This window comes from Mycobacterium pseudoshottsii JCM 15466, from assembly GCF_003584745.1.
In the GTDB taxonomy this organism is placed as follows: domain Bacteria; phylum Actinomycetota; class Actinomycetes; order Mycobacteriales; family Mycobacteriaceae; genus Mycobacterium; species Mycobacterium marinum.
In genome coordinates this window covers 173015-288357 of sequence record NZ_AP018410.1, presented here as the reverse complement: position 1 = coordinate 288357, position 115343 = coordinate 173015, and the positions used below count along the sequence as shown (strand labels likewise).

The window sequence follows — 115343 nt, the reverse complement described above, 5'->3', positions numbered from 1 at the left end:
TGATCGTCAAGTCCAACCAAGCCAAAATACTTGCGCGTATCACCGCGCTGCCCTGGGCCGAGGTGCCCACAGCCGCTACCGACGACTCCCGCGGCCACGGCCGTGTCGAGACCCGCACCCTGCAAATCATCACCGCTGCACGAGGAATCGGCTTCCCCTACGCAAAACAAATCATCCGGATCACTCGTGAACGCTTGATCACCGCCACCGACCAGCGCAGCGTGGAGGTGGTCTATGCCATCTGCAGCCTGCCGTTCGAGCACGCCCGCCCTACCGCGATCATGACCTGGATGCGTCAACACTGGGGAATCGAGAACAGCCTGCACTGGATACGCGACGTCACCTTCGACGAAGACCGTCAAAGGGCACATACCGGAAACGGCGCACAGGTCCTAGCAACGCTACGCAACACCGCGATCAATCTGCACCGCCTCAACGGCGCCGACAACATCGCCGAAGCCTGCCGGATCACCGCTTTGACCGCCAACCGCCGCCTAGACCTCCTCAATCCACAATCCCCCAGCTCACAAGCCTGCTAATCAACAACGCCGGAGCCCTGGATCGTGCGCCCGTTTGGGGAGGGATTCACTTGTCCTACGTGATGGCGGTTCCCGAGATCATCGAGGCCGCGGCCACGGACCTGGCCGCGGCCTCTCAAACCACGCAGATCGTGGCGGCAGCCGAGGACGAGGTGTCCGCGGCTATCGCGACCGTGCTCTCCAGCCACGGCCAGGGCTATCAGGTGCTCAGCGCGCGGGCTCTGGAATTCCATACCCGGTTGGCCCAAGCGCTGTCCGCAGGCGCGGGCGCCTATTCCGGAGCGGAGGCCAGCAGCGCCGGATTGCTCGCCGCGGTGAACGAGCCCATTGCGGCGTTGACCGGCCGTCCCTTGATCGGCAACGGCGCCAATGGGACCCCTGGCCTGGGTACCGATGGGGCGCCTGGCGGCTGGCTGATCGGTAACGGCGGGGCCGGCGGCAGCTCCAGCAGCGCCGGCGGCGCCGGAGGTGTTGGCGGGGCCGGCGGGCTCTTCGGCGGCGGCGGGCTCGGCGGGGCCGGCGGCGCCGGTGTCAGTGCGAGCGGTGGGGCCGGTGGCGCCGGCGGGGCGTTGGCCGGGTTTCTCGGCGCCGGCGGCGGCGACGGTGGTGCCGGCGGGACCGGCGTCAATCACGAGGGCGGCGCCGGCGGTGCTGGCGGGGCGGGCGGACTGATCGCCGGTACTGGCGGCAACGGTGGGGCCGGCGGCACCGACGCATACAGCCGAGGCGGGACCGGCGGAACAGGCGGCACCGACATGTCTGACAGTGGGGGCACCGGCGGGGCCGGCGGCAATGCCGGGCTGCTGTTCGGCAGCGGCGGGGCCGGCGGGGCGGGCGGCGCGGCCGTCGCCCTCAACGACGTCGGAGGTGCCGGAGGAGCCGGCGGCAACGCCGGGCTGTTCGGCAACGGTGGGGTCGGCGGAGTCGGTGGCGTCGGCGCCGGCGACGGCGGGGCCGGGGGCCGGGCCGGCCTGGTGATCGGCAACGGCGGCGCCGGTGGCGCCGGTGGCGAGAGCTTCGGTTTCGGTGCGGGCGTCGGTGGAGCCGGCGGCAACGGCGGCAACGGCGTGCTGATCGGCAACGGCGGCAACGCCGGCACCGGCGGCACCGGCCTGAGTACCGGCAGCACGGGCGCCGGCGGGATCAGCGGCCTGCTGCTGGGACTGGACGGCTTCAACGCACCGGCAAGCACTTCGGCACTACACAACCTGCAGCAACAAGCCCTCGGCGTGATCAACGAGCCCACCCAGGCGCTCACCGGGCGCCCACTGATCGGCAACGGCACCCCGGGTGCGGCCGGAAGCGGGACCGACGGCACACCCGGCGGCTGGCTACTCGGCGACGGCGGCGCCGCCGGTTTGCTGGGCACCGGCGGTACGGGCGGGGCGGGCGCGCGCCTCGCGGGTGGCGCGGGCGGGACCGGAGGGGCCGGCATAGCCGGCGGCTGGCTACTCGGTGACGGCGGAGGCGGCGGAGGCGGCGGAAGCGGCGGCGCTTCGGGAGGTACCGGCGGAACCGGTGGGGCCGGCGGACTATTGAGCGCCGGCGGCGCCGGTGGGGTCGGTGGGGCCGGGTTCAACGACGGGGGCGACGGCGGAGCCGGAGGAAGCGGCGGGCTGGTCGGTGCCGGCGGTGGCGCCGGCGGCAACGGCGGGGCCGGCTTTGGCGGCACCCCCGGTAACGGTGGGGCCGGCGGCGATGCCGGCCTGCTCGGCGGACCGGGCGGGACCGGTGGGGCGGGCGGCTACAACACCAGCGGACCCGGGCGCAACGGTGGGTCCGGCGGCAACGCCGGGACGTTGTTCGGCAGCGGCGGCGGCGGCGGGAACGGCGGATCCGGCTACAGCGGAATCGGCGGGGCCGGCGGGACCGGCGGCAGTGCCGGGCTGGTGTTCTCCGACGCCGGCGCCGGCGGGTTCGGCGGATTCGGGTCCACGGCCGGCGGGACCGGCGGGACCGGGGGCAAGCCGTGTTGCTGGGCGGCGGCGGAGCCGGCGGTGCCGGCGGAATCAGCTTTACCGGTGCCGGAGGCCAAGGCGGGGCGGGCGGCACCGGTGGGCAGTTGTCAGGCAACGGCGGCAGCGGAGGCACCGGTGGCGAGGGCGACTACGTCGGCGGCGCCGACAGCGGCGGGGCCGGTGGGGCCGGCGGCAACGCCGGATTGACCGGTGACGGTGGCAACGGCGGCAGCGGCGGCACCCCGGGCAGTCCCGGCGGCGGCGGCACCGGCGGAGCGCTGATTGGCCAAGACGGGCTCGACGGCTCGCCGTAACCGGCCGCTAGGACACGTCGACCCAGTCCAAGGTCCGCTGCACGGCCTTGCGCCAACCGGCATATCCGGCGGCGCGCTGGTCATCGGTCCACTGCGGCGTCCAGCGCTTGTCCTCTTGCCAGTTGGCCCGCAGGTCCGACGGATCGGCCCAGAAACCGACGGCCAGCCCCGCCGCATAGGCGGCGCCCAGCGCGGTGGTCTCGGCGACCACCGGCCGCACCACGTCCACCCCGAGCACGTCGGCCTGGATCTGCATGCACAAGTCATTGCTGGTGATGCCGCCGTCGACCTTGAGCACCTCGAGTCGCACGCCCGAGTCGGCTTCCATGGCGTCCACCACATCGCGGCTCTGGTAGCAGATCGCTTCCAGCGTCGCGCGAGCCAAGTGGGCGTTGTTGTTGAACCGCGACAGCCCCACGATCGCCCCGCGCGCATCGGAGCGCCAATACGGTGCGAACAGGCCCGAGAATGCCGGCACGAAGTACACCCCGCCGTTGTCGGAGACCTGCCGGGCCAGCGCCTCGCTCTGCGAGGCGCCACTGATGATGCCCAACTGATCGCGTAGCCACTGCACCGCGGAGCCGGTTACGGCTATCGACCCTTCCAGCGCGTACACGGGTTTGGCATCGCCGAATTGGTAGCACAGGGTGGTCAGCAGGCCGTTGCTGGATCGCACGATGGTCTCGCCGGTGTTCAGCAGGAGAAAGTTGCCGGTGCCGTAGGTGTTTTTCGCCTCGCCCGCGTCCAGACACACCTGGCCGACCATGGCCGCGTGCTGGTCGCCGAGCATGCCGGTGATGGGTACCTCACCGCCGACCGGACCGGTGTCCTGGGTGATGCCGTAGGGCTGCAGCGGCGACGACGGCTCGATCGCGGGCAGCATCGCGCGGGGGATGGAAAAGAATGACAGCAGCTCGTCGTCCCAGTCCAGGGTTTCCAGGTTCATCAGCATGGTCCGGCTGGCGTTGGTCACATCGGTGACGTGCACGCCGCCGCGCGGGCCGCCGGTCAAGTTCCACAGCACCCAGGTGTCCGGGGTACCGAAGAGGGCATCACCGCGTTCGGCGGCGGCGCGCACCCCGTCGACGTTCTCCAGAATCCACTGCAGCTTGCCGCCCGAGAAATAGGTCGCCGGGGGCAATCCCGCTTTGCGGCGGATCACGTCACCGCGACCGTCACGGTCTAGCGCTGAGGCGATGCGATCGGTGCGGGTGTCCTGCCAGACGATCGCGTTGTAGTAGAGCCTGCCGGTTCGCTTGTTCCACACCAGCGTGGTTTCACGTTGATTCGTGATTCCCAGTGCGGCAATATTTTTCGGCGACAAATCGGTGGCGTTGAGCACCGACATCAGCACCGAGGCGGTGCGTTCCCAGATTTCCACCGGGTTGTGTTCCACCCAGCCGGCGCGGGGCAGGATCTGCTCGTGCTCGAGTTGGTGACGGGCGATCTCGGCGCCTTGGTGGTCGAAGATCATGCAGCGAGTGCTGGTGGTGCCCTGGTCGATGGCTGCTACAAAGTCGGGGGAATCGGCCACTGCTCTCCTCGGGTGACATCGAACACTGGATGTAATCGTCCATGATGGTCTATCGGGGCCTCGGCCCGGCCGAAGACCGGTGGTAAACGGGCTGACACTTGCGCTGCAGACGCTAAACCGGTTGCATCGGCCTAGTGGGCGAAGAGGTCAAGCGCACCACGTATGACCGCGCACACCGGCGGGAATACCGGCGCAAACTGCAACTATGTGTCGACGTCGTCGAGACGATGCTGGCACAGAGCGGCTTCGATGACGACGAAGCGCTCACCGGCATGGAGATCGAGTGCAACCTGGTCGACGGCGACTATCAGCCCGCCATGTCGAATCGGTATGTGCTGGACGCGATCGCCGACCCGGCCTATCAATCCGAATTGGGCGCGTTCAATATCGAGTTCAATGTGCCGCCCCGGCCGCTTCCCGGCGATACCGGCCTGCAGCTGGAAAAGGAGGTAAGGGCCAGCCTCAACGCTGCCGAGCAGAAGGCGAACTCCGGCGGCGCCCACATCGTGATGATCGGCATTCTGCCCACGCTGATGCCCCGGCACTTCGCGCAAGACTGGATGAGCGAATCGACCCGCTACAGCGCACTCAACGACTCCATCTTCGATGCCCGCGGCGAGGACATCCCGATCAATATCTCGGGCCCGGAGCCATTGAGCTGGCGGGCGGCATCCATTGCCCCCGAATCCGCTTGCACCAGTCTGCAATTGCATCTGCAGGTGTCGCCCGACGATTTCGCGCCCAACTGGAATGCGGCCCAGATGCTGGCCGGGCCGCAGCTGGCGCTGGGCGCCAACTCACCCTATTTTTTCGGCCACCAGCTGTGGGCGGAGACGCGGATCGAGGTTTTTACCCAATCCACCGACACCCGGCCGGAGGAGCTCAAGACGCAGGGGGTGCGCCCCCGGGTGTGGTTCGGGGAACAGTGGATCACCTCGATCCTTGACTTGTTCAAGGAGAACGCCCGCTACTTTCCGTCGCTGCTGCCCGAGGTGTCCGACCAGGATCCGGTCGCCGAGCTTGCGGCCGGCCGGGCCCCGCAACTGGCCGAATTGCGCCTGCACAACGGCACGGTCTACCGCTGGAATCGGCCGGTGTATGACGTCGCCGACGGGCGGCCACATCTGCGGTTGGAGAACCGCGTGTTGCCCGCCGGACCGACCGTCATCGACATGCTGGCCAATTCGGCGTTCTACTACGGTGCGCTGCGCACCTTGGCCGAGGCCGACCCCCAACCGTGGACCAAGATGAGTTTTGCTACCGCACAAGACAGTTTCTTGACCGCGGCCCGCTATGGGATCGACGCCCGGCTGCACTGGCCGGGATTGGGTGAGGTGACGACACAGCAACTGGTGTTGGGCACGTTGCTGCCGATGGCACATGAAGGACTGCAGCGATCCGGTGTCGCCGACGAGGTGCGGGAGCGGTTCTTGGGCGTCATCGAAGCCCGCGCCGAGAGCCGCCGCAACAGAGCGAGCTGGCAGGTGGCCACCGTGGCCGTGCTGCAGGACCGGGGGATGAACCGCGATGACGCGCTGGCCGAAATGCTGCGCCGCTATTGCGAACACATGCATGCCAACGAGCCGGTACATAGCTGGCCGATAGAGCGCGAGTAGGTTGGCAATCATGACTTCTCCGGTGATGGACTGGGACGACGCATACCAGCAGCAAGGGGCGTTCGAGGGTCCGCCGCCGTGGAATATCGGTGAACCACAGCCCGAACTGGCGGCGTTGATCGCGGCCGGAAAGATCCACAGCGACGTGCTCGATGCCGGCTGTGGGTACGCCGAGTTGTCGCTGGCACTGGCCGCCGAGGGGTACACGGTGGTGGGCATCGACATCACACCCACCGCCATCGCGGCGGCTACCAAGGCCGCGGCCGAACGCGGATTGGGCAACACCAGTTTCGTGCAGGCCGACATCACCGACTTCAACGCCTATCCGGCCGGCTCCGCCGGCCGATTCGCCACGGTGATCGACAGCACCCTGTTTCACTCGCTGCCGGTGTCGGGGCGCGACGATTACCTGAAATCGGTGCACCGCGCCGCGGCCCCCGGGGCCAGCTATTTCGTGCTGGTGTTCGCCAAGGGCGCCTTCCCGGCCGCGTTGGAGACCAAGCCCAATGAGGTCGACGAGGACGAGCTGCGGGCCGCGGTGGGCAAGTACTGGGAGATCGACGAGATCCGGCCGGCATTCATCCACGCCAACGTGCCGGTCATCCCGCCGCTGCCAGCTGGATCGCCAATCGAGTTTCCGCCGCACCAACGAGACGAGAAGGGTCGGATGAAGTTTCCCGCCTACTTGCTCACCGCGCACAAGGCGTGAGCAAGCCCCGCAACGTCAGGTAGCGGTGGTCGCCGCGGTCGCCTCGATCAGCGCTTCAGCGAAGTTTTCCAGATCCTCGGCCGTGGTATCGACGTGTGGCGCGACGCGTAGCACCGGGGCCGTCAGCTCTTGGGGCGCCCGCGCAATTCCGGCGTAGGTGGTCAAGATCCGGCGCTGCTCGAGTAGCCACTCCCGCACCGCCGCCGGGTCGGCGCCGTCGATTGGCGCCAAAGTGGTAATCGCACTGGGCTCGTCGACCTCTTCGACCACCAGCCAGCCGTCCACGTCCGCCAGCACCCGACGGGCCGCGGCGCCCAGCTCGGCCAGGCGCGCCCGGATCAACGCCGGCCCATATTCCAGATGCTCCCCCACCACTAGTGAAAAACCAACTCGCGCCGCGATATTGGCTTCGCCGAACTCCAGGATCTGGGCGACCGACGTGGACGGTGAATCCGGGGACCAATCCGGGGGCGCCAGGCGCGGCGTCAACCGATCCAGCACCTCCGGGCGCATGGCCAGCACTCCGACACCGCGCGGCCCGGCAAGCCACTTGCGCGACGACGAATACGTGACATCGGCGCCCACGGCGCAATCTATCTGGCCCATCCCCTGAGCGGCGTCGACGACCAGGGGCAGCCCCAGCTCGCGGCAGAGCTCGGCCATCATGGCCAGCGGCTGCACGGTGCCCCGGTGGCTGGCCACCGGCGTCAGGTGCACCAGCTCCGGTGGGTCTTCCTCGAGTTCGTAGGCCGCATCGTCAAGGGCGAGCCGGCCGCCGTCCAGCGTCGGCAGCAGGCGAACCTCGAATCCGTGCGCGGCCATGACCGCCAGGTTGGGACCGTACTCGCCGGGCAGGCAGGCCAGCGTCCGGCTCTCCCGCGGCCAGCTGCCCAACAGCAGATCCAGTGCGTGCAGCGAGCCGGTGGTGAACACCACCCGCGCGTCAGGCACGCCACACAAGGTCGCAACCGCGGCGCGCCCCGCATCAAGCACGGGTGCGGCAGCCTCGGCGGCCACGTATCCACCGACCTCCGCCTCGTGTAGACCATGGGCGGCGACGGCCCGCAGCACCTCGAGACTTTGCCGCGAGCAGGCGGCACTGTCCAAGTGCAGTCCCGCCGCCGGAGGACGTGCCGCCCGCCACCGGTCGGCCAGGGTGTCGGTCACTTGGTGGCCAGGGACAGTCCGAAGTCGCCGGCCTCGTCGGTCCACCACTGGATGCGACGCAGGCCAGCCGCGTCCAGCTCGGCACTGACACCTTCCGGCCGGAACTTGCAGGAAACCTCGGTGAGCATCTCCTCACCGGCAGCAAAATCGACGGTCAATCCCAACGCACGCACCCGCACCCGCTGCCGGCCCTCGGCCCGCAGCCACATCTCGATGCGCTCCTCCACGCTGTTCCAGCGGGCGATGTGCTGGTAGGCGTCCACGTTGAAATCCGCATCGAGTTCTCGGTTGACCACGGCGAGCACGTTGCGGTTGAACCGCGCCGTCACTCCCGCGGCATCGTCATACGCGCGGATCAGCCGGTCGGCGTCCTTGACCAGGTCGGTGCCCAGCAACAGACTGTCTCCGGGCCGCATCACCGCGGCCAGGCCGGCCAGGAACTCCGCTCGGGGCCCGGGCGTGAGGTTGCCGATCGTCGAGCCCAAGAAGACGAACAGCCGACGCCCGCCGGTCGGGATCTCGGCCAGGTGTTCCTCGAAATCACCGCAGAAGGCGTTGATTTCGATGCCGGCATATTCGCTTTGAATCGCGCTTGCGGCCGCCGACAACACACTTTCGTCGACATCGAAGGGAACGAATCTTTGCAGCAGGCCGCGGTCTCGTAGCGCATTCAACAACAGCCGCGTCTTTTCCGAAGTACCGCTGCCGAGCTCGACCAGGGTGTCGGCCGAGCTGGCTGCCGCGATGTCGGCCGACCGGGCACGCAGAATCTGCGCCTCGGCGCGGGTCGGATAGTACTCCGGCAATCGGGTGATCCGATCGAACAGCTCACTGCCGACGGCATCATAGAACCATTTGGGCGGCAGCGACTTTGGGCTCTTCTGCAGCCCGTCGAACACGTCGCGACGCAACGCGAGATAGACCGAGTCCTCGGCCAGGTGGTTGGATAGCGACAGCGTCATCGCGTTCCTTTCGTGGGCTCCAATGCGGTCAAGGTAACCCCTTCCGCGGTGACCTCGACCAGGTGCCGGTCCGGCACATCTTCCCAGTCGGTGTCGTTGTCATAGGGCTCACTGGCCACCACCACCCCATCGGGGCGACGCAGGATGGAAAGGGTTTCGTTCCAGGTAGTGGCAAGCAAGCGAGACCCGTTCGCGGCCAGCACATTAAGCCGGGCACCTGGATCGGCGGCCCCGATCTCGCGGATCGTGTCGCCCAGCGCATCCAGACCGCGCTCGAAGATGGCCGCCGCGAGCAATGCGCTGTCACATACCGATTCGGCTGAATCGCTGCGCGGCAACACGGCCCGGTCGACGATACCGTTGTGCGACAACAGCCAGCGGCCGTCGGTGAATGGGGCGGTCGCGCTGATGTCGATTGGCATTCCGACGGTTGCGGAACGCACCGCGGCCACCACGCACGAGCTGCGCAATGCCGGCGCCACCGAATCAAAGGACGCATCACCCCACAGCGGAGCCGGGCTACGCCAGCGCCTGGGTGCGGGGTCGTCGTAACGGCTGTCGAAGAAGCCGGCACCCCAGCCGTCGGCGTTCATCAGGCAGTGTTTCTGGCGGCGCGGCGCATACGACTGCACCCGCAGACCGTAAGGCGGATCCAGGATCAGCGAGGAAAGCGTGACCTCGCTGCCGAGCCAACCGAGATGACGACACATCAGGCGGCATCCTCAATGGACCACGCCAACCGAACGCCCGCGAAGATCTGGCGTCGATACGGATGGTCCCAGTTCCGGAAGCTGGGCCGCAGGATGGCCGGCTCGACCGCCCAAGATCCACCGCGCAGCACCCGATAGTCGCCGTCGAAGAACGGCTGCGAGTAGCGCTGGTAGATCATCGGGGCGAAGCCCGGCCAGGGCCGCAGCGGCGACGCGGTCCATTCCCAGACATCACCGAGCATCTGCTCGGCTCCGTACGCCGAAGCGCCGGCCGGATACGCACCGACCGGTGCCGGACGCAACGCCGTGGCACCCAGGTTGGCGTGGGCGGCGAAGTTGCCGACCGGCCCCGCGGAGTCCCCCCACGGATAGCGGCGGCGCGAATTGGTCACCGGGTCCCACGCGCACGCCTTCTCCCACTCGATCTCGGTGGGTAGCCGGGCTCCGGCCCAGGCCGCGTAGGCCTCGGCCTCGAAGTAGGTGACATGCTGCACCGGCTCATCGGCCGGGATGTCTTCCTGGTAGCCGAATCGGGTGCGGGTTCGCCCATCGGCGTTCCAGAATTGCGGCGCGCTCAGGCCGGCGCTCTGGCGGTGCGCCCAGCCGCGCGGTGACCACCACCGCGACTGTTGGTAGCCGCCGTCGTCGATGAAGTGCTGCCATTCGGCATTGGTGACCGGCACCCGGCCGATCCGGAACGCCGCAACGTCGACCGGGTGGGCGGGACGCTCATTGTCCAGTGAGTACGGCTCGGCGCTACCGTCCACACCCAGCACGAACGGCCCGGCGGGGACCTCTACCGACGTTCCGGCCAGGCCCGCCCGTCCGGGAGGCAAGGCGGGGGTCTGCCCCAGCAACGGCGGGCCGGATCGCAGATTCAGTGCCTGCAACATCGTCTCGTTGTGCTGGCTTTCGTGGCTGATCACCATGCCGAACGTGAAGTCATCGCCCTGTCCGTCCAGGGCGTCGAGAGCATCCAGGACGGCCCCGCGGACCGTCCGGCAATATGAGTACGCCTGCGCCGGGGACAGCAGCGGAAGCTCGACCCGACTGGCCCGGTTGTGCACGAAGGCGTCGTAGAGACCCTCGACCGCCCGCGGCAGCATCCCCGGCCGATCCGGGTCGCCCTCACGTAGCAGCCACAGCTCCTCCTGCTGACCGATATGGGCCAGGTCCCACACCAGCGGGCTCATCAGGGGGTCGTACTGGCGACGAAGTTCGGCGTCGTCGAAATCGACCAGCCGCAACGTTTGGGTCCGGACCCGATCCAGGTCCTCGGCAAGTCGTTCTCGTGAGGTCACTGTTCCCCTCGGGCCAGCCGCGCGATCGCCGGCGCGACGCCATGCTCGGTCACCTGATCGCCAAAGTCGTCACCGGGGCAGCGGCCCCGCTGCACGTAGGCCAGCAGCGACTGCAGGGCGTCGGCAAGCTCGGCCGGCGCCCGTTCGGCCGCGATGGCCACACACCGGCTGGCCGCCGCATGCAGCCGCGGATCCCCCAGGCCCGCGCGCGCCGCCGTGTCCCACTCGGTGGCGACCGGCTGGACGGCCTCGAAGGCCAGCTCTGCGGCGCCGGGATCATCCAGCAGCGTCACCAGGGTGAACACCACGGCGGGCCAGAACACGTTGGAAAGACTGTCCAGATAGCGGATCTCCAGCCACTGGCGTGGCCGCACCGGCGGGAACAGCGTGGTCAGGTGGTAGTCGAGATCGGCGTAGGTCGGCCGCCGATCGCCCAGCAAGACCCGACCGTCCACCCAGTCGGCGAAGGGCACATGGTGGGTCACCGCCACGGCATCCGGATTGTGCACCAGCATCACCGGGGCCTTGAGCGCGTAGTGCGCCCAGTCGGTGGCGGGATCATCCGCGCTGGCCCCGAGGATCGGCCCGCATCGGCCGTCGTCCATCTGCCCCCACACCCGCTGCCGCGTTGATCTCCAGCCGGAGAACTCGCCGCCCAGCATCGGCGAGTTCGCGGCGATCGCGATCATCGTGGGCCCCAGGGCGTGCGCCAACCGCACCCGAGACGCCCATCCCGACTGCGGTCCGGCGTCCAGGTTGACCTGGATCGAGGCGGTCGACGTCATCATTGCGGCGCCGGCCATCCCGGATTGGCTGGCGGTGAAGAACTGCTCCATGGCCTGGTAGCGCGCACCCGGATTGATCCGCATGGTCGGACGGATCGGGTCGGCGCCCAGACAGACCAGGCCCAACCCGGCGTCGGCAAAGGCCGACCGCAGCACGGCTTGGTCCCGGCGCATCGCGTCGATGGCGGCCAGGATGCCGTCGCACGGTGGACCCGATAATTCCACGGCCCCGCCGGGTTCGACGGTGACCGCACTCCCGCCCGGCGGCTTTCCCAGCCCCTCGAGAACGTCGCCGATCTCCTCCCAGCTCGGGCGGCGATGCGGATCGGCTGGGTCGTAGCAGTGCGCTTCGATCTCCAGACCGACTCGCCCAATGGGGCCGTCGACCAGGCACCCATTGGCGATGTACTGCGCCGCGACCGCCGAACCGGCGATGTCGGCGTCGGCCGCACGGGAGCTGTCCAGCTGCGACGTCGCCGCAGGACTGGGGGCGAACGTCATATCACGATCCCTCCGGGCCGGATGCTGCGCGGCTATCGGCAACGATAACCGCCACATGCCATCTTCCAGGTCATCTTCCAGACCGTCCCGACATATTCCCGCACGTTTTGGTTGCACGGGTCAGACGGGTACCCACATTCGTGGGGATTACTGGCCCAGGGTGTTCTGCATTGCCCCAGCCAGCACGTTGACCGCGGGACCGCCGTTGCTAGACTGGCAGACTTTGTCCTGCAACAACACATTTTCACGCAGCCGGGTTTGATTGAAGCAGCGCCGGTCGGTGTCGGCTTCCTGCTTGGTCCACGCCGCGTCGGTAGCCGTGGGCGCGGGACCGTCGAACGACCAAACCTGGGTGGTGCCGTTGTCCAGATGCATGGCTGTGGTCTGCCCCGAACAACCCACGGTTCGGTCGACGACGCGATGGAACGCCCGGCTCGCGGCATCGGTGGTGGCGAATACACCGACCGCCTGCTTGACGTAGTGAGTCTGGTCAGTGGCAGAGGTCTGCGTGGTAGCCCCGTTGAACGAGGCGAGGTCGGGATCGTTGAATACCTCGGGTAGCCCGATGTCAGCCCAGTTATTGCACACCGGTAGGTCAACCGAGTACGCCTGGAACGGCTCGGTGAACACCGACTCCCACCCCATCGGCGCGCCGACGATATTGCCCACCGACCCCTTGCCGAGGACCGCGTAGGACACCACGCCCGGATCCGACGGGTTGGCCAACGCGGGCGAAGCCACCAACGAGGCAGTCACTCCCAGCCCGAGCAGCGCTGCCGCCAGTGCGGGGCGCATGAGGGTCGGACTGGTCATGAGGCCGATCATGCCAGGCGAGGCCGCGCTCAACTGGAATTGGCCCGCACCCCTTCCTCAACCGCCTTGCCCAGATCGGGATCGACATTGCGCCAATACTCGAAGACGCGCGAGAGCACCGGCTCCTTCACACCTTTGCAAACATGCCCAATGATGTTGCTGGCCAACCGATCCCGTGCTGAATCGTCGAGAACTTCGCGGACCATGGTGCCGGCCTGGCCCCAGTCGTCGTCTTCGGGGTGCGGCGTGTACGCGGCGCGCATCATCTGCCCATCGGCGTGCCAGCGCACCTCCGCGGCGCGGGCCGGATCGGCCTGGGGGCCACCATAGGAGTTGGGCGCGTATGCCGGATCCGACGCGTTGCGCACCCGCATCGCGCCATCCTTAGAGTAGCTATTGACCTGCACTATCGGCGAATTCACCGGGATCTGGCGGTAATTGGTGCCCAACCGGGCCCGGTGCGCGTCGGAGTAGGAGAACCCTCGGGCCAAGAGCATCTTGTCCGGGCTCAGCCCGGTACCGGGCACGATGTTGTTGGGCTCGAACGCCGCTTGCTCGATCTCGGTGTGGTAGTCGGTGACGTTGCGGTCCAAGGTCAACTTGCCGACATCGATCAACGGATAGTCGCTGTGTGGCCAGACCTTGGTCAGATCGAAGGGATTGAACCGATAGCTCTTGGCCTCTTCGAACCCCATGATCTGCATTTTGAGTGTCCAACTGGGAAAGTCACCGCGCTCGATCGCTTCGTAGAGGTCGCGCTGGTGGTAGTCGCCGTCCGTACCGGCCAACCGGTCGGCGTCCTCTTGGGTGAGGAAGTCGATGCCCTGATCGGTGATGAAGTGGTACTTCACCCAGAAGATCTCGTCGGCGGCATTGATCCAGCTGTAGGTGTGGCTGCTGTAGCCGTTCATCTGGCGCCAGCTCTTGGGAATCCCCCGATCACCCATCAGCCAGGTCACCTGGTGCGCGGACTCCGGCGACAGGCTCCAGAAGTCCCATTGCATGTTGTGGTCACGCAGATTCGTTGCCTGCATGCGCTTCTGGGACCGGATGAAGTGCTGGAATTTCAACGGGTCGCGCATGAAGAAGACCGGCGTGTTGTTGCCGACCATGTCGAAGTTTCCCTCTGAGGTATAGAACTTCAACGCGAAACCACGCGGGTCCCGCCAGGTGTCCGGGCTGCCGCGCTCGCCGGCAACGGTGGAGAAGCGGATCAGCGTGTCCGTCTTGGCACCTGGCGCGAACACCGCCGCCCGGGTGTACTTGCTGACGTCGTGGGTCACCTCGAAGTGGCCGTGCGCGCCGCCACCTTTGGCGTGTGGCTGGCGTTCCGGGATGCGCTCCCGGTTGAACATCGCCATCTGTTCGATCAGGTAGTGATCCTGCAGCAGGATCGGTCCGTCGGGGCCGATGGTCAGCGATTGGTCGTCACTGGGCGCGGGATTGCCGGCGTCGGTGGTGGTGTAGCGTTCCGCCATTTCGGCACCTCCTTGCGTGATTGGGCTGTTTGGGCTGGTCCGCGAAAAGCCATGGGACATCTGCCGATACCGCTGCCAGCTATCACCTGGCACCGCGCGCAGTACCGGCACCTAGTTACCCATACCCAATTTCTGGCGCCCGAATCACCGGGCGGCGCGGCGCTAGGGGCGAGCCGGTGGGGTGCTGGGAGCGGGTGCGCTCGGTGTTTGGACGGGGCCGGTGGCGCCCCCGTGCGGGCCGGGGCTCATCCCGGGCCCCATGCCCGGACCCATGCCCGGCCCCATCCCCGGAGGAGGCGGACCGGGCAGAAAGAACATCCCGCCGGGGCCGCCGGGACCGCCCGGACCACCGCTACCGCCGGGCTTGAACATGCCGTGATGGTGGTGGCGATGATGATGGCAGGCGCCGTGCCCGAAGACCAGGGCGCCGGCGAAGAACAGGGTCGAGGCGATGAAGGTGATTCCCGCGACGATGACGACCCACGCCGCGACCCGATAGAGAGCGGGCACCTTTTCCACCGGCGGCGGTGGGGGTGGCGCAGCGGTAGCGACCGCAGGCGGCGGAGTTGCGGGTTCGGATGTTTCACTCATCCTTCGAATATTGCTCAACCTGCAGGAACCGTAAAGAGTCTGAGCCGCAAAGTTGCCATGAATTGATGTAGCCCGGAGCTCGGGGGCCGAGCTCCGGGCTACCGGGTCAAGGTGTCGTCTAGCGCCCTGGTGTGGTGGAAGGCGCAACCGAGGTCGGGACCTCGCCGGGCCCACCCGGGCCGGAGCCGGGGCTGACCGCCGGGGCTCCACCGTGGTGCATTCCCGGGCGCAGCATCATCGCGGGGTGGTGCTTGTGGTGGTGGCGGCGGTGAAAACCACCGTGACCGCTGTGCATACCGAGTCGGAATCCGGTGAAGAAGATCACCGAGACGATGAACACGATCCCGGCAACGATGGACACCCACGCCGCGGCCTTGAAGACCTTGGGAGTCTGGTGCTGCGGTAGTGGCGGCGGCGCGACCACGGTCGAAGTTGGTGCGGCAGAAGTTTCGGACGTTTCACTCATGACACGAATGATGCCTAAGGAAACAATAGTGGCGGCTATGGACTACTTATGTAGCAGCTATGAGCCGTGCCCCGACCGTTGATCCGCGGCGCCCAGGATTGGGCCTAAAGACCCTACTAACGCCCCGTGACCTCGGCGAACCATATGCGGTTAAGCGATTTACGCAGACGTAAGCGATTCGCACAGACGCTCCAGGGAGCCACGGGATGTCCTATCTGTTCGCTTCACCTGAGCTGATCACGACGGCAGCCGAGAGCTTGGCCGGGATCCGCTCCACGATCAGCGAGGCCAACGCGGCGGCAGCGGCGACCACGACGCAGTTACTGCCCGCGGCTCAGGATGAGGTTTCTGCGGCCATTGCCAGGCTATTTGGCACCTTCGCGCTGGACTATCAGGCACTCAGCTCCCAGGCCGCGCAGTTTCACGCCGATTTTGTGCGGGCGTTGACCACCGGTGCCGGCGCCTATGTGGCGGCCGAGGCCACCAACGCCGCACCGCTGCAGGCCCTGATGGGTGTGATCAACGCGCCCGCCCAGTCGCTGTTCGACCGCCCGTTGATCGGCAACGGTGCCGATGGCTTGCCGGGGACCGGGCAAGCCGGCGGCGATGGTGGGCTGCTGTGGGGCAACGGGGGCAACGGCGGGTCCGGTGCGCCCGGCGGTAATGGCGGGGCGGGCGGGTCGGCCGGCCTGTTCGGCAATGGCGGGGTCGGCGGCTCCGGCGGGGCCGGGGTGGCCGGAGTGGGCGGCGCCGGCGGGATCGGCGGTAACGGTGGGCTCTTCCTGGGGGCCGGCGGCGCCGGCGGGGCCGGCGGTCTCGGGGCGGCAGGCTTCGCCGGCGGGATCGGCGGCAACGGAGGAAGCGGCACCGGTCCGTTCGTGACCGGCGGCGTTGGTGGCGCGGGTGGAGCTGGTGGCGCGGGCGTGGCCGGCGACGGCGCTGCCGGTGGCGCGGGCGGCAGCGGCGGCGCGCACACCGGGTTCTGGTTCGGCTCCGCCGGAGCGGGCGGTGCCGGGGGTGCGGGCGATGCCGGTGCGGCCGGCGGCGCGGGCAGCGATGCCGGGGGTGCGGGCGATGCCGGTGCGGCCGGCGGCGCGGGCAGCGATGCCGGTGGAACCGGCGGGATCGGCTATGCGGGCGGTTCCGGCGGTGCGGGCGGGGCCGGCGGTGCCGACAAGGTCCTGCTGTTCGGTACCGGAGGTGCCGGCGGCGCGGGCGGAGTGGGCGGCATCGGCGGCAACGGCGGCACCGGCGGCACCGGGGTGACCTTTGGCACGGTGGGGGGCGACGGTGGCGCCGGCGGGATGGGCGGGGCGGCCGGTGCCGGCGGAGCCGGCGGTGCCGGCGGGTTGTTGTTCGGCAGCACCGGCAGCGCAGGTGTGGGGACCGGCGGCGCCGGCGGCGGTGGCGGCCACGGCGGCAACGGTGATGTGGGCACGGCCGGCAACGCCGGCTTCGCCGGCGGCAAGGGCGGCGCCGGCGGCAACGGTGGAACCGGCCTCAGCGGCGTCGGCGGCAATGCCGGTAGCGGCGGTGCCGGCGGTGACGGTGGGGCCGGCGGCGCGGACACCGGTACCGGCGCAACCCTCGCCCCGGCCGGTGGTGCCGGCGGGGACGGCGGCAACGCCGGGGTAGCCGGCAGCGGCAGCGCCGGCTCGGGTAGGGGCGGCACCGGTGGCGCCGGCGGTCACGGAGGGGCCGGCAGCATCGGCAACCCCGGGGACCCCGGCCTCGACGGCGACACCGGCGGCCACGGCGGCCACGGCGGCCAAGGCGGCAACGGCGGCGATGCCACCGGCGCCGGCAGCGTCGGCGGTCATGCCGGCAACGGCGGCAAAGGCGGCCTGGGTGGCGCCGGCGGCGCCGACACCGGAACCGGCGCCACCGTTGCCCCGGGCGGGGGCGCCGGCGGCAGCGGCGGGGATGCGGGCATCGCCGGCGCCGGCGCCACCGCGGGCACCGGCGGAGTCGGCGGCGACGGCGGAGCCGGTGGAGGAGGCAGCGAGGGCAACACCGGCCATGCCGGCCTCGCGGGTGATGGCGGCGGCAGGGGCGGTGACGGCGGCAACGGCGGCGCCGGGTTCAGCGGCAACGGCGGCAACGCCGGCAGCGGCGGGGCCGGCGGTCACGGCGGTCACGGCGGCGCCGACACCGGAACCGGCGGCACCGTGGCGCCCGCCGGCGGCAACGGCGGCGCCGGCGGTGACGCGGGTGCGGTCGGCACTGGCGCAGCCGGCGCGGGCGGCGGCGGCACCGGCGGCACCGGCGGCAACGGCGGTGACGGTGGGGCGGGTAGCACCGGCAACATTGCTGACCCCGGCCTTACCGGCGACGCCGGCGGCGCGGGTGGTCAAGGCGGTAACGGCGGCAACGCCACCGGCACCGGCAGCGTGGGCGGCAACGCGGGCAGCGGCGGAACGGGCGGAGAAGGGGGCACCGGCGGTATCGACACTGGGACCGGCGCAGCCGTCGCACACGCTGGCGGGGTCGGCGGCGACGGCGGCGACGCCGGCATCGTCGGCGCCGGCGTGACCACGGGCAGCGGCGGCACCGGGGGTGACGGCGGTAAAGGCGGGGCAGGTAGCGCCGGCAATGCCGGTGACCCCGGCCTGTCCGGCGACATCGGCGGCAGGGGCGGTGACGGCGGCAACGGCGGAGCCGGGTTCAGCGGGGTCGGCGGCAAGGCCGGTAGCGGCGGCGCCGGCGGGCACGGCGGATCCGGCGGTGATGACACCGGAGTCGGCGCAGGGGTTGCCCCCGCCGGCGGCGCCGGCGGCGATGGCGGTGACGCCGGTACCTCCGGCAGCGACAGCGCCGGGCTCGGCGCCGGCGGGGTCGGCGGCGACGGCGGCAACGGCGGCGCCGGGTTCAGCGGCAACACCGGCGATACCGGCGCCGCGGGTGACATGGGCGGCGACGGTGGGGATGCGGGTAGCGGCTTCGTTGCGGGTCAGGGCGGTGCTGGCGGCGCTGGCGGCACCGGCGGCGACGGTGGCGGCACTGTTACCGCCAGCGGCCCCGCCGGCGGCGATGGCGGCGGCGGCAACGGCGGCAAGGGCGGCGACGGCGGCAATTCCTTCGCCGGCGGCACCAACGGCACCAGCGGGGCCGGTGGCACCGGCGGCGACGGCGGCACCGGCGGCCTCAGCGCCATCTCCGGCACTGGCGGCGCGATCGGCAACGGCGGCAACGGGGGCAACGGCGGCAACGGCGGCAACGGCGGCAACGGCGGCAACGGCGGCAACGGAGGTAACGGCGGTACCAGCACCGGAGGCCTGTCCAGCAACACCGGCGGGGACGGCGGCGTGGGCGGCATCGGCGGCGTCGGCGGCAAGGGTGCAACCGGCAGCACCAGCGTCGTACCCGGCATCGGCGGCTCCGGCGGGAAGGGCGGTCTGGGTGGCGACGGCGGCCTTGCCTCCGGCGCCGGATCCGTCGGTGGAGACGGCGGCGTCGGCGGCGCCGGCGGCACTGGCGGCAACGGCGGGACCGATGGCGGGTCCACCTTCGGTGGACAACTCGGCGGCGCGGGCGGCGCGGGTGGCGATGGCGGCAACGCCGGCTCCGGTACCACCGCGGGCGACGGCGGTGCCGGTGGCCGCGGCGGCAACGGCGGCAACGGCAGCGACGGCACGACCTTCGCCGGAGTTTGCCGCAACGGTGGCGGCGGCGGCGAAGGCGGGATGGGCGGCACCGGCGGCGACTCGGGCACCGGCGGTACCGACGGCGCCAGCGGCGCGGGTGGCGATGGCGGCAAGGGCGGCAGCGGTGGTGATGCGGTCGCGAATATCAACGCCGGCAATGGCGGTGCGGCGGGCACGGCCGGAACCGGCGGCACGTTCTCGAGCCCGATCGGCGGCGCCGGCGGCACCGGTGGTACCGGCGGCAACGGGGGCAACGTCTTCAACAATTTCTACAACCACGTGACCAATACCGGCTACAACGGCGGCAACGGCGGCAACGGCGGCAACGGCGGCGCCGGGGGCACCGGTGACCTCGCCGAAAGCGGCGGCGCCGGCGGTCAGGGCGGCAATGGGGGTACGGGCAGCAACATCACCGTGCCGGTATCGCTGAGCGCCACCGTCGATGGCGGCGCGGGCGGGGCCGGCGGCCAAGGCGGGGTCGGCGGGACCAGCACCGGCGGCATTTCCACCAACACCGGAGGTGCCGGCGGCGTCGGCGGGACCGGCGGCACCGGTGGCCTGGGCCAGCCCACCACCAGCGTCGTGGGGCTACCGGCAGGCACCGGCGGAACGGGCGGCAACGGGGGCATCGGCGGGACCGGCGGCACCGCCAGCGGCGCGGGGGCCACCGGCGGAAACGGCGCCATGGGTGGGATGGGCGGCATGGGCGGCGGTGGGGGCAACGCCGCCAGTTCGGGCTTCGACGGGGGCGTCGGCGGCCAGGGTGGTACCGGCGGTCAAGGCGGTGATGGCGGCACCGGCACTACCGACGGGTCCGGCGCCCAAGGCGGCCAGGGCGGGACCGGCGGCCACGGTGGGGTGGGCACCAACGGCGGCAGCGGCGACCCCGGCGACACCGGAGATTTGGGTGGTGTTCCCAGTGGGGTGACCGGCGGCGACGGCGGCACCGGCGGCGCCGGCGGCGCGGGGGGCGTTTAGGTCCGAGCTGCTCGCGGACCCGAATGCGTCCCCAACCCCGCTCAGGGCTTGAACGGGTTCACCGCGAATTGGATCACCCGATACGGCCCGCTCATCCGCGCGCGGGTGTCCCACTGGCTGACGAATATCCGCAGTTCGTCGAGGGTGGAGCCGGGCGAGATGTAGCCGCCGTAGGGCTGGGCGAGCCGGTTGCCGAATGGCGGCGGCAGACTCTCCGCGGGTTCCGGCCACTCGTCGTGCTGCACCACCGTCGTGACCGGCGCATCTCCCAGCAACGTCGGATTGGCGGCCACTCGCACTTCCATGTTGAGAGTGGTCGCGTTGAAATACGACAACACGGTCATGCCATCGATCTGCCGAATGCTCATTTCGCCGACCTGATCGCGCCAGAGCGGTGTCGGCGGCTTGTTCCAACCGCCGCCGGGCCCGCCGGCCCAGCCTTGCCACTTGGACCGGTCGATGAAGGTCTGCGGCGTCGCCCGATACAGCAGCACCGGATCTCTGCGGGTGAAATTGTCGGCCACGATGTACACCCAGCCGCCGGGCGAATCGGGGGTGGGAATGGGGTCGTAGTACCCGCTGATCTGAGTCTGTGACCCGTCCTGATACCGGGCCGCGCGCTGGGTGCCCGCGATGGTCTGCCAGCCCGCACGCTCCGGCACCGCCAACACCAGCCTCGAACTCTGCGGCTCCAGGTCTTTGGTCGTGGTCACCATCAGGTAGTTGTGCCGGTTGATCTGCACCACTCCGGCGGGCAGCTGCGAGTTCCCGGCAGGTGTGGGATCGGCAAGCAGCGGGCTGCCGATGCCCGTGACTCCGGTGTAGCGCACCCCTGCCGGGTCGTCGACGGACGCGGTGTCGACACGCAATGCGATCGGCGAGTACCAGCCGCCGAACCCGACACCCTGGCCGGCGAAGCTATCGCCGCACACCTGCAACAGCTCGGTGGGGAATTCGACGAACTCGCACAGATCGGTGGCGCCAATGCCGTAGTCGCCGGTCGGCGTTCCGGTGCCGGCGGTTGGCCCCATGCGCAACACTTGGCCGGGCGCCAACGGCGGCAGAATGGGCGCGGGCCCCGGCGCCGGCAGATCGGCGTGGGCGATCCAAAAACATTGCGAGGCAACGATAACCAGCACGACAAGCAGGGAGCACCGCACGACCAGGGCGGAGCTCACCCTTAGGTCACCGGTCAGCGGCCAGCAGTTCGGCGATCTGGATGGTGTTCAGCGCCGCCCCCTTGCGCAGGTTGTCCCCCGACACGAACAGCGCCAGGCCGCGCCCGTCTGGCACACCCGGGTCTTGGCGGATGCGACCGACCAGCGACTCGTCGACTCCTGCCGCGGCCAACGGCGTCGGCACGTCGACGACTTTGACGCCCGGGGCCCCGTCGAGAAGTTCGCGCGCCCGCTCCGGCGAGAGCGGCCGCTCGAATTCGGCGTTGATCGACAACGAGTGTCCGGTGAACACCGGTACCCGCACGCAGGTACCGCTGACCGACAAGTCGGGAATGCCCAGAATCTTGCGGCTCTCGAAGCGCAGCTTCTGGTCCTCGTCGGTCTCGCCGGAGCCGTCGTCCACCAACGATCCGGCCAGCGGCACCACATTGAACGCGATCGGCGCCACATACTTCACCGGCGCCGGGAACTGCAGGGCCGCACCGTCGTGCACCAATTGCTCGGCGCCGCCGATCACCTCGCGCACCTGGGTCGCCAGTTCCTCGACGCCCGCCACCCCGCTACCGGACACGGCTTGATACGACGAGACCACGATGCGGACCAGCCCAGCCTCGTCGTGCAGCACCTTGAGCACCGGCATCGCCGCCATCGTGGTGCAGTTCGGGTTGGCGATGATGCCCTTCGTGAGAGGCCCAGCGCGGTTCGCGACATCGCGCTCGAAGTTGACCTCCGACACCACCAACGGCACGTCGGGGTCTTTACGCCAGGCCGACGAGTTGTCGATCACCGTCACGCCGGCGGCGGCGAACCGCGGCGCCTGCACCTTCGACATGGCCCCACCGGCCGAGAACAGCGCGATGTCCAGCCCACTGGGATCGGCGGTCTCGGCGTCTTCGACCTCGATCTCCTGGCCGCGGAAGGGCAGCTTGCGGCCCTGCGACCGAGCGGATGCGAAGAACCGGACGGAGGTCGCCGGAAAGTCACGCTCATCGAGCAGCGCGCGCATGACCTGACCGACCTGGCCGGTGGCCCCCACTATCCCGATCGACAAGCCGGTGGCACCCATCTCAGCGCCCCGTCCTCGCGTAGACCGTGGCCGTCTCCTCCCCGCCGAGACCGAACGCCTCATGCAGGGCGACAACCGCCTTGTCCAGCTCGGTGTCGCGGCACAGCACCGAGATCCGGATCTCGGAGGTGGAGATCAGCTCGATGTTCACGCCGACCGCTGCCAGCGCCTCACAGAACGTCGCGGTGACACCGGGATGGCTGCGCATGCCCGCGCCGATCAGCGACAGCTTGCCGATGTGGTCGTCGTAGAGCAGTTGGGTGAAGCCGACTTCGTCTTTGAGCAAGTCCAGCTTGGCCACCGCCGTGGGGCCACTGTCTCGCGAACAGGTGAAGGTGATGTCGGTCCTGCCGTCCTCGACCTTGGACACGTTCTGCAACACCATGTCGATGTTCACGTCGGCCTCGGCGACGGCCCGGAAGACCTTGGCCGCATAGCCCGGGATGTCGGGTATCCCGACAATGGTCACCTTGGCCTCGCTGCGGTCGTGCGCGACGCCGGTCAGGATGGGGTCTTCCATAGCTATGTCCTTGATCGATCCGACAACGAGGGTGCCCGGTTTGTCCGAATAAGAAGAGCGGACGTGCACCGGAATGTTGTGCCGGCGCGCGTATTCCACACAGCGCAGCATCAACACCTTGGCGCCGCAGGCCGCCATCTCGAGCATTTCCTCGAAAGTGACGGTGTCCAGCTTGCGGGCGTTGTGCACGATGCGCGGGTCCGCGCTGAAGATGCCGTCCACGTCGGTGTAGATCTCACAGACGTCAGCGCCCAGCGCGGCGGCCAGCGCGACCGCGGTGGTGTCCGATCCGCCGCGGCCCAAGGTGGTGACGTCCTTGCTGTCTTGGCTCACCCCCTGGAAGCCGGCGACCAGCACGATCCGGCCTTCGTCGAGCGCGGCCTGCAGCCGTCCCGGCGTGACCTCGATGATCTTCGCGTTGCCGTGGGTGCCGGTGGTGATCACGCCGGCTTGTGAACCCGTGAAGGACCGTGCATGCGCACCCAGTGATTCGATCGCCATCGCCACCAGCGCGTTGGAGATGCGCTCGCCCGCGGTCAGCAGCATGTCGAGTTCGCGCGGCGGCGGTACCGGACACACCTGCAGCGCCAGGTCCATCAGGTCGTCGGTGGTGTCGCCCATCGCAGAGACCACGACGACGACGTCGTTGCCCTGCTTCTTGGTTTCGACAATGCGTTCGGCGACGCGGCGAATCCGTTCGGCATTGCCCACCGAGGATCCGCCGTACTTCTGCACGACGAGCGCCACTGTTTCCCTTCCCATACCGAAGCTGCGCAACCACCACTGGTGGTATAAGTCCACAACAGGATACGTGTCGGCGCATCTCAATTAATTTCGATGCCGCGGGGCCACGGTTCGGCCGTCGAGGGCGGCGCGCGCCGGGCATCACCCGAAGACGCAGGTACGCCGCCCGCTGGTGACCAGCAACCGGCGGGGTTCATCACGAGGCGAGGCCAAGTTCACTCGTTCCGGGTGGCGGCCCCGGACAAATTTCGCAGATGTGCAGGTGATCCGGGCAGCGTGGGAGAATGCCTGCGGCGGCCACCAGCGCATTTGGGCTGGCGGTCGTCCGGGTTCGCGGGAAAGGGCTGTGGCGGGATGCGGACGAACTGGTGGGGACGGTTGTCCCGATACGTTCTCCGGTACCGGCGTGACCTGCTGCTGGGATTGTTCGCGTCGGTGGTCGGCACCGCGATCACGGTCATGGTTCCGCTGGTCACCAAACGCGTCATAGACAATGCGATCGCGCCGGATCACAGACCTCTGGCGCCGTGGGCTCTGGTGCTGGTTGCCGCTGCGGTTGCGATCTACTTCATGACCTTCGTGCGCCGGCATTACGGCGATCGAATCACCCATTTGGTGCAGCATGACCTCCGCGTGGACGCGTTTGCGACGCTGATACGCTGGGACGGCCGGCAGCAGGACCGCTGGAGCAGCGGCCAGCTCATCGTCCGGACCACCAATGACCTGGAACTGGTGCAGACGCTGCTGTTCGACCTGCCCAATGTGATCCGGCATCTGCTTACGCTGCTGCTCTGCCTCGCGGTGATGGCCTGGCTGTCCTTACCACTGGCTTTGCTCGTGGTGCTACTTGTCCCGCTGATCGGCCTGGTCGCCCATCGCAGCCGCCGCCTGCTGGCGGTAGCCACCGAGGCCGCGCAAGAACGCAATGCCGTGGTCACCGGTGTGGTCGACGCCGCGGTCAGCGGGATTCATGTCGTCAAGGCCTTCGGGCAGCAGTCCCAGGAGACGGTGAAACTCACGACTGCCGGCCGCGCGCTCTATGCAGCACGCGTGCGGGTAGCCCGGCTCAACGCATACTTCGGCCCGCTGCTGCAAAGCCTGCCCGCCTTCGGGCAGATGGCGGTCCTCGCGGTCGGCGGATGGATGGCGGCGCAGGGCACGATCACGGTGGGCACCTTCGTTGCCTTCTGGTCTTGCCTGACCCTGGTGTCGCGCCCGGCGTGTGATCTGGCGGGGATGCTCACCATCGCGCAGCAGGCGCGGACGGGCGCCATGCGGGTGTTCGAACTCATCGACAGCCGGCCGACTCTGGTCGATGGCACCAAGCAGCTGCCCTCGTCGACTCCGGTATCCCTCGCCTTCGAGCAGGCATCGTTCGGCTATGCGGCCGAACACCCCGTCCTGCGCGGCATAGACCTCTCCGTTCGGCCCGGGGAAACCCTTGCCGTGGTCGGCCCGCCAGGCAGCGGCAAATCCACCTTGGCGCTGCTGGCGATGCGCTGCTATGACGTCACCGCGGGAGCGGTCCGCGTCGGCGGCCATGATGTGCGCGACCTGACTCTGGATTCGTTGCGCCCGGCTATCGGCCTGGTGCCCGAACAGGCCATCCTGTTTTCCGGAACTATCGGTGAGAACATCTCCTACGGCCGCTCGAACGTGACGCTGGAGCAGATCACCGCCGCGGCCCGGGCGGCGCATATCGACGAGTTCGTGAACACGTTGCCGGACGGCTACGCGACGCCGGTCGGAGCGCAGGGATTGACGCTGTCCGGCGGGCAGCGGCAACGCATCGCGCTGGCCCGGGCGCTCGTTGGCAATCCCCGATTGTTGATCATGGACGAGCCGACCTCGGCCGTGGACGCGGTCATCGAAGCTTCGATCCAGGACGTGTTGCGGGAGGTCCTCGCAGACTGGACCGCGGTCATCTTCACCCGCCGCCGCTCCATGCTGTCCTTGGCCGACCGCGTCGCGGTGCTCGATTCCGGGCATCTGCTCGATATCGGCACCCCGGAACAGCTATGGGGACGCTGTTCGCGTTATCGCGAACTACTCTCGCCCGCAACAGATCCCCTGCGTAGTCTCGCGTTCGAAGACGGTGTGCCCGAGCCGGAATCGGAACCGGAGGCCATCGACGTCGCCGCTGACGCGACCGGACCCAGCGACCACTCGCCCAAGCCCGACCTGTTGCGCCGGCTGCTGCACGACTTCCGCGGGCCACTGATCGTGAGCCTGTTGCTGGTAGCCCTCGAGACCGGTGCGGGATTGTTGCCGCCCCTGCTCATCAGGCACGGTATCGATGTCGGCATCCGTCAGCACGTGCTAACGGCGCTGTGGTGGGCGGCACTGGCCGGCGCCGCCATCGTGGCCATCCGCCTGGTCGCACAGTGGGGCAGCGCCGTGGTCGCCGGAACCGCCGGGGAGAAGGCGCTGTTCCGATTGCGCTCCCTGGTATTTGCCCATGCGCAGCGTCTGGACCTAGACGCCTTCGAAGACAACGGTGATTCCCAGATCATTACCGCGGTCACCGCCGACGTAGACGCCATCGTGGCGTTCCTGCGCACGGGCCTGGTCATCGCCATCGTCAGCCTGATGACGGCGGTGGGCATTCTGGCGGCACTGCTGGCCATCAACGCCAAGTTGGCGTTGCTCATCTTCGCCACCTTGCCGATGCTGGGCCTGGCGACCTGGCAATTCCGCCGGGCGTCGAGCTGGACCTACCGGCAGGCGCGGCAGCGGCTTGGGACCGTGACCGCCACCCTGCGGGAGTACTCCGCGGGGCTGCGAATCGCACAGGCCTACCGTGCCGAATACGTAGGATTTCAAACGTATTTCGCGCACAGCGACGACTACCGACGACTCCGCGTCCGTGGTCAACGGCTGCTGGCGCTGTATTTTCCGCTCGTACCGTTAACCTGCAGCCTGGCAACGACACTGGTGCTGTTCGAAGGGGGCCGCGACGTACAGGCGGGCGTGCTCTCGGTCGGCGCGCTGGTGACCTACCTGCTCTATGTCGAAATGTTGTTCGCGCCGGTCGACAAGCTGTCCCAAATGTTTGACGAGTATCAGCGCGCGGCGGTTGCCGTCGGACGGATCCGGTCGCTGCTGAACACACCGACCGCATTTTCGCCGTCGGCGGCGCCGGTGGGAACGCTGCGCGGTGAGATCGAGTTCGACGCCGTTCACTTCCGGTACTCGACCCGGGATGCGCCCGCACTGGCCGGGATCAATCTGCGGATTCCCGCCGGCCAAACGGTGGTGTTCGTCGGCTCCACCGGGTCAGGGAAATCGACCCTGATGAAGTTGGTGTCCAGGTTCTACGACCCGACGGACGGAATCATCCGGATCGATGGTTGCGACTTGCGGGAATTCGATATCGACGGCTACCGCAGCCGGCTCAGCATCGTGGCGCAGGAACCCTACCTATTTGCCGGGACGGTCCGTGATGCCATCGCATACGGGCGTCCCGATGCCACCGACGCGCAGGTCGAACGGGCCGCGCGCAAGGTGGGTGCACACCCCATGATCGCCGCGCTCGATGGCGGGTACCAGCATGAGGTGGCCGCAGGTGGCCGGAATCTGTCCGCCGGCCAGCTGCAATTGCTGGCGTTGGCTCGGGCGCGGCTGGTCGATTCCGACATCTTGCTGCTCGACGAGGCCACCGTCGCCCTGGACCCCGCTACCGAGGCCTTGGTGCACTGGGCGACCCTGGGCCTGGCAGCCGACCGGACCACGTTGATCATTGCCCACGAGTTGGCAATTGCCGAATTCGTAGATCGGATCGTGGTTCTCGAGCAGGGAACCATTGTCGAGGACGGCACCCACGTCGAGCTACTGGCCGCCGGCGGACGCTATGCCGCGCTGTGGGCGGCCCACAGCCGGGTGGGCCGGCCGTCGCCATCCGACGATCGGCCGATCCCAACCGAACTGCTGGTCCATTCCCCCCGACACGGATGTCCTCTAGCGGGGATCAGGCAACCGGAGCCTCGGGCATCGCGGTCAGCGCCAGCATGACGTAGTGCCGCAGCAGACGACGAGTGCAGTCCTGGACCACCAGGTTGCGCCGACCGTCCAAACTGTAGGCGGAGTCCACGATCCAGAACGCGAACAGGCTGGTCGAGAGGTAGGCCGGCATGTCCTCGCACCGCAGCACGGCCTCGGCAATGTCCTCGAGGAGCTGTCGCACCGAGCGCGCGGCGGCGGCCAGGCTCATTCCCAGCATGTCGTTGTCCCAGTCGGCCGGAGGGGTCTGGTTTCCATCCAGCGGTAGCGTCCGCAGCACCTCGGAGACCAAGGCGTGCACCTGGAGCGGGCGCAGGCAGTCGGCCGGACGGTGGTGTCCGAGATCGGCACTCCAGCCCGACAACCGCTCGCGCAACCGGTCCGCCGACATCTCACGAATCAGGTTTCGCGCCCACTTGCGCGGTTCCTCGCGGTTGTCGTGGTACAGAACCAGATCCAGCGGACCATGCTTGTCAAAGCGCATCAGTCGCCACACCAGATCGAAGAATTCCTCCGATGACAACACCTCACCGTAGGGGATGGGCTGTTCGCGGTTGCGGATCTCCTGGACAGGCGGAGCCTCGGTGGATGCGGAAATCCACTCCTCGAACCGCCGACCATCGATCTGCCTTTCCTGCAGCGGCAGCGGCACCGGACGCTCTGGTGTGCTCTTCCACTTGGCGAGCAGTTCGGCGATTTGGCCGGCTGCAGCGCACAGGGTGGTAATGAAGCGCTGCTGGTAGGACTCATCGGGGACACCGCTGGTCAACAGTTCGCTCAGCGAGGCACTGGGCGTGTCCTCGACGTCGCTGACCAGACGGCCGGGGTTATCGGCCACGCGGTGGAAGGCCATGATGATGCAGCTGCGCGCATTTCCGGAGGCGGTGCGGAACCGGTGGTGCACCAGGGAACCGGCGGCGAACACGGTGCTCAGCGGCCGTTCGGAATCACTGACCTCGATGACGACCGGGCGGTCTTGGTCCCGCAACTGCATCTGCGCGTCGAATACCCGCCTGATCCTCTCGGTGGTGGTGAAGATCGACGCATTTTCGCTGGACCACGGTTCCCCGGCCTCGTTGACAAAGCAGGTGCGGGCGAGTTGATGGGTGCCAGGCAGGAAGGTGAAGTTCTGCCCGGCCGGCCCCTTGGCAGTTCCGCGGCGCCAGGTGACGATGATCTTGTACTCGTCATTGAACGGCGTGTTGTCGATGTGCAGCATGTTGTCCTGCGCCAGGACGGACAACGGCTCCGCGTCCTTGGCACGTTCATCAACCATCCAGATCGGACCGCCGACCGCGTAGGAGATGAGCGTGATCATCAACGGGTGCACCATCGGGTTGTTGACCTCAGGATCGGTCAGAAGCCCTACGGTTCGCCGCAGGTCCACGAAGCGGTGGATGAAGCTACCGCTGCCCTCCTGCGCCATGATTTCGTCGTAGCGCGCAACCAATTCCAGGAAGGCGTCCGATTCGACGATGTCGGCGAGGACTACCGCGCCCTGCTCTGCCATTTGCCCCAAGAGGTCCTGCAGCCCTGCGGTTGCGGTGGCGGCGTCCTGCGGGCTCAGAATCTCGAAGGCTTTGGTGAGCTCCGCCAATAGCGTGCTGCGGTAGGACTCTTTCTCCTCCAGATCACGGAAGCGCTTGTACGCCCAGGCGGCGGGAAGTTCTTCAGGCGATACCAGTTCCGGACCGATCGGAGGCGCGAAATTCATTGGCAGCACATCATCGGAGTTGAATTTGGCTAGCTGAATTCCATTGGCATTATCGGTCGACGATAATGTCGCGCCAAGCTGCATGAGCGATACCCCTAGCTGAGAAGTGAAGGTGCGATAGCGGATGATCAAGTCCGAGAAGCCCATGTCCGCTTCTCTGGCGGCCGATCGCGTTAAGCGTACGTCAAATAACCCACCTAACCTGGTGTGATTCCACTTTCATGCAGGGCACTGCTGTGCGGCAGCGCACTCTACTCTCGAATGCTTGAAAGTTGCCGAGTATTAATGCCAGGGAATTGACAGAAAAGCCTTTCTCATTTATGGCGGCGACCGCCGCGGAGCTAGGCCACCCCGACAAGTTTTCCGTTAAGCCACAACGGTATTGATGTTTTCACCGAGCACACCCGGGCTCCATTAGCCTTCGGAATCCTCAGCGCGGAAACGCATTCAGTCGACGGCGGGAGCCAAGGTCCGCGATCGACAGCGACGACATTCCCGTCCGGTTTGCCGTCCGGTTTGCGGTCCGGTTCACCGTCCGGGTCGCGGTCCGGGTTGCCGATCGCCGCTTTGCGCCGGACCCGGACGGCCCAACGGTGGTTTGCCCTTGGGCCTTTTTGTCCGAGGCACCGATCGCGGTAGAGTTCTTTGCGTGCAGCGGGTGCTCCTCCTCGGACGCCGCGACGGGGCCTGATCCAGACCGGCTTCCCGTCGCGGGTGTTCGCGATGCGCCGGTCTGAAGTTCCTTCTCGCCACCCCCGGAGCAACTACCGTGACAAACTCTTCGCAAGCCCCTGGTCCCGACGCCTTCACCTCGGCGCGCACCATCGTCAAACCCGCTGGCCCACCGTCGCCGGGCCAACCCGTCTGGAACCCCCAGCGAGCCTCCTCGATGCCGGTCAACCGTTACCGGCCGTTCGCCGAGGAAGTCGAACACATCCGGGTTACCGACCGCACCTGGCCCGACCGCGTCATCGACCGCGCCCCCCTGTGGTGCGCGGTGGACCTGCGTGACGGCAACCAGGCACTGATCGATCCGATGAGCCCGGCCCGCAAGCGGCGCATGTTCGACCTGCTAGTTCGGATGGGTTACAAGGAGATCGAGGTCGGCTTTCCCTCGGCCAGCCAGACCGACTTCGACTTCGTCCGCGAGATCATCACCGAAGGCGCCATTCCCGACGACGTCACCATCCAGGTGCTGACTCAGTGCCGCCCCGAGCTGATCGAGCGCACGTTCGAGACGTGCGCTGGGGCGTCGAAGGTGATCGTGCACTTCTACAACTCGACGTCGATCCTGCAGCGCCGCGTGGTGTTCCGCGCCGACCGGGCCGCGGTAGAAGCGATCGCGACCGAGGGCGCCCGCAGATGCGTCGAGGAAGCGGCCAAATACCCCGACACCCAGTGGCGCTTCGAGTACTCACCGGAGTCCTACACGGGCACCGAGCTGGAATACGCCAAACAGGTGTGCGACGCGGTGGCCGAAGTCATCCAGCCCACCCCGGAAAACCCGATCATCTTCAATCTGCCCGCCACCGTGGAGATGGCCACCCCGAACGTCTACGCCGACTCGATCGAGTGGATGAGCCGCAACCTGGCCAACCGGGAGTCGGTCATTCTGAGCCTGCATCCCCACAACGATCGCGGAACCGCCGTCGCCGCAGCCGAATTGGGCTTCGCCGCAGGCGCCGACCGGATCGAGGGCTGCCTGTTCGGCAACGGCGAGCGCACCGGCAACGTGTGTCTGGTGACCCTGGGGCTGAACCTGTTCTCCCGCGGCGTGGACCCGCAGATCGATTTCTCCAACATCGACGAGATCCGGCGCACCGTGGAGTACTGCAACCAGCTGCCGGTGCCCGAACGTCACCCCTACGGCGGGGACCTGGTCTACACCGCGTTCTCCGGCAGCCACCAGGACGCCATCAACAAGGGCCTGGACGCGATGAAGTTCGATGCCGACGCTGCCGATTCCGACATGGACGACATGCTGTGGCAGGTGCCCTACCTGCCCATCGACCCCAAGGACGTCGGACGCACCTACGAAGCGGTGATCCGAGTCAACTCGCAGTCCGGCAAGGGTGGGGTGGCCTACATCATGAAGGCCGACCACGGCCTGGCCCTGCCACGACGGCTGCAGATCGAGTTCTCGCGCGCGATCCAAGAGATCGCCGAGGGCAGCGCGGGCGAAGGGGGCGAGGTCTCGCCCAAAGAGATGTGGGACGCGTTCGCCGAGGAGTACCTGGCGCCGGTGCGCCCGCTGGAGCGGATCAAACAGCGCGTCATTGCCGCCGAGGAAGATGGCGGCACCACCAGCATCGACGCCACCGTCAAGATCGACGGCAAAGAGACCGAGATCAGTGGCTCGGGCAACGGTCCGCTGGCCGCGTTCGTTCACGCGCTGGGCACCGTCGGGTTCGACGTGGCCGTGTTGGACTACTCCGAGCACGCGATGAGCGCCGGCGACGACGCTCAGGCGGCGGCGTACGTGGAGGCCTCCGTGGCCGGCAAGACGGTGTGGGGCGTGGGCATCGCGCCGTCGATCACCACCGCGTCACTGCGGGCCGTCGTGTCGGCGATCAACCGGGCGTCGCGCTAGGCGTCAAAGTACGCGGGTAGCAGCCGGTCGACCAGTGCGGCCGGGTCGTCGTCGCCGGGCAGGGTGAGGTGGCTGAAGACGTAGCCGTTGAGCAATCGGCTCAACTGATCCATCTGCTCGGGCGTCGGGGCAAAGCCCGCGGCCTCGAAGATCAGGGTTGCCGACTTCACCGCGGCACGCTGCAACTCCACCAGGAACGGCTGCAGCTCTGGCCGTCTCGTGCCCTCCATGAACAGCTCGAACCTCGCCAGGGTGTTGCGGCGGAACTGTTCATCGGGGTCGGTGAGCATCTTCGTCATCAACGCTTTGACGCCGTCTCGGGACAACGACCCGACCGCGGACCGCAGCACCTGCACTCGCTGCCAATGCAAATCGACGGTGCGCGATGCCGTGGCTTCGAGCAAGGCCTGACGCGTGCGGAAGTAGTTCGATGTGGTGCCGGCGGGCAGACCCGCGCGATCGTCCACCTGCCGATGCGTAAGACCCCCGACACCGACGTCGGCAAGGATGTCGATCGCGGCGTCGAGGATCTGGGCACGGCGTTGCGGATTCGGCGGCATCAGTCTTTGTAGCGCAACCGCCAGAACATCGTCAGGAATGCCGGGTACACCGCGATCAACAGCAGGTAGCTGAACCACATGGGAAACCAGCTGACGATGGACAGATCCCGGACCACATAGGACATGTAGATGTGCAGCGGCACGCTACCGGCGATGTAGACGATCGATGCGGTGAAGAAGGCCCGATGCCGACCATTGGCGAACCGCACCCGGGGCCACACCAGGATGCCGGTGATGGTCGCATACGTCATCGGGATCAGCAGGATTCGGTCCGTGGCCATGGTCGCCACGTACTTCAGGGTGAGTTCGTCTCCGAAGATCACCCGGTAGACGTGCAATGCGAACCCGAGCGAGATGGTCAGCATGGCCGCCTGGCGGAAGAAATAGCCGTGCCGGCGGTAGGCGCTCTGCCGGGACGACTTGTCTACTACGGATGCAGTGGTACTCATGGCGCGACCATAGCACTACGTCCGTAGTGGCACAAGAGTGTTGGCCTCAGAAGAGCGCGAACTGTTCTTCGACCAGAGTGTGGTCGGTGAATTTCTCGGCACTGGTGCCGCCGAGCACACAGCCAACCCGGTCCATGAACTGCGTGTCGGTAAGCGCGGGCACACCCAGCTGCCGGGCGTGGTAGCCCTTGCCCTGATCAGGGGCGTCTTCGTTGCACACCACCAGCGATGTCTCCCGGTCGACGCCATCGCTGTAGGCCAGTCCGGCATGCAGGATCCGTTCGACGAGCTCCTCATGGGTTCGGCCCACCTCGGCGGCCAGCGCTACCCGCATGCCCTGGACCAGCGGCCGGTCACAGACGTAGCGGCCCGGGTTGAGGTAGGGGCAGGGCATCCGGGAGGCCAGCGCCTTGAGCGGGCGCAGTTCGTCGTGGGTCACCCGGCCGTTGGGCCACCGGCGCCGGGTGACCGGATGAATCGGCAGCCAAACGTCGCGTTCGCGGGCCCGTTGCAGCGCCGGTGCCAGGATCCCGCTCAAGACCAGTGCGTCGTCGAAAGCGTCGTGCGGCCGTTCCTGGGTCACGCCCCAATGTGCGGCCAGCGTCTCCAGCCTGAGGTTGTCGATTCCGAGTTCCAGCCGCCGGGCCAGCTCGACCGTGCACATGACGGAATCCACCGGCAGCTCGGCATCTGTCAGTTCAGCCTCAGCGGCCAAAAACGAGTAGTCGAACGCGACATTGTGGGCCACCAGCGTGCGGCCGCGCAGTAGCTCGGTCAGATCACCGACAATGTCGGCGAACTGAGGCTGGTCTTCGAGCATCGCCGCGGTCAGACCGTGCACGTGGGTTGGGCCCGGATCCACCCCGGGATTGAGCAGGCTGACCACGGAATGCTCGACATTGCCGGCTGCGTCCAGCCCAAGCGCGGCGACGCTGATGACCCGGGCGTGCCCCGGCCGAAATCCCGAGGTCTCGACATCGACGACGGCCCAACCCTCACCCGGGTGGCTGGCCGGCCGTCCCCAGTTCTGGCTCACACGATGAGAATGGCACGTCGGGCCGACATCACCGGCGTCGTTGCGCCTCGTGTCGGCCTCAACTTGGGGACGGCCCGTTACTTGGCCACGACCCGCTCCACTCGGCCCCCAGCGCCAAGGTTGCGATCGCCCTTAAACTGCCCGGGTGATAACCGCCCGTGCCCGGCTAGCCCTCGCCGCAGGTTCGAGCGCGCGTTGGGCGTCTCGAGTCACCGGTCGCGGAGCCGGTGCGATGATCGGCGGCCTGGTCGCAATGACCCTGGACCGCTCGGTGTTGCGCCAGCTCGCGAGCGGTCGGCGCACCGTCGTCATCACCGGCACCAACGGCAAATCGACGACCACCCGGATGACCGCGGCCGCCCTGAGCACCCTTGGCGCCGTCGCCACCAACGCCGAGGGTGCCAACATGGACGCCGGCCTGGTGGCCGCGCTGGCCGCCGACCGTCGTGCCGGACTCGCGGCGCTGGAAGTCGACGAGATGCACGTCCCGCACGTGTCGGACGCCGTCGAGCCGGCGGGCCTGGTGCTCCTGAACTTGTCCCGGGATCAGCTGGACCGCGTCGGCGAGATCAACGTGATCGAACGCACCCTGCGGGCCGGCCTGGCCCGCCACCCGAACGCGGTGGTGGTGGCCAACTGTGACGACGTCCTGATGGCCTCAGCGGCCTACGACAGCCCCAACGTGGTGTGGGTGGCCGCCGGCGGTTCCTGGTCGAACGACTCGGTGAGCTGCCCGCGCAGCGGCGAGGTCATCGTTCGCGAACCCGGGCACTGGTACTCCACCGGCGCCGACTTCAAACGGCCCAGACCACAGTGGTGGTTCGATGACGAAGCCGTGTACGGGCCGGACGGACTGGCGCTGCCGATGCGGCTGGCGCTGCCCGGCGCGGTCAATCGGGGAAACGCCACCCAAGCGGTCGCGGCCGCCGTCGCGTTGGGCGCGGATCCGGCGTTGGCCGTCGCCGCGGTCGCCGAGGTCGACGAGGTCGCCGGCCGTTACCGCAGCTTCGCTCTCGGCCGCCACCAAGCACGGATCCTTCTGGCCAAGAACCCGGCCGGCTGGCAGGAAGCGCTGTCGATGGTGGACGAACGTGCCGCCGGAGTGGTCATCTCCGTCAACGGACAAGTGCCCGACGGCGAGGATCTGTCCTGGCTGTGGGATGTGCGCTTCGAACATTTCGCCGAGGCGTTCAAAACGACCCCGGTGGTGGCCGCCGGTGAGCGCGGCACCGACCTGGCGGTGCGCCTGGGTTACGCGGGCGTGCAGCACACCCTGGTGCACGACACCGTGGCGGCCATCGAGTCTTGCCCGCCGGGACCGGTGGAGGTGGTCGCCAACTACACCGCGTTCCTCCAGCTGCAGCGGAGGTTGACGCGCAATGGCTGACTCTGTGGTCCGGATCGGCCTGGTGTTGCCCGACGTGATGGGTACCTACGGTGACGGCGGCAACGCCGTCGTGCTGCGCCAACGGCTACGCCTGCGGGCCATCCCCGCCGAGATCGTCGAGATCACCCTTTCCGACCCGGTACCGGATTCCTTGGACCTGTACACGCTGGGCGGCGCGGAAGATTACGCGCAGCGATTGGCCACCCGGCACCTGCTGCAGCACCCGGGACTGCAGCGCGCGGCCGGCCGGGGCGCACCCGTGCTGGCGATCTGTGCGGCCGTCCAGGTACTCGGGCATTGGTATGAAACCTCATCGGGCGAACGTGTCGACGGTGTCGGCCTGCTCGATGCGACCACCTCTCCGCAACAGACCCGCACCATCGGTGAGCTGATCAGCAAGCCATTGCTGCCCGGGTTGACCCAGCGGCTCACGGGTTTCGAAAATCACCGCGGAGGTACCGTTCTGGGCCCAGCGGCATCGCCGTTGGGTGCGGTGGTCAAGGGTGCGGGCAACCGGGCGGGCGATGGCTTTGACGGCGTCGTCCAGGGCGGCGTGGTCGCGACCTACATGCACGGGCCGTGTCTGGCCCGCAACCCCGAGCTGGCCGACCTGCTGCTGAGCAAGGTGGTCGGAGCGCTGGCGCCGCTGGAGCTACCGGAAGTGGAATTGTTGCGCCGAGAGCGGTTGTCGGCGCGCTAGCGCCGCCCGCCGAACTCAGACCATCGCGCGGCGGCCGGTCAACGCGCGGCCCAGGGTGAGTTCGTCGGCGAACTCCAGGTCACCACCCATCGGCAGCCCCGACGCGATCCGGGTGACGGTCAGGCCGGGGATGTCGCGCAGCATCCGCACCAGGTAGGTGGCCGTCGCCTCGCCCTCGGTATTGGGGTCGGTGGCGATGATCACCTCGGTGATATCGACGCCGTCGACCCGATCACCGATGCGAGTCAGCAACTCGCGGATTCGCAGCTGCTCGGGACCGATCCCGGAAAGCGGATCGAGCGCCCCGCCCAGCACGTGATAGCGACCGCGGTATTCGCGGGTTCGCTCGACGGCCTGGATGTCTTTGGGCTCTTCGACGACGCAGACCAGGGCCCCGTCCCGGCGCGGGTCCGCGCAAATGCGGCAACGCTCGTCATCGGAGACGTTCCCGCACACAGCGCAGAAGCGCACCCCGTCCCGGACCTTGGCCAGCACGGCGGTCAGCCGGTCGATGTCCGGCGGCTCAACCGACAAGAGGTGAAACGCGATGCGCTGGGCACTCTTGGGGCCGATGCCCGGCAGCTTGCCGAGCTCGTCGATCAGATCCTGAACGGGTCCCTCGAACATGCCGGGGCCGGTCAGACCCCCGGGGCACCCGGCATGCCTGGCATACCCGGTGCGCCCGGGGCACCCGGCATACCTGGCATTCCCGGCGCACCCGGCCGTGGCGGCATTCCCGGCGCTCCCGGCGCTCCTGGGGCACCGGGCGCGCCGGGCGGGCGCATCGCGCCGGCCAGCGCACCCAGGCGCTCCTGCGCCATCTTGGTCACCTGCTGAGACGCATCGCGCATGGCACCAACGATCAGGTCCTGCAGCGTCTCTATGTCGTCACGGTCGACCACCTTGGGGTCGATCGTGACCCCGACCAGTTCGCCGCTGCCCCTGACAGCGACCTGGACCAAGCCGCCACCGGCTTGACCGTGTACCTCGGAATTGGCCAGCTGTTGCTGGGCTTCCAGTAGCTTCTGCTGCATCTGCTGTGCTTGAGCGAGCAGTGCCGACATGTCGCCGCCGGGTTGCATGACAGTCCCCTAGCATCTTGGTCTCGAGTTGGTTTCGCCTGCGGTTGTATGGCGATTTGAAACAATCAGCCTAGACGGCGCGGCGTTACCGTTGCGCAGTGGACGTAGGAGTCAGCCCGCGTGTCGGGATCGCCATGGTCATCGGGATGCTCGTAGCGGCGTTGACACCCCTGCTCCCAACGGCGGCCGCAGCCCCTTCCAACATCGCCGGCATGGTCGTTTTCATCGACCCTGGGCACAACGGCGCCAACGACGCATCGATCGGGCGTCAGGTCCCCACCGGCCGGGGCGGCACCAAGGACTGCCAGGCCAGCGGGACATCGAGCAACAGCGGTTACCCGGAGCACACGTTCACCTGGGACACCGCCCTGCGACTGCGCGCCGCGCTCAACGCGCTGGGCGTACGAACGGCGCTCTCCCGCGGCAACGACAACGCGCTGGGTCCGTGCATCGACGAACGCGCCAACACGGCCAACGCGTTACATCCCAACGCGGTCGTCAGCCTGCACGGCGACGGCGGCCCGGCCACCGGCCGCGGCTTTCACGTCAACTACTCGTCCCCGCCGCTGAACGCGGCCCAGGCCGGTCCCTCGGTGCAGTTCGCGCGGGTCATGCGCGACCAGTTGCGGGCCTCGGGTATTCCGCCGGCCAACTACATCGGGCAGGACGGCTTGTACGGGCGTTCGGATCTGGCGGGGCTGAACCTGGCCCAGTACCCGTCGATCCTGGTCGAGCTGGGCAACATGAAGAACCCCGCGGACTCGGCGCTGATGGAGTCCCCCGAAGGGCGGCAGAAGTATGCCAACGCGCTGGTCCGCGGGGTCGCGGGCTTTCTGGCCAGCCAGGGCCAGGCGCGCTAGCTTTCCAGCTCGGACTTGAGGTTGGCCAGCACTTCACCCTGGATCTTCTTCAAACCCAGCGGGGCAAACGTCTTCTCGAAGAAGCCCTTGACCCCGCCGGCGCCGTTCCAGGTGGCCTTGACGGTCACGCTGCAGCCCGGCACCGCCGGAGCCACCGTCCAGTTGATGATCATGGATGAGTTCGCATCCTTTTCGATCACCGTGTGGCCTGCGACATCCACGCCGACCTGCACGTCACGGACGCGCGACTTGGTCGCCTGCAGTCGCCACTTTGCGACGGTGCCCTGTCCCTGCCCCCCTTCGAGCACCTGGTACTCGCTGTATTGCGGGGAAAGAATTTTCGGACGAACGTTCTGATAATCGGCCACTCCGGCAAGAGCGGCCGCAGGCTCAGCATTGATCAAGATCGTGCTGGCTGCGCTCACCTGTCCCATCAGGCGCAACTCCTCTGTCATGAATCGCGGTGCAGCCCACACACGGATGCAGGGGCTGTGGTCGGTGACTACGATATATGTGGTGCCTGGTACTGGATCTGGACTGTCCGCCCACACATCGGGCGTAGAGCGATTGCTGGCTAGCTATCGATCCATTCCCACGACCGCAACGGTCCGGTTGGCCAAACCCACTTCAAACCTGTTCCTCGCCCGCGCCAAACGCGATGTTCGGGGTCTGGACACCTCCGGGTTGACCGGTGTGATCAGCATCGATCCCGACGCCCGCACCGCCGACGTGGCCGGCATGTGCACATATGAGGACCTGGTCGCAGCCACGCTGCCGCACGGTCTGTCGCCGCTGGTGGTTCCGCAGTTGAAGACCATTACGCTCGGCGGCGCGGTCACCGGCTTGGGCATCGAGTCGGCATCGTTTCGCAATGGCCTGCCGCACGAGTCGGTGCTCGAAATGGACGTCCTCACCGGCGCGGGCGAATTGCTGACGGTATCGGCCGACCGGCACGCCGATCTGTATCGAGCCTTCCCTAATTCCTATGGCACGCTGGGCTATTCGACTCGGCTCAAGATCCTGCTGGAGCCGGTCAAGCCCTTTGTGGCGTTGCAGCACATCCGATTCGACTCGTTGCGGGCACTGGTCGCGGCGATGGAGCGCATTGTCGATACCGGGGGCCTGGACGGGATGGCGGTGGACTACCTGGACGGCGTGGTCTTCAGCGCCGACGAAAGCTACCTGTGCGTCGGTGTGCGGACCGCAACGCCGGGCCCAGTCAGCGATTACACCGGAAAAGACATCTACTACCGGTCGATCCAGCACGAGAGCGGCGTCAAAGCGGACCGCCTGACCACCCACGACTACTTCTGGCGCTGGGACACCGACTGGTTCTGGTGCTCACGCGCGTTCGGCGCGCAGAACCCGACGCTGCGGCGCTGGTGGCCGCGGCGGTACCGGCGCAGCAGCGCCTACTGGAAGCTGGTGGAACTCGACCAGCGCTTCGGAATCGCCGACCGGATCGAGAAGCGCCACGGGCGCCCCCCGCGAGAGCGAGTGGTGCAGGATGTCGAGGTTCCCATCGAGCGCACCCAGGACTTCATGACATGGTTTTTGGAAACGGTACCCATCGCACCGATCTGGCTGTGCCCCTTACGGCTTCGTGACAATGACGGCTGGCCGCTGTATCCGATCCGGCCGGACCACAGCTACGTCAATGTCGGCTTCTGGTCCTCGGTGCCGGCCGGCGCCACCGAGGGGGCAACCAACCGGGAGATAGAGACGAAGGTGAGCGAGCTCAACGGACACAAGTCGCTCTACTCCGACAGCTACTACACCCGAGAAGAGTTCGATGAGTTGTACGGCGGGGAGTCGTACAAAACGGTGAAGAAAACCTACGATCCAGATTCGCGTCTGCTCGATCTCTACGCAAAGGCGGTGCAACGACGATGACTGCAACGAAAGAAGCCAACCAGCCCCCGAATGCCAACGGCGGCAGACTCAGTATTGCCGAGGTCCTGGCGATCTTCACCGCGACCGGCGGCCAGCCACTGAAGTTCAGTGCGTATGACGGCAGCACCGCCGGTTGCAACGACGCGGAAATGGGGTTGGAACTCACCTCCCCCCGCGGCACCACCTACCTGGCGACGGCGCCGGGGGAACTCGGCCTCGCCCGGGCCTACGTATCGGGGGACCTACAGCCCCACGGTGTGCATCCCGGCGATCCGTATGAGCTGCTCAAAGCGTTGACCGACCGGGTCGAGTTCAAACGGCCGTCAGCGCGGGTGCTGGCCAACGTGGTGCGCTCGATCGGGGTGGAGCATCTGTTGCCGATCGCGCCGCCGCCGCAGGAGACGCCGCCGCGGTGGCGCCGAATGGCCGAGGGCGTCCTGCACAGCAAGACCCGCGACGCCGAGGCCATCCACCACCACTACGACGTCTCGAACACCTTCTACGAGTGGGTGCTCGGGCCGTCGATGACCTATACCTGCGCGGTCTATCCGAACGAACGGGCAACCCTGGAAGAGGCTCAGGAGAACAAGTACCGGCTGGTCTTCGAGAAGCTGCGGCTGCGGCCGGGCGATCGCCTACTCGACGTCGGCTGCGGCTGGGGCGGGATGGTGCGCTACGCCGCGCGCCACGGGGTCCGGGTCATCGGCGCCACGCTGTCGGCCGAGCAGGCCACGTGGGCCCAACAGAAGATCTCCGACGAGGGGTTGGCGCAGCTGGCCGAGGTGCGCCACTGCGACTACCGGGACGTGGTGGAGACCGGGTTCGATGCCGTCTCGTCGATCGGAATGACCGAGCACATCGGCGTCCGCAACTATCCCGCCTATTTCGGCTTGCTCAAATCCAAGCTGCGCACCGGCGGCCTGCTACTCAACCACTGCATCACCCGCCACGACAACAAGTCGACATCCTTCGCCGGCGGGTTCACCGACCGCTACGTCTTCCCGGACGGGGAGCTGACCGGCTCCGGCCGCATCATCACCGAGATCCAGGAAGTCGGCTTCGAGGTGCTGCACGAGGAGAACCTGCGGCAGCACTACGCGCTGACGCTTCGCGACTGGTGCCACAACCTCGTCAAGCACTGGGACGTGGCGGTCGCCGAAGTCGGACTGCCCATCGCCAAGGTATGGGGCCTGTACATGGCGGCCTCGCGAGTGGCGTTTGAGCGCAACAACCTGCAGCTGCATCACGTGCTCGCCGCCAACGTCGACACCTGGGGCGAAGATGACCTGCCGCTACGGCCGTGGTGGACGGCCTAGGAGGAGATCGCTATGTCGCCAGACGATGCCGCCGCAACTTCGACAGGGAGCCGGGCCCGCAGGTTCGCGGTACGGCACTGGGTCGCGCTGATCCTCGTCGTGCTGGCGGCGATCTTCATCGCACAGAACCGCGAGCGCCCGCAGATGCACTTGCCGTGGGTCACCGTCGAGTCGCCCATGTGGCTGCTGCTGAGCGCCATGTTTGTGCTGGGCATCCTGGTGGGCCTGCTGCTGCGTCGACGCCGCCGGAAATGAGCCATGGCTTGCCCCGGGCGGCCGAAAAAGGCGTAGACGTGATCAGAAACCCGGTGGTTTCCGTCAGCGTCGGCGCCACGGCGATCGCGCTGGGATGGGGGCAGAGCCTATTCCGAAACGTGCAACGACTACCGCTGGTCGGGTCATGGGTGCGGCAAGGCATCGACGAACTGTCGCAGCGAGGCGACCGGTGGCTCGCGCAGAATGTGGACCCGCTCAGGGCGCGGGTGCTGCCGATGGCCGGCGATTTGGTGGATCTGGTACTCGACCAGATCGACCTGACCGCTCTGGTTCGCGAACGGCTTGATCTGGACGCCCTGGTCGCCGAGGTCGACATCGATGCAGTGATCAACCGGATCGATCTGATCACCCTGGCGGACAAGGTGATCGACGGTGTCGACCTGCCCGGGATCATCCGTGAGTCGACAAGTTCGGTAACGGCCGAGGTGATGACCGACGTTCGCAGCCAAGGCGAACGGGCCGATGACCGCGTCGCCAGGATCGTTGACCGGGTTCTGGGGCGTGACCGGGACGATCAGTGATCTCCTCCGATCCGGCGCCCGCCGATGGGCGTGCGGCCGGCATCGTCACCCGGGGGCTGGCAGCCGTCATCGATCTGGTGGTCGTTCTGCTGATCATGGGTGCGCTCTACCTCGGCCTGATCCTGGTCAAGCTGGTCTACTCCCCGGTGTCCTTCAGCCTGCCGGCGCTCAACGTTGTGTTTTCCACCCTGGTCACCTTTGTGGTCGCCGTCGGATACCTCACCGGCTGTTGGGCGGTTTCGGGGTGCACCGCCGGCGCGGTGATGATGGGGCTTCGAGTCGCCGGACGACACTCACATAGCCTACGCCCACTGGTCGCGACGCTACGGGCGATCGGCTGCGTTCTGTTCCCGGTCGGGTTGATCTGGGTTGCGATCGACCGGCAGCGAAGATCGTTGCAGGACATCGTGTTCCGTAGTCGGGTCGTTTATTCACGACCCCATGCCGCGACCGGCCCGGACGAACCGGTCTGACGCCGCGCAAGCACCCGGATGTCGCGCGGCACAACGGAACGCGCGAGGTCAGGCGTTGTCGATGCGGCGGGCACCCAGCTCATTGCGCAGCAGTTCGAGCGCCACTTCCTCGGGTTCGCGGCGCGGCTCGGACGGGTCGCTGCGACCGGCTTCGGCCAGCAGGCTTTCCTCTTCCCCACGCCGGGCGGAATCGACGGCAACGGGATCCGCCGCCGGGGCCGCGGCCTTGGCCGGCTTCGGGGTTGCGGCGGGTTCCGCGGCGCCCACCTCGCAGCGCACCCGCCAGTTGACTCCCAACGCATCTCTGAGCGCCTCGGCGATGACGTCGGCGTTGCGCTGCTCGGACAGCCGCCGGGCCAGCGGCGCCGAGTCGTGGGTCAGTACCAGCGTGTTGTCTTCGAGCGCACGAACGGTGGCGGCGGCGAGCATCACCTCGGTGGTGCGGCTGCGCTGGCGCACCTTCTCGCGCACGGTCGGCCACATGCTGCGAACCGCGGCGGCATTGAGCTCCCCGGGAGCCGAGACCGGTTCGGGAACCGGAGCCGGCCGGGGTTCGGGCGCCCGCCGGGGTTCGGGCGCCGGCCGGGGTTCGGGAGCCGGCGGCGGCTCTGGCGCGGACTTGGGCTCTGGTGGTGCCGGCCGGCGCATGCTTTGCCTGACCATCTCTTTGGCCTCCGCCCGGGCGGAGGTCGTCGCCCGCGGCGCGGCCGGCGCTTCCGGCGCTGGGGCCGAGGTGGCTCCCGCACCGGCCGGTATCGACATGGCCAGCCGGGTCTCGATCCGCTCGATGCGCTGCAACAGCGCCGATTCGGCGTCGCTGGCCGAGGGCAGCAGCAGCCGGGCACACACCACCTCCAGCAGCAGCCGGGGTGCCGTCGCGCCACGCATCTCGCCCAGCCCGGCCTGTACGACCTCGGCGTAGCGAGTCAGCGTCGCCGACCCGAGGTGCGCCGCCTGCTCCCGCATCCGATCCAGCACATCTTCGGGGCCGTCCACGACCCCGCGAGACACGGCGTCGGGAACCGCTTGCAGCACGATGAGATCGCGGAATCGCTCCAGCAGGTCGGTGGCGAAGCGACGAGGATCGTGCCCGGCGTCGATCACCGATTCGACCGCCCCCAACAGCGCCGCGGCATCCCCGGCGCCAAGCGCGTCCACGGCGTCGTCGATCAGCGCGACGTCGGTGGCACCCAGCAGTCCCAGCGCTCGCTGGTAGGTCACATGGTTGCTCTGCGCCCCGGCCACCAGCTGGTCCAGCACCGAAAGCGTGTCACGCGGGGAACCACCGCCGGCGCGAGTCACCAGCGGATACACCGCCTCGTCGACGACCACGCCCTCCTGCTCACAAATCCGCCCGATCAGACCTCGCATGGTGCGCGGCGGCAGCAGGCGGAACGGGTAGTGGTGGGTGCGCGACCGGATGGTGGGCAGCACCTTCTCCGGTTCCGTGGTGGCGAAGATGAAGATGAGGTGTTCGGGGGGCTCTTCGACGATCTTGAGCAGCGCGTTGAAACCGGCGGTGGTCACCATGTGCGCCTCGTCGATGATGAACACGCGGTAGCGCGACTGCGCGGGCGCGTAGAACGCGCGATCCCGCAATTCCCGGGTGTCGTCCACACCGCCGTGACTGGCCGCGTCGAGCTCGACCACGTCGATGCTGCCGGGCGCGCTGGGCGCCAAGGCCTGGCAGGACTCGCAGGTTCCACACGGCGTGGCCGTGGGGCCCTGCGCGCAGTTCAAGGACCGCGCCAGGATGCGCGCCGACGACGTCTTGCCGCAGCCGCGCGGCCCGGAGAACAGGTACGCATGGTTGATCCGGCCGGCCTCCAGGGCGATCGACAGCGGTTCGGTGACATGCTCCTGCCCCACCACCTCCGCGAAGGTCGCCGGACGATATTTGCGGTAGAGAGCCACGGTCAGCAGGCTACTCAGGCTGGCGGACTATTGCGGAATCCACTGGTCCGAGCGGGAACTACGGGCGGGCCAGCAAGGCCTCGGTGCCGGCGAGCAAGGCACAGGTCGCCAGACCATCGACCGCATCGCTCAGATCGGGCAGCGACGGGAAAGACGGCGCGATCCGGATGTTCTTGTCCTCGGGATCCTTGCGATACGGGAACGACGCGCCCGCCTCGGTGACGGCAATCCCGGCGTCCTTGGCCAACGCCACGGTGCGGCGCGCGGTCCCCGGCATCACATCGAGGCTGATGAAATACCCGCCCTTGGGCTCGGTCCACGACGCGATCTTGGAATCGCTGAGCCGCTGATCGAGGATCTCGAGCGCCAACGCAAACTTGGGCGCCAATATCTGCTGGTGGCGGCGCATATGCAAGCGTACGCCGTCGGCGTCTCCGAAAAACCGCAGGTGCCGCAGCTGGTTGACCTTGTCCGGACCGATCGACTTCTTTCCGGCGTACTGCAGATACCACGCGATGTTGCCCAACGACCCGCCGAAGAAGCTGACGCCGCCGCCGGCGAAGGTGATCTTCGACGTGGATGCGAAAACGTAGGGCCGGTGCGGATTGCCGGCCTTGGCCGCCAGCCCCAGCACGTCAACCTGCCGGATGAAGTCCGGCGTGAGGGTGTGCACCATGTAGGCGTTGTCCCAGAACAAGCGGAAGTCCGGTGCCGCCGTCTGCATCTGCACCAGCCGGCGCACCGTTTCCCAGGAATACGTGACACCGGTGGGGTTGCCGAACACCGGTACGGTCCACATGCCCTTGATCGTGGGGTCGACGGCGACCAGTTCCTCGATCAGATCGACGTCGGGGCCGTCCTCGAGCATCGGGACGGGGATCATCTCCACACCCATCGTTTCGGTGATGGCGAAATGGCGGTCATAGCCGGGAACGGGGCACAGGAACTTGATGCCGTCCGGCTCCTTTACCCAAGGCCGGGGCGAGTCGACCCCGCCATAGAGCATGGAGAACGCGGTCACGTCGTGCATCAGCTCCAGGCTGGAGTTGTTTCCCGCGATCAAGTTCTGGACCGGGATGCCGAGCAACTCACCGAAGATGGCGCGCAGCGCCGGCAGGCCATGCAGGCCGCCATAGTTGCGGGTGTCGAGGCCCTCGGGGTCGCGGTAGTCCTGGCCACCGGACAGGCTCAGCAGTTGATTAGACAGGTCCAGCTGCTCAGAAGACGGCTTGCCTCGGGTGAGATCCAGGGACAGGCCTTTAACGCGCAGGTTTGCGTAGTCCTGCTCGTGGCGGACATGCAAAGCGGCTAGCTCTTCAGGGCTGAGCGAATCGAACGAGACCATGCGACCCTTTCACCGTCGAAAACCGTGGATCAAACATGCAGGTCTTGAGCGGTTGCAGGCCAGTTCTTGCTGGTTGGCACCTGGTGGGCCGCCCCGGACAAAGGGGGACCCCGCGCACCCGACAGAGCCCATTGACCCTTGCTGCCTTCCGGCCCTGGGGGAGTTCACAGGATAGACGCCGCGCGGGGTCCTGCCGCGAGTCTAATACCTCCGCGGAGACATTCGTCGGCGGCCGCGGAACACGGGCGCCGAGACAGCGGCTACCATATCGGCGGAGGATTCGCCTAGTGGCCTATGGCGCTCGCCTGGAACGCGGGTTGGGTTAATAGCCCTCGCGGGTTCAAATCCCGCATCCTCCGCAATGGTCGCGCCCGCGCCGAGGCGCGGGCGGACAGTGTGGGCTGGTCAGCTTGACTGGCTCCGGCTCACAGTACGAGGAGGGGTATGGGGCGCAAGGTTGCCATGCTGTGGCACGCGTCGTTTTCGATCGGCGCAGGCGTCCTCTACTTCTTCTTCGTTCTGCCCCGTTGGCCCGAATTGATGGGCGATACCGCCCACTCGCTGGGGACCGGGCCCCGGATCACCGCGGGCGCCCTGTTCGGCCTGGCCGCGCTGCCGGTGGTGTTCACCCTGCTGCGTACCCGCAAGCCGGAACTTGGCACCCCTGCCCTGGCGCTATCGATTCGGACATGGTCGATCGTGGCGCACGTGCTGGCCGGGGTGCTGATCATCGGGACCGCCATCAGCGAGATCTGGCTCAGCCTGGACTCGGTGGGGCAATGGCTGTTCGGGATCTACGGGGCCGCTGCCGCCATTGCGGTACTCGGCTTCTTCGCGTTCTACCTGTCGTTTGTCGCGGAATTGCCACCGCCACCGCCCAAACCGATCAAGGTGAAAGAACCCAAGCAGCGCCGCCGCCGCAAGAAGGGCACCTCAGAGGCACCGATCGCGGCTTCGGCGCCGATCAGTCGACGGTCGCAGGCGCATGCCAGCACACACCCGCCCGCGATGGCGGCACCGTTGATCGCGGCCACGGTAGGGCCCGGGTAGCCGAACATCGCGTCAAACGCGTCCGATAACGCTGGAATCAGCCGATCCGTATAGCTGGTCCCGCCCTGCACCACCCGGTTCAGGTCGACCCCGGCAGAGAACACTCGTCCGGCGCCGGTGAGCACCAGCGCGCCACCGTGTGAGGAGCCCAGTTCGCGCAGCGCATCGGTCAACTCGGTCAGCAGCTCGACATCGAGGGCGTTGACCCGCCCGGACGAGAGGGTGAGCACTTGCACGGCGTCTACGGCCTGAATCTCAATCACAGTCACACACTCCACCACCACGGCGGTCGAGCCAAATAGTTGGGATCGGTAGCAACCCGGGCGTTCTGTACTTACTCCCATGACGGCGCCACCAGGGCGGCGCATGATGGAAGGAAATCCAGTGAAACGTGTTATCGCGGCTGCGATTGGAACCATTGGCTGCGCATCGGCGCTGGTGGGCTGCTCCAGCGGCGGCCACTCAGCCAGCCCGGCATCAAGTGTCTCCACCGGCGGTGGCGGAACGCAGGTCCAGGTGGGCGGCACGAATCTTCCTGGCCTGGACCCGGCCTCGGTGACCTGCGTCAAGCAGGGCGGCAAGATCGACATCGGTAGTGGCTCCGCCGGCGGCCAGCAGGCACTGGCGGTGGTGATGACCGATGAGGCCACTCCGCGAGTCGAGTCGCTGGCGCTTGTGGTGGACGGCAACGCATTGTCTGTCACCGACAACATGGGTGCCAAGGTCGGCTCGGCCAAGGTTGCGGTGGAGGGCAAGACCTACACCATCACCGGCCAGGCGCAAGGTGCCGACATGAAGAACCCGATGGCCGGAATGATCACCAAGGACTTCAGCATCAAGGTGACGTGCGGCTGATGCAGGGGGCACCGGCCGGTGGGCAAGCATCGCTTGTCCACCGGTCCGGTCTGTCGCGGTCAAAACGGACTTATGATGCAGCCGTGTCGATCTCCGGCGATCTCGAACACGCCCGGCACCTGGCGTTGGCCGCGGACGAGGACGCGGCCCGGGAGCTGCTGATCGCGCTGCTGCCGCAAATCGAACAAGCCGATCGCGATGACCTCGCACTGCAGGTATTCGCGCAGCTGGGCGAGATCTACCTGGTCCGCGGCGCGACCGAGGGCGTGCGCGAGTGCGTCCGGCGCATTCGTGACTGCTTGGCCAGCTACTCGAAGATTCTCGACGGTACCCTGCCGGAGGCGGCCGCCCAGATACAGCTGTCGGACACCGAAGTCAGGCACCTCATCTGCCGCTATTCCCAGCGCGCCGCCCTGCTGCAGATTGGCCTGTGCGCGGCCGAGGGCGATCACGAAGGCGCCGCGCGGCAACTCACCGCGCTGGCCGACTCAGCCGGCGCGGAGTTCCCCGACCTTGCCGGTGAGCACCGGCTCCTGCTCACCCACGCCCGGATTCTGTGCGCAAGCGCGTTGTGCGACGACGATCTACACACCCACGCGGTGCCGAATTGGGAATCCGTGCTCGAAACGCTGAACCGGCCGGACACCGGTTCCGACGCCGAATACTCCGATCACCTTTGGGTGTACGGGGCCACCGCATACGGCAGGTTCTGCGTCGAGACAGGACGATTGTCGGAGGCCGAACCGTGGCTGCGACGCGCCGGGGCCCGCGCTCAGGCCAGGGGATGGGAATTTGCCTTCGCCAGAACACAATTAGAACGAGCGGCGGCGCGCTGGGTGGTCGGCGACCACGCGGCCACCGAGCAGCTGGTCTCCGAAGCGGAGCCGATCATCTCCCGCTACGCGCGCGCACACGATGTCGCCCGCTGCTGGCTCTACCTTGGCCTTACCCGACTGGCCAGCGGTGCGCTCGAGGTCGCCGACCAATGCTGGGCGAACGCCGAAAAGCACTGGCGTGACCTGGGAAGGCCCCTGTACCTGCACCGCATTCTGCTGCAGCGCAGCTGGATAGCCATCTTTTGGGGCCGCTTCGCGCAAGCCGTGGAGATGATCGCGCAGGCGCGGGAACTGCTCGACTCATCGCCTCGCAGCAGCTGGCTTCAGTACGCCCAACTCGACAGTCATCTGGGCACGGTGTGGCGGGCAGACGCGCTGGCGGACTTGGGGTTCGACGGCTCAGGCGATCCGGAGGAGACACTGCAGCAGACCGAAGCCCGCCAAGCCGAGTCAATCGGCCTGCTGCACGGTGAGATCGGCACCGAGGGGTACTGGCGTGCGATGAGCAAGCTGGAACAGGCCGCCGAACTCAAGGTTCCCGCGGCGCTCGCCGTCGACTCGGTTCGCTATTCGATCGCTGACGCTGACGCGAGATCACGCTGGGCAAGCCATGTCTCGGCCCCGATTCTGGCCGGCGCGTTCGCCGTCGCCTGGGAGTGGGAAAATACCGAGCTGATCAGTGAACTGGTCGAATACCACAGCGCCCGAGGAACGTTTAGCCCCGCTCCGCCACGCGAAGCCATGGGCGAGTGGGCATCGACCGCCACCGCGCCGGCGTTCGTCGACACCGACGAACCGGCCGCCGCCGCAGCGGGGACGTCACGGCAGGGGGCGAACTCGTTGACACGCCTGGGCCCCTTGCCGCCCTTGCAGATGCAACCGGACGCCCCACCGATCCTGAGCCACTATCGCGCGCTGGCGCTGCAACGCTACGGTCGCGCCGTCACGTCCGCCGAGCCCGTCTGGTCCACCTGGCCATGAACGACTCGGACCGCCCCACTCTGGTGCTGCGTTACGCCGACGTCGGGATCACCACCTACGCGAGTCTGCGCGTGGTCGGCCAACCATCCAGAACCGTCAACTGGGTGGTGGACGAGCCGATCCTGCTGGCGGCCTTGGCCGAACTGACCGACGCACTACCCGAGCCCCACGGCAACGAGGACCGGCGCGAGGCCATCGAACGCGCACTTTGCTGGGGCCCATTCGCAACGCGGGACAGCGAACTGACGGTCGCGTTCATCCTGGGGGTACTGCTGATCGGCACGCCCGGATGGCAACTGCTGACCGAGTGCGCGGCATCGCCGCGGCCGGTGCTGTTCATCTCGCCCAGCGCCCGGCTGGCGCGGGTGCCCTGGGGGCTGCTGGCGTTGCCGACCGCGGGGCCCACCCGGGAAGAGTTGGTGCGGGCTCGCCAGGAGGCGATCACCGCCAGCGGCCGAGCGGCCGCCCGGATCCCTTGGCAGTTTGCCGACATCACCGAGTACACCGATGGCTACCGGCTGATGGAGTTGGTCGACATCCTTCTGGCGGTGCCCCAGAACATCGTGCACTCCGCGCGCGTGCCGGCCCGATGGGCCGCCCGCAAAGACGGCCCGCCGATACTCATACTCGACCCGCGCGTGCCCGGCCAGCGGCCCGACTCGGCACTGGGATCGGTGCTGGGCAGGCCGTCGGAGGAAACCCCGCTCGCCAGGCATTTTGCCGAACTGATGCGACGTCGCCCCGTGTTGCCGGCGGTCGACTCGCCCAGTGAGCTGTTCCGCCGCAGGGATACCGACCGGGACTGGCTGTCGAAATTGCTGGTGCAACAACCAAGTCGGCTCTTGTACGTCGGGCATGCCAGTTCGGCCGATAGCGAGGGTGGGCATGCCGACCATGCGGCGCTGCATCTGGCGTGTGGTGCCGCAATACCCGGGGATGCCCCCGCAATCGGCGACCACCGGCCGCTGACCGCCTCGGATCTGATGGCGCTGCGGATGTCGATGCCACCGCGGGTGGCGCTGCTGGCCTGTGCCTCCGGCGGCGACTACCAATTCGATGAGGCAACCGGACTGGTGGCGGCGACCATCCTGGGCGGGGCGCAGCTGGTGACCGCCACCCTGTGGTCGCTTCCCACCACCGCGGCTTATCGGCAGTTCGTCGCCGAGGACGGCGATCCGGCAGACCCGATGACCGACCCGATGACCGAGATCGTCGCCGCGATCGATTCGGCCCACGAGGCCGACGAAGCCGGGTGCGCCGTAAATCGCTGGCAGCGCGCCCAAATGCGACGCTGGCGTGACGGCGAGGCCAGCGCCAGTCCGTTGTATTGGGGTGCGGTGGTCAGTTTCGCCGTCGACGGGGCACGCTGATGGTCAACCGATGGCCAGACCCCTGGCGCGAACGGCCAACACGTCATCGGGCAGCGAAAGCTGTTGGCGGTCGGCGGGATCAAACGCCACCAACACCACCAGTCCGGGGCGCAATGTCGCCGTGTCTGTTTCCGTGTCGTCCTGCACTAGTCGGCCGATGAAGGTGTCGCCGTGCACGCTGGCCACTTCGATCCAGATCTGGCGCTCACCGTCGCCAGGTTCGGCCTCGCCGCCTTCGACCGTGCGCACCGTACCCACTCCGACCGTCCGAGCGACCCCCGGCATCCGTCGTGCCGCGTAGCTGGCGTGGCCGATGAGACTCACCGTGGCCAGAGCAAACCCGATCCCGGCCAGTGCGATCCGGAAGTCGCGCATCACCAGGTACCACAGGGTGGTTGCGATCAGCGCAACTTCGGCGCCGATGGCCAGCATCTTGGGTTTGCTCATAGCGCCAGCCTCGCGGGGACAATCGGCTACCGAACCCAACTTTGGGAATATCAGTATCCGCGTCAATGCCCCTATCCTGTTGACATGTGCGCGGATCCACAGTTGACGACGACCGTAGCGGTGGGCAGTCCCCGCCGCGCGGTGATCGATCAGGCGTGGCGCGCGATCGGCCCCGGGGTCGAACTGCTCAGCAGCGATGACGGCGGTCCGTTGAGTCGCACCGTCAAGCGCATCATCGATCCACTGGTGCTGCGGTTGCGGTCGAATCCCCAGTATTCAGCGCCCGTCGTCGACCCGGCCACCGCGACGTTGATGCACGACGCGATCCTTGGCAGCGCTGTCCAATTATGCTCTGCGGCATCGTGGTTCGATGTGCTCAAAGCCGAGCGGCGCAAGCTGCGGATCCGCAGCGGAAACGCCCAGGAGTTGTACTTCCCGGTGTGCTTCGAGCTGGCGATCACCAAGGGCCCGCCCGCGGCCGGTGATCGTGAAACCCCGGCGACGGTGCTGCACGAGATCCATCAGGGGCGCGACCGCACCGCGATCGAGGTGTTGCATGAATATCTGGCAAGTCCGGAAGTGGTGGCCGCGCTTACCGATCAACTCAGTCGAAGCTGGCGCGACGTGCGGGCACCGGATTCGACCTGCCGCGCGGCGATCGATGCGTTCCGGACCGCACTGGGCACGGCGCTGGGCCCCGCTCCCAACCACGGTGCCGTCATCGCACGCCAGCGCGCCTGGTCGATGCTGGCCGGCTCCACCACCGCATACGACCTCGGCGCACTGGCGCGCGTCGAATCTGGCGAGCTGCCCTGGTCGATAGTCGCACTGGGCTTGAGTTCGGTTGCGCCACAACAACCCCCCACCGTCAATGCCGGCTCCGCCAGCGACCGTCCCCTGGACCGGACCGTGGTGGATCGGGTGCGTGCCACCCTCCGCCGCGCCCTGGACCGAGATGCGTTGCCAGACATCCCCTTACTGTGCGAGGAGGAAGTCGACCGGGCCTGCGCCCCATGGGGCCTGCTCGGCGACGACAAGCAGGCGACCCTGGTGGCCGGGATCGAAGTCGCCGTCGAACTGGCCCCCTTGGACCGAACCATGACCAACCGCTACGCATTGGCCGCGCAGATTCAGTCGCGGCTGCGCAAAGAGGCCTACGTGCTGCACGCCCGCCGCTACCTTGCCGACGGCGGGCCGATTCATCCACGACAACGTCAGGTGGTCGACGACTTGGCCGCCTACGCCCAGCCCTACCTGAGCCGACTTTGGGCACGACTGCACGGGCGCGATGTCTGGCAGGAGCCCTGCGCGGACGTCGACGACGTGCGGTCGCTACTCGACAGTGTCGCGCGTTCGGTGAGTCTCGACCATCGGCAGCGGATCAAGTCGATGCTGGAATTGCAGGTGGCCGGATGAAACTGGTGGCCGAGTCAGGATTGTGGAGCACCGGTGCCACTGGCCCCGACGAGCAACTCCCGGCGTCTCCACTGATTGCGCTGCTGGAAGTCAGTGGGGCGGTGCTGTCCTGGGTCATTGATGACCCGCGCGGGGAGGCGGCCACCCGCATCACCTTCACCGACGCGGCGCGCGCCGACTGGCTTTGGCGTGTGGTCGGCGAATCCGGACACGTCGCGGTGCTCTCGGCGGTGGCCGGGCACCCGGCGGGTGACGTCGACCTCCGCGGCGTCGACCTCATCCCGGGCTCCGCCGCCGGCCTGCGACGCCTGGCCGTCGGCCATTGGCTGCGGCGCTGGTGGCCGGCCAGTCAACGCGACGACATCGCCGGGCTGGACCGGGCGCTGCTCGACGTCGAGGTCGCACTGCTGACGGTCGGGGCACAGGGCTTCTTCACCGACGACACCCTGGATTCGGACGTCGCCGAACTGCTGGCGCCGCACGCCGGCGCCCTGACCGCACATGTCCGGACCGATGATGCACGCATTCGCGCACTGGTGCGGGCCGGGGCTCATCTTGCCGACGAGGTGGGCACGGACGGCGCCGGCTGGACGGAACTTTCTGCCGCAATTGATGATTCATCGGTCGCGGTGACGATGCCGACGGGACGGCGCGACGACTATGCGCTGGCCGCCGGCGCCGGGCAAGGCCCGCGCGGCGCGGCGTCGATCGGCCGTGGCGTGGCGTCGATCAACTGGGACGGAGTACCGCCGGCGATATTCGATGCGGCCGAAGACACCGTCGACTGGACGATCGAGCCCGGCGGACCGGCCGGGTCCGCCGTTGTCGCCGTCGTGCGGGCCGCCCTCATCGGAGCACAGCCGGCCACCGACGTGCCGGTCCGAGTGCGCTCCGGTGAGGCCAGCGGCACCGGCGCGCTGGATGCCGGCGGCCGGGCCACGGTCGCACTCGTCGACGCGCAACGGCGCGCCATGACCCAGACCTCGGCATGGGACCACAACTGGGCCGCCACGTCGGTAGTGATCGGGGCCGACATCGCGGAATCACGCCAGACCCGCGACCGGGTGCGCCGCTGGGTGCGCGACCGGCTGGACCGGCCGCCACCGGACGCTTTTCTGGCCGAGATCCTGGCCAGTGAGTCCGCCTACTGATTCCCCCTCGAAGATCCGCCCCGATTCTTATGCTGAGCGAGTGCCAAACAGTTATCGGGTCGTGCAATGGACCACCGGAAACGTCGGCAAGAGTTCGCTGCAGGCGATCGCGACTCACCCCGCGCTGGAACTGGTGGGGTGCTACGCCTGGTCGCAGGAGAAGGCCGGGCGCGACGCCGGCGAACTGTGCGGCATGGCACCGCTGGGCATCACCGCCAGCAATGACGTCGAGGCGCTGCTGGCCCTCAAACCGGACTGCGTGGTCTACAACCCGATGTGGATTGACGTGGACGAACTGGTGCGCATCTTGTCGGCCGGAGTGAATGTGGTGACCACGGCGGCGTTCATCACCGGGCACAACCTGGGCGCCGGCCGCGACCGGATTCTGGCGGCCTGCCGCCACGGCGGCTCGACGATCTTCGGATCCGGCGTCAGTCCGGGGTTTGCCGAACTGTTGGCCATTGTGTCGGCGATGGTGTGCAACCGGATCGACAAGGTGACCGTCAACGAGGCCGCCGACACCACGTTCTATGACTCCCCCGCAACCGAGCGGCCGGTCGGCTTCGGCCAGCCGATCGACCATCCGCAGCTGCAGGCGATGACCGCCCAGGGAACGGCCATCTTCGGCGAGGCGGTCCGGTTGGTCGCCGACGCGCTGGGGGTCGAACTCGACGAGGTCCGCTGTGTGGCCGAACACGCGCAGACCACCGCGGACCTCGACCTGGGTTCTTGGACCATTGCGGCGGGATGTGTCGCGGGCGTCCACGCCAGCTGGCAGGGAATGGCGGGCGGCCGGACCATCGTCGAGCTCAATGTCCGGTGGCGCAAGGGACAGACCCTCGATCCGGACTGGCAGATGGACCAGGATGGCTGGGTCATCCAGGTCGACGGAACTCCCACGGTTACAACCAAAGTCAGCTTTCTGCCGCCGCCCTACTTCCAGGCCGAAACGATCGCCGACTTCATGGTGCTCGGGCACATCATGACCGCGATGCCCACCATCAACGCGATTCCGGCTGTCGTTGCCGCGGCCCCCGGCATCGTTACCTATAGCGATCTGGCCCTGACGCTGCCGCGCGGGATGGTGCCCACCGATCGAAATTCGGATCCGAAACTGGGCGCTTCACGAACACCCTGATGTCGGGCAGCCTCGATAGCATTGCGGGGCCGGGCCGCGGCACAGGTTTCACGCTTGGCCACCCTCGGGTATCCGGTTGCCAAGCGCACCAACTCCTAACTCTGGAATAAGCATGAGAAACGCAACATGGACGCGTCGGCTTGCCGTCGGTGCGGCAACGGCGGTAAGCGCGCTGGTGGGAGGGGGAATCCGGGTGCCGTTCGCGGCCGCCGAACCGTGTCCGGATGTCGAGGTGTTGTTCGCCCGCGGCACCGGCGAACCTCCGGGTATCGGCGGCATCGGGGGATCTTTCGTGGCCGCGTTGCGGTCGGATATCGGCGCCAAGTCCTTGGCCGTCTATGCGGTCGACTACCCCGCCAGCAGCGACTTCTCCAGCAGCGATTTCCCGCGGACAGTGATCGACGGCATCCGCGACGCCAGCTCACATATCGAGTCGATGGCGGCCAAGTGCCCCGCGACCCGAGAGGTGCTCGGCGGGTATTCGCAGGGCGCTGCGGTGGCCGGCTACGTCACTTCCGCGTCGGTACCGCCGGGGGTTCCCGCGGCGGCGGTGCCCAAACCCATGGCGCCGGACATCGCTGATCATGTTGCGGCAGTGACCCTTTTCGGCACTCCCTCCGAGCAGTTCCTGCAGCACTACGGAGCCCCGCCGATCACTATCGGCCCGCTGTATCAACCCCGCACCATCGAGTTGTGTGCCAGCGGTGACCCGGTTTGCAGTGGCGGCAACGACGCGGCAGCGCACGCGCTGTACGCCGTGAACGGGATGACCGGCCAAGGCGCGGACTTCCCGGCGCACCACCTGTAGCCGGGCCATTGCCCCCCGCCGCCAGATGGGGCGACTCGCCGTGCACAATCACTGCATGCACGTTCTGGTAACCGGTGGTACGGGGTTTGTTGGCGGCTGGACCGCCAAGGCCATCGCCGATGCGGGGCATTCGGTCCGCTTTCTGGTCCGAAATCCCGCGAAACTGGAGTCGTCGGTCGCCAAGCTGGGCGTCGATGTGTCCGACTTCATCATCGGCGACATCAAAGACCGCGATCTGGTGCGCGAGGCACTCACCGGATGTGACGCCGTCGTCCACAGTGCCGCACTGGTGGCGACCGACCAGCGCCAGACTCAAGACATGCTGAGCACCAACATGGAGGGTGCTCGCAACGTGCTTGGACAGGCCGTCGCACTCGGACTCGATCCGATCGTGCACGTCTCGAGTTTTACCGCCCTTTTCCACCCCGGCCTGCAAACCCTCTCGGCGGACCTGCCGGTGGTGGGGGGATCCGACGGCTACGGAACGTCCAAAGCGCAGGTCGAAATCTATGCGCGCGGATTGCAGGATGCCGGCGCACCGGTGAACATCACCTATCCGGGCATGGTGCTGGGCCCGCCGGTCGGCAACCAATTCGGGGAGGCCGGCGAGGGGGTCAAGGCCGCGCTGGAGATCCGCACGATTCCCGGGCGCAACGCGGCTTGGCTGATCATCGACGTCCGCGACGTGGCCGCGGTGCACGCGGCGCTGCTGGAGCCGGGGCGCGGTCCTCGCCGGTACATGGTGGGCGGGCATCGAATTCCGGTGCCGGAGCTGGCGAAGATGCTTGGCCAGGTGGCCGAGACGCCGATAGTGAGCGTTCCGATTCCCGACAGCGTGCTGCGCGGTGCGGGTTCATTGCTCGATCTGGCCGGCCCGTATCTGCCCTTCGACAACCCGTTCACTGCCGCGGGAATGCAGTACTACACGCAGATGCCGGACTCCGATGATTCGCCGAGCGAACTGGAGCTGGGCGTGACCTATCGGGATCCGCGCACCACGCTGGCGGACACGGTCGCCGCCCTCACCGCCTAGCCCGCGAAGCGCTGGGGCGAGTTCAGTCATCCCCGTCCGGGGGTTGGACGCCATCTGCTTCGGGTGGGGCATTTTTCAGCCACCTGCGCAGCCGAAGCAGTTCGTTGGTCACGATGCCGAGTCCCAGCAGGATCAACGTCACCACAATTACGGTGGTCACGCCTTCTATGGTGGCAGGCTCGGCTGGCCGGCCGACTAGGCGGCCTCGATCTCCAGACCGATGTGCACCTTGTCGATGCCACCACGCACGATCGAATGTGGGTAGAACCACCACGCGTGGTACCAGTACCGCTTCAGCACGGCGTTGTAGACCCGCCTCGTTTCCGACTTGGGCAACACCCGCCCGACCGCCTCGACCGGCTCGCTCTTGGGCTTGCCCAGCGAACCGCTGCGGGCGAGCGTCACCCGCGGTGTATTGCGGATCCGCTTGACTTTCCACGACTCGTCGTCGGTGATCACCAGCAGCCGGTTTCCGTCGGGCACCCCCCAGATCGGGGTAGGTTTCGGGCGGCCGTCCTTAGTGAACGTGGTCAGCAACAGATATTTGGACTTGATGACGTCTTGAAAACTTGGAGCCACGCGCTTCTTCCGCTCTCTGAGTGGGTGTCTAAGGACAGTATCCAGTCGATGCGTCCATTAATCGTGGCGCGCACCACTACAAGGCGCCCGCCCCGGCTCGTCACCGCATCGCATCTGCCCACCCCAGATGTCCGCCGAAGTCCAGCGTGCGCGCCATGTCGCGGTAGCTCTCACGCAAGCGCTGATAGTCGCCGCCGCCACCGCGCGCGCCCGCCAGCGCCGTCCGCATCCGCAGCAGCCAGATGTCGCGCAACGGTTGGGGCCCATCCGGCGGCTCGTCGGCTACCCGCTCGATCGCGGCCTGGGCTTCGGACCAGTCAGCCTCGGTGTCCCGGTCGAGCAGCGTCTCCACCAGAGCATGTGTTGCCGGCAGCCCCCAGCTGAGTAGCTGTCCCTGCCGGTACAGGGTGTCAACGGCCGTGCGCAGCGTCGGTAGGGCGTCGTCACGATCTCCCCGACGACCACGCTCGCGCGCCAGGTAGGCCTCGACGATGGGCAGATCCCCCAGCGAGTAGCCGCGGCGCATCAGCGTGTCCCCGGTATCGGCGAGGTACCCGTATCCGCGGTCGCGCCCGGGCTCGGTGCCCCGCTCCAACAGCGCGATGCCCAGCGAGATTTGGGCCGAGCTCAGCGCGAGGTCATCGCCGGCCTGCTGAGCAATCTGCACCGCCTGCTCGATCTCGCGTATCGCGGCTTCGTCGGGGCTGAACACTCCGAACGCTATTCCCGGATTGTGGACGAACGCGACAACGGTGGCGTAGGCCACCGGGTCGGTGGCGCCGGCGGTCTGCACCGCTTGGTGAACATCGTCGCGCCAACCGGGACGGCCCAGGCAGTAGCGGGCAATGGCCCGCGTCGTCAACGCCAGCGCCAGCGGCGACCCGATCATGAAGTTGCCCTTGGTGGGATCTCCGTCGGCCAGCTGGATCACCAGCTGCGACCAGTGCAGGACATCGAGCCACTGGGCCTGTTCGGCCTTGGCCACAATGGCCGTCAGCGACAGCCCCACCGTCAGGGTTGGATTGCCAATCGACTCGATGAGGCCCATTGCCTCCGACGCCAGTCGGGATCCCTCGTGGATGCGGGCCTGGTAGATGCGATCCATCACCAGCCCGGCCGTCGCGATGGCGAGCGAGGTCTTGTCCCCGGCTGCCAGGCACAGCTCACGCAGTTCAGCGAAGTGCGCATCGGAAATGTTGACGTGGACGCGCCACGCGTAACCGCACAACATGGTGCGGGGCGCGATGCGCTTGACCGATCGGTCCGGGGTGTCGGCGGGTAAGGCATCGGAGATCCTGGTGGCTCGCTCCCAGCTCAGGCGCGCCGCGGCGATGTCGCGGTTCAGTGCCCACTTGCCGGCGCGCATGTGCCAGCGGTAGGCGGCCACCAAATCTCCTGCGGCCTCGAAGTGCTCGGCAATCAGCGCGGCATGGTGGTCGCCCGGATCGGCTTCCGTGTTTTCGAGCGCTTGGGCCAGCCGGCGGTGTAGCTGGGCCCGGTCGGCCCTGAGCTGCGCCTCGTAGGCCACGGTGCGAACCACGGGATGCCGAAACGCGTACTCGGCGCGTGTGGTGAACCGGACCTGGTCGATGAGGTCGGCATCGAGCAACTCGTCGATGCAGGGTTCGATTCCCAGGCCGATCAGCAGATCGGAGCTGAACCGGGATCCGACTACCGCGGCGGCACTGAGCGTCTGTTTGGCGGCCGGACTGAGCCGATCGATGCGGGCACCGATGGCCGCTTGGACGGTTGCGGGCACCCGGATCTCGGCCACATCCGTGCGGCATTGGTAGCTGCCGCGCTCGCCGGTGAGCACGCCGCGTTCGGCGAGTTCGCGGGTCATCTCCTCGGCGAACAGCGGGTTGCCCGCGGCCCGCTCGGAGATGACCCGGCCGATGGTTGCGACCGACGGGTCCTGGCCGAGCAGCTCGGCGACCAGCGTCGACACGTCCGCGTCGGTGAGCGGCGCCAGCGCAATCGTCTGGGCACCCGGCACCAGCTGCAGGGCGCCGCGATACTCGGGGCGATAGGTGAACAAGACCAGCGACGGGGTCTGCAGCATCACCGTCAGAAAGTCCGCGAGCATCGACTCGCTGGCTTCGTCGATCCAATGCACATCCTCGAGGACGAAAACCACCGGTTCGGTGCGCGCCAACTGGGATGCGTTGATCAGCCCGGTCAACCGGCGCCGGCGCGCGTCCGGGTCGATCCTGGGCAGCTCGGCACCCGGAGCGGCGATGCCCAGCAGATCGTCGAGCAGCAGCAGATCCGCCAGCTGGGCGTCGGGCACTCGGTCTCGAACCCGCGCCCGCGCCCGCGCCGCCTCATCGTCGAGCCCACTGGCCTGGCCGACGGCCCGCAGCAGACGCATCATCACCCGGAACGGGACGTCGGCGGCGTGCGACTCACAGTAGGTGTGCACCACGGTGACCCCACGACTTTTCGCCAGGCCGATGGCCTCGCGGACGAGTCGTGATTTTCCGATCCCTACCGGACCGGTCACCCCGACCACCGAACCACGTCCGTGGATGGCGCGATCCAGCATGGTCGACACGGCGGCCACTTCCCACCCGCGCCCCACCAGTGTCGACTCGGCGGTATCGGTTCTTTGGTGTTGGGCGGTCGCGCTGCGCAGCTCCCGCGCCGAGGCCGTGCCCATCCCCTTGACCTGCACCCGCTGGGGCGCCCCGAGCAGCACCACACCCTCGACCAGCCGCGCGGTGGTGTCGCTGACCATCACCCCGCCCACCGGAGCGATCGACTCCATCCGTTGCGCCATGCCGACCTGCTCGCCAACCGCGGTGTATCCCAACGCTGTCGGACCTATCCCGCCGGTGATCACCTCGCCGGAATTGAGGCCGATCCGCAGCCGCAGCTCGACGCCGTCGGTGCGACTGATGTCCGCCGCCAGGCGCGCGACCTCATCCTGGATGTCGAGCGCGGCCAGACACGCGCGCAGGGCGTGGTCCTCCAGGGCCGCCGGTGCGCCGAACACTGCCATGACGCCGTCGCCGGTGAACTTGTCCACCCGGCCGGCGTAGCGCTGCACAACCGTCGACGCACGAGTGACGAGCTCGGCCATGATCTCGCGCAGTCGCTCCGGACCGACGGCCGCCGCGATGTCCATCGAATGCGCCACGTCGGCGAACAGCACCGTGACTTGTTTGTATTCGGCACGGGTATCGGCGGCACCGACCGGTGCGCCGCATTCGTGACAGAACCGCGCATTCTCCAGGGGTTCGACACCGCAAGCGCGGCACACTGTTACGGGCGTCATCCGACCCTCCGCCAGTCCGGCTCCCCGGTTTGGTCAGGCTCCCAGCATAGGGCGACATCGTGGGATGCTGGTGATTCAGGCGCGCCGGTCGCGCGGCGGGCCGATCGTTGCGAGGTCTGCGAGGTGTTCCGGATGTCCGAGCATGGTCGCCATCAACGATTGCAGGACCGGCTGCGCCACGCCGTCCTGTGGGCTCCGGCCGTCACCGATGCGGCGCTGCGCAGGGCCGTCTACCACGGGCAGGACGTGCCCGAGCCGCTGAGCGGATATGTGCAAAAGCTGCGCCGGTACGCCTACCGGGTCCAAGACAGCGACATCGAACAGTTGCGTGGCGCCGGCTACTGCGACGACGACATCTTCGAGATAACCATCGCGGCCGCACTCGGCGCCGGTGACGAGCGCCGGCATGCGGGTTTGTCCGCCCTCGAGCGGGCCTTGCGGTGAGGCTGCCCAGCATCACCCGCGGGCGCCCCGGCCGCCGCCCGGTTTTCGCGCTGGCGCGATTTGTCAGCAGCCGCGAAATCCCCGACATCATCAAGGTCCGCTACTACCGTTCGAGGTTTTTCGGCAAGCCGTTCTTCCAACTCGCGCAGGCGCTGCTGCGCGGCCCTTCCCCGTGGACGATCGGTGAGCGAGAGCTCTTCGCGGCGTTCGTGTCGGCGCGCAACCGATGCCAGTTCTGCGCCACCACTCACGAGGCCGTCGCGGCGGCGACCCTGGATCCGGGCCTGGCCGCGGCGGTCGTCAGCGATTGGCGCACCGCGCCGGTCGACGAACCGCTGCGAGCCACCTTGGGCCTGCTGGACAAACTGACCCTGACGCCCGCCCAGGTGCGACCGGTCGATGTGCGGGCCGTTCTCGACGCCGGTGTCAGCGCCGAGGCGATCCGGGATGCGATCGAGATCTGCGCCTTGTTCAACACCATCAATCGGGTGGCCGATGGCCTGGACTTCGCGCTTCCCACCGGCACCGAGCGCACCCTCAATACTCGGGTACTGCTGCGGCTGGGCTATCGGTGAACGCCGCGGCGCACACCGGTCACGGCATCGACTCGGCCTGCGCAAGATGTCCGGCGAAACCCATCGCGCTCGCCGTGTCGCGGTAGCGATCCCGCAACCGCGCATACGTCGTGTCGTCGCCGTGCGCCCGCGCCAGCAGCGCGCGCAGCCGCAACAGCAGGATCTCGCGCACAGCCAGCCCGTCGTCGGCGGGTGCGGCCGCCAACCGTTCGATGGCCGCCGCGGCCTCGACCAGATCGCCCTCAGTCCCCCGGTCCAGCAGGGTCTGCACCAACACCCCGGTCGCCGGAGTGCTCCACCCCAACAGCCGTCCCTCCCGAAACAGGTGCTCGACGGAGGCGCGCATGTGCGCGATGGCGCCGTCGAGGTCCCCGCCCCGAGCCCACTCGCGGGCCAGGTAGACCTCGACGAAGGGCAAGTCGGCCAGGAAGTACACCCGACGCTGGAACATGTCACTGACATCGGCGAGCACCGCCTGCCCGCGGTCGCGCATCGGGTCTTCCCGGCGGTGGACCAGCGCGACATCGTCACCGGAACGCTCGGCGATTTGCAGAGCGTCCTCGATCTCGCCGAGCGCGCAATCGTCGGACGCCAAGACACCGGTCGAGATGCCCGCGCTGTAGACGTAGGCGACGACGGTGGCATAGGCCATGGGATCGGCGCTGCGGGCCATCGCCAGACCATGCTGGAGATCTTCTGCCCACCCCGGACGCCCCAGGCAATAGCGCGCGTTGGCGCGGGTGGCGAAGGCCACCGCCAGGGGGCAGCCGATGATCAGAGCGCCCATCGTCGGGTCGCCGTCGGCCAGGGCGATCACCCGCTGTGACCAGCGCAGCGCATCCGACCACTCGGCGCACTCACTCTTGGCATAGATCAGCGCGATGGACAACGCGACCGTCAGGGCCGGATCGCCAACCGACTCGATGAGCGTCATGGCCTCGGTCGCCAACTGCGATGCTTCGCGCATTCGTGCATGCTGCAGATGGTCAATCACCAACCCCGCCATCCCGATCGACAGGGACGCCTTGTCCCCCGCGGCGGCACACAGTTCGCGCAATTCCTCGAAACGCGCGCCGGCGACGTCGATGTGGATTCGAAACGCGATGCCGCACAACATGGTGCGCGGGGCAATCCGCATGGCCGCCCGGTTGGGATCATCGACGGGCAATGCGTCGGCGATCTTGCGGGCTCGCTCCCAGCTGAGGTGGGCGGCCGCGATGTCGCGATTGGTCGCCCACGCGGCGGCGCGCACCTGCCAGCCGTAAGCGGCGTGCGATTCACCGGCGGCCTCGAGGTGTTCGGCGATCAGCGCGGCGTACTGGTCCGCCGATTCCGGAACCCGGGCTTCGATCACCGCGGCGAGCCGCCGGTGCATCTGGGCGCGAGCTGATTTCAATTGCGACTCGTAGGCCACGGTGTGAATCAGCGGATGCCGGAACACGTATTCGGCCGGCTCCGTGAACCGCACCTGGTCAACGAGTTCCGCGCTGATCAGCTCCTCGATCGGCGGTTCGATGCCCAGGCCGATCAGCAGCTCGGTGCTGAAGCGAGATCCGATGACGGCCGCGGCGCTGAGGGTCTGCTTGGCGGCCGGGCTGAGCCGGTCGATGCGCGCGCCGATGGTTGCCTGCAGCGTGGCCGGCACGATCGCGTCGTCGGCCTCGGCGGTGCACGCGTAGCTGCCACGCTCCCCCACCAGCACCCGGCGTTCGGCGAGCTCGCGGATGATCTCCTCGGCGAAAAAGGGGTTGCCGGCGGCACGCGTGGCGATGATCTCGGCGATCTGGGCGACGGAGGGATCGGGGCCCAACAGTTCGGCGATCAGCGCCGAGGTTTCGGCATCGCTGAGCGGGCCCAGGGCAATGCTCTGGGCGCCGCGCACGCCCCGCAATGCTCCGCGATAGTCGGGCCGGTAGGTCACCAGCACCATCGAGTGGGTCTGTGGGATCACCGACAGAAACTCGGCGACCATCGATTCGCTGGCCTCGTCCATCCAGTCCGCATCCTCGATGACGTACACCGCGGGTTGGGCGCGAGCCAGCTGGACCGCGTTGATCAGCGCGGCCAGCCGCCGGCGGCGGGCCTCCGGGGCGATCTTGGGCAGCTCCACCCGGGGGTCGGCGATACCGAGCAGGTCATAGAGCAACAACAGGTCCTGCGGATCACCGTCTGGGACGATCGCCCGTACCCGCACCCGCGCGGTGGCATCGTCGAGCCGGCTCACCTGGGCGGCGGCGCGCAGCAGACGGATAACCGCCCGAAATGGGATATCGGTCGCGTGCGATTCGCAGAAGGGCGAAAACACCGTAACACCAAGATTTTTCGCGACCCGAGCGGCTTCCCTGGCCAGCCGGGTCTTGCCGATGCCCGCCCGTCCGACCAGCGTCACCACCGACCCGCGCCCGGCAATGGAACGGTCCAGCATCGTGGTCAGGGTGTCCAACTCCCACTCGCGTCCCACCAACGTCGCCGGGGCGGGACCGCTTTGCCAGTACTGATCAACCACGCCGAGCAGTTGCCACGCCGGCACCGCAGCCTCGACACCCTTGATGTGCACCAGCTGCGGCTCGCCCAGCACGGCGGCGCCCTCGACCAGTCGGGCGGTGGACTCACCGAGCATCACCGTCTCCAGCGCGGCCACCGCCTCCATCCGCTGCGCCAGCCCGACTTGCTCACCAACCGCGGTGTAACCCAGCGCGCCCGTTCCGATTTCGCCGGCCACGACCTGCCCGGAATTGAGGCCCACCCGAAGCTGCAGCACGACACCGTCGCGCCGATCGACCTCGCCGGCAAGGCGCTTGGCCTCATCCTGAACGCCCAGTGCGGCCAAACACGCCCGCAGCGCGTGGTCCTCCAGAGCGGCCGGGGCACCGAATACCGCCATGATCCCGTCACCGGTGAACTTGTCGACCGTGCCGCCATATCGCTGCACCACCACCGCCGCGCGGTTGACCAGCTCGGTCATGATCTCGCGCAACCGCTCGGCACCGAGCGCCGCGGCGATGTCCATCGAATGCACCACATCGGCAAACAGCACCGTCACCTGCTTGTACTCGGCGTGGGTATCGGCGGCGGCGACGGGCGCGCCACATCCGTGGCAGAACCGGGCGTTTTCGAGGGGTTGGGTACCACACGAGCGGCACGCCAGTACGGGCGTCATCGACGCCTCCGTCGGTCCTGACCCAGAGTTTTCGCCTTCCCAGGATAGGTGGCCGGGGGTTGCCGGGACCCGGTTATTTTTCAGTTGACACGGAGGCGGCGTTTGTCAAGTGGAACCGCTCCGGTGGCGAGGTCGAGACTTGCCAGGGTCGCGGCCGGCTCCGCATTGTGTTGCCAATAGAAATCGTTGCTATATGCATGCATCGCGGGCTTCCGGGCTCCGATGCGCCGAATAGGAGCCGAAGTGGTGATGTTGCGAGTTATTCCCGAGGGTTTGGCGGGGGCCAGTGCGGCGGTAGCGGCCCTGACGGCTCGATTGGCCGCCGCGCATGCCGTTGCGGCGCCCGCCATTACGGCGGTGATCCCGCCAGCGGCCGATCCGGTGTCGGTGCGCAACGCGGCGGGGTTTAGCGCCGTCGGCGTTGAGCATTCCGCCATGGCCACCGAAGCCATCGAGGAATTGGGCCGCTCCGGGGTCGGCGTGGGTGAGGCCGGTATCAGCTACACCGTTGGAGACGAAGCCGCGGCAGCCGGCTACGGCGCTTTTGGCGGCCTGTGATGACCATGCCGATATGGATCGCCCTGCCGCCGGAGGTGCACTCCGCGCTGCTGTACGCCAGTCCTGGTCCCGGCCCCATCGTGGCCTCGGCGCAATCGTGGCAAGCGCTGGGCGCTAGCTACGCCGAGGAGGCCGCCGAACTCGAAGCGCTGCTGGCCACCGTGCAAGCCGGGCCCTGGCAGGGGCCCAGTGCCGCCAGTTTCGTTGGCGCCTACGGCCCGTATCTGGCGTGGCTGACTGCGGCCAGCGCCGACTGTATAGCGCGGGCCGCAACACACGAGGCCACCGCGGCCGGCTACGTCAGCGCGCTGGCGGCGATGCCGACGTTGGTGGAGCTGCAGGGCTCCGGCGTTGTTGATTAGCAGGCTTGTGAGCTGGGTTGATGATCTTTGGTGCCGCGCTATTGGGGCCGGAGTATAGGCACGGGCTATCTGGAGAACGATCGAGTTGGTTACTGTTCGTCGTTGGTCTGGAGTTGCCCGTGCCTACCGTTTCAGTATTGCCTGTGTCGTCGGTTCCAGAGGTGTTCGACCGCTGGAGTCCTGGTGAGCGCAGCGAGCTCATCGGATCGGAGTTTCTCGATGTGTTGGCCTCGGTGCCAGACCCGAGGGGCCCACGCGGTCGGAGGTATTCGCTGATGGCTTTGTTGGCGATCGCGGTTCTGGCCACTGCCGCGGGGATGCGCGGCTATGCTGGTTTTGCCACATGGGCGGCCACCGCTCCCGATGATGTGTTGGCCCAATTAGGGGTCCGGTTCCGGCGGCCCAGTGAGAAGACCTTCCGCGCTGTTTTGTCTCGGCTAGACCCCGCCGACCTCAACGCCAGGATGGGCAGTTACTTCACTGCACACGTGGCCAGCAGCGACCCCAGTGGATTGGTGCCGATCGCGTTGGACGGCAAGATGCTGCGTGGTGCTTTACGCGCCAAAGCGACAGCCACGCATCTCGTGTCGGTGTTCGCCCACCGTGCCCGATTGGTGCTCGGTCAACTCGCTGTCGCCGAGAAAAGCAATGAAATTCCCTGCGTACGTGCCCTGCTCACGCTGCTGCCGGGTAGCTTGCGGTGGCTGGTCACCGTGGATGCGATGCATACCCAGGTCGTCACCGCGAAGTTGATCTGCGCCACCTTGAAGTCGCACTACCTGATGATCGTCAAGTCCAACCAAGCCAAAATATTTGCGCGTATCACCGCGCTGCCCTGGGCCGAGGTGCCCGCAGCCGCTACCGACGACTCCCGCGGCCACGGCCGTGTCGAGACCCGCACCCCGCAAATCATCACCGCTGCACGAGGAATCGGCTTCCCCTACGCAAAACAAATCATCCGGATCACTCGTGAACGCTTGATCACCGCCACCGACCAGCGCAGCGTGGAGGTGGTCTATGCCATCTGCAGCCTGCCGTTCGAGCACGCCCGCCCTACCGCGATCATGACCTGGATGCGTCAACACTGGGGAATCGAGAACAGCCTGCACTGGATACGCGACGTCACCTTCGACGAAGACCGTCAAAGGGCACATACCGGAAACGGCGCACAGGTCCTAGCAACGCTACGCAACACCGCGATCAATCTGCACCGCCTCAACGGCGCCGACAACATCGCCGAAGCCTGCCGGATCACCGCTTTGACCGCCAACCGCCGCCTAGACCTCCTCAATCCACAATTCCCCAGCTCACAAGCCTGCTAATCAACAACGCCGGAGCCCTGGGTGGAGCTGGAAGCCAACCACGTCATCCACGGCGTGTTGCTGGCGACGAATTTCTTTGGTATCAAAACGATCCCAATCGCGCTCAACGAATCCGACTATGCGCGAATGTGGATTCAAGCCGCGACCACGATGAGCGTCTATGACGCCGCCAGCGCCGCTGCGGTTGCCGCAACACCACACACCAACCACACCCCGCCCATCCTCAAACCCGGAGCCAGCTCACTCACCAGCCTGCCTCCGCCGCCCAGCCCGCCCTGGTGGAGCATCATGTGGCAGCTGCTGCGAACCCTGGCCGACATCGTGTCCCAGACGGTGAGCCAGTTGGCCAGCGAGGTGGCCAGTTTCGCCTGGCAGTTCGTCTTCTACCTCGGCCAGATAGTGGTGGCGTACGGGGTCATGCTGCTGGGCTACGCACTTCAAATGATGAAGATCCTGAACCTGCTGATCGCCGACCTGATCGTATTGGCACTGGATCAAGTTCAACTCGTCCTCATGTACCTCTACATCACGTTGCGCGGCGCCATTGCGATGGTCACGCTGGTCGCGGATTTTCTCAACAAGGTGCTCACGACGCTGTCGCTGGGAGTCGAGCACGCGATCGCAGCAATAGCGCAGGCGATCCGCGAACTGCTCGGTGGCGCGGCCATGGCGTTTCAGGCGGGCGGAGTTTCGCCGCTTTTGCCCCAAGCGAGCGCCCTGGGCAATGCCCCCACCGGCGCCATCGGTCGGGCACATTCCGGCGTGGCAGCGGCCGCATTACCCAACGCACATTTGGTTTCCGCGGTGCAGCTGTCTTCCAGCGGGTCGATGACGGCGGCTGGATTCGCCGGCACCGCGCCACAGCAATCGATTGCGCAGCCGGTTGGATTGTCCACGCTAAGCGCCGGCTCATTTGGCGCCGACGCGCCCTTGCCGTTGCTGCCCAGCACGTGGGCTGCGGGCTCGATACCGGTCTGAACTCAGGTCGGCGGGCGCTCGATTCTCCAGGGGCCGCCGTCCCCGTCGCGCTGCAGCTTGACTTCATCGGTACCGCCGTCGCGCTTGCCGTCGACCTCGATCTCGACGGCGACGCGAATGGTCGCCTTGCTTTGTCCGCGCAACCGGACGGCCAGCACCTCCAAGCGGTGAAATGTCCAGCCGCGCAAGGTTTCGAGCTTGTCGATGATGATGTTGTCATCGGGCCAGAGCAGTTGTCCGGTCAGTTCGTCGCCGCGCATCAACGCCGCGTAGAACCCGACGACTGCCGCCGCCGGATCGGCGTTGCCTACCGCGAGGTCGGCCGCCTGGGCGGGCGTGAGCACGATGGGCTCAACGTAGTCCGCCCAACCGTCGTCGTCACGTTCCTTGGTCGCCGGAATGATCAGCGCCATACGCCGATGGTATCCGGCGCAGCCCGGCGCATAAGGGCTTAGTCGTGGGCGTTTTTGGGTTTCAGGTCGGTGTCGCGGCTGGGCTGCACCCGCTTGGGTTCGCCCGGCATCTTCGGGTAGTTCGGGGGGTAGGGCATGTCACCAAGCCCGCGCTCGGCGTCGGCTTCGGCCATATCCAGCAGCCCGCTGATCGACTGGGCCACGTCGTCCATGCCGGCCCAGGGGTCCGCGCGGCGGGCAATCAGGTCCGCAACCGTGGCCATGGTGTAGTCGTCCGGGTCGGCGCCGGCCAGCTCGTCCCAGGTCAGCGGCGTCGACACGGTGGCGATCGGGGTGGCCCGCACCGAGTACGCCGACGCCATGGTGCGGTCGCGGGCGTTCTGGTTGAAGTCGATGAAGATCCGCTGGCCACGTTCTTCTTTCCACCACGACGTGGTGACCGCCTCGGGGGCGCGGCGCTCGACTTCGCGGGCCAGGGCGATGCCGGCCCGGCGCACCTCGATGAAGTCCCAGTCGCTCGCGATGCGCAAGAACACGTGGATCCCGCGGCCGCCGGAGGTCTTCGGATAGCCGACCAATCCCAGGTCATCGAGCACCGGCTTGAGCACGTCGACGGCGACCGAACGTGCCTGCGCGAAACCGGTACCGGGCTGCGGATCCAGATCGATGCGCAGCTCGTCGGGGTGCTCGGTGTCGGGGCAGCGCACCTGCCACGGGTGCAGCGTGACGGTTCCCATCTGCGCCGCCCAGACGATCGCGGCCGGATGGGTCACCTGCAGCGCGTCGGCGGTGCGTCCCGACGGAAAGGTCACCTGACACGTCCGCAGATAGTCGGGGTGGTGCTTGGGCACCCGTTTCTGATAGATCTCCTCACCGTCGATGCCGTCCGGAAATCGCTGCAAGTGGGTGGGACGATCCCGCAACGCGGTCAGCATCGGACCGCCCCCGACCGCCAGGTAATAGTCGATCAACCGGCCCTTGGTGCCCTGCTTCCCCAGCTTCGGGAAGTACACCTTGTCCCGGTTGGTCACGCGTACCGCGATGCCGTTGACGTCAAGTTCTTCTGCTGCAGCAGGCATACCTGGATTCCAGCATGCCGCACGCCACAATGAACTAATGGACCTACCAGTCATGCCGCCGATTTCGCCGATGCTGGCCAAGGCGGTCAAGACGATCCCGGCCGATGCGTCCTATGAACCCAAATGGGATGGATTCCGCTCCATCTGTTTTCGCGACAACGATGAGGTAGAGCTCGGCAGCCGCAACGAACGTCCGCTGACCCGCTACTTCCCGGAGCTGGTCGCGGCGGTCCGGGCGGAGCTGCCGCGGCGCTGCGTCCTTGACGGCGAGATCGTGATCGCCACCGGCCACGGCCTGGATTTCGAGGCGCTGCAACAGCGCATCCACCCCGCCGATTCCTGGGTGCGGATGCTCGCCGAACACACCCCGGCATCCTTCATCGCCTTCGACCTGCTGGCCCTCGGCGACGACGACTACACGACGCGTCCATTTGTGGAACGGCGCGCGGCGCTGGTCGAGGCGGTCGGCTCCGGCCCATCGATCCATGTCACCCCGGCCACCACCGATCAGGCGACGGCACGGCGGTGGTTCGAAGAGTTCGAGGGCGCCGGCCTCGACGGAGTGATCGCCAAACCGCTGGCGGTCACCTATCAGCCGGACAAGCGCGTGATGTTCAAGATCAAGCACGAACGCGCCGCCGACTGCGTGCTGGCCGGATATCGCCTCCACAAATCCGGCGGTGACGTCATCGGTTCGCTATTGCTGGGCCTCTACCAAGACGACGGGCAATTGGCGTCGGTCGGCGTGATCGGGGCATTCCCGATGGCCGAACGCCGGCGGCTCTTCACCGAGCTGCAGGAGCTGGTGACCAGCTTCGACGACCATCCGTGGAACTGGGCCGCCCACCAGTCCGGCGAACGCACGCCACGCAAAAACGAGTTCTCCCGCTGGAACGCCGGCAAAGACCTCTCGTTTGTGCCGCTGCGCCCCGAACGCGTGGTCGAGGTGCGCTACGACCACATGGAGGGCCCACGGTTCCGTCACACCGCCCAGTTCAACCGGTGGCGTCCCGACCGCGATCCACGTTCCTGCACCTACGCCCAGCTCGAGCAACCGCTGACGTTCAGTCTCGACGACATCGTTGCTGGTCTCGGACCCCGCTGCGGGCACTAGGCCCGACGGGCATTCGAGGAACGCAGCGACCGCCGGTGCGGCGCGCCTGAAAACCCGAAGGTCCGGATTGGCGCGTCAAACGCCTTTAAGATGTCGTGATGCTGCACGTATCCACATTGTTCGTTGCAGGTAGCGCCAATCTGGACGAACACGGTGCGATCAATGCTACACGCATTCCGATGACCTGGTTTGAGGTCGATCAAGTCCCGCTTTGGGCAAAGGTTCCGATCGTTCTGGTGGTGCACGCGCCCGCCGGCGGGGACTACGACCCGGAATTACACGTGGTGTGCAAGGACCCCTCCGGAGCGCCGCGCGGCACCCTGCGGGCGAGTTGGCACTGGCCCAACGAAGTGGACAAAGCCTCCAAATATCGGTGCTTCACCCAGGAGCTCTCGTTCCCGATCGAGTCCGCGGGTGAGTACACCATCGGCGCCTACTACGACCAGCAGGGCAAGTTCGAGCTGTCCACACCGATACCGATCACCATCCTGTTGACCCAACCGCCGCCGGTCGAGGGTGAAGGCATGCCGGTTGCCGGTGAGGGCGTGCCGGTCGCCGGTGAGGACGTGCCGGTTGCCGGTGAGGGCGTACCGTTCGCCGGCGAGGGCGCGCCGGTCGCTGGTGAAGGCGTACCGGTCGAGTACGAAGACGTGCCGCCCCAGGGCGAAGGCCAGGGCGGCTAGCCCAATTCACGGCCCGCCGATTAGGAAAGCGCCACCGTCATCGACTCGAGCCCACGCAAGGTGACGTTCGTCTTGTATTGCGGCTCGCCGTCCAGCCGTGCCTGTGGGAAGCGCGCCGCGATTGCCGACAGCGCCACCGCGGCTTCCAGCCTCGCTAGCGGAGCACCAAGGCAGTAGTGCGCACCGCGACCAAATCCTAAGTGCCGCAAAGGACCCCGATCCGGGTCGAATTCTTCGGGCCGGTCGTACTCGGCGGGATCGCGATGCGCGGCCGCCACCAGCATCATCATCACATCCCCCTTGGTCACTTCGACGTCCCCAATTACCATGTCCGCCCCGGCAATTCGGCCGATCAATTGCACCGGCGGGTCATAGCGCATGGTTTCCTCCACCACCGCGGCGGCCCGGTCGGGATCGGCGCCCAGCTGTGCCCACTGCCGACGGTCGCGCAGCATGGCCAGGATCGCGTTGCCGATCAGGTTCACCGTGGTCTCGTGTCCGGCAACCAGCAACAGCACGCAGGTGGAGACGATCTCGTCCTCGGTGAGCTGATCACCGGACTCTTCGACGGCGACCAACCCCGACATCAAGTCTTCGCCGGGTTGCGACCGGCGCAGCGCGATCAGATCACGCAGGTATCCGCGCAGCCACTGCCCCGCTTCCAGCGAGTCATTGAGGTTTTCCGCGTTCTGGCCGGTGAAGGCGAAGAACGGGTCCAGCGCCTGCGCCAGCAGCGCCGAGGCCTGGCTGAACTGCGGCTCATCCTCCAGCGGCACCCCGAGCAGCCGGCAAATCACCGCCACCGGCAGCGGGTAGGCGAAGTCTGAAACCACGTCGAATCGGCCCTGCTCGGCGATCCGGTCCAGCAATCCATCCACCAGGGAGCTGATCTCAGGTCGCAACGCGTTGACCACTTTGGGGGCGAACGCCTTGCTGACCAGTTTGCGCAGCCGGGTGTGATCGGGGGGATCGAGAAACAAGAAGCCGGGCGGGAAGTCGCGGCCCAGGGCCGGTTCCTCCTCCACCCGCCGCTGGGCCACCGTCGACTTGGTCTGGTCGCTGCAGGAGGACGGGTGTCGCAGCACCTCGTCACAGTCCCCAAAGCTGGAGAACAAGACGAAGTTGGCCTCGGGCAGATGCAGTGGCCCATGTTCACGCAGCCGAGCGCACAGCGGATACGGGTCGGCCCGGATCGCCGGGTCCAGCAATTGGAACAGAAATGCCTGTGGTTCGACTTGCTCGGTGAACTCGATGGGCTCGATGGGCCGTGTGGTCATGCTGACATTGTGCCTGCGCATGAAAAACGTGTGGTCAAAGTGGGTAGCGGCCGTCACCGGGCCGCGTAGCATCTGCGAGATGACGGTGCTTCGCGTGTGCCGGTCGGGGCTTGTTGCCGTTTTCCTGGTTTGTGTAACCGCTGCGGTAGCACTGGCCGCCACGGTGCTGGCCGCGCCGGGCTACGCATGCGCGTGCGGTGCCGCGATCGCCCCGGGCGACGCCCAGGCCACCATGAATCATGAGGTGGCGCTGGTGCATTGGGATGGGACGACCGAAACCATCGTGATCCAATTGGCGGTGGACGCCACGACTGACAACCTCGCCCTGGTCGTGCCCACCCCCATGCCGGCCACCGTCGCCCCGGGCGACAAGGCCGCCTTTCTCGAACTCGACGCGTTGACCACGCCAGAGATCCGCCACCAGCGCCGCTGGAATCTGGATCTGGGCTTCAGGGCGGGCGGACCGGATGAGGGGGTGCGCGCCGCCCATCCCCCCGAAGTGATCAATCAAGTGCACCTCGGCCCCCTAGAAGCCACCACCCTGGCCGGCGGTGACCTGCCCGGCCTGCAAGCCTGGCTGGCCGACAACGGCTACGCGCTTCGTCCGGCGGTGGCGGCCGCACTGGATCCCTACGTGCGAGAAGGCTGGGCTTTCGTCGCGATGCGCCTGACGAGCACGGGTCCGATCGTTGGTGGGCTCAATCCGGTACGCATGACCTTTCGTTCATCGCAGTTGGTCTATCCGATGCGGCTGTCGGCCGCCGCATTGGACCCACAGCATGTCGTCGTCTTCACGCTGACCGATCACCGGCAGGTGCGCGCCGACGCCGACACCGCCATCCAGGCCACCGAGGTCCAATTCGCCGGCAACATCGCCAACCACGTGCACGACCCGCTGCTGCGCGAACTGGTCGGCAACCACGAATCATACCTGACCAAGACCCAGGTGGACGTGTACGAGACGTCCCGAATCTCCTCGGACTTCACCTTTGCCGATGCGCCCAACGACGACGCCTACCGACCGGTGATCGTCGTCTACGACAACGTCGCCATCCCCCTGGTGGTGATCCTGTTCGCGGGGTTCGTGGTGGCGGTGATGGCGGCGGCGGTGGTCCTACTCGTGGTCCTTCGGCGCCGGCGAACCCGCCTGGGGGCCGGCGGGGTGCCGGGCTGAGCCAGCCACGCCGCGCTCACTACCCCTCGCCCAGCCCCGCAACCGACGGGTCGGCCATCAGCCGGTCCAGGAAATCGCGCTGTCCCTTGAGTAATTTGCCCCGCGCGGTCGCGACCGGAAACCAGCCGACCCGGTCGACCTCGGGGAATTCGCGCACCCTGCCCGACCCCTTCGGCCACTCCAGCTCGAAGGTGTTGCTGTGCACCTCGGTGACGTCGAGGTCACCGCGCACCGCGAACGCGGTCACCACTTTGCCGCCGGCTTGCTTGACTGAACCCAGGTCGATTCGCGCTCCGTCCGGCACCGGCAAACCGATCTCCTCGGCGAACTCGCGCCGGGCCGCCACCCAGGGATCTTCGTCTTGGGTGTACTCGCCCTTGGGAATGGACCAGGCGCCGTCGTCTTTGCGCGCCCAGAACGGACCTCCGGGATGGACGATGAGCAGCTCGAGGACGCCAGCCGCGGCGCGATACACCAGCACACCCGCGCTGAGCTTGGGCATCGACTCGCTAGACCCCGACGGCCTGCTCGAGATCCTTCAGCGACGTTTCCAGGTGCCCCAGCAGCCGCTGCAGGCTCGGCACACTGCGGCGGCAACCGACCAGTCCGAAGTCCAGCCGGTCGGCGTTGTTGACCAAGGTGATGTTCAGCGCCTGGCCATCAGGGATGTTGGACAGCGGGTAGCTGCCGTCCAGCCGGGCGCCCCCGTAATACAGCTGCTGCGCCCCGCCGGGCACGTTGGAAATGACGATGTTGAATGGTGGCGGCACCGTCGAAAGGAATCTCGGTACGCCGGCCAGGGTCAGCGGTGCCATGTTCAGCCCCGACAACGCCAGCACCTGCAGGCGCGGCAGATCGGCGAGCACCTTCTTGTTCGCCCGCATGGAGGCGCTGATGATTTCGATTCGCTGCGCCGGATCCTCGACATTGGTGCCGAGGTTGCACAAGACGCTGCCCACCATGTTGCCGCCGCTGTCGGCCTGTTCCTTGGAGCGCAGGCTCACCGGGACCATGGCGATCAGCGGTGCATCCGGCAGCGCGTCCTGTTCGATCAGGTAGTACCGCAGCGCACCGGCACACATCGCCAAGACCGCATCGTTGACGGTGACGCCGGCGGCCTCCTTGACGGCCCTGATGCGCTCCAGCGACCAGGATTGCGCCGCGCACCGGCGCGCTCCCCCGACCTTGACGTTGAACATGGCGTGTGGCGCCGCGAACGGCAGGGTCAGCTGCTGTTCGAACAACGCCGCGCGCGCCAGTTTCAGCGTCGAAGGCGCCAGTCCGGCGACCGATCCCGCCATCTTGACCAGCGAACCCACCAGCGATGAGCCGCCGCCGTTGGGCTCGGGTCGCGGCGGCCGGGGCAGATTCCACATCGCCCGCACCTCGGTGTCGGACGAGTCGGCTGACATGGTGCGCTGCATCAGCTTCGCCGCCGAGACGCCGTCGATCAGCGCGTGGTGCATCTTGGCGTACATGGCGAAGCGGCCGTCGCTCAATCCCTCGACCACGTGCAGTTCCCACAGCGGGCGATGGCGGTCGAGCAGACTGGTGTGCAGCCTGGAGGTCAGCTCGAGCAGGTCGCGGACCCGGCCCGGAGAGGGCAGAGCCGACCGCCGAACGTGGTAGTCGACATCCAGGTCGTCGTCGTAGGCCCACGCCACCCGCGCGATACCGCCGCCGATCGTCGCGGGGTGCTTGCGGAATGTGGGCTGGAATTCGTCGTTGGCCACCAGCGCCTCGTAGAAATTACGGACGAAATCCGGGCCGGCGCCCTCCGGGGGCTCAAACAACGACAGGCCACCCACGTGCATGGGATGCTCCCGTGATTCAACGAACAGGAACATCGAGCCGGTGGGCATCATCAATTCCATCCACTTATTAGATACCCGCCTGGTGCGGCATTGTGAGCCCGCATCCGGGCGGGCCCGCATCCGGCCGATTCAGAACATCGCCGCGGAGCCAACCTCCGGGTGGTTGCGCATGAACTCCACGAGCCGATCGACGTAAGCGGTGAACGGCGGTGGCCCGACCACCGGGCCGCCGGCAAGGTCGGCACGGCAGTGGTCGGTCAGATAGAAGGTGGGATGGGAGAAGTAGTCGACGGCTTCGGGAGGGATCCGCATCAGGCGGTACAACCCCGGGACTCGCGCCAGCGAGGCTTTGGCCAGCTTGCGCGGCAGCGGCACCTTGGTGACGTCCCGGCCGGTGGCCCGGGCCAGGACGTCGGTCATCTCGTCCACCGTCAGTGGCCGCGGATCGGCCAGGTGATAGGTGCGGCCCTGCGATTGCGACAGTCCGCTGAGGTAACCCACCGCGTCGATGACGAAGTCGCACGGGACCACATTGACTCGCGTCATGGTGGGGTCACCGGCGACCGGCAGGATCGCCCGGTGCGGCTGGCGCAACAGCCATTGCATGACAAAGTATGGCCCGTCGAACTTTTGGGTCTCGCCGGTAGCGCTGTCACCGACGACGATCGACGGGCGATAGATCGTGGCCGGCATGCCCGCAGCCATCCGGGACCGCACGTCGGCCTCGGCCAGATGCTTGGTTTCCTCGTAGTAGTTGTTGAACGGGGCGCCGACTTCCAGGTCATCCTCACCGAACGGACCGGCGTAACGGCCGCTGACGTAACAGGTGCTGAAGTAGTGCAGACGGGTCAAGTTGGGGCACTGTGCCAGCGCGTCAAGGACGTTGCGGGTGCCGTCGACGTTGATTCGAACCGCTACGTCGCGTGCCACCGCCAGGTCATAAGCGGCCGCCAGGTGCCACGCCTCGGTGACATCGCTGAGATCGGCTTGCGCCAGGCCCAGTCCGGGCCGGGTGATATCTCCCTGAACCAGTCGGATACGGCCCTCGAGCTCCGGTTCGGCGGCGCTCAACTCGGCCACCCGCACACCGGCTTGGGTGGCGAATTTGGGCTGGACTAAACAAATTGCCGAACTGTCGGTGCGCCTGAGGATGCCGGGCAATAAGGCACTGCCGAGAAAGCCGGGGAAACCGGTCATCAATACGCTCATCGCCGCACTCCTGGCCACCTATTAACGCGACCCCCCGGGGCACCACCGCTGAACCGACGTTATCGATTGACGGGCCTTTTTGGATGGGCCTTTCGACCCGCAATCGAACGCCATTAGTCCTCGGTTACGGCACGCTTTTGCCAGGCATAATCAAATTGCCGACACCCTCGCCGTGACGGGAGCTCATGAACCGCAACGAAATCGACGGCCCCGAGATCGCCAAGTGGGATCGCGGCTTCACCTCGACGGTGATCGGGGCGGTCACTCCCGTCATCAAGCGGTGGTTTCGGTCGGAGGTGCGCGGTTTGGAGTCGTTCCCGCCGACCGGCGGCGTGCTGGTGGTGTCCAACCATTCCGGTGGGGTGTTAACGCCCGATTGGAACGTGCTGGCCCCCGCCCTGTACGGCAAGTTAGGCTACCAGCGCCCGCTGTACACGCTGGCCCACTATGGCGTGTTCATCACCCCGTTTCGCGCCTCGCTGGGCCGCCTCGGCGTCATTCATGCCAGTCCGGACAACGCCACGGCGGCGTTGCGTTCGGGTGGGGTGGTGCTGGTCTTTCCCGGCGGGGATTACGACGCGTTCCGGCCGACACTGGCGCAGAACGTCATCGATTTCGGTGGCCGTACGGGCTACGTCCGGGCCGCAATGCGGGCCGGCGTGCCGATTGTGCCGGCGGTGTCGATCGGCGGCCAGGAAACTCAACTGTTTGTCAGTCGCGGCAACTGGCTGGCAACGCGGTTGGGGCTCAAACGAATCCGGATAGAGATTCTTCCCATCACCATCGGCTTACCGTTCGGCCTGACGATGTTCTTTCCCGCCAATTTTCCGCTGCCGGCCAAAATCGTCTATCAGGTACTGGAGCCGATCGACATTGCCGCCCAGTTCGGCACCGACCCCGACGTCGCGCAGGTCGACGCCCACGTGCGCTCGGTGATGCAGTCGGCCCTCGATCGGCTGGGCGAGCAGCGCCGATTTCCCGTGCCGGGCTGATCACCCTGCCACTTGACGCGTGGCAACGATCCGGCGTGCCGCCCGGCTGAGTTGCCGACCGCAGTAGCCCCGGCAACTCAGCGGACGCTGTTGATCATTGGGCCAGCCGAATTGCTGGGCCGCCCCCGCTGATCACCCAATCGTCACCGTCGCGGACGGCGCGGGTGGTGAAGACGCGCGGATCGGCACCGCCCTGCGGCTCGGTCATGGAGAAGCAGGAGAAGATCTCGCCGGACCGCAAGCCCTGCAGGTAGCGGTCCTTTTGATCCGGGGTGCCAAACCGCGCAATGATCTCCGCGTTGCCGGTGTCGGGTGCCTGGGTGCCTGGGTGCCTGGGTGCCGAACACGATCGGAGCCCAGGGGCTGCGTCCCAGGATCTCGTTGATCAGGGTCAGTTTCACCGCGCCAAAGCCCTGCCCGCCGAGTTCCGGACCCAAATGTGGGGCCCACAAGCCTTCGTCGCGAACTCGTTGTTTGAGGGGATCCACGATGCGGCGGCGTTCATCGTTGAGCGGCAGGAACTCGCAGCCGGGGAACACCACCTCGAGCGGTTCCACCTCCTCGCGCACGAACCCGCGGATCCAGTCGAGCTCCTTCTCGAACTCCGGTTCGGTGGAGAAGTCCCAAGGCATTCGCGTGCTCCTGTCTTTCAGGGAATGCCGCCGTCGGCGCGCAAGATCGATCCGGTGGTGAAGCTGGATGCGTCAGAAGCCAGAAACAATGCCGCTCCGACGATTTCGGGTGGGTTTCCGGCGCGCCGCAGGGCTAGGTGGCCGAATGGATTCTGCGTGGCCGCATCGAGGTTCCAGGCCTTGCTGACATCGGTCAGAAACGGCCCGGCCATCAATGTGTTGACGCGCACCGTCGGTCCGAATGCCCGCGCCAGCCCCTCGGTCATCGCGTTGAGCCCGGCCTTTGCCGCGGCATAGGGAATGATGTCGGCGCTCGGGCGCAGCGAACCGGCCGAACTCACGTTGATGATGGAGCCTCCATCGGCAGCCACCATCCGCTCACCGACCAACGCCGAGAGCCGGAACGGGCCCTTGAGGTTGAGGTTGAGCACCGCATCGAACAGCTTCTCGGTGACGTCGCTCAGCTTGTCGTAGAGCGGCGACATGCCCGCGTTGTTGATCAGTGTGTCGATCTTGCCGAAGCGTTCGTAGGACGCCGCGACCAGCCCGTCGAGCTGATCCCAGCGCCCCACATGCACTTGATAGGCCAGGGCGGAGCGCCCGGTCTCGGACTCGATCTCGGTGGCGGTGGCCACGCAGTTATCCAGGTTGCGGCTGGCGATCACCACGTCGGCGCCGCAGCGTGCCGCCGCAAAGGCCATCTGCCGGCCCAGGCCGCGGCTGCCCCCGGTGATCAGGACAACGTGGTCGGTGAGGTCGAAAAGCTGGTCGGCATAACCCATTTCAACGCGCCTTGGTTGCGCGGGCCAGCTCGGCGGCGGTGGCGATCAGCCGGGGGATCATCGCAGCGAATGCGTCCTTGATCTTGGGATCCACCCCGCCTGTGTGGGGCCCGGCGCGCACGGCGGCGGCGTAGGTCTTCTCCAGCACGATGCCCAGTTTCCAGTTCGCCAACACCAGGTAGTAGTCGATGTTGTCGGTGGACAGCCCGCTGACCTTCTCGTAGTGCTCGAGCAGTTCGCTGCGCTTCGGCATGGCACTCATGTCCAGATAGAACCCGTCGGCGCGCGGCTCTTCACCGTCATAGCCCAGCAGTGACCAGGCCAGATCCAGCAGCGGGTCGCCGATCGTGGTCATCTCCCAGTCCACAATCGCGGCCAGTCGGGCGGGTTCCCCGTGGGCGAACATGACATTGGCGAACTGTTAGTCGCCGTGCATGATGCCCGGCGTGTAATGCGCCGGCCGGTTGCGGCGCAACCAGTCCGAGGCCGCGTCCAGCCCGGGCAGTTCGCGCACCTGGTAGGCCGCGAGAAAGTGCAGCCACCGGTCGACCTGGCGCTCATGGAATCCGTCCGGGCGGCCGAAGCCCTCCAGGCCCTGGCCGCGCCAGTCCACCCGGCCCAGTTTGGCCGCCCCCTCGACGAGTTGCAGCGCCAGCCCGCGGCGGGCTGGCAGGTCGGTGTCGAAGGGTGCGGGCCACCCGCCGTCCATCGGGCTCCATCCATCGATGGCCCTCATCAGGTAGAACGGCATGCCCAGCACCGATCCGGTCTCGTCGGTAGCGATCAGTTCTGCGTGCGGCACGTCGGTGCCGGACAGGGCCCTTACCAGCCGGATCTCGCGCAACAAGCCGTCAATGCGGGCCACGTCGGCACGCGGGCCGAGCATGCGCAGCACCATGCTCTGATCGCCGCGGCGCACCAGATACAGCGTGTTCTGCGAACCGCCCCCGAGCTGCTCGAGCACGGGCTCCTCGCCGCTGCCGGGCGCATGGCGGCTATCCAGCCAGCGCCCCAGAACAGCCGCATTCAGCGAGGTCCCGCCTTCGGTCTCCATCGGCCGCACTCCAAACTCTCATTTTGGAGAATAGCATTCTCGGTGGGAGTGGGGCGGGCCCGGACGAGCAGTGGCCGCACGGAACCCCGGTGGTCTGATACGCCGAGTATTCGGTGAACGCGCGCGAGCCGTGGATATAGCAGCGCCCCAGCGACGAGCAGGGCATCGCCACTTAGGGCCCAGGGACGCCGGGTCCGCCGTCACCCCCGTTCCCGTCGGGTCCACCGGCGGGGGGTCCGCCGGTGCCGGTGCCGGGGGTGGCGCCGGCGATGCCGTCTTGGCCGCTAGCCCCCATCGCCCCGGTTGCCCCGGGCTGACCGTCGGGGCTCTGGGTTGAGGGGGTTTCGCCTCCGGCGCCGCCGTTGCCGCCGGTGCCGCCGTCGCCTCCGCTGCCGCCGTTGCCGGCGTCTCCGCCGGTGCCGTTGGTGCCGGATTGTCCGTAGGTGCCGCCGTTTCCGCCGGTGCCTCCGGTGCCGCCGTCACCGCCATCTCCGCCAACTGCGGCCGCCCCTGCCTCGCTGCTCCCGCCAATGCCGCCGTCTCCGCCGGTGCCTCCGGTAGCCCCGATGCCGCCGTTGCCGCCGGTGCCGCCCGTTCCGCCGTTGCCGCCGTCGCCGTAGAGGCCGCCGGTGCCGCCGGCCCCGCCTGTTCCGCCGGTGCCGCCGCCGTTGCCGCCGGTGCCGCCGGTGCCGCCGGTGCCGCCGGTGCCGCCGGTGCCGCCGGTGCCGCCGGGTCCGCCGCTGCCGCCGTCGCCACCGTTACCGCCGAAGGGCTGGTCGAAGTCGGCGTAGCCGTTGCCGCCGGTGCCGCCTGCTTGGCCGGCGTAGGCGCCGTTGTCGCCGGTGCCGCCGTTGAAGAGGGTTTGATTGCCGGACGCGTCGGTTCCGGGGTTGGCGGTGCTGGTGACGGGGTGCCGGTGGCGCCGTTGCCGCCGTTTCCGCCGTTTCCGCCGTTTCCGTAGTCGCCGCCGTTGAGGGTGGGGTCGGTGGAGGTGTAGCCGTCTCCGCCGCGTCCGCCGCTGCCGTTGGTGGTGGTGGGGGTGGTGCCGTTGATGCCGTGGGCGGCGGTGTCGGTGCCGTCGCCGCTGGTGCCGCCGGCCCCGCCGAGTCCGCCGAGTCCGCCGAGTCCGGGGTTACCGCCGTTGCCGCCGTCACCGCCGTCGAGGTGCAGGGCATCACCGTTGGCGCCGGCGCCGCCGTTGCCGGCGATCGCGCCGTTAACGCCGGTGCCGCCGTTACCGCCGGCCCCGGTTATCCCGGTGCTGCCGAACCAGCCGGTGCCACCGCCGTTACCGCCGTTGCCGCCGCTGGTCCCGGCGGTCGTCGCGGTTGCGCCCGCGCCTCCGGCTCCGCCCGCACCGCCGGCACCGCCGGCCCCGCCGTCGTGTCCGGTCTGGCCGGTTTGTCCGGTCAAACCCTGGGCACCCGCCCCGCCGGCCCTGCCGGCCCCGCCATCACCGAACATCCAGCCGCCTCGGCCCGCGCCTCCACCGGAGCCCCCGGCCCCAGTGTTGGAGGTGCCCCCGGCCCCGCCGGCTCCACCGTCGCCGGCCACCCAGCCGCCGTTACCGCCATGACCGCCGCCACCGCCCACACCCGTACCCGAGATGCCGCCGGCCCCGCCGGCCCCACCGGCCCCGAACAACCCCGTGCCGCCGCCATGACCCCCCACCCCGGCGGTGGTCAGGCCATTGCCGCCGGTCCCGCCTTGGCCCCCAGCACCGAACAGCCAGCCGCCGGCGCCCCGCCGCCCCCGACACCGCCGGCCCCGCTCGCGGAGGCCCCGCCGGCCCCGCCGACACCGCCGGTACCGATCAACCCGGCGCTGCCCCCACGGCCCCCGGCCTGACCGGCCGCACCCGATCCGCCCCGACCCCCATTGCCCCACAACAGGCCGCCGGCGCCGCCATTGCCTCCGGTGCCATCCACCCCATTGGCGCCATCACCGATAAGCGGGCGCCCCAACCAGGCCATCGTCGGGGCATTGAGGGCCCCCATCACATCGGCGCCGGCGCTCTGCAACACCGATACCCCCGCCGCCTCGGCCCCGGCATAGGAATCCGCGGCCGCATCCAACGCCGCGACAAACCGGCCATGAAACACCGCCGCCTGCGCGCTGATCGTCTGATAGGCCTGCCCATGACCATCAAATAGCCGGGCCACCGCCACCGACACCTCATCGGCGCCCAATGCTCCCGCCAACGCCGTGGTCGGCCCCGCCGCCCACGCCCCGGCGGTCTGCACACCCGAGCCGATCACCGCCGCCTGGGCGGCAGCGGTCCCCAACACCTCCGGGCTAGCAAACACAAAAGACATAACCGTCTCCCCCGACTGGTAGCTCGCCCAACACCAACACGCAATCACCACACCGTGAGCACAGCGATACTAGCCATCTGAAAACCGACGATTCCGGTTTTCCGGGAAAATTCACCCATCCCCACCCAACCCGCTCATCTCCACCACGCGGCAACGCCGTCTCGTGGCTGCCGCGCCGGGGCCCTGCGGGCCAACATCACGTTGGCGACTAGCGGCCACCAGGGCGACCGCGACTGCCTCCCTCGCCGCCCGAGCGGTTTGGTCCGGGGCCTTCGCCGGGGCCACCGTCGCTGCCGACAACCTGCTGTCCGTTCAGGGTGCTGGTGCCGCCGTGGCCGCCATTGCCGCCGGAGCCGCCGACGGCGGAACTCACCCTGGTGGTGCCGGCGTTGCCGCCCCACCCGCCCTCGCCGCCCCAGCCGCCGTAGCCGTCGGTGCCCAGGCCGCCGGCACCACCTAGGCCGCCGTTGCCGCCGTTGCCGGCGAACGTGCCCGCCCCGTCTCCACCGGCGCCGCCGCTGCCGCCGCGCCCGCCGCCGGTGCCGGGACTTGACCAGGGGCCACCGTTACCGGCGTAGCCGCCCGAGCCGCCGCGCCCGCCGTCGCCGCCCGAGCCGCCGGCTCCGTAGACGTTGTCTCCGCCAAGCCCGCCCTTGCCGCCGTGCCCGCCTTGGGCGCCAGTCTGTGCTCCGCGGCCGGCGTCGCCGCCAGCCCCGCCCTTGCCGGCGACGCCGTGGGCAGTGTTGGAGGAACCACCGTTGCCGCCGGTACCCCCGCTACCACCAACGCCGGCAGCGGCCTGGCCGTCACCGCCGGTCCCGCCGGTCCCGCCGGTCCCGCCGTGGCCCCCATTGCCGGCGGTGGTTCCGGCGCCGCCGGTGCCGCCGACGCTGCCCTTGCCCCCGTTGCCGCCGTTGAACTGGCCGTTGGCGCCGTTGCCGCCGTGGCCGCCGACCCCGCCGTTTCCACCGACGCCGTTGAGGCCACCAACCCCACCGTTGCCGGCGGCACCGCCGGAACCGCCACTCCCGCCGTAGGTTTCATTGGCGCCGGCGCCTCCGGCACCGCCGGTGCCGCCGTTCCCGCCAAGCCCGCCGTAACCGCCGCCGTGGATGGAGAGGCTGCCGGCGCCACCAATCCCGCCGACGCCGCCGGCACCACCAGTCGCCCCGCGGTTGGACGCATTCTCGCCGCCGATGCCCCCATTGCCGCCATTCCCGCCGGCCCCGCCGTGCCCGTTGGCCAACAACGTGCTGCCGCCGCCGGCGCCACCGTTGCCGCCCGCGCCGCCGGCCGCGCCGTTGGCGTTGATCCCGCCGTTTCCACCGTCGCCGCCGTTGCCGCCGTGGCCACCGACGTTTCCTCTTGGGGTGTATCGGGTGTTGCCGTCGCCCCCTCGGCCCCCGCCACCACCGTCGCCGCCAACCCCGTCATCGCTGGCGGTGCCGCCATCCCCGCCTTTGCCGCCGGTGCCTGCGGTGCCGCCGTTGCCGTTTCCGCCGGCGCCGCCGTTTCCGCCGATTCCGCCGTCGACGTCGTTGGCGCCGTTGCCCTCACCGCCGGCGCCGCCGGCGCCTCCTGCGCCTCCCGCGCTGACTCCGGCAGCGCCGTTTCCGCCGTTTCCGCCGGCCCCGCCGGCGACGCCGTTGCCGCCGTTGCCGCCGTTGCCGCCGTTGCCGCCGTTGCCGCCGTTGCCGCCGTTGCCGCCGTTGCCGCCGATGAAACCAGTACCGCCGATACCGCCATTGCCGCCGTTGCGGTTGGCGCCGAGTGCGGCATTGCCGTTGGCGCCCTTGCCGCCGTTACCGCCGTTACCGTCGTTTCCGGTGGCGCCCTGGGCGGCTCTGCTCGATTCATCACCGCTGAGGCCGCCGTAACCGCCCTGATTGCCACTCCCGCCGTGCCCGCCGGCACCGCCGGCGCCCGTGGTGCCGTCGTTGAATCCGTTTCCGGCGGTGTGCCCACCACCAACGCCGCCGTGACCACCGTTGCCGCCGAGGCCGCCGCGACCGCCGTCCCCACCGGAATGGCCGTCAACATTGAAGGGACCTAGAGGTGTATCGCCTCGTGAGCCGTCACCGCCGATGCCGCCGGTCCCGCCGATGCCACCTGCCCCGCCGGCGCCACCGTTGCCCTTGATCAGGCCGCCCTCGCCGCCAGCCCCGCCAACCCCGCCGCTACCCCCGAGACCGCCTTGAAACCCTTTGTCGCCCGGGGTGAGCCCGGCGCCGCCCGTGCCGCCCTGGCCGCCCTGGCCACCCGTGCCGCCGGCCCCACCGTGGCCGTAGTCGCCGGCGTTGCCTCCTTTGCCGCCGGCCCCACCGTCACTACCCCTGCCGCCTTCGAGATGGGTCGCGTCGCCGGCGGTACCGGTGGCGCCGTGCCCGCCGTCGCCGCCGCCGCCGCGACCACCATCGCCGATTTTCCCGGCGTCACCGCCGGCGCCTCCGGCGCCCCCGGCAACATTCGGGTCAAACGACGCCGCCCCGGGCGCGCCGGCCCCGCCGTCGCCGAGCAACAATCCACCGCGGCCGCCGGCTCCGCCGGTCCCGATCAACCCCGCATCTCCACCGCGGCCGGCAACGGTGGTGGCCGTGGCCGCCGCCCCCGTCCCGCCATCACCGAACAGCAAGCCACCCGCCTCGCCCGCGCCGCCGTTGACTCCGGCCACCCCCGGTGCGCCATTGCCGATCAAGTCCCGCCCGATTGCTGCCTCGAACGGCGCATTGATCACCGGATCCACCACCTGGCCCAGCGGACTGGTGATCCAGGCCTGGCTCAGCGTATGTGCTGGCTGCACCAACAATGCGTCAGATTCCGCGCCGATCACCGCCTGCACCACCCCCACCGGGCCCTCCCCGGCTTTGGCCGTGGCGGCCGCCGCCTCGTAGGCACCGGACAGCACTGCGGTCGGCCCGGCCGTGGCGTCCCACACCTGCCCCAACGCGGCGGCGCTGGCGGCCTCCGCACTCGCGTAGGCCTTCGCGGCGGCGTCAAGGGTCCGCCCGAACCCTCCCTGCAGGCCGTCCAGAAACTCCTCGAGCACCACCTCGTACTCCTGCGCGTGATCGGCGAACAACGCAGCGATCCCCACCGACACCTCATCGGCGCCAGCGGCCAACAACCCCATCGTCGGAGCCGCCGCCGCCCTGCTGGCAGTACTCACCGCTGACCCGATGCCGGCCACCTCCGCTGCCGCCGCACTCAACTGCTGCGGAGCCACATTCACAAACGACACAGCGCACCACCCATCGGTCGACAAGGCCTTTGGCCCAACAACATCGCTGACGATAAATGCGCAGGCCAGCGCCGTATTGGCGAATCAAATCCGCCATCAAATGTTGAGAAGGGCCACCCCGGACCACGCTCTCGCGGCCGTCTCAACCCCGCGGTGATGAACAGCAACATTGCTGACCGTCAGACACCGTTCGCGTCTCACGCACGCAAACCGGGGGGGCTCACCCGCGAAAGCCACAACCCGGCCAGCGCCTGCCCAAACCAGGCATGAACCCACGATTTCCGCGCTCGGACAATGGCCACCACAGCGGGCACCGGCCACCCCATGCGGCGAGGCCACGTGCGAGGCTGGGCCGAGCGACCCCGACCGTGGGCAGCGCACCACACCAACCACCGCATGGGAGCCCATATGCAGATGCTGCTGGTCCGGCACGCGCTGCCGCTGCGCAGCGAGCATGGCGAAGGTTCGGATCCGGTCCTGTCCGACACCGGGGTAGCGCAGGTCAGCCGCCTGCCCGAGGCGCTTTCCCGGTTCCCCATCACCCGGGTGATCAGCAGTCCACAGCGCCGTGCCGTCCAGACCGCCGAACCCGTCGCGACCGCGCGCGGCCTGGCCATCGACATCGACGATCGCTTCGCCGAATACGACCGCGACCTGCCGCACTACATTCCCGTCAAGCAGATCCGCACCGAGAAGCCCCAGGAGTGGGCGCGGATGGCGCAGGGGAAGCTGCCCAGCGCGGTCGATGAGGACGCCTTTCGTGCGCGGGTTCGTGCGGTGGTTGACGACGTGGTGTCCGCGGCTGGCTCCGACGACACGGTCGCGGTGTTCAGCCATGGCGGAGTGATCAACGTGGTGCTGCACGAGATTCTGGGGACCGCGCGGCTCTTGTCGTTTCCTATCGACTACGCCTCGATCACCCGGCTGCTGTTCTCGCGGACCGGCCAGGCCACGGTGGCCACGGTGAATTCGACCGAACACGTGTGGGATCTGCTGCCCCGAAACCAGCGGTGGTAGCCCAGCGGCAGCTGCCGCCGACGAATTTCGACGTGCCGACACGCCCGGGGAGCAAATGGGTGGTGGGCGGTGGTAAACAAGTTCGGTGACTTCGGTAGACCGACTCGACGGCCTCGACCTGGCCGCGCTGGACGGGTATCTGCGTTCACTCGGTCTGGGGCGAGAGGGTGAGCTACGCGGCGAGCTGATCTCCGGCGGCCGCTCCAATCTGACATTCCGGGTCTACGACGATGCGACGAGTTGGCTGGTGCGGCGGCCACCGTTGCATGGGTTGACGCCTTCGGCGCACGACATGGCTCGTGAATACCGGGTGGTGGCGGCGCTGCAGGACACCCCGGTTCCGGTGGCCCGCGCGATCGCGCTGTGCGAGGACGACACGGTGCTGGGCGCGCCCTTCCAGATTGTGGAGTTCGTGGCCGGGCAGGTGGTGCGCCGGCGGGCCCAGCTCGAAGTGCTGGGTAGCAGGGCGATCGACGGCTGTGTTGACTCACTGATCCGGGTGCTCGTCGACCTGCACAGCATCGATCCGGGCGCCGTTGGGCTTGGCGATTTCGGCAAACCCGACGGCTACCTGCAGCGTCAGGTGCGTCGATGGGGGTCGCAGTGGGACCTGGTGCGGTTGCCTGACGACCGCCGTGACGGCGACGTCGCGCGACTGCATTCGGCTCTGCAGCAAGCTATTCCGACGCAGAGTCGCACGTCGATCGTGCACGGCGACTACCGGATCGACAACACCATCTTGGACGCCGATGACCCGACGCGGGTTCGCGCGGTGGTCGATTGGGAACTTTCGACGCTGGGGGATCCGCTCAGCGACGCGGCGCTGATGTGCGTGTATCGCGACCCCGCACTGGACCTGATCGTCAACACCCAGGCCGCCTGGACGTCCCCATTGCTACCGACGGCCGACGAGTTGGCCGACCGGTATTCGCTGGTTTCCGGGATGTCGCTGGGGCATTGGGAGTTCTACATGGCGTTGGCCTACTTCAAACTCGCCATCATCGCCGCCGGTATCGACTTCCGCAGACGCATGTCCGAGCTGGCCGATGGGAAAACCGATGCCTCCGATGAGGCCCCCGAGGTCGTTTCGCCGTTGATCCCTCGTGGCCTGGCGGAGATCAGCAAGCCGATCTCCTAGCCTCAGATCGAATGTCTGCCCGGGTTTTCCGGGGTGCGAGCCCGATTGGCGTGCGCGGCCGGCCAACGCCCGGGGTTGGTGGCCCGCAGTGCCTGCGCGTGACTCTTTTTCGCCTCGCGGCGCAGCTGCAGAATCCGCGCGGTGCCGACCGCGACGGTCAGCAAACCGCCCCCCACGGCCGCCAGCAATATCGCCACGCCCAGGGGCAGGCTCCAATGCCAGCCGAAGAAGGCGAAAGCCGTCGAGGCGGTGTTTTGGGCGATGAAGATCAGCAAGACGATCAGCACCAGGAAGCCGGTGATCAGTGAGGACCACAACGCGGCCGCCCGGGTGAACTTGATCGGGGGTTCCCCCGAACTCGGAGCGGGCTTTGGCGCCGGCGTCGAGGGCGCTTTGGTCTGGGGTGGGGGACCAGCTGAGCCAGATTGGTTGCTGCTCATACCGTCATGTTTACCCTTTTTTCCGCGGTGAAGGTAATTAAATCTCCGCTGGCAACTTTGCTGCGCTTTCACGTCTGCGCGGCAACACACCATTGCGGACGATAGTGTCGGGTGCATGGGGACGCTGCGGCGCATGTGCCGCGCAACACTCGCCGCAGCGCTGTGCGTTGTGATGGTGTGTTCGGTCGCGGCCTGTGGCAGTTCGGACCCGTTCGGGACCACCAGCTGTGACATCAACTCGATCGTGGTCGGGTCTGGCGACTTCCCGGAATCGCAGATTGTCGCCGAACTCTATGCACAGGCGTTGCGGGCAAATGGCTTCGAGGTCGGAATGCGGTTGGGAATCGGCAGCCGCGAAACCTACATCCCGGCGCTCAAGGACCATTCCATCGATCTGGTTCCGGAGTACATCGGAAACCTCTTGCTGTACTTCGACCCACACGCCACCGTGACCCTGCTGGACGCCGTCGAACTGGAGCTCTACCGGCGGCTGCCCGGCGATCTGTCGGTTCTCACGCCGTCGCCGGCTTCGGATACCGACACGGTCACCGTCACCAGTGCGACCGCCGGCAAGTGGAACCTGAAGACGATCGCGGACCTGGCCCCGCATTCCGCGAATCTGCGGTTCGCGGCGCCCTCGGCGTTCCAGAACAGGCCGTCCGGATTGCGTGGGCTGCGCGAGAAATACGGGCTCGACATCTCACCTCAGAATTTCGTGACGATCAACGACGGCGGCGGCGCGGTAACAGTGCGCGCGTTGCTGGACGGAACGGTCGACGCCGCCGACATTTTCAGCACGTCACCGGCGATCCGGCAGAACCACCTCGTGGTGCTCGCCGATCCGGAGCACAACTTTCGGGCCGGCAACATTGTGCCGCTGCTCAATTCGCAGAAGAAGTCCGATCGCATCAAAGACGTCCTGGATGCGGTGTCCGCAAAGTTGACCACCGAAGGCGTGGCTGAGCTCAACGCTTCGGTATCGGGCAACGGTGGCATCGACCCTAATGAGGCCGCACGGAAATGGCTGCACGACAACGGCTTCGATCATCCGATCCGACCCTAGAGGCCAACTGGGAAACGCATTGATCAGGTTTGACAATGTCGACAAGGTGTACGCCGACGGCACCACCGCCGTGGACCAACTGAGCCTCGAGGTCGCCGACGGCATGCTGACCGTTTTCGTCGGCCCATCGGGCTGTGGCAAGACGACGGCGCTGCGCATGATCAATCGCATGGTCGAGCCGAGTTCGGGCGCCGTCACCGTCAACGGCACCGACGTCTCCACGGTGAACCCGGTGAAGTTGCGCCTCGGAATCGGCTACGTCATCCAAAACGCGGGGCTGATGCCCCATCAGCGGGTGATCGACAATGTCGCGACGGTGCCGGTGTTGAAGGGGCAGTCCCGCCGGGCCGCCCGCAAAGCCGCCTACGAAGTACTCGAACGGGTAGGTCTCAGGGCTCCGGCGTTGTTGATTAGCAGGCTTGTGAGCTGGGTTGATGATCTTTGGTGCCGCGCTATTGGGGCCGGAGTGTAGGCACGGGCTATCTGGAGAACGATCGAGTTGGTTACTGTTCGTCGTTGGTCTGGAGTTGCCCGTGCCTACCGTTTCAGTATTGCCTGTGTCGTCGGTTCCAGAGGTGTTCGACCGCTGGAGTCCTGGTGAGCGCAGCGAGCTCATCGGATCGGAGTTTCTCGATGTGTTGGCCTCGGTGCCAGACCCGAGGGACCCACGCGGTCGGAGGTATTCGCTGATGGCTTTGTTGGCGATCGCGGTTCTGGCCACTGCCGCGGGGATGCGCGGCTATGCTGGTTTTGCCACATGGGCGGCCACCGCTCCCGATGATGTGTTGGCCCAATTAGGGGTCCGGTTCCGGCGGCCCAGTGAGAAGACCTTCCGCGCTGTTTTGTCTCGGCTAGACCCCGCCGACCTCAACGCCAGGATGGGCAGTTACTTCACTGCACACGTGGCCAGCAGCGACCCCAGTGGATTGGTGCCGATCGCGTTGGACGGCAAGATGCTGCGTGGTGCTTTACGCGCCAAAGCGACAGCCACGCATCTCGTGTCGGTGTTCGCCCACCGTGCCCGATTGGTGCTCGGTCAACTCGCTGTCGCCGAGAAAAGCAATGAAATTCCCTGCGTACGTGCCCTGCTCACGCTGCTGCCGGGTAGCTTGCGGTGGCTGGTCACCGTGGATGCGATGCATACCCAGGTCGTCACCGCGAAGTTGATCTGCGCCACCTTGAAGTCGCACTACCTGATGATCGTCAAGTCCAACCAAGCCAAAATACTTGCGCGTATCACCGCGCTGCCCTGGGCCGAGGTGCCCACAGCCGCTACCGACGACTCCCGCGGCCACGGCCGTGTCGAGACCCGCACCCTGCAAATCATCACCGCTGCACGAGGAATCGGCTTCCCCTACGCAAAACAAATCATCCGGATCACTCGTGAACGCTTGATCACCGCCACCGACCAGCGCAGCGTGGAGGTGGTCTATGCCATCTGCAGCCTGCCGTTCGAGCACGCCCGCCCTACCGCGATCATGACCTGGATGCGTCAACACTGGGGAATCGAGAACAGCCTGCACTGGATACGCGACGTCACCTTCGACGAAGACCGTCAAAGGGCACATACCGGAAACGGCGCACAGGTCCTAGCAACGCTACGCAACACCGCGATCAATCTGCACCGCCTCAACGGCGCCGACAACATCGCCGAAGCCTGCCGGATCACCGCTTTGACCGCCAACCGCCGCCTAGACCTCCTCAATCCACAATTCCCCAGCTCACAAGCCCGCTAATCAACAACGCCGGAGCCCTGGGGCTGTCCCAGACTCAGGTGTCCAAGCGACGGCGCCGATCTGGCACGCAAGCACGAAGTCAGCAAAATCGGCGGCCCAGTGCGGGCTAGCGGGCCCCGCGGATCGGGACTACCGCCTTCCGGAACGCCCTGGCGGCGCGCGCAATTCACATCGTCTGGGTCAACCCATTCAACCCGTCTGCACCGAGTAGCAGACCGCCGGTGCCACCGTTGCCGCCGCCGCCTGGCGTGCCGCCGGTAACAACGGCGCCACCGTTACCGCCGTTGCCGCCGTTGCCCAACAGCAGCGCGCCGCCACCATCCCTGCCTGCGCCGCCCGTGACCGTGCTATCCCCGCCGGCGCCACCAGCACCGCCGACTCCGCTGGTGCTGTCGCCACCCGCCCCGCCCGCTCCGCCGGCGATCGAAAAGCCGAATCCGCCGCTGCCACCGGTCCCGGCGGCCCCGAACCAACCTCCGTGGCCTCCGGTGCCGCCGGATCCACCGCTTGGGCCCAGTCCGCCCGCTCCGCCGACTCCTCCACCGGAAAACAGCAGCCCCCCATTGCCGCCGGCCCCGCCGATTCCACCGGTACCGCCGGGGGTGACGCCTCCGGTCCCACCGGCGCCGCCGTAACCGAAGATCACGCCGCCATCGCCACCCTGGCCACCTTGCCCGCCATCGCTGGTGTTGGCGTAACCGCCGGCACCGCCGGCATTACCGCTACCGAACAGGCCCGCGATGCCGCCGCTTCCCCCGTCTCCCGCGCCGGTTTCACCGAATCCACCTATGCCGCCCTGGCCCCCGGTCCCGCCAAGTATCCCGCCGGCGCCGCCGGCGCCGCCGGTGCCGCCCGTTCCAAGCAGTGCGGTGCCGCCGGACCCGCCGGCCCCACCAGCGCCCAGCAAGCCACTGTCCCCGCCTGCCCCGCCGACACCGCCGGTCCCGTTGGTGTTGGCGATGCTGAGACCACCTGCCCCGCCGCCGCCGCCATTGCCCCACAACAGCCCCGCGCTGCCGCCGGACCCGCCGGCCCTGGCGTCGCCGACTAGGCCGGCGCTGCCGCCGACCCCGCCGGCCCCGCCGACGGCGTCGACGCTATTGCTGAGTCCACCGGCGCCACCGTCACCGCCGCGACCGATCAACGGACCACCGTCACCCCCGGCACCCCCGTCGCCTCCGGCGGTAACACCAGCTCCACCGAGCCCTCCGTGACCACCGCCGGTCCCGAACAGACCGCTGAGCAACCCGCTGTCCCCACCGGCACCACCAGCCCCGCCCGCGTCCACGAAGCTGGTACCACCAGCACCACCGGTACCGCCGGGCCCGAACAACCCACCGGCGCCACCGGCGCCGCCCTGTCCCCCGGTGGTGCCGGCCCCGAAGAGCCATCCGCCCGCCCCGCCGGCGCCGCCGGCTCCGCCGACTCCGCTAGTGCTGGCACCGCCAGCGCCACCGGCGCCGCCATTGCCGATCAGTCCGGCGGCTCCCCCGGTCCCGCCAGTACGGCCGGCAGAGCCCAGGCCCGGGGGTGTTCCCGAGCCTCCTGCCCCGCCGTTGCCGATCAGCCATCCACCCGCTCCGCCGTTTTGTCCGGTGCCGGGCGCACCGGCGACACCATTGCCGATCAGCGGGCGGTCGGTGAACGCCTGGAAGGGGGCGTTGACTGCGTTCAGCACATCTAGCGGCAAAGTCTGCAGGGAACTGGCCGTGAACGTGGCATTGGCCGCCTCGGCTTGCGAATACTCGTTGGCCCCAGCGCTCAACATCTGTGTGAACCGGGCATGGAGCTCAGACAGGTGCGCACCGAACTGCTGGTACTGCTGCCCGTGTAAGCGCAATAACCCCGCAATCGCCACCGACACTTCGTCAGCCCCGGGCGCCAGCACTGTCGTGGTCGACGCGGCCGCCATCGCGTTAGCCGCCGTCATCGACGAACCAATGTTCGTCAAGTCTGCGGCCGCGGCGGCCACCATCTCGGGGAGCACATTGAGAAATGTCATGCCGCGCCTCCATCCGCCCTGCCATTCGTGGCGTCAGGCTAGCCAGGGCAGCCAGTACCGCGACGCTGCTTTCAGCAAGTTCCGACAAGACGAAATACGCTCTCTCGCAGCACGATACGAACGCTGTCTCAACACAAGCCCGAGACCAGCACTAACAACCCGGCAGGCCTCGTTCCAGGTCTCACGCGGGAGACGCAGCAGCAGCCGCATCTCCGGTGGTGGCCGTGACTTTGGCGTGGGTTCGCCCCTGACGGAGCAGCGGAAATTGTTGGAGTGACCGACGTTTGCGCCAAACGGTCGCGCGTATTCGGCAAGAAGCATCGCTCGGTGAATGGGCTTCCACAAGGCGTGGCGGACCCATCCGCCGGCCAAAATCCATGAGAGGTAGGCCGAAGGTTTCGGTCGTCGGGAATCCCGGGAATCCCGGGAATCCCGGGAATCCGTCGTGGGAGCGTGCATTCCAGGATTCGCAGTAGCCGGTAACCCACGATGCGCCGGGTTGGATGACTCCAAGGCGAACTGGGCCGGTCGGTCAGGGTGGGACTGCTCCGTTTCGGCCGATGTCCATGCGCATTTTGTTTCCGAGCCATGTCTCGGTAGGCCGGCGGCCGCTGTCTAGCCCCACACCTGGGGCGATGTGGTTACGCGGTGGGCATGGGGTCTGTTTGTTCACGGTGTGGCCGAACCCTGATCGCTAGTGCGGCGGTTCGATCGGCAGCCTTGGTCCGCCGTAGGGGGTCGGGATGGTAAAGCGGCCTTGCGGTGTGGGGCCGGTGGTCGCTCCCAGGTCTGCCCCCGGTGGCGGCCCGGCGGTGTCGTCGCCAGGCGGTCGCGGCGCGTTTCGAGCCCCCCGGATCAGCACCGCCGGATCGTCGTCGCGGCAGTACGTGTACAGGAACGGCTCCGGGTAATCCGCTGCCGAAGGCGGATGGCTCGGCGTGCCGTAATCGCAGGTGTATCGCGGATACAAGTCCGCCGTGGCCCAGAGTCCGCCATCGTGCATGGTGCTCATGAATGCTTCCAACGCCGAACCGCGGTAGTCCGGAAACAACGCTTTGAGCGCGGGTACTCGAAGATACGACAATTTTGCGACGGTCGTCAGGTTGCCCAGCAACTGGACCATCGTGTCGGAGTTATCGCTGAACAGGTTGTCCGCGGCCTCTAGCACCCCCGGTGTCTGGTCGACCATGCGGCGGTACCCGTCATCCATGGACGAAACGCCGGTTAGCAGTTGATGAACGTTGCGAGCGGTAGCGTCGATGCCGTCATTCACATCGATAGCAGCAGATAGCACCACGCGGCTGTTCCTGAGCAGGCTGACCGTTTGCGGTAGCACCGAATCCAGGGTGGAGATGAGGAAGACCCCGCCGTCGACAATCGCGGTCAACTTTTCCGGCGCTGCTTTGCTCAGGTTCAACTCACGCCTGATCCCCGCCAGCTTGGCTGGATCGATCTGGGCCAGTACGCCATCGGCATGCTGCAAGAGTTCGGCAGGCGTCACCGGTGTGGTGGTGCGATCTTGTGAGATCGCGTCGCCGTTCTTGAGGAAGGGGCCCTCACCAGAGGTGGCGTTGAAGTCAACGTATTGTTCGCCCGCCGGTGACAACGCCGATACCCGGACCGTACTGGCGACCGGAATGCGCACGCCGGCATTGATTCGCAGTATGGCCGTGACACCGGTCCGAGAGATCTCGAGCGACTCGACTTTACCGATTTGCACGCCGTGCAGGGCAACGTCCTGGTTGGGCAGCAACCCGCCCGACTGGCCCAGTTCGACGGTAAGGGCGTAGTTGGAAGCCAACGGCCTGACGTGCAGCACACCGATTAGCAGGTAGGCGACCGACACCACCAGGGTCAGCAACAAACCAACGCATGACAGCCAGGTGTGTCGGCCGCCACGCATGTTGGTCAAGGAGGGTTCGACGTCGGTCATTGCGGCGGCCCCTGACCGACAACGCGCTCCTAAAGTCGCCACAGCGTGAACTTCAACGAACCGATGAACTTGCGCCAGTCGTACCGCTTGGGGCCATGTAGGCCTGGGTCCCCGCCGAACCCGATGTCCGGAATGGAACCAAGGACCAGTCTGTCGATCCCGGCGCTGCCCGAGATTGAGGTGCCCGCAGTGAGTTTGACGAATGGCGCGTACAAATTCGACAAGGCCGACAACCGTGCGTCGGGGTCCAGCGCCACATCGTTCCACGCGGCGGCAACAGCATTGGCGTCCTTGATGACGCTCCTGCCGCTGCTGTCAGTGCCGGCAATCGACGGGAACTTCTTCAGCTCGGTGGCCGCGCCCCCCATCAATAACAGCAAGTCGGAGATCTGGCTGGCATCTGCTGCCAGTACGCTCGTGGCCGGGTCGGTGGCTTGTAGCAACTCGGCGATCACTTCTCGTTTGCGGTCGAGTTCGGCGGCCAAATGCTCGGTTTGCGACATCGCGTCTTCGAGCTGCCCGGTTCGGGCGTCAAGTTTTCCCAGCAATTCATTGGACTTCCGGATCAGTTCGCCATACACCTCGCCGTCATTGCCGGCGGCCTTGCCCAGCCCATTGATGACGTTGGTCAAGTTATGAGCCACACCACCGTTGATCAGAATGGCCGCCGAACTCAGTACCGATTCGACGGTGGCCGCCGTCGCGGTCTTGTTCAGCGCGATGGTGTCGCCATCTTGGAGCGTTGGGGTATCCGCAGCACGCTGGCTCGGCGGGACGATCGACACAAAGACGTCCCCCAACGGTGTTGCGGTGCGCAGTTCGGCGCCACTGCCCACCGGCACCCGCACGTCGCTCCTGATGCGCAACGTGGTCACCGCGTTGAAGTCGCGAGCCGTCATCGACTCGACGAGGCCTATGTCTGCGCCGCCGAGCTTCACCTTGGCGTGTTCGTTCAGATTGAGCGCATTTGCGAAGATGGCGGTTATCCGATAGCCGCCCGAACCCAGGCCCGGGGCCGGAAGTGGCAGATCAGCCAACCCATTCGTGGAACACGCAGTGGTGGCGAGCACGGTCGCCAGAATCCCCAACCGCCAACGCGGCCTGCCGGATAGCCGCCTGATCATTTCTGCCCCATCGCGGCGAGACCGTCGAGCACATAGGTCAGACCGAAGTCGGGCCCATAGTCCTGCAAGGTGCCGGTACTGCAGCCAAGCTGCCGCAAGCCCATCAGGTTGCATACCTCCTTGCCAAACTGCGAGTCGAAGATCATGCGGTCGGTCAGTTGGTGGGCTCTAATCGAACCGTTACGTTGATCGACCGCGTTGTACAGGTTGTCGGCCATCAACGGCAGCACATCGAAGAACTCGGTGACCTCCCGTTGCCGATCAACCATCGACTGTATGGTGGTGTTGCCGTTGGCAATTCCGCGTGCGATGGCTTCGCGGTTGGCATTGAGAATGTCTCCAGTGCGTTGAATCAACGCGTAGAGTTGCTGGCCGCTGGTTCCAGAACCGAAGCCCTCGTTGGCCATGATCTGACTGAGTTGGCGTACGGTCGATCCGAACTGCCGCAACGTCGAGTCATTCTTCGCCGCCGCATCCAGCAGTGAACTGAGATTCTCGATAATCGCGGTCATCTGTTCACGGGTATGCACTCCGCGATCGGCGCCGAGCCGCAACGCTTTCGACAGCTCGTCGAACGCCTCCTTGAGGTGCTGCCCATTGCCGTTCACAACGTCGTACCCGGCATCGAGAACGCCAGCCACCGGACCGCCACCCCGGCCGTCCCCTTGTAGAGAGCCGGCTAGTCTGTCCAGCATCCCGAGGACCCGGTCGAACTCAACGGGTGCCCTGGTACGGGTCAGCCCGATGGTGTCGTGATTTCGCAGCGTGGGCCCACCGCGGTAGGCAGGAGTCAGCTCGATCTGGCGGTCGGTGAGGATTGATGTCGAGATGGTCACCGCCTGCACATCCGCCGGGACCTGCACCGCGCGGTCGACAGTGAATTCCACCTCGGCGTAGCCGGATTTCGCGACGATTTTGGTGATATGCCCCACCGGTATTCCGAGCACTGCCACTGCATTGCCCTCGTAGAGGCCAGCGGCACTGTCGAACTGGGCCGTCACCACGATCGGTCCGCGGTCGCGGGCCAACCCGTACCAGCCAGCGCACGCGAGGGCGGCGACGACCACGAGGCCTACACCAACCCGAATTAGGTTATGCCGGTGTGTCATGCGCAGTCCTTGAAGTATTGGATCAAACCGAACTGCTTGGCGCGGCCGCTAATCGCACACATCCACGAGTCGACCAGCGGTCCGGCGGCCGCGTTAAGTTCCAACGCATTGCCATAGCCGGACGCATTGGCCAGCTCCCTGACCGGCACTGGGGCGATTTCCAACAAGTTCCTGAAGAGCGCATCCTGTTCGGCGAGTTTTGCGCTGAGCTGCTCCATCGTTTGGACGACATCTTCAAGCGCGGCCCGGTCATCGACCACGATTGTGCGCAGCGAGCCGACGACCTGCGTCAAGGCCTGCATCATTGCGTGGAAGGCCGCTGAATGTGCGACGAACTCTCCGATCAGGTCTTGGCCCTGCCGAATCATGCTGCCGAGGTCGGATTGCTGGCGACGCAATATGTAGGTGACGTTCTGCGTGCTCTTGAGCAGTGTCCCAAGTTGGTCGCGACGCTGGGAAATCACCGAAGACAACGCGCGGACATTCTCTAGCGCTTGCGGAAAGACGTCTGGCAGACCGTTCAGCGCTTGGCCGAGGACGGTCAGCGATGATGCAATTCGATCACCGTCAACCTGCTCGAAGGTTCTGGTCGAGTCGGCCAGCGCCGCCTGCAGATCGTAGGGCACCTCGGTGTGGGCCAAATCGATTGTCTGGCCCGGTGGTACACCAGCACCCGTCGGATGCAGGTCGATGTAGCGGGAACCGAAAATTGTTGTGATCTTGATTGCAGCCCGAGTGTCGCGGCCGAGCGCAATATTGTCCTTGACCCGCAATCGGGCTTCAACATGGTTGCCTGCCAGACGAACGCTGATGACGTTGCCCACCGGTACACCTGCCACCGAGACCACGTTGTCCGGCTGCAAGGACGCCGCTTGCAGAAACTCCGCTGTGTAGCGCCGATAGCCGATGCCTGCTTGCTTGACCAGCAGCAGCGCCCCAATCAGGACTACTGCCAGTGACAGCCCAACGAATCCGAGCCAGGTCTTGTTGTACGAGGCCAGCGGGCGCAGTCGCGGGCGAAGGTGCTTTATTCGTTCAGCCATCGGTGACATTCCTGCATTTCGGGGTGTACATGGGCTTTCCACCGGGCGTCGCCGCGGCCACGATGATCGGGACCATGTCGTTGAGGCCAGGGAAGTACCCGTAGAAGTTGACATCGCAGCCATACACATTCATGTAGGTGCCCTGACCGAACACGCGGGCCAGGCCCTTGAGTAACAGCGGAGTATTCATTCCCACGAAGGCCGCCTGAGGTTCGATGTCCAGCAGGTGCTTGGTGTAACCGGGCTGGCGGTCCAGGATTTGACGGATTTGCGGGTTGACATCTGCGAGGATGCCGCCCAACTGACGGACCACCGCCGCCATGTTGCCGGTCGACTCGACCAATTCCGAACGCCTGCTGTTGAATTGGGAGACCATCTGGCGCGTCTGCGCGATCGTGTGCTCGAATTCAGCGCTTTGGCTGGCCAGGCCGCCGGCCACCCTGTCGAGGCTGCCGATCACGTTGGCCAGGGCGTCGTCGTTACCGGCGAAAGTCGCTGTCAGCGTTGATGTCTGGTTGACAAGGGTGGCAAGAGCCGAAGTGTCGCCCTGAAGTGACGCAATGACCGCTTTGGTGAAGTTGTTGACCTGATCCGGATCGAGCACCGCGAACAGCGGCTCGTAGCCGTTGAGTAGCGTGCCGATATCGAAGGATGGCTCAGTCCGCTCTACCGGAATGACACTGCCCGGCGGTATCGGGATGCCGCGGCCGGTGCGGCCGGGGGCAAGCGCCAGATAGCGCTGACCGACAATGTTCTGGTATGTGATCGATGCGATGGTGTCGGTGAGAATCGGCTGGCCCTGCTGCACGATGAACGACACGCGCGCCAGCGTTTGGTCGAGTTCGACCTTCTGTACCCGTCCAACTCGCACCCCCGCGACCCGGACATCGTCACCCTCACGAAGCCCGAAAACATCGGTAAACAGGGCGCCATAGCGGGCCGTGGGGCCTTTGACGTCGCGGCGCAGCGTGACATAGACCATCCACGTCAACGCCGTAGCGACCACCAAGAAGAAAGCCACCCACAGCAGCGCGCCGCGTCGTGTTCGTGTCCGGGGACTAGTCATTGGCCGGCTGCCTTCGCATCATTTGCTCTCCGTCGGTGTTTGCTGAGTTCGGCTGGCGATGGCGCCGCGGGCCACCGGCCCCAGCAGCAGCTGGGTCGCGACGGTCGCTTGCTCCCCGGTGATCAGACTCAGGGCTGCGCGTTCTTGCACACTGCCGACCGGCCCGACGTTGCCCCCGAAAGATGACGGAGCCGCGGGAAGCAGATCCGGGTTAGCGGTGCCCGGAACTGGAGGCGCAGGCGTCACCCCGGCAGGCAGTGGCGGATTGGGATCCTCGAGGTTCGGGGTGGGATTGATCAGCGGCGGGCCAACCGCGACGAGGTTTCCGTCAGGACCCACGACCGTCCCAGGGGGGGGAGCCAGATTCGGTGGAGGCTGGTAATTCTGCGGGAGTAACACCTCAGGAAGGTCGGGCCGAGCCTGAACCAGGGGTGCGGTAAAGCAGCTCGGGGCCCGCAGCTCCCCGTACCTCGGGCAGTCGGCCCGGGTATAGGTATAGGACGGTGTGAACGAGACGTTCACACGACCGTGGGCAACGGTCGAGGCCGGGTCCCAAACCTCCTCGAAAAACTTGTCCGAGAATCTGGTGATCCGCTCGGTGATCGGCACGAAGTGCTGTGCGTTGTCGGCGAATACACCGACGACCGGGGTGAGATCCGTCGTTATCTGAACGAGCTGGTCGGAGTGGTTCTGCAAGGAATTGACGGCCAGCCCGGTCGTGTATTGCCCGGCCCCGAGGAAGTCGTGCAGCGCCTGCTGCTTGTCGACAAGTGTCCGCATCGGCGCGACGGCATCGTGAAACGCATCCAGTAACTCCGGTGCGCTCTGCGACAGCCCACGCGCCGCATCCACCAGCGCGGCGACAGTCGACGGACCTTCGTCAGTCGCAACGACACCGTTGAGCTCGTCGATGATCCGAATCAGCTGGTGCGTACTCAGCTGCAGTGCGCCGTTGCGATTGTTCGTCGCGGCTCCGACGGCCGCAAGCACTCCGAGGGTGTGATCATCGCCATTACGGCCGGCAGCGGCAAGAATGTCGCGCAGCTTGGTCAGCGCTGTCTGGAACAACACGGTAGGTAGGTCGGTGTCTTCGCTGATCCGCTCGCCGTCGCTGATGGGTGTGCCGGGCCCGTGCTCGACGAGTTGGATCGACGACACCGCAAAGACATTGCTCGGTACGACGCGCGCGGTGACGGTCACCGGTATCGACGCCGCGTACTCCGGTTTGAGGCGAATCCGCACCTGGTTCGGTTGGTTGCCGATCGACGGATCGAGGCTCTCGACGGTGCCAACCTGGATCCCCCGGTATTTGACGTCGGACCCGGCCGGTAGACCGTCGCCGATGTTGCGCAGGTCGGCGACCACTTGGACACCGCGATCCAGATAGCCCATGGACTTGGCCAGCAGCCACGACGTCACCAGCAAGACAACGACCAGCGCGATGCCCCCACGCGCGAGCAACTGTCGCTTCGAGAAGTAAATCCCGTCGAGGTCAATGTGATTGGTCATCGTCAGCCGCCGAACCTGACGCCGGCGTCAACGCTCCACAGCGCCATGGTCAGCACCATGTTGACGATGATGACGACGGTGATACTGGCACGCATGGCGTGTCCGGCGGCAACACCGACGCCCTCTGGCCCGCCTTCGGCGCAAAAGCCGTAGTAGCACTGGACCACCGACGCCAGCGCCACGAAAACCACGGCCTTGATCACCGAGTAGCCAACGTCTCTGGCGTCGATGAGCATCGTGAAGTAGTGCAGATATGGTCCCACCGACCCATGGGTCGTGAAGGTAACCATCAGTTGGCACGACAGGTAACTGATCGTCAGACATGCGATGTACAACGGGATGATCGCGACGGCAGAAGCCAGCAATCGGGTGGTGACCAGGTACGGGATCGGCCGGATAGCCATCGCGTTGAGAGCATCGATTTCCTCGGCCACCCGCATTGCACCGATCTGCGTGGTGAAGCGGCATCCCGCCTGGACCGCGAAGCCGAGCGCAGCCATGATGGGGGCGAGTTCGCGTGTGGTCACCAGGGACGAGACGACACCGGTGGCCGGGCCGATGCCCATCATGTTCAGGAAGTTGTACCCCTCGATCGCGACTAGCGCGCCAGCCGTAATGCCCAGCACCAGAACCACTCCCACCGTCCCGCCGCCGACCACGATGGAGCCGTTACCCCAGGTGATGTCGGAGAGTAGCCGCATGAACTCCCGGCGGTAGCGTCGCAGCGCGACCGGAATGGCAAGGACCGTGTGGAGGTAGAACGCAATCATGTGGCCGAACCTGGCGAGCGGCTGGCCGGCACCGGCGCCGGCGCCGGCAAACACTATTTGACGTATCGACATGCGGCGCATCGCGACAAACGAGGTCATGTCACAAACCCGTTCTCGGGAAGAGAACGGTATAGAGCTCACTGACCACGACGTTGACGATCATTAGCAGCAAGACGGCCTCCACAACCGCGGCGTTGACCGAATTGGCGACACCGGCTGGACCGCCCCGAGTTGATAGCCCTTTCTGACATGCCACCACCGTCACGATGAAGCCATAGACAGCGGCCTTCAATAGGGCGAGGATCATGTCGCCCGTGGTGGCAAACGCCGAAAATGTGGCCAGGAAGCTGCCCGCAGAGCCGCCCTGGACGTACACGTTGAACAGGTAGCTGGCCAGGAATCCGACAAAGCACACCACGCCGCACAACGCGACCCCGATGACCATGGCTGCCAGCAATCGAGGGACGACCAGATTGCGGACCACGGAGACGCCCATCACCTCCATCGCGTCTGTTTCCTCGCGCATGGTGCGAACGCCCAGGTCCGCGGTGATTGCGGAGCCGACCGCCGCAGCCAGCAGAATGGCCGCCACCAGCGAGGCGGCCTGCCGGACGACGGTCAACCCGCTCGCCGCTCCAGCCAGCGAGGTCGCCCCTACCTGGCCAGCGAGCATCGCGAACTGGATGGACAGGGTAGCGCCGATGGGCAATGCCACCAGAATCGTCGGCATGATGGCGGTGGCGGCCATGAAGCTCGCCTGCCGGATGCACTCGGTCCATGGGAACCGGCCGGTCACTAGATCTATCGCCAAGTAGCGCAACGCGGCGACGCCCAGCACGATCTGTTCGCCAGCCGTGGCGAGCGATGCCGCTGGGTGCTGACGCAGGTACGTGACGCTGAGGCGGCGCAGCCCGATCAGTCGGTCGTTAACAAAGGTCGTCGCCATCACACGGCCTCACAATGCGTCGTCGAAGAGTCGCAACCGCTCGGAGGTCTGCCGCCGACGCAGCTTTCCCGACGACGTCTTGGGGAGCCAACCCGCCGGGACCACATGGACTGCTCGCGGACTCACCCCGAGATTGACGAACACGCGGTCGGCGACCTCGGTTCGGATACGGTTGCTTTCGGCATCGTCGGCATGCAGCGCAGATTCGGCGACCATTACGAATCCCTCGCTAGCGGAGGCGGTGGCCAGGCGCACGGCGGCGACGCCGCCGGAACGAATGCCCGCGATACCGACAACGGACCGCTCGATGTCCTCAGGGTGCACGTTGCGGCCCGAGATGATGAGAATGTCTTTCTTGCGGCCGCAGATCACCGGTTGCCCGTTCTCGGTCAGGTAGCCGACGTCACCTGTGGCCAACCAACCGCCGGCGTCAACCGCCGGCTCGAAACCCGCCTCAGTGCGGTATCCGGCCGTCACGTTGTCGCCGCGGATCTCGAGTTCGCCGATTTCCGACGGCGCGAGGACGGTTCGGTCTTCGGACACCACTCGCACATCGCATCCGGGCACGGGCGGTCCCAGCATGACTCGCGGTGCCGCCGCTTCGCCCTGTGCCGCGACCAGGTCGGGATGCGGCGGGCAGACCCGGAATCCTTCACCGGGTCGTACGACGGATATCGCCAGGGTCGCTTCGGCCATACCGTAGGCCGGCACGATGGCATCCCGCCGCAGTCCAAAGCGCGCACCCTCGGTGGCAAGCCGCTCCAGCGTGGCGACGTCGATGCCTTCGGCCCCATTGAGCGCAAAGCGCAGGGAGGAGAGATCGAACGCGTGGTCCTGCGCTCTGCGTAGGCGCCGAGCCAGCAGTGAATACGCGAAATTCGGTGCAGCAGTGATGCTGCCGCGGTGCTTGGTGATCAGTTCAGCCCATAGCAGGGGATCGTTGAGGAAGTCCGCCGGCGTTATGTGGACAGCATCCATACCCTCATACATGGGAATGATCAGCAGACCCATCATGCCCATGTCGTGGAAGAGTGGCAGCCAGCTGACTACGACATCGGAGGCGACATCGGCGCTCGCGGCGGCCATCAGTGCGCGCCCGTTTGCCTCGATGTTGCGGTAGGTGATGCTGACGGCCTTGGGATGCCCGGTCGAACCGGACGTCAGTTGCAGGAATGCGGGCGAATCCTCCTCTGCGACAACGATGCGCCCTTCATCTGCGGTAAGCAGCTCGGAAAGTTCCAAGCCGCGTAGGCCCACCTTCGCGAACTCCTGCGCGGCGGACTGAAATGGGCTGCCGACCACGACGGTCGATGCGCCGACCATCGACAAGGTCTTCTTGGTGTCGGCGGCCCACGCTTGTAGGTCGGACCGATGAGTGGGTTGATGCAACATCGTCACCGCGGCACCGCACATCCAGGCGCCCTGCACCAGAGGAGCGATCTCACCGGGCGCGCCAGCCAACACCGCCACCACGTCGCCGGGGGTGACGCCGTCACGTTGTAGCGCACCCGCCGCGCGGCGGCCCAAGTGGTGGATATCGGACCACGGCGTGTTCGTCAGCTGGTCGAGATGGGATCGCCCGTCGGCGCCGACCGGAGCCGTGGCCAGACCGTGCTGTGTCGCCCCCTGGCTGTCACACAGCCTCCGCATGATCGTGTTCACGGGTTACCCGACGCGTTGACGGCAGCATTCACCGCATCCGGCGCGCTCTTCCGGCTCTCCACCAGCTCAACCAACGCGCCCACCGTCTTGGATTCGAAGACGTCGTCTTTGCTCAGTCGCACACCGAACCGGCTGGCAATTTCCGACACCGTCGAAGCGAACGCAAGTGAGTCGAACCCGAGGTCCCTGATGAGTTCGGAAGAGTCCCGCACCTCAGTTGTGGCGATCTCGAGTTCGTCAGCGATGAACTCAACAAGGAAAACACGCACCTCTGACATGACAGCTTTATGCCCTTACTTTCCGATTTTGCGACGAATAACGAAGTGGATGGGAATTTGCAGGATCAAGAACATGCCGAGGCCCACCAGGCAACCCCGGAGGACCGTCATGGTGTCGAAATCGCCGTACATGATCGTCGACGCTGCAGAGACGATGTGTGAGAACGGATTCACATTGATGCTGATGCGCAGCCAGTCCGACAGGAATACCGAAGGCATGAGCGCCTGGCTGACGAACAGCACCGGCAGTGCCAAAGGCAGCATCGCGACCGGCGCCTGCGGGTTGAGCGTGCGGAGTGCCACCAGATAGAACAGTGAGCTATATGCGGCCGACCACAGAAACATCAGCAGGATGAGTAGCGCTGCGGTGAGGATCCCGGCGCGCAAAGGGGCATCGAGCAAAGCCAGCAGGCCGATGACGATCACCGCCGCGGGCAGGATCCTGAACATCTCGAAGCCGATCTTGGCGGCCATGATCTGACCAGTCGAGACACCATAAAGCCGCAGCCGGTCGGTGAAGCCCGAACTGATCTCTTCGATCAACGTTCCCGCGCCGTATCCCGCGCCAAGCATCGGAATCAGCATGATGAGGCCCGGGGCGATGTAGGCGGTATAGGAAGTCAGCGGAAATCCGGGCAAGTCCGCGACGCGTTGGAACATCGACCGCACGAAGACCACCAACACGACCGGAAACACGATGGGAAAGATGAAACCGAAGACCGGCTGTCGCAGCCCCACAACGACATAGCGGCGAAAGAGGCGGGCGGTGTTCGCCAGCGCGGAGCGGGTCATTGGGTAGCCTCCAGGAACGCGTCGCGCAGCGACGTCGATCGAATTTCGATGTTCGCGCCGGCCAGTCCGAGCCGATCCAAAACCGTGGCGAGCGAACCGATCTCGGAGGCAGACGCAGAGTCCAGTGATCCGGTTACCGCGCTGCTGCCCTTGCGCTGCATCGGGTAGCCGGCGCCGGCCAGTTGCCGCACGGCGTCGTCGGTTATCTCCTGGGGTGCCGAAATGTCCACGGCGAAGCCGTGGCTTCGGGTGAACTCCTGTGTCGAACCCGCAGCGACGAGCACCCCGTCCTTGATGATTCCGACTTCATCGGCCAGCGAGACGGCTTCGTCCATATCGTGTGTGGTCAGGACGACGGTACGGCCCTCAGAACGCAGCAGCCGGATTGCGTTCCACACCTCCTGCTTGCCTTCGATGTCCAGCCCGCTGGAAGGCTCGTCGAGAAACAGCATCTGTGGGTTGTGCGCGACCGCGAGGGCCACGTCGACGCGGCGGCGCATACCACCGGAAAGTGCTCCGACTTTGCGATTCAGGTACTTTCCGAGGCCGAACTGCTCGACGAGTTCGCCCTCGCGACGCTTCCTGTCGGATTTCGGCCAGCCCGCCATCGCCAGGCTCATGCGTATCTGCTCGACGGGTGACATCCACAGATCGAGGGCGACCTCTTGCAGCGCCACGCCGATGAGTGGCCGCAGCTGCGTCGTGTTGTCAACCGGAACCCCCAGCACCTCCAGCTGGCCGCTAGTCGGGGTCAGCAATGTGGTGGCCATCCTGATGGTCGTGGTTTTACCCGCCCCGTTGCGGCCCAACAGGCAATAGACCACCCCGCGCGGAATCACGAGGTTGAGACCGTCGACGGCGTTGGCGTCCGAACCGGGATAGGACTTGACCAGGTCGACCGCTTCGAGAGCGGAGGTTCCTGGCTGCGAATTTCCGGTTTCGTTGTCAGTCTTGGACTCTGGGGAGGACATAGCGTTCCAGCTCTTCCGTTAGGTTGATGCCTTGGGCGGTCATGTTCACGTCGATGGCCGTATACAGCGGAAAGCTGCCGCCCTTCGGTACATCGTTGATTTGGTGGACTTTTCCGCTCGTCATCCCCGTAATGGTCAAGTCGACAACGGTGCGGGCCAGCTCAACCGGCTTGCCGCGCCACGTAGCCTGGCGCGTCCCGTCGGCCCGCACGGTGCCCGACAACTTCGCGCCCCCGCCGCACTCGCCGTGCAGGTCTCGTGGCTCGTTGAGGTTCTCGAGCGCGATGCCGCCTGCCACGGCGCACTGCAACGACACCCGGGAATCCAGTGGGTTGACGATGGTGATGGCGTTGAGGGTGCTCGCCGTCCCGTCCTTGGAAAGGACGCCGGTCTCGTAGGGGAACCGGTCACCCTGGTAGTAGTGCTGCACCTGCAGCTCACCAGCGCGTGGCCCTGGGCCGATAGTCAGCAGACCGCTCTTGGGCAGGACGGTCGTTTCCTTGAGATATGTAACCGAGCCAGCTACCTCAACCGAGTAGCCGCCATAGGGCGATCCCTCAGCGGGCTCGGCAACCGGCTGCGAAACCGGCTGCGGGTACTCGAGCAGCTGGAACGCATGGCCGACGGGTTCGCCGGCGGCCTTGTTCACCGCCGTACATCCGCCGGTCAGCGCTGCCGCGGCGACCAACACCGACGCGGCCATCGAAGATGATCTCATTGCGCTACACCGGTTTTGGCCAGACTTTTGCGAAGACGTCGGTGACGGTGAGCAAAAAACGCCGACAAGATCTTGCTCATCAGCTTGCCCCACCCGGGGATAAGGCCCATGGGTGCCTGAGGAGCCAGCGTGATCTCGTCGCTGACCACCGTTTTATCGCCTTTTGGTTCCAGGGTGCGGTGGTGTACCCACACCCGCATCCCCGTCATCGTGGACTCTTCGCGGAACATCCGGCCGGGTTCAATCCTGGTGATGGTGATGTCGTCAAACCCGAAGGGAAGGAACCCGAATAGTAGAAGGAAGCTCTTGCCGATCCGGGTACCCGGTTCCACGTCGGCAATGGATCTGCCGATGAACTGTTTAGGCATGGTCATTTTCATGTAGGGGCCCATCTCATGATTGATCCCCTCTTGGGTGGTGACCGTCTGCCATACCCGTTCGACGGGGCAGTCGATCTCACTGACTTTGCGGAAAACGTGCTCGTCGGTGTGGATTGATCTCATTGCTCTCTCTCTTCTTCCCCGGAAGGTCCTGGTACAGCTGAGGCTGGATGTGGTGCTTGGACTGTCAGCGCCAGCAGTGATGCCGAATCCGCATCCATGTCGCGAATGGAATCCGAGATGAATGACCCGCCGATATCGACTACGGCGGGCACACTGTCGGCGCCGATGTAGTTCGGCAGAATTTCTCCGATCTGGTGCAGGCGATCGGGCAGCAGTTGGCGATACCACTCGAACAACGGCACGACCAGCGCCACCGTGACGAGATCGACGCCGTCGGCGGCGAGACTGCTGAAAAACGCTCGCCAGATCTGTTCGATCATCCCGGAGCGACGCGCGCTTCGCAGCACCCCCTGGGTAGCGAGTTCTGCGATTCGCCGCGGATCGATGCCGTCGAAAAAGTCACTCCAGCGCGGGTAGAGAAAATTGCGGCGAGTGCGTTCGTCCACGGGGTAGTTGCGCGCGTCACGTAGCGTGCTGAAGCTGTCCAGCCCGAGCTCTGGGTCATGGCGCAGCGCGCGGAGAACTCCCACGGGCTGGTGCGGTGCCGCGGTGTCGAGGCTGACGAAAATCTCCGACGAGCGCTCCCAGTCTCGGTAGTGCACCATTTCCGCAGCGGCGATATCGGCATCGCTCGCGAAGTTGTTCTCCAGACCGAAGACGGTGTACTCGACCTGTTTGGCCCATCCAAAACGCGGATCGGACGCCGCCACTCGCTCGATACGACACAGCTGTTCGGTCATGCCTGTGCCGCCAGGTCGTCGGGTAGACCAGCGATTTCGTTGCCCCGGCGGGACACGTCAGCGATGACCCCGGTGGCCAGGTCTGCGGTGATAAGCGGATTGACGAAAGTCAGCTTGATCGCCTGGTGTCCGGCCGCGCGCGATCGACCAACGAGTGCGAGGCCACAACGAGCGAGGCTGCTGCGGATCGCACTGTTGACCGCGTCGCACTTCTGCTCGGTCAGCTCCGGATGGCGCCACCGCAGCACTACCGTGTTGACGGCCACGGGTGCACACAACGTGAGGTGGGGGTGGTCCGATACGGCCCGGCCTGCGGCTGCCGCGGCGGCGCAGGTGGCGTCGATCATCGCCCCGATACGCCGCTCACCGAGCGCACGCAGGGTGAGGAATATTTTCAGCGCGTCGAATCGACGGGTGGTCTGCAGAGACTTGCCGACCAAATTGACGACATCGTGTTCGACATCATCGGCGGGATTGAGGTAGTCGGCGTGGCCGGCCGAGACGCGAAAGGACTCGGCGTCTCGGACCAGAAGGGCACTGCAGCTGATCGCCTGAAACAGCAGCTTGTGAAAGTCGACGGCCACGGAGTCGGCTAACTCGATACCCCGCAACAGATGTCGGTGTTGGGCACTGAAGGCCAGACAGCCCCCGACACACGCATCCACATGCGCCCAGACACCGTGCTGCCGGGCGATCTTGATCGCGGGCTCGAGCGGATCGATGGCCCCGTAGTCGGTGGTTCCCGCGGTGAGGAACAGTCCGAACACCGGTGTGCCGCGGGCTTGGCTCTCAGCGATGCACCCCGCCAACGCCTCGACGCACAAACGTCCTGCATCGTCGGTAGGCACTTCGATCACGGCGTCGGCGCCAAGGCCGAGGATGCGCAGTGCCTGGCGCGCCGAGAAGTGCGCCTGCCGAGTGCAAAGCAGTCGCCATGAGCGCGCCGCCGCCGGCAACCCGGCGGTGCCGACATCCAAACCCAGCGTCCGCTGCGCGAAAACATCACGTGCCATCAGCAACGCGTGCAGATTGGATTGGGTGCCGCCAATGGTGAAGGTACCGTCCGCATCTGTCCCGTATCCGATTCGGGCACAGAGATGTTCGACAACTCGTTGCTCGATGGCCGTGGCTGCGGGAGCTTGGTCAAACGAATCGAGGGACTGATTGAACGCGCTGATGAGAACCTCAGCGGACAGGGAAGCAACGGTGGGCGGGCAGTGCAGGTGCGCCAGGTACGCGGGGTGGGTGACCACAGCGGAGTGCCCCGCCATGAGGCCGACGGCCTCCTCCAGGGCCGCCGGCAGGCCGACACCGGCAACGGTATCGAGCCTGGGCTTATCCGCCAGCTCCTTCAGCAACGAGTATCCGTCCACCAGGCCGGGCGCGTCGGCCGCTTCCAATGCATTCGCAACCAAGCCGCTAGCCAACGTAATTGCGTCGCGGTAGGCGGCCGTGCCGCTGCCCGAGACGAATTCGCCGGCGAAGTCACTCACGTCGCGGCTCATCGCTGGTCCGCCCAGAGGTCAACTGCCTTGGTGCGGTGCCGTTCTACCTGCTTGACGGCAGCTTCGAAGGCAGTCAAAGCCGCGCTGATGTCGGCTTCCTCGATGGTCAACGGCGGCAGAAATCGGATGACGTTTCCATACTGTCCGCCAGATTCGATGATGAGCCCGTTACTGAGGCTCGCACGCTGAATCTGCCTAGCCAGTTCGGGTGCCGGTGCCACACCCGACGGCCACGGCAGCTGCGGGTCCACAATCTCGGCGGCCAGCATCAACCCGCGGCCGCGAACGTCGCCAACGATCTCGCACTCTTCGAGAATGCGTTGCAGTCCGGTGCGGAAGTACTCCCCCATCCGGGTTACATGCTCGGCCAACGCCGCTTCTCGGGCGTATCGAATGACCGCGCTCGCCGCGGCGAAGGCCATCGCGTTGCCCCGGAACGTTCCGGTAAACGCACCGGGTTCCCAGACGTCATAGCCTTCGCGAACCACGATCACGGCAATCGGCACACCCGAGCCGAGGCCCTTGGACATCACGACCATGTCGGGCTCGATGTCGCAATGCTCGAACCCCCAAGCCCGTCCGGTCCGAAACATCCCTGCCTGTACCTCATCGGCGATCAGGGGGACTTCGAAACGGTTTGCCAGGTTGCGCAACGCCTTGGCCCAACGCGGGTGGGCCGGCAGCACGCCGCCCTCACCGAGGACGAATTCGGAGATGATCGACGCGGGGGCGCTGATGCCGGCGTGGGGTGCGGCGAGCTGCTCGACGGCCGTCACTGCCAGGTCTACGCCACGTTCGCCCCCGACGCCGAAGGGACACCGATAGTTCTGGGGGAAGGGCAGAAACGTCGTCCGCGGTGCCATCACTACGGGCTGTTGCCGAAGTCCGCCGCCGGAGCTTGCCGCGCGCGCAGCCCTGGTGCAGCCGTGGAAACCTCCCTGCACGCCAACATGTTCACGCCCACCGGTGGCGATTTCGGCAAGCGTGAGGGCCGCCTCGACAGCGCTGGCACCGCTGGGCGAACACAAGTGGACCCGGCCGTCGGCGGCCAATCCCGGCGGCAGGATGGAGAGCAGGTCTTCGACGAACTGCTCCCTCGCGGGGGTATGAAAGTCCAACGACAGCCAGGGCTCACCGGAGTCAACGGTTTTGATGACCGCCTCACTGACCACCGGATGGTTCCAACCCAGCGACATCGCCCCAGCGGCCGCTAGGCAGTCGATATACCAACGCCCGCTGCTGTCACGTACCCGGGTACCGCGGGCCTCGACCAGTCGTATCGGGAGGCGTCGCGAGTAGGTCGCCGCATTGGATTCCCGCATGGGGGGTGGGTTTTTGGCCAGCATCACACAGCCTCATCGGTGAGTTGCCGGATCGGCTTCGACGACTCTGCCCGGCGGCTGAGCAGGCGACGGAATGAGCTGACCACCGATGGGTCCTCGGTCACCCAATAGCCGCGGTCGCGGGGAACTGCCTCCGCGAGCCGTCGTCGAGCCTCGGCGAGCTGGTGGTAGGGCAGCTTGGGGAATAGGTGGTGAACAGCGTGCAGTCGCAGACCCAACGGGGCCCAGAGCTCACCCAGGACCGGCAGCGACGGATGGTCGATAGAGTCGAGCACTTGCTCGGGGAATGTCATCCGCTGGTTTTCGCTCTCGTACCGATGAGCAACGAGCACCCGAATCCAGTTGACGAACAGGATCAGGCTCACGACCGCGTAGGCCTCCAGCAGTCGGTACGGCGCGAATACACCAAGCCCGAAGAGCACGGCCACCCCGACCAGGTAGGCGAAACAGGCGAATTCCTGGATCAGCCAGGAGCGAGGGACGCCACCGGGCGGAAGTGTGCGGCAGAAGTCTGCGTCGATCATCAGTGCCGACGCCCGAGTCAGTACGTACCGACGCAATGGTGGGACAAGCCAACTCAGCGGCGCCAGCACCAGGAACCGCACCACGAAGAACACCGGCCCCAGCAAGGCGGTGAAGGGTAGGGCGACCACCCGCCAGCGCGGTTCGGTGGCATAGGCCACATACTCGCCGTCGGCGGCGGTGCCGTAGGTGCGCGACGCGTGATGTTCTTGATGAAAATCGTAGGTGAATTGCGGAACCATCAGCGGGATCCCGCAGACCGCATGCCAGTACAGCGCGAATGAACGTAGTTCGGCACCGGCGTGCACGATCTCGTGGACGAAAAGGACGGCACGGTATAGCGCCAACGCAGCGACCACCACGCAACCCACAGCGGCGGGCGAAAGGGGTTGCCTGGCCGGGCACAACAGGAATGCCGTGTAGCCCACCGCTACACACACCGTCAGGTCGACCCAGTAAATCCACTGCCGTCTTACAGCGAGGTCGGCTACCAAGGATCGCGCCTGCGCCATCGAGATCCCGAGCACGTCCTTGGAGCCGCCCCCCTCGGCCAGCGCCTGCCGCGTCTGAGTACTCATCCAACAAACTCCGTAATCAATTCCGCCACTGACACTTTGGGAATGCCCAGCTCACGCACCGCCCGAGTAGGGTCGTAGTAGACCTTGCGGGCCATCAGGTCGATGTTCTCGGGAACCAACGGGTCATCGAAATGCGCCCGACTCGAGAAATCGGATGCGATACGTTTTCCCCTCCCGAGGGCGCGGAATGGCCGCATGGGCGCGACCCGTACCTGGTGGGATCGCCCCACGGCGCGCACGAGCAGCTCAGCGATCTGCCGGTACGAAAGGTTGTCGGTGCTGAGTATGTATCGCCGCCCCGGTTGACCCTTGTTCATCGCCGCTGTGACACCGGCCGCGAAGTCGCGGGCCGAACAAACGGCGGTTCCTCCCGGCGGAACGACCCGCAACAGACCTTTGCGCGCCGCGACCAGCAGGCCCTGCCAAGACCGGGGCGACCCGAACCCAGGCGCGAAGACGGCCGCCGGGTTCACCACCACGACATCGAGCCCGCGGTCGACGAAGTCGAGCACCAGCTGTTCGCCAGCCCGCTTGGTAGTCGAGTAGACGTTGTCGAGCACCGAATCTCGCGGGTCGAAATCTTCGTCCGCGATCACACCATTGGGGGGATATCCGATGGCCGCCGTGGAGGACACGTGCACGAGGCGTTGCACCCCGTGCCGCCACGCCGACTGCGCAACATGGTATGCGCCGAGCACGTTTGTGCGCCAGATCTGGTTGGCTAAACGGGAATTCGGCGATGCGATGCCGGCGAGATGGTAAACGCGCGCAATTCCGCGCATCGCCTCGTCCACGCTTTGAGCATCGGTGATGTCACCCCGAACAACATCGACGTTGGAGCGCAACTCCGGGCTCATGACGTGCGGATCGCCGGGCTGCACCAATATGGTTGCCCGCTCGCCAGCGCGCACCAGCGCTTCCAGGATCGTCGAGCCGAGATACCCCGTGGCGCCCGTGACCAGAATTCGCGGTGCCATCAGAGCTCCTTTTCATAAACTCGATGACGCTTCTCGGGCGCCTTCTTCATCTGCGCCGCAAGCGAATTGGACCACATGTTGTCCTCGTGCATCCACGTGGTGGCGACAGCGGAGTACCCAGCGCCGGTTATCGTTCGCACGATCTCTCCAGCCAGGATCCGGCCTAGGCCCGCGCCGAACTGGGTTTGGACCGCGCCGATGAGCACCACGACGGCAGTGCGCACCCCGCGGATTCGACCGCCTCGTTTGGCCGCGATCCGGAGCAGGGCCGAGGGCGTGAATCTGCCCGATTGACCAGTGATTTCATTGACGTCGGGCAGCATGAACAAGAAGCCCACGGGTGTGTTGTTCGCTTCTACGATCCTGACGATGTTCGGATCGATCAGCGGCCGCATCTCGGCGGCCATGCTGGCAAACACGGGCCTGCTTAGCGGCACGTTTTCTGGATGCTTTGCGAACGAGTCGTTGTAGAGCTTGCGCAAGAGTTCGACTTCCTGCTCGTAATCCGACAGTCGTACCGGCCGAACGCTGGCACCTTGCGCGCCCAGTACCGCATCGGCTCGACTCAGCAGGCGCTGCTGGACTGACGGGTTTTCATCCACGCTCCAGCGAAAACAGGCGGTGTCGAACTTCTTTGAGTATCCGGCCGCCTCAACCAACCTCGGGTAATACGGTGGGTTGTGCGGCTGCATGATCGTTGGTGGAGTGTCATATCCGGAAATGAGTAGCCCGACGTCCTCGCGTGACGTGTAGCTGAATGGGCCGATGATGGCGTTCATGCCGCGCCCTCGCGCCCAGTTCTCGGCGGTGGTCAACAGCGTCGATGCGATGGCCTGATCCGGCTCGCTCTCGAAAAATCCGAAGAACGCGTAGTCGCCATAGCGTTGCACGTAGTGGGAATCGATGCAGGCCGATATCCGCCCCACCGGCCGTCCTTGCCGGTAGGCGACGAAGTTGGCGATCTGAACCTCGGAGTGCAACGGGTTCTTGCGGGGATCCATCTTGGCGCGCATGACTCGGCGCAGTGTGGGCCGCCACGCGTGGTCACCGCGATAGATCTGCCACGGAACGCCGATGAAGTCCTTGATCTCCGCATTGGTGCGTACCGGACGGACGGTCGGCGCCGGCGGGTGCGCTAACGCCTCGGTCCATCGATGTGCGCCGACTTCTTCATCAAGCACGAATGATTCCCAGGTCGTATGCCAACTCGGGATTTTTCTTGCTCTTCCAGAGTGCGCCATCCATGTAGAAGTGATGCAGGACGAAGGTCAGTGGTACGGCAAAAATAATGGTATCGAGTTGCCCGGCAAGCACGCCGAGTCCGGCAAGAAATGCGATGTAGAGCGGCAACGCCTTTCTGGTAGACAGCCGTGCCAGCAGAAGCTTCTTCTCTTCGGAGTTCTTGCTATGCGCAAACCGCGTGTTATTCCTGGTCCAGTTGATCAGGTGATATTGCAGGCTGTGCGTGGTGGTGGCGATCAGGATGAGCGCGAACAGATCTGATACGAGGAGGTAGGAAAGGTTGTAGGACAAGGCGGCCACGACGAAGGTCCCCACCGCCATCGCTGGCAGGGTGCGCTGTCCGTCGCGTTTGAGCTGGAGCTGCTCAATGACGGCAAGGGCCAAACAAACCGCGGCGACGATAAATCCGGCGATGACTATGAGCTTGGGCACCGGGGGCACTGGAACGCTCAAATTAGAGAATGGAAGTCGCTTGCCGAAGACTTCATACTCGGAGAAATGCAGCCCGTGAGCCGCTCGAAAGACTACGGGCGCCAGACACGTCGAGTAGAGGGCGTACTGGATCTTTTTCCTGGGGCCCTTGTAGCCATTCTTTGCGGCGTAGATGTTGATCATGCCGAAATGCTGTTTCAGCACGTGGAAAACTTGCCAGTACGCCCAAATCGCGAGCAGCGGGATGAGCCATCCCCCAAACCATAGGATCGCGACCAGTGTGCCGATCACGGCGAGGCTCATCAGGTAATGCGCCCGGTAGCGCGACCGCTCCCGCGGGTCCAGCCAGATCCGGACCGAGGTGGTGAAGACGTGCGGA

92 protein-coding genes, 1 tRNA gene, 1 other RNA gene and 9 pseudogenes (2 of these 103 running past the window's edge) are annotated in these 115343 nt (G+C 66.8%); 40 read left to right on the top strand and 63 right to left on the bottom strand.

Features of this window, described 5'->3' with window-relative positions:
* A protein-coding gene (locus MPSD_RS01320) for an ISAs1-like element IS2404/ISMul1 family transposase (RefSeq protein ID WP_420811852.1) crosses the window boundary here: on the top strand, nt 1–539 show its end. Its footprint begins 664 nt before the window's first position; 539 of the gene's 1203 nt are visible here — the last part of the coding sequence; the start codon falls outside the window, past its left edge; its stop codon occupies nt 537–539.
* Nucleotides 540–589: 50 nt separating this feature from the next.
* Entirely contained in the window at nt 590–2704 is a 2115-nt protein-coding gene (locus MPSD_RS01315) for a PE family protein (protein ID WP_372509736.1), read from the top strand.
* 114 nt (nt 2705–2818) lie between these two features.
* Here MPSD_RS01315 and glpK read toward each other — a convergent pair whose 3' ends face one another.
* Entirely contained in the window at nt 2819–4285 is a 1467-nt protein-coding gene (gene glpK, locus MPSD_RS01310) for a glycerol kinase GlpK (RefSeq protein ID WP_232022851.1), read from the bottom strand.
* 194 nt (nt 4286–4479) lie between these two features.
* Here glpK and MPSD_RS01305 point away from each other — a divergent pair, with 194 nt between their 5' ends.
* Nucleotides 4480–5961 (top strand): glutamate-cysteine ligase family protein, encoded by a 1482-nt coding sequence (locus tag MPSD_RS01305; RefSeq protein ID WP_086085091.1) that lies wholly within the window; start codon nt 4480–4482, stop codon nt 5959–5961.
* A gap of 10 nt (nt 5962–5971) precedes the next feature.
* Nucleotides 5972–6670, top strand: coding sequence for a class I SAM-dependent methyltransferase (locus tag MPSD_RS01300; protein WP_015357530.1), 699 nt, complete (start codon nt 5972–5974; stop codon nt 6668–6670).
* Between the two features lie 15 nt (nt 6671–6685).
* Here the strand turns inward: MPSD_RS01300 and egtE are convergent, their stop codons facing one another.
* The 9 genes from egtE to MPSD_RS01255 all read right to left on the bottom strand — a co-directional run bounded on the left by egtE (nt 6686) and on the right by MPSD_RS01255 (nt 15453).
* Nucleotides 6686–7837, bottom strand: a complete 1152-nt coding sequence (gene egtE, locus MPSD_RS01295; RefSeq protein ID WP_020785269.1) for an ergothioneine biosynthesis PLP-dependent enzyme EgtE — start codon at nt 7835–7837, stop codon at nt 6686–6688.
* Nucleotides 7834–8799 carry an L-histidine N(alpha)-methyltransferase gene (gene egtD, locus MPSD_RS01290; RefSeq protein ID WP_020785270.1) on the bottom strand — a complete coding sequence of 322 codons (966 nt, stop codon included), beginning with the start codon at nt 8797–8799 and terminating at the stop codon, nt 7834–7836. Before egtD ends, egtE begins: the two co-directional genes overlap by 4 nt.
* Entirely contained in the window at nt 8796–9509 is a 714-nt protein-coding gene (gene egtC, locus MPSD_RS01285; RefSeq protein WP_015357533.1) for an ergothioneine biosynthesis protein EgtC, read from the bottom strand. Before egtC ends, egtD begins: the two co-directional genes overlap by 4 nt.
* Entirely contained in the window at nt 9509–10810 is a 1302-nt protein-coding gene (gene egtB, locus MPSD_RS01280) for an ergothioneine biosynthesis protein EgtB (RefSeq protein ID WP_020785271.1), read from the bottom strand. The genes egtC and egtB overlap by 1 nt, the downstream gene beginning before the upstream one ends.
* Nucleotides 10807–12096, bottom strand: coding sequence for an ergothioneine biosynthesis glutamate--cysteine ligase EgtA (gene egtA / locus MPSD_RS01275; RefSeq protein WP_020785272.1), 1290 nt, complete (start codon nt 12094–12096; stop codon nt 10807–10809). The genes egtB and egtA overlap by 4 nt, the downstream gene beginning before the upstream one ends.
* Nucleotides 12097–12243: 147 nt before the next feature.
* On the bottom strand, nt 12244–12891 hold the full coding sequence (locus MPSD_RS01270; RefSeq protein WP_036427022.1) for a sensor domain-containing protein: 648 nt from the start codon (nt 12889–12891) through the stop codon (nt 12244–12246).
* 47 nt (nt 12892–12938) lie between these two features.
* Nucleotides 12939–14387: a catalase gene (locus MPSD_RS01265; RefSeq protein WP_086085094.1), complete on the bottom strand. Its 1449-nt coding sequence runs from the start codon at nt 14385–14387 to the stop codon at nt 12939–12941.
* A gap of 162 nt (nt 14388–14549) precedes the next feature.
* The gene (locus MPSD_RS01260) at nt 14550–14978 is read right to left on the bottom strand and encodes a hypothetical protein (protein WP_020785275.1); all 429 of its coding nucleotides are present in this window, start codon (nt 14976–14978) and stop codon (nt 14550–14552) included.
* 118 nt (nt 14979–15096) lie between these two features.
* Nucleotides 15097–15453 (bottom strand): hypothetical protein, encoded by a 357-nt coding sequence (locus MPSD_RS01255; protein ID WP_086085090.1) that lies wholly within the window; start codon nt 15451–15453, stop codon nt 15097–15099.
* 197 nt (nt 15454–15650) lie between these two features.
* Here MPSD_RS01255 and MPSD_RS01250 point away from each other — a divergent pair, with 197 nt between their 5' ends.
* A complete protein-coding gene (locus MPSD_RS01250) occupies nt 15651–20066 on the top strand; it encodes a PE family protein (RefSeq protein ID WP_119571693.1) in 4416 nt (1471 codons plus the stop codon).
* A gap of 41 nt (nt 20067–20107) precedes the next feature.
* On the opposite strand, the gene MPSD_RS01245 is transcribed toward MPSD_RS01250, so the two are convergent.
* The 3 genes from MPSD_RS01245 to MPSD_RS01235 are packed head-to-tail and all read right to left on the bottom strand — an operon-like array spanning nt 20108 to nt 23577.
* Complete coding sequence (locus MPSD_RS01245) at nt 20108–21244, bottom strand: DUF4185 domain-containing protein (protein WP_036426012.1); 1137 nt, start codon at nt 21242–21244, stop codon at nt 20108–20110.
* A 7-nt stretch (nt 21245–21251) separates the two neighbouring features.
* Entirely contained in the window at nt 21252–22310 is a 1059-nt protein-coding gene (locus MPSD_RS01240) for an aspartate-semialdehyde dehydrogenase (protein WP_020785279.1), read from the bottom strand.
* A gap of 1 nt (nt 22311) precedes the next feature.
* Entirely contained in the window at nt 22312–23577 is a 1266-nt protein-coding gene (locus MPSD_RS01235) for an aspartate kinase (RefSeq protein ID WP_020785280.1), read from the bottom strand.
* 351 nt (nt 23578–23928) lie between these two features.
* Between MPSD_RS01235 and MPSD_RS01230 the strand changes: the two are divergent.
* Nucleotides 23929–27465, top strand: a pseudogene (locus MPSD_RS01230) (ABC transporter ATP-binding protein); the annotation flags it as partial.
* A 76-nt stretch (nt 27466–27541) separates the two neighbouring features.
* Here the strand turns inward: MPSD_RS01230 and MPSD_RS01225 are convergent.
* Nucleotides 27542–29371, bottom strand: coding sequence for a hypothetical protein (locus tag MPSD_RS01225; protein ID WP_086085093.1), 1830 nt, complete (start codon nt 29369–29371; stop codon nt 27542–27544).
* Between the two features lie 685 nt (nt 29372–30056).
* Between MPSD_RS01225 and leuA the strand changes: the two genes are divergently transcribed.
* Nucleotides 30057–31877: a 2-isopropylmalate synthase gene (leuA, locus tag MPSD_RS01220; RefSeq protein WP_020785283.1), complete on the top strand. Its 1821-nt coding sequence runs from the start codon at nt 30057–30059 to the stop codon at nt 31875–31877.
* Here leuA and MPSD_RS01215 read toward each other — a convergent pair.
* The 3 genes from MPSD_RS01215 to MPSD_RS01205 are packed head-to-tail and all read right to left on the bottom strand — an operon-like array spanning nt 31874 to nt 33922.
* Nucleotides 31874–32437 carry a TetR/AcrR family transcriptional regulator gene (locus MPSD_RS01215; protein WP_012396738.1) on the bottom strand — a complete coding sequence of 188 codons (564 nt, stop codon included), beginning with the start codon at nt 32435–32437 and terminating at the stop codon, nt 31874–31876. The genes leuA and MPSD_RS01215 overlap by 4 nt on opposite strands.
* Nucleotides 32437–32886, bottom strand: a complete 450-nt coding sequence (locus MPSD_RS01210; protein ID WP_020785284.1) for a hypothetical protein — start codon at nt 32884–32886, stop codon at nt 32437–32439. The genes MPSD_RS01215 and MPSD_RS01210 overlap by 1 nt, the downstream gene beginning before the upstream one ends.
* Before the next feature lie 46 nt (nt 32887–32932).
* Nucleotides 32933–33922, bottom strand: coding sequence for a DEDDh family exonuclease (locus MPSD_RS01205; RefSeq protein WP_086085089.1), 990 nt, complete (start codon nt 33920–33922; stop codon nt 32933–32935).
* 145 nt (nt 33923–34067) lie between these two features.
* Here MPSD_RS01205 and MPSD_RS01200 point away from each other — a divergent pair, with 145 nt between their 5' ends.
* A complete protein-coding gene (locus MPSD_RS01200; protein WP_086085088.1) occupies nt 34068–35309 on the top strand; it encodes a Mur ligase family protein in 1242 nt (413 codons plus the stop codon).
* Between the two features lie 4 nt (nt 35310–35313).
* A complete protein-coding gene (locus MPSD_RS01195) occupies nt 35314–36009 on the top strand; it encodes a type 1 glutamine amidotransferase (RefSeq protein WP_086085092.1) in 696 nt (231 codons plus the stop codon).
* 15 nt (nt 36010–36024) lie between these two features.
* Here the strand turns inward: MPSD_RS01195 and recR are convergent, their stop codons facing one another.
* On the bottom strand, nt 36025–36636 hold the full coding sequence (gene recR, locus MPSD_RS01190; RefSeq protein WP_015357550.1) for a recombination mediator RecR: 612 nt from the start codon (nt 36634–36636) through the stop codon (nt 36025–36027).
* 11 nt (nt 36637–36647) lie between these two features.
* Complete coding sequence (locus tag MPSD_RS01185) at nt 36648–37091, bottom strand: YbaB/EbfC family nucleoid-associated protein (protein WP_011741924.1); 444 nt, start codon at nt 37089–37091, stop codon at nt 36648–36650.
* Between the two features lie 98 nt (nt 37092–37189).
* On the opposite strand from MPSD_RS01185, the gene MPSD_RS01180 reads away from it, so the two are divergent.
* Nucleotides 37190–37951 (top strand): Rv3717 family N-acetylmuramoyl-L-alanine amidase, encoded by a 762-nt coding sequence (locus MPSD_RS01180; protein ID WP_020785288.1) that lies wholly within the window; start codon nt 37190–37192, stop codon nt 37949–37951.
* Here MPSD_RS01180 and MPSD_RS01175 read toward each other — a convergent pair.
* Nucleotides 37948–38385, bottom strand: a complete 438-nt coding sequence (locus MPSD_RS01175; RefSeq protein WP_015357552.1) for an SRPBCC family protein — start codon at nt 38383–38385, stop codon at nt 37948–37950. The genes MPSD_RS01180 and MPSD_RS01175 overlap by 4 nt on opposite strands.
* A gap of 79 nt (nt 38386–38464) precedes the next feature.
* Here MPSD_RS01175 and MPSD_RS01170 point away from each other — a divergent pair, with 79 nt between their 5' ends.
* From MPSD_RS01170 to MPSD_RS01150, 5 genes are read left to right on the top strand one after another with little or no spacing between them, the layout of a single operon-like run.
* Complete coding sequence (locus MPSD_RS01170; RefSeq protein ID WP_232022850.1) at nt 38465–39844, top strand: FAD-binding oxidoreductase; 1380 nt, start codon at nt 38465–38467, stop codon at nt 39842–39844.
* Nucleotides 39841–41160, top strand: coding sequence for a class I SAM-dependent methyltransferase (locus MPSD_RS01165; protein WP_015357554.1), 1320 nt, complete (start codon nt 39841–39843; stop codon nt 41158–41160). Before MPSD_RS01170 ends, MPSD_RS01165 begins: the two co-directional genes overlap by 4 nt.
* A 12-nt stretch (nt 41161–41172) precedes the next feature.
* Nucleotides 41173–41415, top strand: coding sequence for an LPXTG cell wall anchor domain-containing protein (locus tag MPSD_RS01160; protein ID WP_020785290.1), 243 nt, complete (start codon nt 41173–41175; stop codon nt 41413–41415).
* Nucleotides 41412–41957, top strand: coding sequence for a hypothetical protein (locus MPSD_RS01155; protein WP_172900612.1), 546 nt, complete (start codon nt 41412–41414; stop codon nt 41955–41957). The genes MPSD_RS01160 and MPSD_RS01155 overlap by 4 nt, the downstream gene beginning before the upstream one ends.
* Nucleotides 41954–42430, top strand: coding sequence for an RDD family protein (locus tag MPSD_RS01150; RefSeq protein ID WP_086085087.1), 477 nt, complete (start codon nt 41954–41956; stop codon nt 42428–42430). Before MPSD_RS01155 ends, MPSD_RS01150 begins: the two co-directional genes overlap by 4 nt.
* A 48-nt stretch (nt 42431–42478) precedes the next feature.
* On the opposite strand, the gene MPSD_RS01145 is transcribed toward MPSD_RS01150, so the two are convergent.
* The 3 genes from MPSD_RS01145 to ffs form a co-directional block, all read right to left on the bottom strand.
* Nucleotides 42479–44344, bottom strand: coding sequence for a DNA polymerase III subunits gamma/tau (locus tag MPSD_RS01145; protein ID WP_119571692.1), 1866 nt, complete (start codon nt 44342–44344; stop codon nt 42479–42481).
* A 58-nt stretch (nt 44345–44402) separates the two neighbouring features.
* On the bottom strand, nt 44403–45689 hold the full coding sequence (locus tag MPSD_RS01140; protein ID WP_020785293.1) for an aspartate aminotransferase type Ic: 1287 nt from the start codon (nt 45687–45689) through the stop codon (nt 44403–44405).
* A gap of 98 nt (nt 45690–45787) precedes the next feature.
* An RNA gene (gene ffs / locus MPSD_RS01135) (signal recognition particle sRNA small type) lies at nt 45788–45884 on the bottom strand.
* Nucleotides 45885–45962: 78 nt separating this feature from the next.
* Between ffs and MPSD_RS01130 the strand changes: the two genes are divergently transcribed.
* Together MPSD_RS01130 and lucA are read left to right on the top strand one after the other, a co-directional pair.
* Nucleotides 45963–46048: transfer RNA gene (locus MPSD_RS01130), tRNA-Ser, on the top strand.
* 85 nt (nt 46049–46133) lie between these two features.
* Nucleotides 46134–46623 (top strand): annotated as a pseudogene (gene lucA, locus MPSD_RS01125) (lipid uptake coordinator LucA); the annotation flags it as partial.
* Here the strand turns inward: lucA and MPSD_RS01120 are convergent.
* A complete protein-coding gene (locus tag MPSD_RS01120; protein WP_232022720.1) occupies nt 46529–47083 on the bottom strand; it encodes an enoyl-CoA hydratase/isomerase family protein in 555 nt (184 codons plus the stop codon). The pseudogene lucA and the gene MPSD_RS01120 sit on opposite strands and share 95 nt — an antisense overlap.
* Before the next feature lie 73 nt (nt 47084–47156).
* On the opposite strand from MPSD_RS01120, the gene MPSD_RS01115 reads away from it, so the two are divergent.
* The 3 genes from MPSD_RS01115 to MPSD_RS01105 all read left to right on the top strand — a co-directional run bounded on the left by MPSD_RS01115 (nt 47157) and on the right by MPSD_RS01105 (nt 50781).
* Entirely contained in the window at nt 47157–47594 is a 438-nt protein-coding gene (locus MPSD_RS01115; protein WP_081435807.1) for a lipoprotein LpqH, read from the top strand.
* Nucleotides 47595–47677: 83 nt separating this feature from the next.
* Nucleotides 47678–49411 (top strand): hypothetical protein, encoded by a 1734-nt coding sequence (locus tag MPSD_RS01110; RefSeq protein WP_020785296.1) that lies wholly within the window; start codon nt 47678–47680, stop codon nt 49409–49411.
* Nucleotides 49408–50781, top strand: a complete 1374-nt coding sequence (locus MPSD_RS01105) for a CHAT domain-containing protein (protein ID WP_086085086.1) — start codon at nt 49408–49410, stop codon at nt 50779–50781. The genes MPSD_RS01110 and MPSD_RS01105 overlap by 4 nt, the downstream gene beginning before the upstream one ends.
* A gap of 3 nt (nt 50782–50784) precedes the next feature.
* On the opposite strand, the gene MPSD_RS01100 is transcribed toward MPSD_RS01105, so the two are convergent.
* A complete protein-coding gene (locus tag MPSD_RS01100) occupies nt 50785–51228 on the bottom strand; it encodes a hypothetical protein (protein ID WP_020785298.1) in 444 nt (147 codons plus the stop codon).
* 84 nt (nt 51229–51312) lie between these two features.
* On the opposite strand from MPSD_RS01100, the gene MPSD_RS01095 reads away from it, so the two are divergent.
* The 5 genes from MPSD_RS01095 (at nt 51313) to MPSD_RS01075 (ending at nt 56774) form a co-directional block, all read left to right on the top strand.
* On the top strand, nt 51313–52644 hold the full coding sequence (locus MPSD_RS01095) for a hypothetical protein (protein WP_036426023.1): 1332 nt from the start codon (nt 51313–51315) through the stop codon (nt 52642–52644).
* A complete protein-coding gene (locus MPSD_RS01090) occupies nt 52641–53795 on the top strand; it encodes a hypothetical protein (protein ID WP_020785300.1) in 1155 nt (384 codons plus the stop codon). Before MPSD_RS01095 ends, MPSD_RS01090 begins: the two co-directional genes overlap by 4 nt.
* A 40-nt stretch (nt 53796–53835) precedes the next feature.
* A complete protein-coding gene (locus MPSD_RS01085) occupies nt 53836–54933 on the top strand; it encodes an NAD(P)H-dependent amine dehydrogenase family protein (RefSeq protein WP_086085085.1) in 1098 nt (365 codons plus the stop codon).
* Between the two features lie 112 nt (nt 54934–55045).
* Nucleotides 55046–55741, top strand: coding sequence for a cutinase family protein (locus MPSD_RS01080; RefSeq protein WP_020785302.1), 696 nt, complete (start codon nt 55046–55048; stop codon nt 55739–55741).
* Nucleotides 55742–55796: 55 nt separating this feature from the next.
* The gene (locus MPSD_RS01075) at nt 55797–56774 is read left to right on the top strand and encodes an SDR family NAD(P)-dependent oxidoreductase (protein ID WP_036427032.1); all 978 of its coding nucleotides are present in this window, start codon (nt 55797–55799) and stop codon (nt 56772–56774) included.
* A gap of 22 nt (nt 56775–56796) precedes the next feature.
* On the opposite strand, the gene MPSD_RS27950 is transcribed toward MPSD_RS01075, so the two are convergent.
* From MPSD_RS27950 to MPSD_RS01065, 3 genes are all read right to left on the bottom strand, one after another.
* A complete protein-coding gene (locus MPSD_RS27950; protein WP_020730974.1) occupies nt 56797–56934 on the bottom strand; it encodes a hypothetical protein in 138 nt (45 codons plus the stop codon).
* A 35-nt stretch (nt 56935–56969) separates the two neighbouring features.
* Nucleotides 56970–57353 (bottom strand): PPOX class F420-dependent oxidoreductase, encoded by a 384-nt coding sequence (locus MPSD_RS01070; protein WP_012396762.1) that lies wholly within the window; start codon nt 57351–57353, stop codon nt 56970–56972.
* Between the two features lie 100 nt (nt 57354–57453).
* Nucleotides 57454–60630, bottom strand: coding sequence for an ATP-binding protein (locus tag MPSD_RS01065; protein ID WP_086085084.1), 3177 nt, complete (start codon nt 60628–60630; stop codon nt 57454–57456).
* Between the two features lie 132 nt (nt 60631–60762).
* Here MPSD_RS01065 and MPSD_RS01060 point away from each other — a divergent pair, with 132 nt between their 5' ends.
* Nucleotides 60763–61074, top strand: coding sequence for a hypothetical protein (locus MPSD_RS01060; protein ID WP_011741941.1), 312 nt, complete (start codon nt 60763–60765; stop codon nt 61072–61074).
* A complete protein-coding gene (locus MPSD_RS01055; protein WP_020785306.1) occupies nt 61071–61649 on the top strand; it encodes a carboxymuconolactone decarboxylase family protein in 579 nt (192 codons plus the stop codon). Before MPSD_RS01060 ends, MPSD_RS01055 begins: the two co-directional genes overlap by 4 nt.
* Before the next feature lie 19 nt (nt 61650–61668).
* Here MPSD_RS01055 and MPSD_RS01050 read toward each other — a convergent pair whose 3' ends face one another.
* Complete coding sequence (locus tag MPSD_RS01050) at nt 61669–64809, bottom strand: ATP-binding protein (RefSeq protein ID WP_086085083.1); 3141 nt, start codon at nt 64807–64809, stop codon at nt 61669–61671.
* Between the two features lie 246 nt (nt 64810–65055).
* Between MPSD_RS01050 and MPSD_RS01045 the strand changes: the two genes are divergently transcribed.
* The 4 genes and pseudogenes from MPSD_RS01045 to MPSD_RS01025 form a co-directional block, all read left to right on the top strand.
* The gene (locus MPSD_RS01045) at nt 65056–65367 is read left to right on the top strand and encodes a PE family protein (RefSeq protein ID WP_036427034.1); all 312 of its coding nucleotides are present in this window, start codon (nt 65056–65058) and stop codon (nt 65365–65367) included.
* Nucleotides 65367–65720: pseudogene (locus tag MPSD_RS01040) on the top strand (PPE family protein); the annotation flags it as partial. The gene MPSD_RS01045 and the pseudogene MPSD_RS01040, both read left to right, overlap by 1 nt.
* A 128-nt stretch (nt 65721–65848) precedes the next feature.
* A complete protein-coding gene (locus MPSD_RS01030; RefSeq protein WP_420811995.1) occupies nt 65849–67051 on the top strand; it encodes an ISAs1-like element IS2404/ISMul1 family transposase in 1203 nt (400 codons plus the stop codon).
* Between the two features lie 24 nt (nt 67052–67075).
* Nucleotides 67076–68029, top strand: a pseudogene (locus MPSD_RS01025) (PPE domain-containing protein); the annotation flags it as partial.
* A gap of 2 nt (nt 68030–68031) precedes the next feature.
* Here MPSD_RS01025 and MPSD_RS01020 read toward each other — a convergent pair.
* Together MPSD_RS01020 and ligD are read right to left on the bottom strand one after the other, a co-directional pair.
* On the bottom strand, nt 68032–68442 hold the full coding sequence (locus tag MPSD_RS01020; RefSeq protein WP_020785312.1) for a hypothetical protein: 411 nt from the start codon (nt 68440–68442) through the stop codon (nt 68032–68034).
* Between the two features lie 38 nt (nt 68443–68480).
* Entirely contained in the window at nt 68481–69521 is a 1041-nt protein-coding gene (ligD, locus tag MPSD_RS01015) for a non-homologous end-joining DNA ligase (RefSeq protein ID WP_020785313.1), read from the bottom strand.
* Between the two features lie 37 nt (nt 69522–69558).
* Here ligD and MPSD_RS01010 point away from each other — a divergent pair, with 37 nt between their 5' ends.
* Both MPSD_RS01010 and MPSD_RS01005 read left to right on the top strand, forming a co-directional pair.
* Complete coding sequence (locus tag MPSD_RS01010; protein ID WP_086085687.1) at nt 69559–70635, top strand: ATP-dependent DNA ligase; 1077 nt, start codon at nt 69559–69561, stop codon at nt 70633–70635.
* A gap of 98 nt (nt 70636–70733) precedes the next feature.
* A complete protein-coding gene (locus MPSD_RS01005) occupies nt 70734–71318 on the top strand; it encodes a hypothetical protein (protein WP_086085688.1) in 585 nt (194 codons plus the stop codon).
* Between the two features lie 20 nt (nt 71319–71338).
* Here MPSD_RS01005 and MPSD_RS01000 read toward each other — a convergent pair whose 3' ends face one another.
* A complete protein-coding gene (locus tag MPSD_RS01000; protein WP_020785316.1) occupies nt 71339–72595 on the bottom strand; it encodes a cytochrome P450 in 1257 nt (418 codons plus the stop codon).
* A 79-nt stretch (nt 72596–72674) separates the two neighbouring features.
* Here MPSD_RS01000 and MPSD_RS00995 point away from each other — a divergent pair, with 79 nt between their 5' ends.
* Nucleotides 72675–73769: a DUF2330 domain-containing protein gene (locus MPSD_RS00995; RefSeq protein ID WP_179953025.1), complete on the top strand. Its 1095-nt coding sequence runs from the start codon at nt 72675–72677 to the stop codon at nt 73767–73769.
* 19 nt (nt 73770–73788) lie between these two features.
* Here the strand turns inward: MPSD_RS00995 and MPSD_RS00990 are convergent, their stop codons facing one another.
* From MPSD_RS00990 to MPSD_RS00980, 3 genes are all read right to left on the bottom strand, one after another.
* Entirely contained in the window at nt 73789–74271 is a 483-nt protein-coding gene (locus MPSD_RS00990; RefSeq protein WP_020785318.1) for an NUDIX hydrolase, read from the bottom strand.
* A gap of 7 nt (nt 74272–74278) precedes the next feature.
* The gene (locus tag MPSD_RS00985) at nt 74279–75643 is read right to left on the bottom strand and encodes a WS/DGAT/MGAT family O-acyltransferase (protein ID WP_086085689.1); all 1365 of its coding nucleotides are present in this window, start codon (nt 75641–75643) and stop codon (nt 74279–74281) included.
* A 69-nt stretch (nt 75644–75712) separates the two neighbouring features.
* Nucleotides 75713–76792 carry an SDR family oxidoreductase gene (locus tag MPSD_RS00980; protein WP_020785320.1) on the bottom strand — a complete coding sequence of 360 codons (1080 nt, stop codon included), beginning with the start codon at nt 76790–76792 and terminating at the stop codon, nt 75713–75715.
* 185 nt (nt 76793–76977) lie between these two features.
* On the opposite strand from MPSD_RS00980, the gene MPSD_RS00975 reads away from it, so the two are divergent.
* Nucleotides 76978–77784 (top strand): lysophospholipid acyltransferase family protein, encoded by an 807-nt coding sequence (locus MPSD_RS00975; protein WP_020785321.1) that lies wholly within the window; start codon nt 76978–76980, stop codon nt 77782–77784.
* Nucleotides 77785–77908: 124 nt separating this feature from the next.
* Here the strand turns inward: MPSD_RS00975 and MPSD_RS00970 are convergent.
* The 5 genes and pseudogenes from MPSD_RS00970 to MPSD_RS30080 all read right to left on the bottom strand — a co-directional run.
* A pseudogene (locus MPSD_RS00970) lies at nt 77909–78416 on the bottom strand (acyl-CoA dehydrogenase family protein); the annotation flags it as partial.
* Between the two features lie 17 nt (nt 78417–78433).
* The gene (locus MPSD_RS00965; RefSeq protein WP_015357573.1) at nt 78434–79198 is read right to left on the bottom strand and encodes an SDR family NAD(P)-dependent oxidoreductase; all 765 of its coding nucleotides are present in this window, start codon (nt 79196–79198) and stop codon (nt 78434–78436) included.
* A 1-nt stretch (nt 79199) separates the two neighbouring features.
* A pseudogene (locus MPSD_RS00960) lies at nt 79200–80252 on the bottom strand (phosphotransferase family protein).
* A 172-nt stretch (nt 80253–80424) separates the two neighbouring features.
* Nucleotides 80425–82567: pseudogene (locus MPSD_RS00955) on the bottom strand (PE family protein).
* A gap of 208 nt (nt 82568–82775) precedes the next feature.
* The gene (locus MPSD_RS30080; RefSeq protein WP_086085690.1) at nt 82776–85805 is read right to left on the bottom strand and encodes a PE family protein; all 3030 of its coding nucleotides are present in this window, start codon (nt 85803–85805) and stop codon (nt 82776–82778) included.
* A 408-nt stretch (nt 85806–86213) separates the two neighbouring features.
* On the opposite strand from MPSD_RS30080, the gene MPSD_RS00945 reads away from it, so the two are divergent.
* Together MPSD_RS00945 and MPSD_RS00940 are read left to right on the top strand one after the other, a co-directional pair.
* Nucleotides 86214–86822, top strand: coding sequence for a histidine phosphatase family protein (locus tag MPSD_RS00945; RefSeq protein WP_086085691.1), 609 nt, complete (start codon nt 86214–86216; stop codon nt 86820–86822).
* 85 nt (nt 86823–86907) lie between these two features.
* A complete protein-coding gene (locus tag MPSD_RS00940) occupies nt 86908–87960 on the top strand; it encodes a phosphotransferase family protein (protein ID WP_020785331.1) in 1053 nt (350 codons plus the stop codon).
* A gap of 83 nt (nt 87961–88043) precedes the next feature.
* Here the strand turns inward: MPSD_RS00940 and MPSD_RS00935 are convergent.
* Nucleotides 88044–88400: pseudogene (locus MPSD_RS00935) on the bottom strand (LapA family protein); the annotation flags it as partial.
* A gap of 115 nt (nt 88401–88515) precedes the next feature.
* On the opposite strand from MPSD_RS00935, the gene MPSD_RS00930 reads away from it, so the two are divergent.
* The 3 genes and pseudogenes from MPSD_RS00930 (at nt 88516) to MPSD_RS00915 (ending at nt 91199) form a co-directional block, all read left to right on the top strand.
* Nucleotides 88516–89463 (top strand): ABC transporter substrate-binding protein, encoded by a 948-nt coding sequence (locus tag MPSD_RS00930; RefSeq protein ID WP_011741979.1) that lies wholly within the window; start codon nt 88516–88518, stop codon nt 89461–89463.
* 19 nt (nt 89464–89482) lie between these two features.
* Nucleotides 89483–89854, top strand: a pseudogene (locus MPSD_RS00925) (ATP-binding cassette domain-containing protein); the annotation flags it as partial.
* A 142-nt stretch (nt 89855–89996) separates the two neighbouring features.
* Nucleotides 89997–91199, top strand: coding sequence for an ISAs1-like element IS2404/ISMul1 family transposase (locus MPSD_RS00915; RefSeq protein WP_420811994.1), 1203 nt, complete (start codon nt 89997–89999; stop codon nt 91197–91199).
* A gap of 166 nt (nt 91200–91365) precedes the next feature.
* Here MPSD_RS00915 and MPSD_RS00910 read toward each other — a convergent pair whose 3' ends face one another.
* The 22 genes from MPSD_RS00910 to MPSD_RS00805 all read right to left on the bottom strand — a co-directional run.
* On the bottom strand, nt 91366–93201 hold the full coding sequence (locus MPSD_RS00910) for a PE family protein (RefSeq protein ID WP_086085605.1): 1836 nt from the start codon (nt 93199–93201) through the stop codon (nt 91366–91368).
* Nucleotides 93202–93895: 694 nt separating this feature from the next.
* The gene (locus tag MPSD_RS00905; RefSeq protein ID WP_015354009.1) at nt 93896–95134 is read right to left on the bottom strand and encodes an MlaD family protein; all 1239 of its coding nucleotides are present in this window, start codon (nt 95132–95134) and stop codon (nt 93896–93898) included.
* A 29-nt stretch (nt 95135–95163) separates the two neighbouring features.
* Nucleotides 95164–96258 (bottom strand): MlaD family protein, encoded by a 1095-nt coding sequence (locus MPSD_RS00900; protein WP_086085606.1) that lies wholly within the window; start codon nt 96256–96258, stop codon nt 95164–95166.
* On the bottom strand, nt 96255–97367 hold the full coding sequence (locus MPSD_RS00895; protein WP_086085607.1) for an MCE family protein: 1113 nt from the start codon (nt 97365–97367) through the stop codon (nt 96255–96257). Before MPSD_RS00895 ends, MPSD_RS00900 begins: the two co-directional genes overlap by 4 nt.
* On the bottom strand, nt 97364–98410 hold the full coding sequence (locus MPSD_RS00890; protein WP_015354007.1) for an MCE family protein: 1047 nt from the start codon (nt 98408–98410) through the stop codon (nt 97364–97366). The genes MPSD_RS00895 and MPSD_RS00890 overlap by 4 nt, the downstream gene beginning before the upstream one ends.
* Nucleotides 98403–99476, bottom strand: a complete 1074-nt coding sequence (locus tag MPSD_RS00885) for an MCE family protein (RefSeq protein ID WP_036426039.1) — start codon at nt 99474–99476, stop codon at nt 98403–98405. The genes MPSD_RS00890 and MPSD_RS00885 overlap by 8 nt, the downstream gene beginning before the upstream one ends.
* A gap of 18 nt (nt 99477–99494) precedes the next feature.
* Nucleotides 99495–100985: an MlaD family protein gene (locus tag MPSD_RS00880; protein WP_086085608.1), complete on the bottom strand. Its 1491-nt coding sequence runs from the start codon at nt 100983–100985 to the stop codon at nt 99495–99497.
* A gap of 2 nt (nt 100986–100987) precedes the next feature.
* Nucleotides 100988–101827 (bottom strand): MlaE family ABC transporter permease, encoded by an 840-nt coding sequence (locus MPSD_RS00875; protein WP_086085612.1) that lies wholly within the window; start codon nt 101825–101827, stop codon nt 100988–100990.
* Nucleotides 101828–101855: 28 nt separating this feature from the next.
* Entirely contained in the window at nt 101856–102701 is an 846-nt protein-coding gene (locus MPSD_RS00870) for an MlaE family ABC transporter permease (RefSeq protein WP_012392173.1), read from the bottom strand.
* Between the two features lie 9 nt (nt 102702–102710).
* Nucleotides 102711–104351, bottom strand: coding sequence for a fatty acyl-AMP ligase (locus MPSD_RS00865; protein ID WP_036427040.1), 1641 nt, complete (start codon nt 104349–104351; stop codon nt 102711–102713).
* A gap of 8 nt (nt 104352–104359) precedes the next feature.
* Nucleotides 104360–104641, bottom strand: a complete 282-nt coding sequence (locus MPSD_RS00860) for an acyl carrier protein (RefSeq protein WP_012392171.1) — start codon at nt 104639–104641, stop codon at nt 104360–104362.
* Between the two features lie 15 nt (nt 104642–104656).
* Nucleotides 104657–105433: an ABC transporter permease gene (locus MPSD_RS00855; RefSeq protein WP_012392170.1), complete on the bottom strand. Its 777-nt coding sequence runs from the start codon at nt 105431–105433 to the stop codon at nt 104657–104659.
* Nucleotides 105430–106404: an ABC transporter ATP-binding protein gene (locus MPSD_RS00850; protein WP_015354000.1), complete on the bottom strand. Its 975-nt coding sequence runs from the start codon at nt 106402–106404 to the stop codon at nt 105430–105432. Before MPSD_RS00850 ends, MPSD_RS00855 begins: the two co-directional genes overlap by 4 nt.
* Nucleotides 106379–107122: a hypothetical protein gene (locus tag MPSD_RS00845; RefSeq protein ID WP_171944484.1), complete on the bottom strand. Its 744-nt coding sequence runs from the start codon at nt 107120–107122 to the stop codon at nt 106379–106381. The genes MPSD_RS00850 and MPSD_RS00845 overlap by 26 nt, the downstream gene beginning before the upstream one ends.
* Nucleotides 107119–107625: an SRPBCC family protein gene (locus MPSD_RS00840; protein ID WP_011742406.1), complete on the bottom strand. Its 507-nt coding sequence runs from the start codon at nt 107623–107625 to the stop codon at nt 107119–107121. Before MPSD_RS00840 ends, MPSD_RS00845 begins: the two co-directional genes overlap by 4 nt.
* Nucleotides 107622–108365, bottom strand: a complete 744-nt coding sequence (locus MPSD_RS00835; protein WP_011742407.1) for a hypothetical protein — start codon at nt 108363–108365, stop codon at nt 107622–107624. Before MPSD_RS00835 ends, MPSD_RS00840 begins: the two co-directional genes overlap by 4 nt.
* Complete coding sequence (locus MPSD_RS00830; RefSeq protein WP_020785341.1) at nt 108362–109870, bottom strand: pyridoxal phosphate-dependent decarboxylase family protein; 1509 nt, start codon at nt 109868–109870, stop codon at nt 108362–108364. Before MPSD_RS00830 ends, MPSD_RS00835 begins: the two co-directional genes overlap by 4 nt.
* Nucleotides 109867–111216 (bottom strand): aminotransferase class III-fold pyridoxal phosphate-dependent enzyme, encoded by a 1350-nt coding sequence (locus MPSD_RS00825; protein WP_086085609.1) that lies wholly within the window; start codon nt 111214–111216, stop codon nt 109867–109869. Before MPSD_RS00825 ends, MPSD_RS00830 begins: the two co-directional genes overlap by 4 nt.
* Complete coding sequence (locus tag MPSD_RS00820; RefSeq protein ID WP_020785343.1) at nt 111216–112313, bottom strand: fatty acid desaturase; 1098 nt, start codon at nt 112311–112313, stop codon at nt 111216–111218. The genes MPSD_RS00825 and MPSD_RS00820 overlap by 1 nt, the downstream gene beginning before the upstream one ends.
* Nucleotides 112310–113290 (bottom strand): SDR family oxidoreductase, encoded by a 981-nt coding sequence (locus MPSD_RS00815; protein WP_020785344.1) that lies wholly within the window; start codon nt 113288–113290, stop codon nt 112310–112312. The genes MPSD_RS00820 and MPSD_RS00815 overlap by 4 nt, the downstream gene beginning before the upstream one ends.
* Entirely contained in the window at nt 113290–114471 is a 1182-nt protein-coding gene (locus MPSD_RS00810; RefSeq protein ID WP_020785345.1) for a GNAT family N-acetyltransferase, read from the bottom strand. The genes MPSD_RS00815 and MPSD_RS00810 overlap by 1 nt, the downstream gene beginning before the upstream one ends.
* Nucleotides 114464–115343, bottom strand: the 3' portion of a protein-coding gene (locus MPSD_RS00805) for a hypothetical protein (protein WP_086085610.1). The gene runs 209 nt beyond the window's last position; the window shows 880 of its 1089 coding nt (coding positions 210–1089); its start codon lies beyond the right edge, outside the window — the gene reads right to left on this strand; its stop codon occupies nt 114464–114466. Before MPSD_RS00805 ends, MPSD_RS00810 begins: the two co-directional genes overlap by 8 nt.

Excerpts from the sequence above, each read along its gene's own strand:
- MPSD_RS01010 (WP_086085687.1), top strand. The coding sequence starts at position 69,559 with ATGGACCTACCAGTCATGCCGCCGATTTCGCCGATGCTGGCCAAGGCG.
- MPSD_RS00825 (WP_086085609.1), bottom strand. The coding sequence starts at position 111,216 with ATGCTGGCCAAAAACCCACCCCCCATGCGGGAATCCAATGCGGCGACC.
- MPSD_RS00930 (WP_011741979.1), top strand. The coding sequence starts at position 88,516 with ATGGGGACGCTGCGGCGCATGTGCCGCGCAACACTCGCCGCAGCGCTG.
- MPSD_RS01140 (WP_020785293.1), bottom strand. The coding sequence starts at position 45,689 with ATGGTCTCGTTCGATTCGCTCAGCCCTGAAGAGCTAGCCGCTTTGCAT.
- ligD (WP_020785313.1), bottom strand. The coding sequence starts at position 69,521 with ATGCCTGCTGCAGCAGAAGAACTTGACGTCAACGGCATCGCGGTACGC.
- MPSD_RS01260 (WP_020785275.1), bottom strand. The coding sequence starts at position 14,978 with ATGAGTGAAACATCCGAACCCGCAACTCCGCCGCCTGCGGTCGCTACC.
- MPSD_RS01185 (WP_011741924.1), bottom strand. The coding sequence starts at position 37,091 with ATGCAACCCGGCGGCGACATGTCGGCACTGCTCGCTCAAGCACAGCAG.
- MPSD_RS01250 (WP_119571693.1), top strand. The coding sequence starts at position 15,651 with ATGTCCTATCTGTTCGCTTCACCTGAGCTGATCACGACGGCAGCCGAG.
- MPSD_RS00850 (WP_015354000.1), bottom strand. The coding sequence starts at position 106,404 with ATGTCCTCCCCAGAGTCCAAGACTGACAACGAAACCGGAAATTCGCAG.
- MPSD_RS00910 (WP_086085605.1), bottom strand. The coding sequence starts at position 93,201 with ATGACATTTCTCAATGTGCTCCCCGAGATGGTGGCCGCCGCGGCCGCA.
- MPSD_RS01065 (WP_086085084.1), bottom strand. The coding sequence starts at position 60,630 with ATGACGCCCGTAACAGTGTGCCGCGCTTGCGGTGTCGAACCCCTGGAG.
- MPSD_RS00835 (WP_011742407.1), bottom strand. The coding sequence starts at position 108,365 with ATGACCGAACAGCTGTGTCGTATCGAGCGAGTGGCGGCGTCCGATCCG.
- MPSD_RS00990 (WP_020785318.1), bottom strand. The coding sequence starts at position 74,271 with ATGCCCAAGCTCAGCGCGGGTGTGCTGGTGTATCGCGCCGCGGCTGGC.
- egtC (WP_015357533.1), bottom strand. The coding sequence starts at position 9,509 with ATGTGTCGTCATCTCGGTTGGCTCGGCAGCGAGGTCACGCTTTCCTCG.
- MPSD_RS01210 (WP_020785284.1), bottom strand. The coding sequence starts at position 32,886 with ATGAGTACCACTGCATCCGTAGTAGACAAGTCGTCCCGGCAGAGCGCC.
- MPSD_RS01090 (WP_020785300.1), top strand. The coding sequence starts at position 52,641 with ATGAAACTGGTGGCCGAGTCAGGATTGTGGAGCACCGGTGCCACTGGC.
- MPSD_RS01270 (WP_036427022.1), bottom strand. The coding sequence starts at position 12,891 with ATGCGCCCCGCACTGGCGGCAGCGCTGCTCGGGCTGGGAGTGACTGCC.
- MPSD_RS00855 (WP_012392170.1), bottom strand. The coding sequence starts at position 105,433 with ATGACCCGCTCCGCGCTGGCGAACACCGCCCGCCTCTTTCGCCGCTAT.
- MPSD_RS00830 (WP_020785341.1), bottom strand. The coding sequence starts at position 109,870 with ATGAGCCGCGACGTGAGTGACTTCGCCGGCGAATTCGTCTCGGGCAGC.
- MPSD_RS00845 (WP_171944484.1), bottom strand. The coding sequence starts at position 107,122 with ATGAGATCATCTTCGATGGCCGCGTCGGTGTTGGTCGCCGCGGCAGCG.
- MPSD_RS01175 (WP_015357552.1), bottom strand. The coding sequence starts at position 38,385 with ATGGGACAGGTGAGCGCAGCCAGCACGATCTTGATCAATGCTGAGCCT.
- glpK (WP_232022851.1), bottom strand. The coding sequence starts at position 4,285 with ATGATCTTCGACCACCAAGGCGCCGAGATCGCCCGTCACCAACTCGAG.
- MPSD_RS01060 (WP_011741941.1), top strand. The coding sequence starts at position 60,763 with ATGTCCGAGCATGGTCGCCATCAACGATTGCAGGACCGGCTGCGCCAC.
- MPSD_RS01000 (WP_020785316.1), bottom strand. The coding sequence starts at position 72,595 with ATGACCACACGGCCCATCGAGCCCATCGAGTTCACCGAGCAAGTCGAA.
- MPSD_RS00965 (WP_015357573.1), bottom strand. The coding sequence starts at position 79,198 with ATGGGTTATGCCGACCAGCTTTTCGACCTCACCGACCACGTTGTCCTG.
- MPSD_RS01165 (WP_015357554.1), top strand. The coding sequence starts at position 39,841 with ATGACTGCAACGAAAGAAGCCAACCAGCCCCCGAATGCCAACGGCGGC.
- MPSD_RS01240 (WP_020785279.1), bottom strand. The coding sequence starts at position 22,310 with ATGGGTGCCACCGGCTTGTCGATCGGGATAGTGGGGGCCACCGGCCAG.
- MPSD_RS00860 (WP_012392171.1), bottom strand. The coding sequence starts at position 104,641 with ATGTCAGAGGTGCGTGTTTTCCTTGTTGAGTTCATCGCTGACGAACTC.
- MPSD_RS00865 (WP_036427040.1), bottom strand. The coding sequence starts at position 104,351 with ATGCGGAGGCTGTGTGACAGCCAGGGGGCGACACAGCACGGTCTGGCC.
- MPSD_RS00840 (WP_011742406.1), bottom strand. The coding sequence starts at position 107,625 with ATGAGATCAATCCACACCGACGAGCACGTTTTCCGCAAAGTCAGTGAG.
- MPSD_RS01050 (WP_086085083.1), bottom strand. The coding sequence starts at position 64,809 with ATGACGCCCGTACTGGCGTGCCGCTCGTGTGGTACCCAACCCCTCGAA.
- recR (WP_015357550.1), bottom strand. The coding sequence starts at position 36,636 with ATGTTCGAGGGACCCGTTCAGGATCTGATCGACGAGCTCGGCAAGCTG.
- MPSD_RS01095 (WP_036426023.1), top strand. The coding sequence starts at position 51,313 with ATGTGCGCGGATCCACAGTTGACGACGACCGTAGCGGTGGGCAGTCCC.
- MPSD_RS00980 (WP_020785320.1), bottom strand. The coding sequence starts at position 76,792 with ATGAGCGTATTGATGACCGGTTTCCCCGGCTTTCTCGGCAGTGCCTTA.
- MPSD_RS01005 (WP_086085688.1), top strand. The coding sequence starts at position 70,734 with ATGCTGCACGTATCCACATTGTTCGTTGCAGGTAGCGCCAATCTGGAC.
- MPSD_RS00995 (WP_179953025.1), top strand. The coding sequence starts at position 72,675 with ATGACGGTGCTTCGCGTGTGCCGGTCGGGGCTTGTTGCCGTTTTCCTG.
- egtD (WP_020785270.1), bottom strand. The coding sequence starts at position 8,799 with ATGACGCTGTCGCTATCCAACCACCTGGCCGAGGACTCGGTCTATCTC.
- MPSD_RS00985 (WP_086085689.1), bottom strand. The coding sequence starts at position 75,643 with ATGGAATTGATGATGCCCACCGGCTCGATGTTCCTGTTCGTTGAATCA.
- MPSD_RS00890 (WP_015354007.1), bottom strand. The coding sequence starts at position 98,410 with ATGGCTGAACGAATAAAGCACCTTCGCCCGCGACTGCGCCCGCTGGCC.
- MPSD_RS00900 (WP_086085606.1), bottom strand. The coding sequence starts at position 96,258 with ATGATCAGGCGGCTATCCGGCAGGCCGCGTTGGCGGTTGGGGATTCTG.
- MPSD_RS00815 (WP_020785344.1), bottom strand. The coding sequence starts at position 113,290 with ATGGCACCGCGAATTCTGGTCACGGGCGCCACGGGGTATCTCGGCTCG.
- MPSD_RS00975 (WP_020785321.1), top strand. The coding sequence starts at position 76,978 with ATGAACCGCAACGAAATCGACGGCCCCGAGATCGCCAAGTGGGATCGC.
- MPSD_RS00820 (WP_020785343.1), bottom strand. The coding sequence starts at position 112,313 with ATGAGTACTCAGACGCGGCAGGCGCTGGCCGAGGGGGGCGGCTCCAAG.
- MPSD_RS00880 (WP_086085608.1), bottom strand. The coding sequence starts at position 100,985 with ATGACCAATCACATTGACCTCGACGGGATTTACTTCTCGAAGCGACAG.
- MPSD_RS01225 (WP_086085093.1), bottom strand. The coding sequence starts at position 29,371 with ATGCAGCTTGGCGCGACATTATCGTCGACCGATAATGCCAATGGAATT.
- MPSD_RS01155 (WP_172900612.1), top strand. The coding sequence starts at position 41,412 with ATGAGCCATGGCTTGCCCCGGGCGGCCGAAAAAGGCGTAGACGTGATC.
- MPSD_RS01105 (WP_086085086.1), top strand. The coding sequence starts at position 49,408 with ATGAACGACTCGGACCGCCCCACTCTGGTGCTGCGTTACGCCGACGTC.
- MPSD_RS00945 (WP_086085691.1), top strand. The coding sequence starts at position 86,214 with ATGCAGATGCTGCTGGTCCGGCACGCGCTGCCGCTGCGCAGCGAGCAT.
- MPSD_RS00895 (WP_086085607.1), bottom strand. The coding sequence starts at position 97,367 with ATGACACACCGGCATAACCTAATTCGGGTTGGTGTAGGCCTCGTGGTC.
- MPSD_RS00875 (WP_086085612.1), bottom strand. The coding sequence starts at position 101,827 with ATGTCGATACGTCAAATAGTGTTTGCCGGCGCCGGCGCCGGTGCCGGC.
- MPSD_RS01080 (WP_020785302.1), top strand. The coding sequence starts at position 55,046 with ATGAGAAACGCAACATGGACGCGTCGGCTTGCCGTCGGTGCGGCAACG.
- MPSD_RS00905 (WP_015354009.1), bottom strand. The coding sequence starts at position 95,134 with ATGACCGACGTCGAACCCTCCTTGACCAACATGCGTGGCGGCCGACAC.
- MPSD_RS01020 (WP_020785312.1), bottom strand. The coding sequence starts at position 68,442 with ATGGCGCTGATCATTCCGGCGACCAAGGAACGTGACGACGACGGTTGG.
- MPSD_RS00885 (WP_036426039.1), bottom strand. The coding sequence starts at position 99,476 with ATGACTAGTCCCCGGACACGAACACGACGCGGCGCGCTGCTGTGGGTG.
- MPSD_RS01120 (WP_232022720.1), bottom strand. The coding sequence starts at position 47,083 with ATGGGAGTAAGTACAGAACGCCCGGGTTGCTACCGATCCCAACTATTT.
- egtA (WP_020785272.1), bottom strand. The coding sequence starts at position 12,096 with ATGACGTTCGCCCCCAGTCCTGCGGCGACGTCGCAGCTGGACAGCTCC.
- MPSD_RS01215 (WP_012396738.1), bottom strand. The coding sequence starts at position 32,437 with ATGCCGCCGAATCCGCAACGCCGTGCCCAGATCCTCGACGCCGCGATC.
- MPSD_RS01100 (WP_020785298.1), bottom strand. The coding sequence starts at position 51,228 with ATGAGCAAACCCAAGATGCTGGCCATCGGCGCCGAAGTTGCGCTGATC.
- MPSD_RS00870 (WP_012392173.1), bottom strand. The coding sequence starts at position 102,701 with ATGGCGACGACCTTTGTTAACGACCGACTGATCGGGCTGCGCCGCCTC.
- MPSD_RS01075 (WP_036427032.1), top strand. The coding sequence starts at position 55,797 with ATGCACGTTCTGGTAACCGGTGGTACGGGGTTTGTTGGCGGCTGGACC.
- MPSD_RS01300 (WP_015357530.1), top strand. The coding sequence starts at position 5,972 with ATGACTTCTCCGGTGATGGACTGGGACGACGCATACCAGCAGCAAGGG.
- MPSD_RS01160 (WP_020785290.1), top strand. The coding sequence starts at position 41,173 with ATGTCGCCAGACGATGCCGCCGCAACTTCGACAGGGAGCCGGGCCCGC.
- MPSD_RS01265 (WP_086085094.1), bottom strand. The coding sequence starts at position 14,387 with ATGGCGGAACGCTACACCACCACCGACGCCGGCAATCCCGCGCCCAGT.